General features: G+C 71.8%; 89 protein-coding genes and 1 pseudogene (1 of these 90 running past the window's edge). 32 read left to right on the forward strand and 58 right to left on the reverse strand.

The window, feature by feature from the left end; translation table 11 throughout:
• Positions 1–131 precede the first annotated feature (131 nt).
• On the forward strand, positions 132–587 hold the full coding sequence (locus tag IEZ11_RS37205) for a universal stress protein (RefSeq protein ID WP_229713600.1): 456 nt from the start codon (positions 132–134) through the stop codon (positions 585–587).
• On the opposite strand, the gene IEZ11_RS37210 is transcribed toward IEZ11_RS37205, so the two are convergent.
• Positions 523–1,770 (reverse strand): MFS transporter, encoded by a 1,248-nt coding sequence (locus tag IEZ11_RS37210; protein WP_229713601.1) that lies wholly within the window; start codon positions 1,768–1,770, stop codon positions 523–525. The two genes, IEZ11_RS37205 and IEZ11_RS37210, sit on opposite strands and share 65 nt — an antisense overlap.
• 102 nt (positions 1,771–1,872) lie before the next feature.
• Between IEZ11_RS37210 and IEZ11_RS37215 the strand changes: the two genes are divergently transcribed.
• Entirely contained in the window at positions 1,873–2,823 is a 951-nt protein-coding gene (locus IEZ11_RS37215) for a LysR family transcriptional regulator (protein ID WP_189267426.1), read from the forward strand.
• 164 nt (positions 2,824–2,987) lie between these two features.
• Here the strand turns inward: IEZ11_RS37215 and IEZ11_RS37220 are convergent, their stop codons facing one another.
• On the reverse strand, positions 2,988–3,803 hold the full coding sequence (locus tag IEZ11_RS37220; RefSeq protein WP_189267427.1) for an alpha/beta fold hydrolase: 816 nt from the start codon (positions 3,801–3,803) through the stop codon (positions 2,988–2,990).
• A 98-nt stretch (positions 3,804–3,901) separates the two neighbouring features.
• Between IEZ11_RS37220 and IEZ11_RS37225 the strand changes: the two genes are divergently transcribed.
• Positions 3,902–4,375 carry a MarR family winged helix-turn-helix transcriptional regulator gene (locus IEZ11_RS37225; protein WP_189267428.1) on the forward strand — a complete coding sequence of 158 codons (474 nt, stop codon included), beginning with the start codon at positions 3,902–3,904 and terminating at the stop codon, positions 4,373–4,375.
• Positions 4,376–4,381: 6 nt separating this feature from the next.
• Here the strand turns inward: IEZ11_RS37225 and IEZ11_RS37230 are convergent, their stop codons facing one another.
• Positions 4,382–5,533 carry a CapA family protein gene (locus tag IEZ11_RS37230; RefSeq protein ID WP_189267429.1) on the reverse strand — a complete coding sequence of 384 codons (1,152 nt, stop codon included), beginning with the start codon at positions 5,531–5,533 and terminating at the stop codon, positions 4,382–4,384.
• A 222-nt stretch (positions 5,534–5,755) separates the two neighbouring features.
• Here IEZ11_RS37230 and IEZ11_RS37235 point away from each other — a divergent pair, with 222 nt between their 5' ends.
• The 3 genes from IEZ11_RS37235 to IEZ11_RS37245 all read left to right on the forward strand — a co-directional run bounded on the left by IEZ11_RS37235 (position 5,756) and on the right by IEZ11_RS37245 (position 7,773).
• A complete protein-coding gene (locus IEZ11_RS37235; protein WP_189267430.1) occupies positions 5,756–6,307 on the forward strand; it encodes a sigma-70 family RNA polymerase sigma factor in 552 nt (183 codons plus the stop codon).
• A 144-nt stretch (positions 6,308–6,451) separates the two neighbouring features.
• The gene (locus IEZ11_RS37240) at positions 6,452–6,967 is read left to right on the forward strand and encodes a hypothetical protein (protein ID WP_189267431.1); all 516 of its coding nucleotides are present in this window, start codon (positions 6,452–6,454) and stop codon (positions 6,965–6,967) included.
• Between the two features lie 149 nt (positions 6,968–7,116).
• Positions 7,117–7,773 carry a zf-HC2 domain-containing protein gene (locus IEZ11_RS37245; protein ID WP_189267432.1) on the forward strand — a complete coding sequence of 219 codons (657 nt, stop codon included), beginning with the start codon at positions 7,117–7,119 and terminating at the stop codon, positions 7,771–7,773.
• A gap of 7 nt (positions 7,774–7,780) precedes the next feature.
• Here IEZ11_RS37245 and IEZ11_RS37250 read toward each other — a convergent pair whose 3' ends face one another.
• Positions 7,781–8,644: an Fpg/Nei family DNA glycosylase gene (locus tag IEZ11_RS37250; RefSeq protein WP_189267433.1), complete on the reverse strand. Its 864-nt coding sequence runs from the start codon at positions 8,642–8,644 to the stop codon at positions 7,781–7,783.
• Positions 8,645–8,752: 108 nt separating this feature from the next.
• On the reverse strand, positions 8,753–10,858 hold the full coding sequence (locus IEZ11_RS37255; protein WP_189267434.1) for a SpoIIE family protein phosphatase: 2,106 nt from the start codon (positions 10,856–10,858) through the stop codon (positions 8,753–8,755).
• 155 nt (positions 10,859–11,013) lie between these two features.
• Here IEZ11_RS37255 and IEZ11_RS37260 point away from each other — a divergent pair, with 155 nt between their 5' ends.
• Positions 11,014–12,435, forward strand: coding sequence for a lipase maturation factor family protein (locus IEZ11_RS37260; protein ID WP_189267435.1), 1,422 nt, complete (start codon positions 11,014–11,016; stop codon positions 12,433–12,435).
• Here IEZ11_RS37260 and IEZ11_RS37265 read toward each other — a convergent pair.
• Genes IEZ11_RS37265 through IEZ11_RS37300 form a run of 8 tightly spaced genes read right to left on the reverse strand, consistent with a single transcriptional unit; the run spans position 12,423 to position 20,286 of the window.
• On the reverse strand, positions 12,423–13,253 hold the full coding sequence (locus tag IEZ11_RS37265) for an amidohydrolase family protein (protein ID WP_189267436.1): 831 nt from the start codon (positions 13,251–13,253) through the stop codon (positions 12,423–12,425). The genes IEZ11_RS37260 and IEZ11_RS37265 overlap by 13 nt on opposite strands.
• Positions 13,250–13,564 carry an L-rhamnose mutarotase gene (locus IEZ11_RS37270; protein WP_189267437.1) on the reverse strand — a complete coding sequence of 105 codons (315 nt, stop codon included), beginning with the start codon at positions 13,562–13,564 and terminating at the stop codon, positions 13,250–13,252. Before IEZ11_RS37270 ends, IEZ11_RS37265 begins: the two co-directional genes overlap by 4 nt.
• Positions 13,561–14,547 (reverse strand): aldo/keto reductase, encoded by a 987-nt coding sequence (locus IEZ11_RS37275; RefSeq protein WP_189267438.1) that lies wholly within the window; start codon positions 14,545–14,547, stop codon positions 13,561–13,563. The genes IEZ11_RS37270 and IEZ11_RS37275 overlap by 4 nt, the downstream gene beginning before the upstream one ends.
• Positions 14,544–15,299 (reverse strand): SDR family NAD(P)-dependent oxidoreductase, encoded by a 756-nt coding sequence (locus IEZ11_RS37280; RefSeq protein WP_189267439.1) that lies wholly within the window; start codon positions 15,297–15,299, stop codon positions 14,544–14,546. Before IEZ11_RS37280 ends, IEZ11_RS37275 begins: the two co-directional genes overlap by 4 nt.
• Positions 15,296–16,645, reverse strand: a complete 1,350-nt coding sequence (locus IEZ11_RS37285; RefSeq protein ID WP_189267440.1) for an L-fuconate dehydratase — start codon at positions 16,643–16,645, stop codon at positions 15,296–15,298. Before IEZ11_RS37285 ends, IEZ11_RS37280 begins: the two co-directional genes overlap by 4 nt.
• A 41-nt stretch (positions 16,646–16,686) precedes the next feature.
• On the reverse strand, positions 16,687–17,712 hold the full coding sequence (locus IEZ11_RS37290) for an ABC transporter permease (RefSeq protein WP_189267441.1): 1,026 nt from the start codon (positions 17,710–17,712) through the stop codon (positions 16,687–16,689).
• Positions 17,705–19,219, reverse strand: coding sequence for a sugar ABC transporter ATP-binding protein (locus tag IEZ11_RS37295; RefSeq protein ID WP_189267442.1), 1,515 nt, complete (start codon positions 19,217–19,219; stop codon positions 17,705–17,707). The genes IEZ11_RS37290 and IEZ11_RS37295 overlap by 8 nt, the downstream gene beginning before the upstream one ends.
• Complete coding sequence (locus IEZ11_RS37300; protein WP_189267443.1) at positions 19,216–20,286, reverse strand: sugar ABC transporter substrate-binding protein; 1,071 nt, start codon at positions 20,284–20,286, stop codon at positions 19,216–19,218. The genes IEZ11_RS37295 and IEZ11_RS37300 overlap by 4 nt, the downstream gene beginning before the upstream one ends.
• 175 nt (positions 20,287–20,461) lie before the next feature.
• Here IEZ11_RS37300 and IEZ11_RS37305 point away from each other — a divergent pair, with 175 nt between their 5' ends.
• Positions 20,462–21,163, forward strand: coding sequence for a FadR/GntR family transcriptional regulator (locus tag IEZ11_RS37305; RefSeq protein ID WP_189267444.1), 702 nt, complete (start codon positions 20,462–20,464; stop codon positions 21,161–21,163).
• 271 nt (positions 21,164–21,434) lie between these two features.
• On the opposite strand, the gene IEZ11_RS37310 is transcribed toward IEZ11_RS37305, so the two are convergent.
• From IEZ11_RS37310 to IEZ11_RS37340, 7 genes are all read right to left on the reverse strand, one after another.
• On the reverse strand, positions 21,435–21,902 hold the full coding sequence (locus IEZ11_RS37310) for a DUF4231 domain-containing protein (protein ID WP_189267445.1): 468 nt from the start codon (positions 21,900–21,902) through the stop codon (positions 21,435–21,437).
• An 81-nt stretch (positions 21,903–21,983) separates the two neighbouring features.
• Positions 21,984–25,001: an alpha-mannosidase gene (locus IEZ11_RS37315; protein ID WP_189267446.1), complete on the reverse strand. Its 3,018-nt coding sequence runs from the start codon at positions 24,999–25,001 to the stop codon at positions 21,984–21,986.
• 28 nt (positions 25,002–25,029) lie between these two features.
• Positions 25,030–27,039 carry an endo-beta-N-acetylglucosaminidase gene (locus tag IEZ11_RS37320; protein ID WP_189267447.1) on the reverse strand — a complete coding sequence of 670 codons (2,010 nt, stop codon included), beginning with the start codon at positions 27,037–27,039 and terminating at the stop codon, positions 25,030–25,032.
• Positions 27,036–28,283 (reverse strand): glycoside hydrolase 5 family protein, encoded by a 1,248-nt coding sequence (locus tag IEZ11_RS37325; RefSeq protein WP_229713602.1) that lies wholly within the window; start codon positions 28,281–28,283, stop codon positions 27,036–27,038. Before IEZ11_RS37325 ends, IEZ11_RS37320 begins: the two co-directional genes overlap by 4 nt.
• A gap of 26 nt (positions 28,284–28,309) precedes the next feature.
• Entirely contained in the window at positions 28,310–29,197 is an 888-nt protein-coding gene (locus tag IEZ11_RS37330; protein WP_189267448.1) for a carbohydrate ABC transporter permease, read from the reverse strand.
• Positions 29,194–30,081, reverse strand: a complete 888-nt coding sequence (locus tag IEZ11_RS37335) for a carbohydrate ABC transporter permease (RefSeq protein WP_189267449.1) — start codon at positions 30,079–30,081, stop codon at positions 29,194–29,196. Before IEZ11_RS37335 ends, IEZ11_RS37330 begins: the two co-directional genes overlap by 4 nt.
• Positions 30,082–30,087: 6 nt before the next feature.
• On the reverse strand, positions 30,088–31,380 hold the full coding sequence (locus IEZ11_RS37340) for an ABC transporter substrate-binding protein (RefSeq protein WP_189267450.1): 1,293 nt from the start codon (positions 31,378–31,380) through the stop codon (positions 30,088–30,090).
• A gap of 263 nt (positions 31,381–31,643) precedes the next feature.
• On the opposite strand from IEZ11_RS37340, the gene IEZ11_RS37345 reads away from it, so the two are divergent.
• A complete protein-coding gene (locus IEZ11_RS37345) occupies positions 31,644–32,651 on the forward strand; it encodes a LacI family DNA-binding transcriptional regulator (protein ID WP_189267579.1) in 1,008 nt (335 codons plus the stop codon).
• A 125-nt stretch (positions 32,652–32,776) separates the two neighbouring features.
• Here IEZ11_RS37345 and IEZ11_RS37350 read toward each other — a convergent pair whose 3' ends face one another.
• From IEZ11_RS37350 to IEZ11_RS37360, 3 genes are read right to left on the reverse strand one after another with little or no spacing between them, the layout of a single operon-like run.
• Entirely contained in the window at positions 32,777–34,315 is a 1,539-nt protein-coding gene (locus tag IEZ11_RS37350; RefSeq protein WP_189267451.1) for an alpha-L-fucosidase, read from the reverse strand.
• A 16-nt stretch (positions 34,316–34,331) separates the two neighbouring features.
• Entirely contained in the window at positions 34,332–36,179 is a 1,848-nt protein-coding gene (locus IEZ11_RS37355) for a glycoside hydrolase family 20 protein (RefSeq protein WP_189267452.1), read from the reverse strand.
• Positions 36,172–38,550, reverse strand: coding sequence for an alpha-L-fucosidase (locus tag IEZ11_RS37360; protein ID WP_189267580.1), 2,379 nt, complete (start codon positions 38,548–38,550; stop codon positions 36,172–36,174). The genes IEZ11_RS37355 and IEZ11_RS37360 overlap by 8 nt, the downstream gene beginning before the upstream one ends.
• A gap of 256 nt (positions 38,551–38,806) precedes the next feature.
• Here IEZ11_RS37360 and IEZ11_RS37365 point away from each other — a divergent pair, with 256 nt between their 5' ends.
• Positions 38,807–40,153 (forward strand): amidase, encoded by a 1,347-nt coding sequence (locus IEZ11_RS37365; protein ID WP_189267453.1) that lies wholly within the window; start codon positions 38,807–38,809, stop codon positions 40,151–40,153.
• 138 nt (positions 40,154–40,291) lie between these two features.
• Here the strand turns inward: IEZ11_RS37365 and IEZ11_RS37370 are convergent, their stop codons facing one another.
• The gene (locus tag IEZ11_RS37370; protein WP_189267454.1) at positions 40,292–40,465 is read right to left on the reverse strand and encodes a hypothetical protein; all 174 of its coding nucleotides are present in this window, start codon (positions 40,463–40,465) and stop codon (positions 40,292–40,294) included.
• A 484-nt stretch (positions 40,466–40,949) separates the two neighbouring features.
• Between IEZ11_RS37370 and IEZ11_RS37375 the strand changes: the two genes are divergently transcribed.
• Complete coding sequence (locus tag IEZ11_RS37375) at positions 40,950–41,327, forward strand: hypothetical protein (RefSeq protein WP_189267455.1); 378 nt, start codon at positions 40,950–40,952, stop codon at positions 41,325–41,327.
• Positions 41,328–41,352: 25 nt separating this feature from the next.
• Positions 41,353–42,123, forward strand: a complete 771-nt coding sequence (locus tag IEZ11_RS37380; RefSeq protein ID WP_189267456.1) for an SDR family oxidoreductase — start codon at positions 41,353–41,355, stop codon at positions 42,121–42,123.
• Positions 42,124–42,175: 52 nt separating this feature from the next.
• Here IEZ11_RS37380 and IEZ11_RS37385 read toward each other — a convergent pair whose 3' ends face one another.
• From IEZ11_RS37385 to IEZ11_RS37410, 6 genes are all read right to left on the reverse strand, one after another.
• Positions 42,176–43,678: an SDR family NAD(P)-dependent oxidoreductase gene (locus tag IEZ11_RS37385; RefSeq protein WP_189267581.1), complete on the reverse strand. Its 1,503-nt coding sequence runs from the start codon at positions 43,676–43,678 to the stop codon at positions 42,176–42,178.
• Between the two features lie 141 nt (positions 43,679–43,819).
• Positions 43,820–45,151 carry a wax ester/triacylglycerol synthase family O-acyltransferase gene (locus IEZ11_RS37390; RefSeq protein WP_189267457.1) on the reverse strand — a complete coding sequence of 444 codons (1,332 nt, stop codon included), beginning with the start codon at positions 45,149–45,151 and terminating at the stop codon, positions 43,820–43,822.
• Between the two features lie 149 nt (positions 45,152–45,300).
• Positions 45,301–47,619, reverse strand: a complete 2,319-nt coding sequence (locus tag IEZ11_RS37395) for a GH92 family glycosyl hydrolase (protein ID WP_189267458.1) — start codon at positions 47,617–47,619, stop codon at positions 45,301–45,303.
• A gap of 156 nt (positions 47,620–47,775) precedes the next feature.
• On the reverse strand, positions 47,776–48,996 hold the full coding sequence (gene glgC, locus IEZ11_RS37400; RefSeq protein WP_189267459.1) for a glucose-1-phosphate adenylyltransferase: 1,221 nt from the start codon (positions 48,994–48,996) through the stop codon (positions 47,776–47,778).
• Between the two features lie 104 nt (positions 48,997–49,100).
• A complete protein-coding gene (gene glgA / locus IEZ11_RS37405; RefSeq protein ID WP_189267582.1) occupies positions 49,101–50,252 on the reverse strand; it encodes a glycogen synthase in 1,152 nt (383 codons plus the stop codon).
• 38 nt (positions 50,253–50,290) lie between these two features.
• Positions 50,291–51,100 (reverse strand): (2Fe-2S)-binding protein, encoded by an 810-nt coding sequence (locus IEZ11_RS37410; protein ID WP_229713612.1) that lies wholly within the window; start codon positions 51,098–51,100, stop codon positions 50,291–50,293.
• 210 nt (positions 51,101–51,310) lie between these two features.
• Between IEZ11_RS37410 and IEZ11_RS37415 the strand changes: the two genes are divergently transcribed.
• Positions 51,311–52,588, forward strand: coding sequence for a DMT family transporter (locus tag IEZ11_RS37415; RefSeq protein ID WP_189267461.1), 1,278 nt, complete (start codon positions 51,311–51,313; stop codon positions 52,586–52,588).
• Here the strand turns inward: IEZ11_RS37415 and IEZ11_RS37420 are convergent.
• On the reverse strand, positions 52,578–53,771 hold the full coding sequence (locus IEZ11_RS37420) for a transglycosylase family protein (RefSeq protein ID WP_189267462.1): 1,194 nt from the start codon (positions 53,769–53,771) through the stop codon (positions 52,578–52,580). The genes IEZ11_RS37415 and IEZ11_RS37420 overlap by 11 nt on opposite strands.
• Positions 53,772–54,124: 353 nt before the next feature.
• Here IEZ11_RS37420 and gnd point away from each other — a divergent pair, with 353 nt between their 5' ends.
• Positions 54,125–55,567: an NADP-dependent phosphogluconate dehydrogenase gene (gene gnd / locus IEZ11_RS37425; protein WP_189267463.1), complete on the forward strand. Its 1,443-nt coding sequence runs from the start codon at positions 54,125–54,127 to the stop codon at positions 55,565–55,567.
• A 477-nt stretch (positions 55,568–56,044) separates the two neighbouring features.
• On the opposite strand, the gene IEZ11_RS37430 is transcribed toward gnd, so the two are convergent.
• The 6 genes from IEZ11_RS37430 to IEZ11_RS37455 form a co-directional block, all read right to left on the reverse strand.
• Positions 56,045–56,689, reverse strand: coding sequence for an aspartate/glutamate racemase family protein (locus IEZ11_RS37430; RefSeq protein WP_189267464.1), 645 nt, complete (start codon positions 56,687–56,689; stop codon positions 56,045–56,047).
• 2 nt (positions 56,690–56,691) lie between these two features.
• A complete protein-coding gene (locus IEZ11_RS37435; protein ID WP_189267465.1) occupies positions 56,692–57,036 on the reverse strand; it encodes a GNAT family N-acetyltransferase in 345 nt (114 codons plus the stop codon).
• A 21-nt stretch (positions 57,037–57,057) separates the two neighbouring features.
• Entirely contained in the window at positions 57,058–57,477 is a 420-nt protein-coding gene (gene panD / locus IEZ11_RS37440) for an aspartate 1-decarboxylase (RefSeq protein ID WP_189267466.1), read from the reverse strand.
• Between the two features lie 155 nt (positions 57,478–57,632).
• Positions 57,633–58,946: a condensation domain-containing protein gene (locus IEZ11_RS37445; protein WP_189267467.1), complete on the reverse strand. Its 1,314-nt coding sequence runs from the start codon at positions 58,944–58,946 to the stop codon at positions 57,633–57,635.
• 26 nt (positions 58,947–58,972) lie between these two features.
• Positions 58,973–59,764 carry a thioesterase II family protein gene (locus IEZ11_RS37450; protein ID WP_189267468.1) on the reverse strand — a complete coding sequence of 264 codons (792 nt, stop codon included), beginning with the start codon at positions 59,762–59,764 and terminating at the stop codon, positions 58,973–58,975.
• On the reverse strand, positions 59,761–59,967 hold the full coding sequence (locus IEZ11_RS37455; RefSeq protein WP_189267469.1) for an MbtH family protein: 207 nt from the start codon (positions 59,965–59,967) through the stop codon (positions 59,761–59,763). The genes IEZ11_RS37450 and IEZ11_RS37455 overlap by 4 nt, the downstream gene beginning before the upstream one ends.
• 573 nt (positions 59,968–60,540) lie before the next feature.
• Between IEZ11_RS37455 and IEZ11_RS37460 the strand changes: the two genes are divergently transcribed.
• Genes IEZ11_RS37460 through IEZ11_RS37475 form a run of 4 tightly spaced genes read left to right on the forward strand, consistent with a single transcriptional unit; the run spans position 60,541 to position 77,565 of the window.
• Complete coding sequence (locus IEZ11_RS37460) at positions 60,541–61,596, forward strand: MupA/Atu3671 family FMN-dependent luciferase-like monooxygenase (RefSeq protein WP_189267470.1); 1,056 nt, start codon at positions 60,541–60,543, stop codon at positions 61,594–61,596.
• A 35-nt stretch (positions 61,597–61,631) separates the two neighbouring features.
• Positions 61,632–71,273: a non-ribosomal peptide synthetase gene (locus tag IEZ11_RS37465; RefSeq protein WP_189267471.1), complete on the forward strand. Its 9,642-nt coding sequence runs from the start codon at positions 61,632–61,634 to the stop codon at positions 71,271–71,273.
• Between the two features lie 41 nt (positions 71,274–71,314).
• The gene (locus IEZ11_RS37470; protein ID WP_189267472.1) at positions 71,315–74,596 is read left to right on the forward strand and encodes a non-ribosomal peptide synthetase; all 3,282 of its coding nucleotides are present in this window, start codon (positions 71,315–71,317) and stop codon (positions 74,594–74,596) included.
• Positions 74,593–77,565 (forward strand): type I polyketide synthase, encoded by a 2,973-nt coding sequence (locus IEZ11_RS37475; RefSeq protein WP_189267473.1) that lies wholly within the window; start codon positions 74,593–74,595, stop codon positions 77,563–77,565. The genes IEZ11_RS37470 and IEZ11_RS37475 overlap by 4 nt, the downstream gene beginning before the upstream one ends.
• A gap of 70 nt (positions 77,566–77,635) precedes the next feature.
• On the opposite strand, the gene IEZ11_RS37480 is transcribed toward IEZ11_RS37475, so the two are convergent.
• The 6 genes from IEZ11_RS37480 to IEZ11_RS37505 all read right to left on the reverse strand — a co-directional run bounded on the left by IEZ11_RS37480 (position 77,636) and on the right by IEZ11_RS37505 (position 83,569).
• Positions 77,636–78,979, reverse strand: a complete 1,344-nt coding sequence (locus IEZ11_RS37480) for an MFS transporter (protein ID WP_189267474.1) — start codon at positions 78,977–78,979, stop codon at positions 77,636–77,638.
• A gap of 45 nt (positions 78,980–79,024) precedes the next feature.
• Entirely contained in the window at positions 79,025–80,488 is a 1,464-nt protein-coding gene (locus tag IEZ11_RS37485; RefSeq protein ID WP_189267475.1) for a B12-binding domain-containing radical SAM protein, read from the reverse strand.
• A gap of 368 nt (positions 80,489–80,856) precedes the next feature.
• Positions 80,857–81,273 (reverse strand): hypothetical protein, encoded by a 417-nt coding sequence (locus tag IEZ11_RS37490; RefSeq protein WP_189267476.1) that lies wholly within the window; start codon positions 81,271–81,273, stop codon positions 80,857–80,859.
• 220 nt (positions 81,274–81,493) lie between these two features.
• Positions 81,494–81,916, reverse strand: coding sequence for an ATP-binding protein (locus tag IEZ11_RS37495; protein WP_373295020.1), 423 nt, complete (start codon positions 81,914–81,916; stop codon positions 81,494–81,496).
• 218 nt (positions 81,917–82,134) lie between these two features.
• Positions 82,135–82,941 carry an anti-sigma factor gene (locus IEZ11_RS37500; RefSeq protein ID WP_189267478.1) on the reverse strand — a complete coding sequence of 269 codons (807 nt, stop codon included), beginning with the start codon at positions 82,939–82,941 and terminating at the stop codon, positions 82,135–82,137.
• A gap of 25 nt (positions 82,942–82,966) precedes the next feature.
• Positions 82,967–83,569 carry a sigma-70 family RNA polymerase sigma factor gene (locus IEZ11_RS37505; protein ID WP_189267479.1) on the reverse strand — a complete coding sequence of 201 codons (603 nt, stop codon included), beginning with the start codon at positions 83,567–83,569 and terminating at the stop codon, positions 82,967–82,969.
• A 357-nt stretch (positions 83,570–83,926) separates the two neighbouring features.
• Between IEZ11_RS37505 and IEZ11_RS51390 the strand changes: the two genes are divergently transcribed.
• The 6 genes from IEZ11_RS51390 to IEZ11_RS37535 all read left to right on the forward strand — a co-directional run bounded on the left by IEZ11_RS51390 (position 83,927) and on the right by IEZ11_RS37535 (position 88,580).
• Positions 83,927–84,484, forward strand: a complete 558-nt coding sequence (locus tag IEZ11_RS51390; RefSeq protein WP_229713603.1) for a cupredoxin domain-containing protein — start codon at positions 83,927–83,929, stop codon at positions 84,482–84,484.
• Positions 84,481–85,500, forward strand: a complete 1,020-nt coding sequence (locus IEZ11_RS37515) for a metallophosphoesterase family protein (RefSeq protein ID WP_189267480.1) — start codon at positions 84,481–84,483, stop codon at positions 85,498–85,500. Before IEZ11_RS51390 ends, IEZ11_RS37515 begins: the two co-directional genes overlap by 4 nt.
• Positions 85,497–85,895 carry a hypothetical protein gene (locus tag IEZ11_RS37520; RefSeq protein WP_189267481.1) on the forward strand — a complete coding sequence of 133 codons (399 nt, stop codon included), beginning with the start codon at positions 85,497–85,499 and terminating at the stop codon, positions 85,893–85,895. The genes IEZ11_RS37515 and IEZ11_RS37520 overlap by 4 nt, the downstream gene beginning before the upstream one ends.
• A gap of 80 nt (positions 85,896–85,975) precedes the next feature.
• Positions 85,976–86,248, forward strand: a complete 273-nt coding sequence (locus IEZ11_RS37525) for a hypothetical protein (protein ID WP_189267482.1) — start codon at positions 85,976–85,978, stop codon at positions 86,246–86,248.
• Between the two features lie 89 nt (positions 86,249–86,337).
• Positions 86,338–86,805 carry a MarR family winged helix-turn-helix transcriptional regulator gene (locus IEZ11_RS37530; RefSeq protein WP_229713604.1) on the forward strand — a complete coding sequence of 156 codons (468 nt, stop codon included), beginning with the start codon at positions 86,338–86,340 and terminating at the stop codon, positions 86,803–86,805.
• Between the two features lie 116 nt (positions 86,806–86,921).
• The gene (locus tag IEZ11_RS37535) at positions 86,922–88,580 is read left to right on the forward strand and encodes an MFS transporter (RefSeq protein ID WP_229713613.1); all 1,659 of its coding nucleotides are present in this window, start codon (positions 86,922–86,924) and stop codon (positions 88,578–88,580) included.
• A 60-nt stretch (positions 88,581–88,640) separates the two neighbouring features.
• Here the strand turns inward: IEZ11_RS37535 and IEZ11_RS37540 are convergent, their stop codons facing one another.
• From IEZ11_RS37540 to IEZ11_RS37550, 3 genes are all read right to left on the reverse strand, one after another.
• Positions 88,641–90,827 (reverse strand): RICIN domain-containing protein, encoded by a 2,187-nt coding sequence (locus IEZ11_RS37540; RefSeq protein ID WP_189267483.1) that lies wholly within the window; start codon positions 90,825–90,827, stop codon positions 88,641–88,643.
• A gap of 32 nt (positions 90,828–90,859) precedes the next feature.
• Positions 90,860–92,221, reverse strand: a complete 1,362-nt coding sequence (locus tag IEZ11_RS37545; protein ID WP_189267484.1) for a chitinase — start codon at positions 92,219–92,221, stop codon at positions 90,860–90,862.
• Positions 92,222–92,475: 254 nt separating this feature from the next.
• Entirely contained in the window at positions 92,476–94,341 is a 1,866-nt protein-coding gene (locus IEZ11_RS37550; RefSeq protein WP_189267585.1) for an ABC transporter ATP-binding protein, read from the reverse strand.
• Between the two features lie 150 nt (positions 94,342–94,491).
• Here IEZ11_RS37550 and IEZ11_RS37555 point away from each other — a divergent pair, with 150 nt between their 5' ends.
• Together IEZ11_RS37555 and IEZ11_RS37560 are read left to right on the forward strand one after the other, a co-directional pair.
• Positions 94,492–95,475, forward strand: a complete 984-nt coding sequence (locus IEZ11_RS37555; protein WP_189267485.1) for a lysylphosphatidylglycerol synthase transmembrane domain-containing protein — start codon at positions 94,492–94,494, stop codon at positions 95,473–95,475.
• A gap of 22 nt (positions 95,476–95,497) precedes the next feature.
• Positions 95,498–96,262 carry a crotonase/enoyl-CoA hydratase family protein gene (locus tag IEZ11_RS37560; RefSeq protein ID WP_189267486.1) on the forward strand — a complete coding sequence of 255 codons (765 nt, stop codon included), beginning with the start codon at positions 95,498–95,500 and terminating at the stop codon, positions 96,260–96,262.
• Between the two features lie 13 nt (positions 96,263–96,275).
• On the opposite strand, the pseudogene IEZ11_RS37565 reads toward IEZ11_RS37560, so the two are convergent.
• Together IEZ11_RS37565 and IEZ11_RS37570 are read right to left on the reverse strand one after the other, a co-directional pair.
• Positions 96,276–96,548 (reverse strand): annotated as a pseudogene (locus tag IEZ11_RS37565) (FAD-dependent oxidoreductase); the annotation flags it as partial.
• A 25-nt stretch (positions 96,549–96,573) separates the two neighbouring features.
• Positions 96,574–98,025, reverse strand: a complete 1,452-nt coding sequence (locus IEZ11_RS37570) for an FGGY family carbohydrate kinase (protein ID WP_189267487.1) — start codon at positions 98,023–98,025, stop codon at positions 96,574–96,576.
• A gap of 140 nt (positions 98,026–98,165) precedes the next feature.
• Here IEZ11_RS37570 and IEZ11_RS37575 point away from each other — a divergent pair, with 140 nt between their 5' ends.
• Positions 98,166–99,257 carry a mechanosensitive ion channel family protein gene (locus tag IEZ11_RS37575; protein WP_189267488.1) on the forward strand — a complete coding sequence of 364 codons (1,092 nt, stop codon included), beginning with the start codon at positions 98,166–98,168 and terminating at the stop codon, positions 99,255–99,257.
• Positions 99,258–99,953: 696 nt separating this feature from the next.
• On the opposite strand, the gene IEZ11_RS37580 is transcribed toward IEZ11_RS37575, so the two are convergent.
• Genes IEZ11_RS37580 through IEZ11_RS37615 form a run of 8 tightly spaced genes read right to left on the reverse strand, consistent with a single transcriptional unit; the run spans position 99,954 to position 106,461 of the window.
• A complete protein-coding gene (locus tag IEZ11_RS37580) occupies positions 99,954–100,622 on the reverse strand; it encodes a bifunctional 4-hydroxy-2-oxoglutarate aldolase/2-dehydro-3-deoxy-phosphogluconate aldolase (protein WP_189267489.1) in 669 nt (222 codons plus the stop codon).
• Positions 100,622–101,929, reverse strand: coding sequence for a type III PLP-dependent enzyme domain-containing protein (locus IEZ11_RS37585; RefSeq protein WP_189267490.1), 1,308 nt, complete (start codon positions 101,927–101,929; stop codon positions 100,622–100,624). Before IEZ11_RS37585 ends, IEZ11_RS37580 begins: the two co-directional genes overlap by 1 nt.
• 20 nt (positions 101,930–101,949) lie before the next feature.
• Complete coding sequence (locus tag IEZ11_RS37590) at positions 101,950–102,366, reverse strand: RidA family protein (protein ID WP_189267491.1); 417 nt, start codon at positions 102,364–102,366, stop codon at positions 101,950–101,952.
• A gap of 31 nt (positions 102,367–102,397) precedes the next feature.
• A complete protein-coding gene (locus IEZ11_RS37595) occupies positions 102,398–103,408 on the reverse strand; it encodes a sugar kinase (protein ID WP_229713605.1) in 1,011 nt (336 codons plus the stop codon).
• A gap of 55 nt (positions 103,409–103,463) precedes the next feature.
• Positions 103,464–104,234, reverse strand: coding sequence for an amino acid ABC transporter ATP-binding protein (locus tag IEZ11_RS37600; protein WP_229713614.1), 771 nt, complete (start codon positions 104,232–104,234; stop codon positions 103,464–103,466).
• The gene (locus tag IEZ11_RS37605) at positions 104,234–104,884 is read right to left on the reverse strand and encodes an amino acid ABC transporter permease (protein WP_189267492.1); all 651 of its coding nucleotides are present in this window, start codon (positions 104,882–104,884) and stop codon (positions 104,234–104,236) included. The genes IEZ11_RS37600 and IEZ11_RS37605 overlap by 1 nt, the downstream gene beginning before the upstream one ends.
• Complete coding sequence (locus IEZ11_RS37610; RefSeq protein ID WP_189267493.1) at positions 104,884–105,627, reverse strand: amino acid ABC transporter permease; 744 nt, start codon at positions 105,625–105,627, stop codon at positions 104,884–104,886. Before IEZ11_RS37610 ends, IEZ11_RS37605 begins: the two co-directional genes overlap by 1 nt.
• Before the next feature lie 45 nt (positions 105,628–105,672).
• Entirely contained in the window at positions 105,673–106,461 is a 789-nt protein-coding gene (locus IEZ11_RS37615; protein ID WP_229713606.1) for an ABC transporter substrate-binding protein, read from the reverse strand.
• A 324-nt stretch (positions 106,462–106,785) separates the two neighbouring features.
• Here IEZ11_RS37615 and IEZ11_RS37620 point away from each other — a divergent pair, with 324 nt between their 5' ends.
• Positions 106,786–107,613, forward strand: a complete 828-nt coding sequence (locus IEZ11_RS37620; protein ID WP_229713607.1) for an IclR family transcriptional regulator — start codon at positions 106,786–106,788, stop codon at positions 107,611–107,613.
• A 189-nt stretch (positions 107,614–107,802) separates the two neighbouring features.
• Here IEZ11_RS37620 and IEZ11_RS37625 read toward each other — a convergent pair whose 3' ends face one another.
• A complete protein-coding gene (locus IEZ11_RS37625) occupies positions 107,803–109,386 on the reverse strand; it encodes a M1 family metallopeptidase (RefSeq protein ID WP_189267495.1) in 1,584 nt (527 codons plus the stop codon).
• Positions 109,387–109,590: 204 nt separating this feature from the next.
• Between IEZ11_RS37625 and IEZ11_RS37630 the strand changes: the two genes are divergently transcribed.
• The 3 genes from IEZ11_RS37630 to metX all read left to right on the forward strand — a co-directional run bounded on the left by IEZ11_RS37630 (position 109,591) and on the right by metX (position 114,668).
• On the forward strand, positions 109,591–111,807 hold the full coding sequence (locus IEZ11_RS37630; protein WP_189267496.1) for an NADP-dependent isocitrate dehydrogenase: 2,217 nt from the start codon (positions 109,591–109,593) through the stop codon (positions 111,805–111,807).
• Positions 111,808–112,158: 351 nt separating this feature from the next.
• On the forward strand, positions 112,159–113,523 hold the full coding sequence (locus IEZ11_RS37635; RefSeq protein WP_189267497.1) for a bifunctional o-acetylhomoserine/o-acetylserine sulfhydrylase: 1,365 nt from the start codon (positions 112,159–112,161) through the stop codon (positions 113,521–113,523).
• Positions 113,520–114,668, forward strand: coding sequence for a homoserine O-acetyltransferase MetX (metX, locus tag IEZ11_RS37640; protein ID WP_189267589.1), 1,149 nt, complete (start codon positions 113,520–113,522; stop codon positions 114,666–114,668). The genes IEZ11_RS37635 and metX overlap by 4 nt, the downstream gene beginning before the upstream one ends.
• Positions 114,669–114,696: 28 nt before the next feature.
• On the opposite strand, the gene IEZ11_RS37645 is transcribed toward metX, so the two are convergent.
• Positions 114,697–115,038 (reverse strand): DUF5713 family protein, encoded by a 342-nt coding sequence (locus tag IEZ11_RS37645; RefSeq protein WP_189267498.1) that lies wholly within the window; start codon positions 115,036–115,038, stop codon positions 114,697–114,699.
• 81 nt (positions 115,039–115,119) lie between these two features.
• On the opposite strand from IEZ11_RS37645, the gene IEZ11_RS37650 reads away from it, so the two are divergent.
• Positions 115,120–115,343: the 5' portion of an N-formylglutamate amidohydrolase gene (locus IEZ11_RS37650; protein ID WP_189267499.1), read on the forward strand. Its footprint extends 568 nt past the window's final position; only the first 224 of its 792 coding nucleotides appear in the window; its start codon is at positions 115,120–115,122; its stop codon lies off the right edge, out of view.

The raw sequence follows: 115,343 nt of genomic DNA on the forward strand, positions 1-115,343 counted from the left end.
CGCAGACTCTCCAAATGAGATGGCCTCTTAGGGGCGCGGGGAACTGCGCGACCAGCCCCCACCGGCCCGCAGCCGAACGTCGGCCCGCCCCGAACCCCCACCGGACCTGCGTATTCCGATAGCCTCGGACCGTGGCGGAACAACACCAGTTCGAGCGGGGTACGGACGGTCCCAAGGTCATCGTGGCCGGCATGGACGGCTCGGACTCCTCGTGGCGCGCGACCTCCTATGCCGCGGGTCTGGCCCGGCGCCAGCACGCGCTGCTGGCCGTCGTGTACGTCCAGCCGGTGCTGGCGGCCGGGGCGGCGCTCGGCGCACCCGTGGCGGACACCACGGACGAGATCGCGGAGGACCTGGTCGCGCAGATCAGGGACGCGGCCGAGCGGCTCAAGGGGATATTCGAGGTGCGCTGGGAGTTCCACACCTTCCGCGGCGACGCCTACAACGGACTGGTGAAGGCGGCCGACGAGCTGAAGGCCGACGCGGTCGTGGTGGGCGCCTCCGAGCAGGCCGGCCACCGCTTCATCGGCTCGGTCGCGATCCGTCTGGTGAAGGCGGGACGGTGGCCGGTGACGGTCGTGCCGTAGCGGTCTCCCGCCGGAGCAGCAGCGGGGTCGCCAGGAGCAGGATCCCGGCCGCGGCGATCGCGGTGCGCGGCCCGGTGAGGCTCGCCAGCAGGCCCCACAGGGCGGTCGCGGCGGCCGTGGTGGCCTTGCCGGTGATCGACCAGGCGGAGAGGGTGCGGGCGACCCGGTCGTCGGGGGTGTGCTCCAGGCGGCGGGTGGCGGAGACGGGGCTGTAGACGGCCGAGCAGGTGATCACGCCGAACTCCAGGACCATCACCAGCAGCAGTCCGGGCAGTCCGGGCATCACGAAGGCCAGCCCGAGGGGCCAGACGGCGCGCAGGGCGCTCGCGGCGCACAGCACCCGCCACTGCCCGTACCGGGCGACCAGCGGCCGGGCCAGCCGGGCGCCCAGGAGGCCGCCCAGGCAGGGCACGGCGAAGGCGAGGCCGTACTGCCAGGGGGCGAAGCCGAGCGGGCCGAGCATGAGGACGGCCAGGGGCGGCGCGGCGACCATGATCAGGGCGTTGCCCGCGAGGCTGTTGAAGAAGAGGGGTCGCAGGGCCGGGCTGGCGAGGATGTGGCGCCAGCCGTCGAGCAGGTCTCCGGCGCGCAGGCGTTGCGTGTCCCTCGGCGTGGGGCGGGGCTCGCCGCCGCCGACGGCCCGGATGCCGAGCGCCGACAGCAGGAAGCTGACCGCGTTCGCCGCGACCGTCGTCACCGGGCCGAACAGGCCGATCGCGGCGCCGCCGAGGGGCGGGCCGAGGACCAGCGCGGTCCAGTTGGCGGACTCGAACCGGGCGTTCGCGGTGAGCAGCCGGTCGGCCGGGAGCAAGGACTTCAGGAAAGCGCCGGAGGCCGCGTTGAAGGTGATGTCGGCGGCCGCGACGACCACCGAGACCAGCAGCAGCTGGCCGAGGCCGAGGGCGCCGAGCGCGTAGGCGGCCGGGACGGTGAGCAGTGCGGCGAACCTGATCAGGTCCATCGCGATCATCACCGGCCGCTTGTGCCGGAACTCCACCCACGGTCCGAGCGGCACCGCCGCCACCGCGCCCACCGCGGGCCCGGTCGCGGCGAGCAGCGCCACCTCGGCGGGCCCCGCGTGCAGCGCGATGACGGCGATCACCGAGAACGCGTCGAAGGCCAGACAGGTGCCGAGCGCACTCACCGAGTACGCGGCCCACAGCCACCCGAACCGCCGACCCATGCACAACCTCCCGTTGCCCCGGGACATGAAAACGTGCAGGTGGCCGCCGAATCAAACAACCCGCGGACCCATTGCCACAACCAGCGGTTGTACGGTGTGGACGTGGACCTCACCGCCGTGCGCACCTTCGTCACCGTGGCCGACTGCGGACAGTTCCAGGAGGCGGCGGCCGTGCTGGCGGTCACCCAGCAGGCGGTGTCCAAGCGGATCGCGGCGCTGGAGAAGGAGCTGGGGGTGCGGCTGTTCACCCGGACCGCGCGGGGTGCCGAGCCGACCGCCGACGGCCGGACCTTCCTGCCGTACGCCCGCGAGCTGCTGCTGGCCGAGGAGCGGGCGGCCGCCTCCGTACGGCGGGGCCGGCGCCCCCTGCGGGTCGACGTGGTCGGCGCCCGGCTCGCCCCGGCGGCGCTGCTGCGCGGCTTCCACGAGGCGCATCCGGACCTCCCGCTGGACGTCGTCACCCTCTTCGACGTGGACTCGGCGCTGACCGCGCTGCGCTCCGGTGCGGTCGACGCGTCCTTCCGGGCCGTCGCCATGCCCGGCCGGCCGCAGCCCAGGGGCGTGGAGGCCGCCCGGGTGTACGACGAGCCGGTGCAGTTGCTGACCGGCCCGGGGCACGCGCTGGCCGGCCGCACCTCGGTCACGCCCGGTGAGCTGGCCGGGCACCGGATCTGGATCCCGGGGATCGTGGACGGCACCGAGTGGGCGGCGTACTACGCCTCCCTCGCCGCCGAGTTCGGACTCACCATCGACTCCTCCGGCCCCAACTTCAGCGGGGCGCTGCAGGACGCGCTCGCGGGCTCGGCCGACCTGGCGACCCTGGTCAGCGAGGAGACCGGGCTGACCTGGCCGGACGGCCACGGCCTGCGCCGGATCCCGCTGCTGGACCCGACCCCCGTCTACCCGCACTCGCTGCTGTGGGCCGCCGCCAACCCGCATCCGGCGCTCACCGCCCTGCGCATCCATCTCGCGGACGCCCGCCCACCGCGCACCACCGCCCGCACCTGGACCCCGGGCTGGGCCGAGACCGTGCGTGGCGCCTTCCGTCCGTGACACCCCTGGACCGTCGTGATCGGCCGTCGGCCGTTCGCGACCGGTGAACAGGCGCACTTCGAGGAGACCGAGGCCGGGTCGAGCAGCGGGATCCGGCGCGGGCCTCTTCGCTCTCGCCGAACCGGCCGGTCCCCGGCCGGTCCCCGGCCGGTTCGTGGTCGGCGTCAGAGGCCGCGGAGGAAGTCGAGCAGGATCGAGTTGAAGATCTCGGGCCGCTCCAGGTTCGGGTAGTGGCCCGTGCCTTCGATGATCTCGGCGCGGCCGTCCGGGACCTCCCGGGCCAGTCGGTCCGCGGCGGCGAGCAGGGCGGCGGGTTCGAGGCCGCCGTTGACGGTGAGCAGCGGGACGTCGATCTTCGGCACCCGGGCCCAGGAATCGGTCACCGGTACCAGCCGGTCGGGCTCGTCGGGCGTGTGCTTCGAGATCGAGTGCAGGGCCAGCTCCCGCAGCCGCCGCGGGATCTCCGGGTCGACGGCGTCCGGGGTGCGGTGCTCGCCCGCCACCACCTTGACGAAGGCGTCGAGCCAGCCCTCGATGTCACCGGCGCCCAGGGTCCGGGCGTACTCGGCCCGGAGTTCCGTGTGCCAGGGGTCGGTGATCCGGAAGTCGCCGGTGGCGGCGCCGCAGGTGACCACCGCGCGGACCAGCCCGGGGTGTTCCAGCACGGTGTCGGTGGCGATCACCCCGCCCATGGAGACGCCGACGAGGACGGCCGGTCCGGTGTCGAGGTGGCGCAGCAGGGCGGCGAGGTCGTCGGCCCAGCGGAACGGCTCGGTCGCGTTGGCGGAGCAGCCGTGGCCGCGCACGTCCGGCGCGATCACCCGGTGGCCGGCGGCGAGCGCAGGGATCTGCCGGTGCCAGAAGCGGTGGTCGACGTACCCGGGGTGGAGCAGGACCACCGGGTCGCCGGAGCCGGTGTCGAGATAGGCGAGGTCGCCGTCGGAGGAAGGGAAGAGGCGGACGTTCGCGGCGTCATTCATGACAACCAAGGTGTCATCTTCGGGGAGCTTTGACAACCCGGTTGTCATGATGCCGGTGACACCCCGGGTGCCATGGCGGCTCGGGGCATGATGGCCGGGTGAACGACATCGACAGGCCCCTCGCCCCCGACGAGCTGGGCGAGCGCATCACCGAGGTGTTCGATCTGATCGGCCCGCTCTACCGGCGGGCCTTCCGCAAGGTCGAGCAGGGTGAGCAGATCGAGGGCGCCTCGGTCGGGGTGCGCTCGGTGCTGGACCTGCTGCGCCGGTACGAGCCCATGACGGTGCCCCAGATGGGCCGGATCATGGCGCTGAGCCGGCAGTTCGTGCAGCGCATGGTGAACGACGCGGTGGCGCACGGCTGGGCCGAGGTCACCCCCAACCCGGCGCACCAGCGCTCCTCCCTGATCCGGCTCACGGACGAGGGGCGGTCGACCATCACCACGGTCCTCGCCCGCGAGCACGCCCTGAACCGGCAGGTCGGCGGCGACCTGACCGACGCCGAGATCACGGCGTGCGTACGGGTGCTGAAGCAGTTGCTGGCGACGTTCGACCATGTCGACGTGGAGTGACCACCGCTACTCGCCCATGACCAGTCCGTCCTTGGCGGCCCCGCGGCTGAGCACGACGTCCCGGATGGCGTCCCGGGCGGCGGTGTAGTCGGCGCCCTGGTCGATGGCGGCGTTGAGGTCGACCACCCGGCCGGCGTCGATGTCGTACAGCTGGGGGATGAACTCGGCCTTGGCCACCTCCCAGCGCCCGCCCGGCCGGGTGGGCGGGGTGAAGGTGAAGCGGGCGAGGGTGGACTGGTTGCCGCGCGGGTCCTGCTGCCCCTGGGCGTTGTTCATCTCGCCGGCCAGCTGGTCGCCGAGGCCGTAGACCACCCAGGTGCCGTTGACCTTCTCGTACGCCTGCGGGATGTGCGCGTGGGTGCCGAGCAGCAGGTCGATGTCGGGGCGGCCGCCGGTGCTCGCGGCGGTGAGCCGTTTGGCGAGGGTGAGCTGCTGCTGGTCGGGGGCGTCCGTGCCCTCGGTGCCCCAGTGCACGGAGACGACGACCACGTCGGCACCGGCCTGCCGGGCGGCGCGGGCGTCGGCGAGGACGCGGTTCTCGTCGAGCAGGCCGACCGCCCAGGGCTGGCCGGGCGGCAGCGAGTTGCCGTTGACGTCGTAGGTGTAGGAGAGCTGGGCGACCTTGGCGCGGCCCGCGTTCAGCAGGGTGAGGGTGCCGGCCTCGGCGTCGGTGCGGGCGGTGCCGGAGTGCCGCAGGCCCGCCCGGTCCAGGGCGGCGAGGGTGCGCTGGATTCCCGCGGCGCCGTCGTCGAGGGCGCGGTCGGAGGCGGTGGAGCAGCTGTCGTAGCCGATGGCGGCGAGGGCCTCGGCGAGCTGCGGCGGGGAGGTGAGACCGGCGTGGCCGCCGTCCGTGCCGGTGACGGTCGCCAGGTGACAGAGCGCCAGACCGGCGCGCGAGACGACGGGTTCGACGCCGGCGAGCATCGGGCGGAAGTCGTGGCCGTTGCCGCCCGCGTCGAAGTTCGCGTGGTCGACCGCGGACTTCTGCGGCATGACGTCACCCGAGGCGACGAGGGTGAAGCCGCCGGCCGCCGGCACGACCGGCGCCGGGTGACCGGGCGGAGCCGCACGCTCCTCCCGTACATGGTTCTGACAGGCGGCAGCGGCGGCGAGGAGGGCGGTCAGGGCCAGGGCCGCCTGGCGTCTGCGATTGATCATCAGGAGCACCCCAGAGTCGCAAGCCTTGTCCGATTTACAGATCAATGGGTACGAAGGTCGGGGCGCGCGCAAACAACTCAGGCGCCCCGATTGACCCATCCGGGTCGGGTAAGGGGTGTGACGGACCGTTCGTCGCACCGTTCGCCGACCCGATCGACCGTCCGTCGCACCGCCGCTGTGCGCCCCCTGTCCCCCGGCCGGACCCTGCGATGCCATACGGCCATGACGGCCGGAACCACCCTTCCCCACGGGACGACGACCGCCGAGCATGAGCTCGTCGAACTCCAGCGCGAGCACGGTCGACCGCTCTTCGCGCTGCTGCTGCGGCTCAGCGACGGGGACCGGCAGCGGGCCGAGGACCTCGTCCAGGAGACCCTCGTACGCGCCTGGCAGCACCCGGAGGCGCTGCGCGCCGACTCCTTCGACTCCGTGCTGCCGTGGCTGCTGACCGTGGGCCGACGGCTCGCCATCGACGCGCGGCGGGCCCGGCAGGCGCGCCCCGCCGAGGTGCACGACGCCGTCCTGGAGAACACCCGGGCGATCGGCGACGACCACGCCGAACGCGCCGCCGCGACGCTCGACGTCCGGGAGGCTGTGAAGACTCTCACCCCCGAACACCGTGAAGTCCTGGTGCTGGTGTATTTCCAGGGGGCGAGTGTTGCGGAAGCCGCCGAGACCCTCGGGATCCCACCCGGTACCGTGAAATCGCGGGCGTACTACGCGCTGCGTGCCCTGCGCCGGGTTTTGCCGGGTTACGCACCCGACCTGCGATGAAACCGTGAGCCAGGTCAAACCTCGGTAAAGCGCCTTGCTGAGGACCGTGTTTGGGCCATCAGCTGTCTTCATCCGTGTTCCGCACCGGGAGAGGGACGGACCCGGGGTCGGGGCCACGCGCGCACCGGAGGAAGGCAGGACGGGATGCTGCACAGAGGTCAAGAGAGCACGGGCGGGGCCGGGAGCGGGGAACTGGCGGTCCCGATGGCGTGGTTGTACGCCGAGTACATCGCCGACGAGCTGCTGCGCACCGGCGATCTCATGCCACCGACGTCCTTCGAGTTCCGGGCCGGCCGCGATGCGCTGGCGCTGACCATCTTCCTCTCCGACACGGACGGCGAACTGTCGGGCATCCGGGTCGTGTCCCAGTTGGAGAACTGGCTTTCGCTGACGGCGTACGACCAGCCGTGGCAGGACTGGGTCAGGGAACGTATGGCCGTACTGGGGGCCGAGGCGCTCCGCGCGGGCGGTCCGTCACCGGACCTGGATCTGGCCGCGGACGCCTGGCGCTGGCTGGAGGAGACCGAACTGCTCGCACCCGACCTGGACGCCGTGCCGGGCGGCGGTTCGGTGTTCGGCGAGGACGACGGACCGAAGGTGTGGACCCCCGCCTGGCGGCTCGGTCTGCCCCTCGGACATCTCGCCATCCATCTTTTTTGATTCAGGACCAATCCGCGGGCCCGGCCGCTCCGAATCCGTTGATTACGATTCTGTACGTGGCTTGAGTGAAACGGCTGCCGACTGCGTACGGGTGGGGGCAAGGAACAACGAGTGACCCCCACCCGCACCCATCGGCACGAGGATTCGTCATGAGGTCCCTGGAAAGGCATCGCGACGTCGGCGCGTACGCGCTCGGCGTGCTGGACGAGGCGGAGGCCTTCCGCTTCGAGGACCATCTCATGGAGTGCCCCAGCTGCTCGGCACACGTGACCGAGTTCGGCCCCGCGGCACGGCAGTTGATGCTGTACCGCCGGGCCACGCCGCGCTTCGTGCACCCCATGGCACAGCCCGGCCCCCGGCTGCTGGACCGGCTGCTCGCCGAGGTCGCGAGCAGGCACCGCGCCAAGCGCCGCAGGCTGCTGTACGGCCTCGCCGCCTCCGTGGTCTTCGCGGTCGCCGGCCCCGGCATCGCGGCCTACGTCGGTCACGACGCCGCACCGACCGTGCAGGTCACCGCGGCCACCGACGCGCAGTCCGGGGTGTGGGCGCAGGTGAAGTCCGAGGACACGGACTCGGGCAGCACCATCGAGCTGAAGGTGAAGGATCCGAACGGGCCGCACTCCTGCCGCCTGATCGCCGTCGGCGACGACGGTTCCGAGCAGATCGTCACCACCTGGGCGGCGCCGGACGACGACGGCCGGATGAGCACCATGACGGGCGGCTCCTCGATGCACCCGGACGAGATCGACCGCTACGAGGTGCGCAACGCGGACGGGCAGCGGCTGGTGACCCTGGACCCCAAGTGAGCGCCGGCTATCTGAGCAGCCGCGACATCCGGCGGTCCGCGAGCGGCTTGCCGCCGGTCTGGCAGGTCGGGCAGTACTGCAGCGAGGAGTCGCTGAAGGAGACCTCGCGGACGGTGTCGCCGCAGACCGGGCAGGGCTCGCCGGTCCGGCCGTGGACGCGCAGCCCGCTCTTCTTCTCCGCCTTGAGCCGCCCCGCCGCCAGGCCGTGGGAGCGCTCCACCGCCTCGGTGAGGGTGGTGCGCAGCGCCGCGTACAGCCGGTGCAGTTCCTCGGGGGTCAGGGACGCGGCCAGCTTGAACGGGGACATCTTCGCCGCGTGCAGGATCTCGTCGCTGTAGGCGTTGCCCACCCCGGCGATCAGGCTCTGGTCGCGCAGGGCGCCCTTCAGCTGCCGCCGCTCGTCTGCCAGCAGGGCCGCCAGCCGGTCCTCGTCGAAGCCGGGAGCGAGCGGGTCGGGGCCGAGCCGGGCGACACCGGGGACGTCCGCCGGGTCCCGGACGATGTACACGGCCAGCTTCTTCTGGGTGCCGGCCTCGGTGAGGTCGAAACCCGCACCGGTCTCCAGGGCCACCCGCAGCGCCAGCGGGCCCTTCCCGGGGCGCGGCAGCCCGTCCGGCAGCCGGTCCTTCCACTGGAGCCAGCCCGCGCGGGCCAGGTGGGTGACGAACCGCAGCCCGCGGTCCCCCTCGATCTCCAGGAACTTGCCGTGCCGGTGCACGGCGACGACCTCGCTGCCCTCGAAGGCGTCGACCGGCGGGTCGTACGTCTTCAGGACGCTGATGGCGACCGGCAGCACACGCACGGCCTGGTGACCGACCAGGTTCTCGGTCAGGAATTCCCTGAGCGCTTCGACCTCGGGCAGTTCGGGCATGCGTCCAGAGTGCCACCCCGGGGCCCGGACGCTCCGCCGGATGTGCCGCATCGGGTCGTCCTGCGGCTGCGGCGCCGTGGGGGCTGGTCGCGCAGTTCCCCGCGCCCCTCACGGGGCGCTGCCGTCGTCCTTCTCCGGCATTCGGAACTCGCACCAGACCGCCTTGCCGCCGCCGCGTGCCTCCACGCCCCAGCCGTCGGCGATCCGGTCGACGAGGAGCAGCCCGCGGCCGGACACCCCGTCCTCGCCCGCCTCCCGGCGGCGCGGCAGGGCGCTGGAGGAGTCCTCGACCTCGACGCGCAGCCGGCGGTCGCCGCCGCCGAGGACCCGGAGGGTGACGATCGCCGAGCCCTCGGTGTGCATCAGCGCGTTGGTGATCAGCTCGTCGGCGACCAGCTCGATCTCGTCGGCGCGGTCCCCGGCGCCCCAGGCGCGGACGGCGGCCCGGACCATGTGCCGGGCCAGGGCGAGCGCCTCCGGGTCGCCGGAGGCCACGTGCTGCTGGAGGCGGCCGACGGCCTGCGCGGGGTCGGAGCCGCGGCGGCGCAGCAGGAGCAGGGCCACGTCGTCGTCACCGCCCCGCTCCTCGGCGATCTCGATCAGCCGGTCGGCGAGGTCGCGCACGTCCTCCGGCCCCTTGGCGACCTGCTCGGTCAGGGCCCGCATGCCCTCCCCGAGGTCGGTGCCGGGCTGTTCGACGAGCCCGTCGGTGCACAGCAGCAGCGTCTCGCCGGGGTCGAGCTCCAGGGTGGACACCGGGTATTCGAGGCTCTGGAACTCGGCGGACAGGCCGAGCGGCAGTCCGCCCTCGACCGGGACCCGGCGGCAGCTCCCGTCGGCGGCGCGGACCAGCGGGTCGATGTGCCCGGCGCGGACCACCTGGAGGACGCCGGTGGCCAGGTCGGCCTCCGCGTACAGGCAGGTGGCGAAGCGGTCGGTGTCGAGCTCGTCCAGGAAGACGGAGGCGCGGGCCATCACGGTGGCCGGGGCGTGGCCCTCGGCGGCGTAGGCGCGCAGCACGATGCGCAGCTGGCCCATGACGGCCGCCGCGTGCGTGTCGTGTCCCTGGACGTCGCCGATGACCGCGCCGACCCGGCCGCCGGGCAGCGGGATCAGGTCGTACCAGTCGCCGCCGATGTCCCGGCCGAGGACGCCGCCGGCGGTCGGGGAGCGGTAGCGCACGGCGACCTCGGCGCCGCGCACGCTGGGGATGGTGCGGGGCAGCATCGCCTGCTGGAGGCCCTGGGCGAGGTCCTTCTCCTGTTCGTAGAGCATGGCCCGCTGGAGGCTCTGCGCGATGCTGCTGCCGAGGGCGACCAGGACGGCGCGTTCCTCGGAGGAGAAGCCGTGCCGGTCGTTGTAGAGCAGGCCCATGGCGCCGATCGGGCGGGCCTGGGCGATCAGCGGCAGATAGGCGGCCGAAGTGATCTGCAGGTCGGTGATGTGCGGCCACAGTATGGGGTAGCCCTCGGCGAACTCCTCCGGTGACTCGATGAAGCGCGGGCTGAGGGTCCGCACCACCTCGCCCATCGGGTAGGGCTCCTCTATCCGGGTGATCCGGGTACCGGGTACGAAGCTGCCGGCCGGCCCCTCGGCGACCAGCCGGATCCGGCCGGCCTCGACCAGGCCCATCACGAGGCTGGTGGCGCCCAGGTTGGGGATGCCGTGGGTGTCCTTGAGGACGTCGATGACCTCCTGGACGCTGCGGGCGTGCGCGAGGGCCGCGGTGACCGCCTGGACGACCCCAGTCTGCCGGCGCAGCGCCTTCCCCTGGGCGTCCCGCAGGTTGCGCGCCTCGCCGTCCTCCAGCTCCTGGGTGGCGTCCCGGACGATCCCGACCACCCGGCGCGGGCGGCCCGTCTCGTCGCGCCGGATGTAGCCCTGGGTGTGGGTCCAGCGCGAGGTGCCGTCGCGGCGCCGGATACGGAAGTACGTCCCGTAGTTCTCGCTGCCGTCCTTGATGGCCTGGGACACCACCGCGTCCAGTCGGCTGGACTCCGACGGGGGCACCCGGGCGGCGAGGGTCTCGGGGCGGCCGTCGTACTCCTCGGGGGTCAGGTCGAACACCTCGTACGCCGGGGCGTCCATGTGGAACAGGCCGGCGTCGAGGTCCCAGTCGAAGGTGCCCATGTGGTTGAGCGCCAGGATCGGGTGGTCCGGGTGGGCGGGCCAGTCGTCCGGGAGAGACGGAGCGCGCGCTCCCCGATCAGCCATGGGGCCACCATGCCAGGGGAACCGATTACCGGCAATTCCTCCCTTATTGTCTGCTTCACTCGCTCGGGTTACGCAAGCGGGGAAGCGCGGTACACAGGGTGACAGGCCCGGCGGATCCGGGGCCGCACACTGGAGAGAGGCAGGAGCGCACGGCCGTGGACTGGTTCACCGCACCCGGGTACTGGCTGAGCCGGCTGGTCTTCCAGCGGGCTCTGGCCGGCGTGTACCTCGTCGCGTTCCTGACGGCGGCGCTCCAGTTCCGGGCCCTGCTGGGCGAGCGCGGGATGCTGCCGATCCCGAGGTACGTCGCCCGGGTCCCCTTCCGGCGGGCGCCGAGCCTCTTCCACCTGCACTACTCCGACCGCTTCTTCGCGGGCTGCGCCTGGGCGGGCTGCGTGGTGTCGGCGGCGCTGCTGGCGGGGGCGGACGCCGAACTCCCGCTGTGGGCCGCGATGGTGCTCTGGCTGATCCCCTGGGCGCTGTATCTCTCCATCGTCAACGTGGGCCAGACCTGGTACGCGTTCGGCTGGGAGTCACTGCTCCTGGAGACCGGTTTCCTCGCCGTCCTCCTCGGCAACGACGAGGTGGCCCCGCCGGTGGTCGTGCTCTTCCTGCTGCGCTGGATCCTGTTCCGGGTGGAGTTCGGGGCCGGTCTGATCAAGATGCGCGGGGACGCCTGCTGGCGCAAGCTGACCTGCCTGCACTACCACCACGAGACCCAGCCGATGCCGGGTCCGCTGAGCTGGTTCTTCCACCATCTGCCGGGGCCGGTGCACAAGGCGGAGGTGGCCGCGAACCACGTCACCCAGCTACTGGTCCCCGTCCTGCTGTTCACCCCGCAGCCGGTCGCGACGGCGGCCGCGTCGCTGATGATCCTGACCCAGCTGTGGCTGGTGCTCTCCGGCAACTTCTCCTGGCTGAACTGGATCACCATCGTGCTGGCCCTGTCGGCCCTGCGGCTGCCCACCGACCGCACCACCGCGCCGCCCACCCCGCTCTGGTACGAGGTGGTGGTCCTCGCCGTGGCCGCGCTGCTGCTCTACCTGAGCTACCACCCGGTGCTGAACATGGTCTCCCGGCGCCAGGTCATGAACCGCTCCTTCGATCCGTTGCACCTGGTCAACACCTACGGCGCCTTCGGCAGCGTCAGCCGGATCCGGTACGAGGTGGTGGTCGAGGGCACGCTGGACGGCAGCCCGCGCGAGGACTCGGACTGGCGGGAGTACGAGTTCAGGGGCAAGCCGGGCGATCCCCGCCACTGGCCGCGCCAGTTCGCGCCCTACCACCTCCGCCTGGACTGGCTGATGTGGTTCGCCGCCCTCTCCCCCGCGTACGCCGGCGACTGGTTCGGCGGTCTGGTGGAACGCCTCCTGGAGAACGACCGCGACACCCTGCGGCTGCTGCGCCGTTCCCCCTTCCCGCCCGACGCGCCCCCGCGGTTCGTCCGCGCCCGCCTCTTCCGCTACCGCTACACCAGCTGGCGGGAGCTTCGGGAGACGGGCGCGTGCTGGGAACGGACGTACGTACGGGAGTTCCTGCCGCCGACGCGGCTGGCCGGATCCGCTCAGAGGCCGTAGACGCGGGTCGCGGTGGTCCCGAAGACCGCGGTGCGGTCGGCCGGGGCGATCAACTCGGCCGCCGCGTCGAAGACTTCGGCGTAGGTGCCGGCCAGGACGCAGACCGGCCAGTCCGAGCCGAACATCAGGCGGTCCGGGCCGAAGGCGTCCAGGACCGTCTCGGCGTACGGGCGCAGGTCGTCGACGGTCCAGGAGGCGGGGTCGGCCTCCGTGACCATGCCGGAGAGCTTGCAGACGGTGTTGGGCAGGGCGGCGAGGGTGCGGACGGCGGTGGCCCAGGGTTCGAGGGCGCCGGACGCGATCGGGGGCTTGCCCAGGTGGTCCAGGACGAAGGTGAGGTCCGGGTGGGACTCGGCGGCCTTGACGGCGGACGGGAGCTGACGGGCCAGGACGATCAGGTCGTAGACCAGCCCCGCGTCCGCGAGCGCGGTCAGACCCCGGCCCACGTCCGGGCGCAGCAGCCACTCCGGGTCCGGCTCGCCCTGGACCTGGTGGCGGATGCCCTTGAGGCAGGAGCCGCCGGGGAGTTCGCCCAGGCGGGCGAGCTCGTCGGCGACGTCCGGGCGGGTCAGGTCGGTCCAGCCGACGACACCCGCGACCAGGTCGTGGGTGTCGGCGAGGAGGAGGAACTCGGGGGTCTCCTCGGGGACGGTGACCGTCTGGACCAGGACCGTGCGGGTGACCCCGGCCGCCGCCGCCTCGGGTTCGAGGTCCTCGACGGTGAAGTTCCGCCTGAGCGGCTGGAGTTCGGGGCCAGAGAGCCAGTCCTGGTCCCGTACCGAGAGGTCCCAGACGTGGTGGTGGGCATCGACGGTCACGGCAGCTCCCAGACGACGGGCAGTCCGGCCTCCGAGCCCGCCTCGGAGTAGTCGTGGACGACGTCGAGAAGCTCGGCCATCCGGGCCTGCCAGGCCACGTTGACCGGGAGCTTCTCCAGTTCGGCGAGGAGGTGGCCGTAGTCCGCGCAGTCCACCAGGTGGAAGAGGTCGGTGCCGCTGCGCCAGATGGTCCAGGAGGTGGCCCCGGCCGCGCGGATGGCGTCGGTGAGCTCGGCGGGGACCTCGCGGTGCGCGGCCTCGTACGCGGGGATGCGGTCCGCGCGGACCTTGGTGTGCAGGGCCACTCTCATGACGGGTCCTCCGAGGGCACGGGGGCGTCGGCGGGCAGCAGGCCGGTGGCGTGCAGCTCCTGCCAGAAGGCGGCGGGGACATGGGTGGCGAACTGCCCGGCGCCGTCCTCGATCTCGGCCGCCGAGCGGGCCCCGACCAGGACGCTCGCCACGGCCGGGTGCGCCGCGCAGAAGGCGAGGGCGGCGGCGCGCAGGGTGGTGCCGTGCTGTTCCGCGAGTGCCTTCAGCCGCAGGGCGCGGGAGAGCAACTCGTCCGGCGCCTGGACGTAGTTGTAGGTGGCGTCCGGCTTCGGGTCGGCCAGCAGGCCGGAGTTGAAGGCTCCGCCGATCACCACGGAGGTGCCGCGTTCCTCGGCCGCCGGCAGGAGGTCGGTGAGGGCGCTCTGGTCGAGGAGGGTGTAGCGGCCCGCGCACAGCACCACGTCGACGTCGGTGTCCCGGACGAACCGGGTGAGCATGGCCGTCTGGTTCATGCCGGCGCCGATCGCGCCCACGATCCCCTCGGCGCGGAGCTTCTCCAGCGCGGGGTAGCCCTCGCGGAAGGCCTGTTCGGCGTGGTCGTCGGGGTCGTGCAGGTAGACGACGTCGACCCGGTCGAGGCCGAGCCGCTCCAGGCTGCCCTCCAGCGTGCGGCGGATGCCGTCGTCGGTGAAGTCCCAGACCCGGCGGAGGGTGTCGGGCACGGCGAAGCCGTTGGCGAGGTCGTCGCCGTCGCCGGGCCCCGGCTCCAGCCGGCGGCCGACCTTGGTGGAGAGGGTGTACGCGTCCCGGTCGTACTCCCGCAGCGCCTCGCCCAGCCGCCGCTCCGACAGCCCGAGGCCGTAGTGCGGGGCGGTGTCGAAGTACCGGATGCCCTGCTGCCAGGCGGCGGTGACGGTGTCGTGCGCCTGCCGGTCGGGCAGTTCGGTGTAGAGGTTGCCGATCACGGCGGCGCCGAGGCCCAGCGGGCTGACCCGGACGCCGCTGCGGCCGAGGGCGCTCACTGTCCCACCGGCCGCAGGCGCAGGCCCTGCATGCCGCCGTCGACGGCGAGGGAGGTGCCGGTGGTGGCGCCGGACAGCGGGCTCGCCAGGTAGGCGATGGCCCCGGCGACCTCGGCGGCCGACACCAGTCGGCCGGCGGGCTGGCGGGCCTCCAGGGCGGCGCGTTCCGCGGCCGGGTCGGAGGCCCTGTCGAGCAGCCGGCCGATCCACGGGGTGTCCGCCGTACCGGGGTTGACGCAGTTGACCCGGACGCCCTCGCGGATGTGATCGGCGGCCATGGCCAGGGTGAGCGAGTGGACGGCGCCCTTCGTCGCGCTGTACAGGGCGCGTTGGGGCAGGCCCGCGGTGGCGGCGATGGAGCAGGTGTTGACGATGGCCGCGTGCGCCGAGCGGCGCAGGTGCGGCAGGGCGGCGCGGGCGGTGCGGACCATGCCGAGGACGTTGACGTCGAAGACGCGGCGCCATTCGTCGTCGTCGTTGTCCTCGACCGTGCCCTGGGCGCCGATGCCGGCGTTGTTGACGAGAACGTCGAGGCCGCCGAGTGCTTCCGCGGCGCCCGCCACGGCGGCCCGCACGGAGGTGTCGTCGGTGACGTCGGCCCGGAAGCCGAGCAGCGGCTTCTCGACGCAGGACGGGTCGAGGTCGAGGACGGCGACCTGGGCGCCGCGCTCCGCGAGGAGTTCGGCCGTGGCCCGGCCGATCCCGGAGGCCCCGCCGGTGACCAGGGCCTTCAGACCCTCGAAGTCGGTCATGCCGCCTGTCCCTTCTGGGTTTCGGGGTCGGCGGCCCAGAAGGCGCCGCCGGGGTAGGTGTACTCCGCGACGGACTCCGGTCGCATGGCGGCCGAGAAGCCCGGCGCGGTGGGTGCCGCGTAGTGACCTTCGCGGATCACCACCGGGTCGAGGAAGTGGTCGTGCAGATGGTCGACGTACTCGATGACCCGGTCCTCGGTGGTGCCCGAGACGGCCAGGTAGTCGAACATCGAGAGGTGCTGGACGAGTTCGCACAGTCCGACGCCGCCCGCGTGCGGGCAGACCGGGACGCCGAACTTGGCGGCCAGGAGCAGGATGGCGAGGTTCTCGTTGACGCCGGCGACCCGGGCCGCGTCGATCTGGACGATGTCGAGGGCGCCGGCCTGGAGCAGTTGCTTGAAGACGATCCGGTTCTGGACGTGTTCGCCGGTGGCGACCTTGACCGGGGCGACCGCCCGGCGGATCGCCGCGTGGCCGAGGATGTCGTCGGGGCTGGTGGGCTCCTCGATCCAGTACGGGTCGAACTCCGTGAGGGCCTTGGTCCAGCGGATCGCCTCGTCGACGTCCCAGCGCTGGTTGGCGTCCACGGCCATGCGGATGTCCGGGCCGACGACCTGGCGGGCGACCCGGCAGCGCCGCATGTCGTCCGCCAGGTCGGCGCCCACCTTGAGCTTGATCTGCCGGAAGCCGTCGGCGACGGCCTGGGCGGCGAGCCGGGTGAGCTTCTCGTCGTCGTAGCCGAGCCAGCCCGCGGAGGTGGTGTAGGCCGGGAAGCCGCGTTCCAGCAGCCGGGCCCGGCGCTCCTCGGCGCCTTCCCGGCCCCGGCGCAGGATCGCCAGGGCCTCCTCGGGGGTGAGGGCGTCGGTGAGGTAGCGGAAGTCGATCTGGCGGACGATCCACTCGGGTTCGGCGTCGGCGAGCAGCTGCCAGAGCGGCTTTCCGGCACGGCGGGCGGCGAGGTCCCAGACGGCGTTGGTCACCGCGCCGATCGCCATGTGCATCACGCCCTTCTCGGGGCCGAGCCAGCGCAGCTGGCTGTCGCCGATCAGGTCCCGGTGCAGGGATCCGGGGTCGTCGCAGATCTCGTCGACCGGGCGGCCGAGCACATGGTTCCGCAGCGCGTCGATCGCGGCGACCTGGACGTCGTTGCCCCGCCCGATGGTGAACGTGAACCCGTGCCCCTCGTGCCCGTCGCCCGCGTCGGTGCGCAGCACGACATAGGCCGCCGAGTAGTCGGGGTCCGGGTTCATCGCGTCGGAGCCGTCGAGCTCGCGCGAGGTGGGGAAGCGGATGTCGTAGGTTTCGAGCGCGGTGACGCGGGAGGAGGGGCCGGGGCTCGGGGACACGGATTGCCTTTCCGTCGGGGGAGGTGCGGGGCGCGGACCGGTCAGTCCTGGGCCCGTCCCGTGGTGACACGGGCGATCATGAGGGCGACGAGGATGATGCCGCCGTAGATGGCCTGGATCCAGAACGACGGCACCTGCGCCAGGGTCAGCAGGTTCTGCACGACACCCAGAAGGAGTACGCCGGTCAGGGCGCCGAACATGGTGCCCTTGCCGCCGTCCAGGCTGATGCCGCCGATCACCGCCGCGGCGAAGACCGTGAAGATCATGTTGTTGCCCTGGTTGGCGCTGATCGCGCCCACGTACCCGGTCTGCATGATCCCGCCGACGGAGGCGAGGACCCCGGCCACCATGAACACCCCGAGCATCACCCGGTCGACGCGGATGCCGGCGGCGCGCGCCGCGTCGGCGTTGCCGCCGATGGCGTAGAGGGCGCGGCCGACCCGGTGGTACTTCAGCACTAGACCGGTGACCGCGAAGGCGACCGCGGCCAGCCACACCGACATGGGGACGCTGAGGAAGGTGGAGGTGGCCAGGGTGAAGAAGCTGTCGGGCATCCCGAACAGGGTCTTGCCCTTGGTGGCGCCGACCAGCACACCGCGCAGCACGATCAGCATCGCGAGCGTCACGATGAACGCGTTGAGCTTGAACTTGACGACCAGGATCCCGTTGAAGGCGCCGACCGCCGCGCCGACCACCAGGATCGCCACCATGGCGAGGGCGGCGGGGAGTTCGGTGCCCCAGCCGGACTCGGCCGACGGCAGCACCAGCAGGGCGCCGACGGCGGGCGCGATACCGACGACCGACTCCAGGGAGAGGTCGAACTTGCCGGTGATCAGGACCAGCGACTCGGCGAGCACCACCATCGCGAGGGCGGCGGAGGCGCCGAGGATGGAGATCAGGTTGCGCTCGGTGAGGAACGAGTCGTTGACCACCGCGCCGAGCACCATCAGCAGCAACAGGGCCGGGACCAGGGCGAGTTCACGGGCCCGGCGAAGCAGGACGGTACGGGCCGCGCGCGGGTCCGGGGAGCGCACCGGGGTGAGCGGCGGGGCCTTGGTCTCAGCCATGGTCCACTCCTTCGGGCATCGAGTCCACTCCTTCTATGGAGGCGATCAGCTCGTGGTCGTGCCAGCCGGCCGGGTGTTCGGCGACGATCCGGCCGTGGAAGAGGACGAGGACGCGGTCGCAGCGGCGCAGGTCGTCCAGTTCGTCGGAGACGACCAGCACGGCGGTGCCGTCCTCACGGGCGCTGTCCACGCGGGCCAGCAGGGACTCCTTGGACTTCACGTCGACGCCCGCGGTGGGGTTGACCAGGACCAGCAGTCGGGGGTCGGAGGCGAGGGCGCGGGCCATCACGACCTTCTGCGCGTTGCCGCCGGAGAGGTCGGAGACGGGCTGCTCGGGGCCCTCGGCATGGATGTCGAGGCGCTCGATCAGGGCGGTGGCGAAGCCGCGCCTGCGGTCGGTGCCGACGAACCCGCCCCGGCCGAGCCGGTCCAGCACGGTCATGGTGGCGTTGTCGCCGATGCTCATGCCGGGGACCAGCCCCTGCTCGTGCCGGTCCCGGGGCACGAAGCCGACGCCGGCCCTGAGCGCGGCCCGCACATCGCCGAACGGCAGCTGCCTCTGCTGCAGTTGTGCGGTTCCGCCGGTCGGGGTGCGCAACCCGGCGATGGTCTCGGCGAGTTCGACCTTGCCGCTGCCGCTGGTCCCGGCGAGCCCGACGACCTCACCGCTGCGGACGGTGAGGTCGACGCGCTGGTACGACTCGGAGGTGAGCCCGTCGACGCTGAGGACGACGGGGGCTCCGGCGGCCACCACGTCCCGTGCGGTCTGCTCCTGCCGGCTGACGGCCTCCCCCGCCATCGCCTCCACCAGGGCGGCCCTGGGCAGGTCGGCGACGGGGGCGGTGGTGATCCAGCGGGCGTCGCGGAGCACGGTGACGGTCTGGCAGACCTCGTACACCTCCTGGAGGTGGTGCGAGATGAACAGGAAGGTCACGCCCGAGTCCTGGAGCGCCCGCATCCGGCTGAACAGCCGTTCGATCTCCCGGTTGTCGAGCTGGGCGGTCGGTTCGTCGAGGACGATGAACCGGGCGCCGAAGCTCAGCGCCCTGGCGATCTCGACCATCTGGCGGTCCTCGACCTTGAGGTCGGCGGTGCGCGCCTCGGGGTCGACATGGACGTCCCAGGTGTCGAGGAGCGCGGTCGCCTCGCGGCGCAGCCGGCGCCAGCTGATGAGACCCCGGTGCAGCGGCTGCCGGTTGATGAAGAGGTTCTCGGCGACCGTCAGCTCCGGTACGACCGTGGGCTTCTGGTAGACGCAGGCGACGCGGCGCCGCCAGGCGTCCCGGTCGGCGAGCGGGGGCGCCGGTTCGCCGTCGAAGCGAACCGTGCCCTCGTCCGGGGCCTGGAGGCCGGTGAGGACGTTGACCAGGGTGGACTTGCCGGCGCCGTTGCGGCCGACGAGGGCGTGGGACTCGCCGGGCAGCACGGTGAGCCGGCCGTCGGCGAGGGCGACGGTGGGGCCGTACCGCTTGACGATGTCCCGGGCCTCAACGAGTGGCGTGATCATTTGACCGTGTTGCCCCACAGCTTCGGGTCGTCCACGTCGGCCTTGGTGACCAGGGGGGCCGGGAGCTGGTCCTCCAGGATCCCGCTCGCCAGCCTGACGATCGTGGAGTCGTGGTCGGTCGGGCCGGGCTTGAACGTCTTCCCCGCCATCGCCGCCTTGATGTAGTACATGCCGTACTTGGCGTAGGCGTCGGCGGGCTGGGAGACGGTCGCGTCGATCTCGCCCTTGCGGATGGCGTCGAACTCCTGCGGGATGCCGTCGTTGGAGACGATCACTATGTGCCCGCTCTGCCCGGCCGTCTTGAGCATGCCCTTGGACTTCAGGGTCTGCAGCGTCGGGGCCAGGTAGACGCCCCCGGCCTGCATGTAGATGCCCTTGATGTCGGGGTTGGCGTTGAGGAGCGTGCTCAGCTGGGCGGCGGCCGTGTCGGACTCCCACTTGGCGGGGATCTCCAGGACCTTGAGCTTCGGGTACTTCTGCTTCACGCAGGAGCGGAACGCCTCGGAGCGGTCCCGGCCGTTGACCGAGGCCAGGTCGCCCATGATCTGCACGACCTTGCCGCTGGTGACGTGCGCGCCGAGGTAGTCGCAGGCCTTGGTGCCGTACGCGACGTTGTCGGCGCGCACCACCATGGCGACCTTGCCCTTGTCGGGCGCCACGTCCACGGCGACGACCGGCACGCCCTTGCGCTCGGCCTGGTCGAGGCCGGCTTCGATGGCCGCGCTGTCCAGCGGCGCGACGACGAGACCCTTCACGCCCTGGTTGAGCTCGTTGTTGATGTCGGTGATCTGCTGCGAGGGGTCGCTGTTGGAGTTGACCGTCTTCAGCGCGTCCACGCCCTCGGACTTCGCCATCTTGGGCACGTAGTCGTTGTACGACTGCCAGAACGGCGAGGTCAGCAGGGGCAGGATCACCCCGACCTTGCCGGTGCCACCGCCTCCGGCGCTGTCGCTGCCGGTGTCGTTCGTACTGCCGCAGGCGGCGAGTACGAGCGCGGTTCCGACGGCCAGGGCCGTCGCACCGATGATCCGGGACCTGTTCCGCTTTCTCAGTGTTCTGCCGGGCATCTTGGCAGCTCCTCATCGAGCGTGTTCGAGCAGATGACCGCATACTTATCAGACCACTCGACCGATCCAACACCCCACAGACGCTAATTTCCCGTCGATGAGGGGTCGAATCAGCTGTAGTGGTCGGACCACATCGCTGATTAGACTGCGGCACACCGGCGACAGGAGGAGCGGTGTGGACGAGACAGTCCCGCAGAAGGGCACGGTGACGCAGCGCGCCATCGAGCGCATCAAGGCGATGATCGCGGAGGGCCGTCTGGAGCCGGGCCAGCGGCTGCCGACCGAACGGGACCTCGCCGCGCAGCTGGGCATGTCCCGCAGCTCCATGCGCGAGGCGATCCGCGCGCTGACGGTACTGGGCGTGCTGGAGGCCCGGCACGGCTCCGGCATCTACGTCACCCAGCTGGAGGCGGGCGACCTGCTGGAGACGTTCGGGGTGGTCGCCGATCTGTCCCGTGGGCCGCAGCTGGTGGAGTTGCTGGAGGTGCGGCGGGTGCTGGAGTCGACGGCGACGGCACTGGCCGCGGCGCGGATCACCGCCGACCAGCTGGCGGAGGTGGAGAAGCACCTGGCGGCCATGAACGCGACCGACGATCCCGAGGAGATCCTCGCGCACGATCTCGCGTTCCACCGGGTGATCGCGGGTGCGGCCGGGAACGACACGATGGCCGCGATCCTGGAGGGGCTGTCGTCGCGGACCTTCCGGGCCCGGGTGTGGCGGGGGTACGAGGAGGAGGGGGCGTTCGCGCGCACGCGCCGGGAGCACGCGGCGATCCACCGGGCCCTGGTCGCCCGGGATCCGGAGGCGGCGAGGGCCGCGGCGGCCGCGCACGTGGGCGAGGTGGAGGAGTGGCTGCGGAGTCAGCTGGGAACCTGAGGGCTCGTCCCGGGCAGCCCCGGCTGCCCCGGCGGCTCGGCTCGATGCCCCCGGACAGCGGGCCGCTCCCGGATACGGTCAGCCCGAGGGGCCGGCCGGCCTGGGCGAATCATCCCGAGGGGCCTTCCGGCCTCGGCGGCGGGGCGCTGTCCTGTCCCGCGCAGCCGGCCCGGTCCTCGACGGAGCCGGCCCGGTCCTCGACGGGTGTTCGGCGCCGGGCGTCGCGGAAGGTGCCCGCCCGCGGTCGGAGGGCGGCTCCGGGGGGGCCGGCTCAGGCACCGGCCGCGGGTGCGGGCGGGTCCGGCCTGCGTCCCTGGCCCTCGGACCACTCGCGCAGCTCGTTGTCGCCGACCTCCTCGATCACCGCCTGGAGCGCCTGGCGGTCCGCCGCGCCCCGGTCCGGTTCGGGCACCAGCAGATAGCGGTCGACCGCACGGCGCAGCGTCTCCCGGGCCCGCGCGGCCAGCACCCAGCGCGCCCCCGGGGCGAACAACTGCCGTACCCCCGTGAAGAAGACGGCACCGCCCGCGATGACCGCGGTCAGCCAGGCCGGCGCATGCAGTCCGGCGGCCACCACGGTCACCGACGTGGCCGCGAGCGCGCCGACCTCGGTGCCGTAGTGCAGCCGCCGGGCCCGGCTGCCGGTCCTCGCGTAGAACCCCAACTCCCGTCGGGCGAGCGCCAGCAGGGGATCCGGTTCGGCGGCCCAGGAGTCGTCGGGGACCGTTCTTCGTGTCATCGCCACATCATCGCGGGCGGCACGGCGCGGGTGGAAGCGGGTGCGGAGCGCACGGCCTGCCGTGCGCTCCGCCTCGCCGGCTCACGCCCGCCGGAACCGCAGGGTCACCAGCTCGAAGGGGCGCAGCCGCAGCGCCACCGCGGCACCCGCCCGGTCCGGGGCCGGTGCGTCCGACGGCCGCTCCAGCAGGTCGGTCACCGTGACCTCCGCCGTCGCGAAGCCCGCCGTCAGCGTGGCGCGCGCCCGGCCGCCGTGCGCCTCGTGCAGGCGGACCACCACGTCGCCGCTGCCGTCGTCGGCCAGCTTCACCGCCGTGACGACGACCGCGTCGCTGTCGACCGTCACCAGCGGGGCGACATCGTGGGCGCCGGCGATCCGGCGCTCCGGCAGGTTGATCCGCCAGCCCTCCCGCACCGCGTCCGCGATGCCCGCGCCCGGCACCAGCGCGTGCCGGAAGCGGTGGATGCCCTGGTCCGTCTCGGGGTCCGGGAAACGCGGGGCTCGGAGCAGCGAGACCCGCACGGTGGTCGTCGTCCCCCGGTCGCCGTCCGTGCGGACGCTGCGTGTCACGTCGTGGCCGTACGTCGAGTCGTTGACGATCGCCACGCCCCAGCCCGGTTCCTCCAGTTGGACGAAGCGGTGGTTGCAGGCCTCGAACTTGGCCCATTCCCAGGAGGTGTTGGTGTGGGTGGGGCGGTGGAAGTGCCCGAACTGGGTCTCGGACGCGTACCGTTCGGCGTGCAGGTCCAGCGGGAACGCCAGCTTCAGGAACTTCTCCGTCTCATGCCAGTCGACCTCTGTGTCGATCAGCAGGCGGCGCTCCCCGGGCGGCAGTGACAGCACCTGGGTGACCTTGGAGGAGCCGAAGGACCGTACGATCCGGACGGACCGGCCGTCCTCGCCGCGGGTCAGTTCGTCGGTGTCGGTGAGGTCGGTGACCGCATTGCGGTAGAAGGCGTCGACGTCCCAGGCGTCCCACATGTTGGGGAAGTCCGGGTGGAGCTGGAGCAGGTTGGCGGCCGTGCCGGGGGCGACGGTCTCGCGGTCGGCGTCGAGGTCGTGGGCGGACACGACCAGACCCCGGGCGTCGATCTCGATGCGCAGGAGGCCGTTGGCGAGGACGTGTCCGCCGCCGGGCCGGTCCGTCACCGTCACCTCACCGGAGGGCTGTTCCTGCCCCGCGCCCCCGGCCGGGACGCCTCCCCGGCCGTGCGGTGCCGCGTTGAAGGACAGCGTGCGGTCGCCCTCGCCCGCCAGTGCCCGCTGGGCGGCCTCGATGATCCCGTCGAGCTCGGCGGCGATCCGCTGGTAGGTCGCGCGGGCCTCCCGGTGCACCCAGGCGATCGACGAGCCCGGCAGGATGTCGTGGAACTGGTGGAGCAGGACCGTCTTCCAGATGCGGTCCAAGTCCTCGTAGGGGTAGGGGGATCCGGCGCGCACGGCCGCCGTCGCGGCCCACAGTTCGGCCTCTCTCAGGAGGTGTTCGCTGCGCCGGTTGCCCTGTTTGGTCCTCGCCTGGCTGGTCAGGGTGGCGCGGTGCAGTTCGAGGTAGAGCTCGCCCACCCAGACGGGCGGGTCCGGGTATTCGGCCTCGGCCTTGCCGAAGAAGTCGGCGGGAGTCTCCCAGACGACTCTCGGTGAGCCTTCCAGGTCCCGTACCCGGGCCGCCCTGGCGACCATCTCACGGGTCGTGCCGCCGCCTCCGTCCCCCCACCCGGTGGGCGCGAGGGAGTGCCGGGCGCGGCCCTTGTCCTTGAAGTTGCGTGCCGCGTGGGCGAGTTCGCTGCCCTTCATGGAGCAGTTGTAGGTGTCCACGGGCGGGAAGTGCGTGAAGATCCGGGTGCCGTCGATGCCCTCCCACTGGAAGGTGTGGTGCGGGAACCTGTTCGTCTGGGACCAGGAGATCTTCTGGGTGAGGAGCCGTGTCGAGCCGGCCGCCCTGATGATCTGCGGGAGCCCGGCCGCGAAGCCGAAGGTGTCGGGCAGCCAGGCCTCGTCGTTCTCGATGCCGAACTCGTCGAGGAAGAACCGCTTGCCGTGCACGAACTGACGGGCCATCGCCTCGGAACCCGGCATGTTGGTGTCGGACTCCACCCACATGCCGCCGGCCGGTACGAACCGCCCCTCCGCGACCGCCTTCTTCACCCGCGCCCACACCTCGGGCCGGTGCTCCTTCACCCACGCCCACTGCTGGGCCTGGGACATGGCGAACACGAAGTCCGGCTCGTCCTCGATGAGGGCGGTCATGTTGGCGGTGGTGCGGGCGACCTTGCGCACGGTCTCGCGCAGCGGCCACAGCCACGCCGAGTCGATGTGCGCGTGCCCGACCGCGCTGATCCGGTGCGCGGAGGGCGCGGCGGGGACGGCGAGGACCTCGGCGAGACAGCCACGCGCCCGCTCCGCCGTGCCGTTCACGTCCTGGAGGTCGACGGCGTCCAGGGCCCGCTCGACCGCGCGCAGGATCTCGTAGCGGCGCTGGGCGTCGGCCGGCAGTTCGGCCATCAGCTCGCCGAGCACCTCCAGGTCGACGACGAGCTGCCACACGGTCTCGTCGAGGACGGCGAGGTCCATCCGGGTGAGCGTGTACTGCGGTTCGTGGCCGGCGGTGTCCTTGTCGCCGAGCCAGGTGGGCCGGAAGGGGTGGTAGTCGAGGATGACGGGGTTGGAGGCGGCCTCGACGTGCAGCCGGACCTCCTCGCCGCCCGCCACCGGGGCGCCGACGCGTACCCACTGGTTGCGCGGGTTGAGGCCCTTCACCGGGGTGCCGTCGGGCCGGTAGACCAGGCCCTCGCACTGGAAACCGGGCATGTTCTCGTCGAACCCGAGGTCCAGGACGGCCTCCACGGTCCGGCCGGCCCATTCCTCGGGGACGGTTCCGGTCACCCGGAACCAGCTGGTGCCCCACGGAGCACCCCACCGGGCGCCCACCGCGATCGGCTCGGGTTCGGCCGCGAGTCCCTCGGCGACCGGTACGGGCTCGCCGGGCGCGTGCCACACCGCGACGTCGAGCGGCACGGACTCGGGGTACACGGCGGGGCGGATGCGCTCGTCGAGGACGCGCCGGAGGCGGGCTTCGACGAGGCTGCGGTCGTCATGCATGTGGGGTGCTCCGTTGGTTGGTTACCGGTTACCAGGTGTGCGTGACGGTGACGGGGTCCGACGAGGTGTACAGCTCCCCTACCGCACGCACTTCGAACCGCGCCGCAGCCTCGCCCTGCTCAGGCTGGAGGCCGGTCAGGAAGGAGGCCCGCTGACCGGTGGCGCCGAGGAAGCGCCGGGTGCCGTCGGGCAGCAGCCGGTGCAGGGAGTAGTGCCGTACCGCGCCGGGGGCGGCGTCCCAGGCGAGGCGCAGACTGCCGCCGTCGGCCGCGGTGATCTGTGCGGCGGCGGGCGCCGCCGGAGTGCTCGGCGCCTCGCGTACGGCGATGCCGCCGAGCCGCCACCGGACGGGCCCCGCGGTCGCGGTGAGGCGGACACCGAGGGCGTGGACGGTGCCGGAGAGGCCGGTGAGCGGGACGGTCGCGGTCGACCAGCCGTCGCCCGCGTCCAGCGGCAGATAGGTGTACGGCGGCGCCGTACCGGCGCTGCCCGGCTCGGCGGTGGCCACGGCGAGTTCAATGTCCACGCTTCCGGCGTCGGTCCGGTACGTCAGCTCGACGACCGTCTCTGCCGTGATCGGCAGCTGGGTCGCGTACAGGTCCAGGACGACGGGCTGGTCCAGCGCGCCGTCGACGAGCACGCTGCTGCCGCCCCGCCAGGCGTCCGCGAAGTCGAAGGTCACGGCCGGCCGGGTGCCCGCCGTCCGCACCGCCCAGCGCCGCGACGGCAGCCGGTCCTGCAGCCCTAGGTGGTTCCAGGCCGCGTCCGAGGTGACCACGCCGTCCTCGTACCAGCGCAGTCCGTGCCCGGTGTTGAAGACGCTCGCGAACGGCACCGCCGACACCGTCGACCGGTCCGCCACCCACACGGCGGGCGCCCGCCAGGGATCCGTGGTGTCGGGCCGGGACGGGTCGAGTGACCGCCCGGTCCAGAACCGGTCGTCGGCGGCGTGGAAGTCGCCAGGGGTACGGCTCGCGGGCAGGTGGTTGCGGGTCCACTCGGGCCGGTAGAAGCCGACGGACGTGACGTGCGCGGAGCTGCTGGGCACCATCGCGTCCCAGTTCACGGAGGTGCTGGAGCCGTTGGACTCGACGTCGACCCCGGCCCACAACTCATAGCGGCTACGGCCCAGTTGCACCGCCTTCGTGCCCGAGGAGGCGAGGGTCGAGGCGCTCCAGCGGAAGTCCACGAACATGTCGTCGGCGGCCTGGAAGAACGACTGGTTCTGGCTGTTCAGCGCCCCCTGCCAGCTGACCGTGCCGTTGACGGTCATCGCGTCGTACCAGGTGATCCGCTGTCCGCGGGCCGCCGCGAGGGACCCCAGCTCGGTGACGAAGCCGAGCATGGCGGTGCCGAGGGCGGTGTTGCCGCCGCCGGTCTCGGCGTTCACGAACCAGCCGTCGAAGCCGTAGGCGGCGGCCAGGGCGACGAGCTGGGCGGCGAGGGGGTAGTGCCCGGTGGTGTCCGTCTGGACCAGGTCGCGGGTCCACTGGAGCTGGCCGCCGTAGGCGGTGGGCGGCAGGAAGATGTTGCCGAGGACGGGCACGCCGTGCCGGTGGGCCGCGTCGACGATCGGCGCGTTCGGGGCGAGGATCAGCCCCTCCCCCGCCGAGCCGCCCCAGAAGACCAGCTCGTCGAGGTACGCCCAGTGGGTGAGGGCGTAGTAGTCGGCGGTGGCGGAGCCCTGGGAGGGGTTACTGGACGTCGGTCCGAAGGACACCAGCGACTGGACGCGGGCCTGTCCGGAGCGGGCGGTGGTGTTGGCGGGGGTCGGGGTGAAGCGGGCGGCGAGCGGCACGGAGGCCGTGTTGAAGGCCAGGTCGGGGTCGCCGGCCGCCGTCCAGGTCTTCAGACTGCGCCAGGTGATACCGGTGCCCGGACTGCCGGAGGGGAAAGAGTCCGGGTAGAAGTACGACGCGTGGGGCGGGGTGGCCGTGGCGGCGGCCGCGGCGGCCTTCGGGGTGGCGGCCAGGGCGGGGGTGGGTAAGAAGGCCGCCGTGGTGGCGGCGATGAGGACGGTGCGTCTGCTGGGGTTCACGAGCGGGTGCCTCCTTGTGGGGTGGGGAGAACCTGGTCGGGTGTGACGACTTCGGTGATGCCGCGCGCGGTGAGATGGTCGTGGTCGGCCGTGCGGGTGTCGAGGACGGTGGTGGGGCGGGCGCCGTCGGCGGCGAGCCGGAACCAGGCGTCGAAGACGGGTCCGCCGGGCGCGCACCGGGAGCGCAGCGCCGGTGCGGAGGGCACGACGAGCGCCGTGGAGCGCGGCGCGGCCGCCTTGGACTCGGCCGCCGCGAGCACGTGGGCGATGTCCTTGGGCTTGCGGTCGTTGGTCAACAGGCCGAGTCCGTATTCGAGTTCGGGGAAGTCGGCGAGGTTCCGGCTGACGTCGTGGGAGCACCACCAGGTGATGCCCCACAGGTCGGGGCAGTCCAGTACGGCGTCGATCGTCGCCTCGGCGAAGGCGGCCGCGTGCTCGGCGGGGATCAGCGGCGCGGGCGCGCCCACCTCCTGGAGCCAGACGGGCCGGTGCGCGTCCTCGGCCCAGGCCTTGCTCAACTCGACGAGGTACGCGGCATGTTGTTCGGTCTGCGGGGCGGTGCGGCCGTGCCGCTGCGCGGTGCCGTTGAACACCCAGGAGTGGACGGCGGTGACGTCTCCGAGGCGGGCCGAGTGGGCGGGGGTGAAGGGCTGGTCGTCCTGGTACCAGGCGGCGTCGTAGGAGGCGTGCAGGTGCAGCCCGCCGGGGGCCGCCTCGGCGCAGGCGGCCAGCAGCCGTCCGAGCCACTGTTCGGCCTCCGCCTCGCTGATCCGGTCCGGATCGGGGTGCGGTCCCGCGGCGAACTGGTTGACCTCGTTGCCGATGGTCATCCCGATGAAGTTGGGCCGGTCCGCGAGGGCCGCGGCGAGGGTGCGCAGATAGGCGGCCTCGCCCTCGACGACCTGCGGGTCGGTGAAGAGGTTGCGCCGGTGCCAGGTGCGGGTCCAGGCGGGCAGGAAGTCGAAACTGCTCAGGTGCCCCTGCAGACCGTCGACGTTGACGTCCAGGCCGCGTTCGGCGGCCGCGTCGGCGAGGGCGAGGAGCTGCTCGACGGCCCGGGGGCGGATCAGGGTGCGGTCGGGCTGGAAGTAGGGCCACAGCGGGAAGACCCTGATGTGGTCCAGGCCGAGCGCTGCGACCGAGTCGAGGTCGGCGCGCACCGAGTCGAGGTCGAAGTCGAGCCAGTGGTGGAACCACCCTTCGCTGGGGGTGTAGTTGACGCCGAAGCGCACGGCCTCAGGCATGCGGTCTCCTTGCGGGAACGGGGTGTTCAGCCTTTGACGGCGCCTTCGCCGACCCCGCGGAAGAAGTACCGCTGGAGGCAGGCGAACAGGGCGATGAGCGGGGCCACGGCGATCACGGTGCCGGCGGCGACGAGGCGTTCGTCGTTCGCGAAGGTGCCGTGCAGGTAGTTGAGGCCGATGGTGAGGGTGAACCTGGAGGGGTCGCTCAGCACGATGAGCGGCCACAGGAAGTCGTCCCAGGCGCCCATGAAGGCGAAGATCGCGACCACGGCGAGAGTGCCCCTGACCGACGGCAGGGCGATCCGCAGGAACCGCTGCCAGGCGTTGGCGCCGTCGACGTAGGCCGCCTCCTCGATCTCGTAGGGCACGTTGAGGAAGGCGTTGCGCATCAGCAGCACGTTCATCGCGCCGATCGAGCCGGGCAGGACGACGCCGATCAGGGTGTTGTTGAGGCCGAGTTCGCGCATGGTGGTGAACTGGGCGATGATGATGCCCTCCACCGGCACCAGCATCGCGAGGATGAACACGAGGGTGGCGACCCGGCGGCCGCGGTAGCGCAGCCGGGCCAGCGCGTACCCGGCGAGTGCCGAGCCGACGCAGTTGGTCACCACGCTCGCGCCCGCGACCTTCAGCGAGTTGAGGGCGTAGTCCCAGACGGGGATGGTGTCGGCGACCCGCCGGTAGTTGTGCAGGGTGGGGTGTTCCGGCAGGAAGCTCGGCGGCGAGCTGAAGACGTCCTCGGTCGGGCCCTTGAGCGAGGTGGACAGCTGCCACAGGAACGGGCCGACGGTGATCGCGAGGACCAGCAGCAACAGGGCGTAGCGCAGCACCAGTTCGCCGACGCGGATGCGGCGCCCGTGCTCGTCGGCGATCCGCGGCTCCTGGGTGGCACGCACGGGCGGGGCGGTGCTCACGGGCGCTCCCTGCGGTCGGCGCGCAGCACGAGGAGCATCAGCGCGACGGTGACGACGAAGACGACGACGGAGAGCGCGGAGGCGTAGCCGACCCGGCCGGTCAGACCGGTGCCGGTCTGCTGGACGAGCATCACGAGGGTGGTGTCCTCGCCGGCCGGGCCGCCGTCCGGGCCGGCCAGCAGGTAGACCTCGGAGAACGTCTTGAAGGCGGCGACCGAGGAGAGCGCGGCGACCAGGATCATCGTGGAGCGTACGGCGGGCACGGTGACGGTGAGGAAGCGCCGGACCGTTCCGGCGCCGTCCACGGCGGCGGCCTCGTGCAGCTCGCGCGGCACGCCGGCGAGGGCCGCCAGGTAGATGATCATGTAGTAGCCGAGGCCCTTCCAGACCGTGACCGCCATCGCGCTCAGCAGGAGCAGCCACTGGTCGCTGAGGAAGCCGACCCGGCCGATCCCGACCGTCTCCAGCAGGGAGTTGACCAGGCCCCGCTCGTCCAGGAGCCACACCCAGATGAGCCCGACCACGACGATCGAGGCGACCACCGGGGTGTAGAAGGCGGACCGGAAGAAGGTGATGCCGGGGATGTTCTTCTGCACCAGCAGGGCGAGCAGCAGCGGCAGGACGACGAGGGCGGGTACGACTCCGGCGATGTAGAGGGTGCTGTTGCGCAGGCCGGTCCAGAACATGTCGTCGTGGACCAGTTCGCGGAAGTTGGCGAGGCCGACGAAGTGCCCGGGGATCAGGGTGCGCCGGTCGGTGAACGAGTCGACGATCGTGGAGACGAACGGGTACAGCACGAAGGCACCGACGACCAGCAGCCCGGGGGCGGCGAACAACCAGGGGCTGGTGGGCAGTTGGCGCCGCACGCGGGACACGCCGGCCATCGGTCCTCAGCCCTCCTGCCGCAGCAGCCGGTCGCACGCCCTGACAGCGTTGTCGAGGGCCGCCTTGGGACTCTGCCTGCCCTGCAGGGCCTTGGCGACCTCGTTGCGCAGCGCGGTCTTCATCTGGTCGCTGAACAGCACCGGGGTGTAGTTCACGGCGTTCTTCAGGGACTTGGCGGCGGCGATGCGCACCCGGGTCACGTCGGTGCCGTCCTCCCTGGTGAAGTACGGGTCGTCGAGGGAGCCGGCCGTGCTCGGGAAGATGGCGACCTGCTTGGCGAACGACATCTGGTTCTGCGCGTCGGTCACGTAGTGCGCGAAGGCCACGGCGGCCGCGGTGTGCCTGGTCTTCGCGTTGACCATCACGCCCATCACGTACATGTTGACGTGCCCGGTGCTGGTGATCTGGTCGGTGATGCCGATGTTCCTGTACAGGCTGGGCGCCTGCTTCTTGAAGTTGTCGAGGTCGAGGGCGCTGCCGGGGTTCATGGCGACGGCGCCGGTGAGGAACTTCTTGCCGGTGGACTCGGGGGTGGCGGTCAGCGCCTGCGGGTCGAGCGCCTTCGCGTCGTACAACTCCTTGTACTTGGTGAGCAGTTCGACCCCCTTGGCGTCGTTGAAGGCGAAGCCGGTCCCGGCCTTGTCCATCAGCTCCACGCCGTAGCGCCCGAAGTCCTCGATGGTCGGGACGTTGGCGAGGGTGGCGACCTTGCCGTCGCTCTGCTTCGCCATCCTCAGGGCGTCGGCGAAGAGCTCGTCGTACGTCGTCGGCGGCTGGTCGGGATCGAGTCCGGCCTGTGTGAACAGCGTCTTGTTGTAGAAGAGCGGCCCGGTGTTCAGGTACCAGGGGAAGGCGTACGTGCCGCTCGTCCCCGGTATCCGGTGGCTGGCCCAGGCACCCGCCAGGTACTCGGGCCGGTACTTGGCCGCGGCCTTGTCGAGGTCGAGCGCGAGGCCCGCCTTGGCGAGCGGCGCCACCAGGTCCGGGGAGACGTTGACGACGTCGGGCAGGGTGCCGCCGGCCGCGTCCGCGCTGATCTTGTCGGCGTAGCCCTCGGCCGGCTGGTCGATCCACTTCACGTGGGTGCCCGGGTACTTCTTCTCGAAGTCCGCGACCAGGCCGTCGAAGTACGACTTGAAGTTCGCGCGCAGGTTCCAGGTCTGGAAGGTGATGTCGCCCTCGACCTTGCCCGAGGCATCGGTTAAACCGCCGTCGTCTGCGCCCGAACCGCAGGCGCTCAGCGGCAGGGCGAGGACGGCGGCAGTGGCGAGGGCGAAGGCTCTGCGGGAGATACGCATGGTCCGTTGCTCCTTTGCAGCGGGGTCGGCCGAAGGTGCCGGGCCAGACCTTGCACGCCGTTTTGGCACCGCGTCAATGGATTCGGCGGAGCTAAAGTCATTAGTGGCTCAAATCCCCTGCTCAGCAAGGTGTTACGAGCGTATTGCGGTCTATCACTAATACGCTTTAGGGTGTTTGGACTCAAGCGCATTAGCAGATCGCCGTCCCGACCGAATGAGGAACTGAGTTGGCGGAGAAACGCGTCCCCGCGCGGCGGCCGACGATGAAGGACGTCGCGCGCCGCGCCGGAGTCTCCGAGAGCGCGGTCTCCTTCGCGCTGAACGGCCGCCCGGGGGTCTCCGAGACGACCCGGGCGCGGGTGCACCGGGTCGCCGAGCAGCTCGGCTGGCGGCCCAGTACGGCCGCCCGCGCGCTGTCCGGCGAGGGCGCGGCCACGGTCGGCTTCGTCCTCGCCCGCCCCGCGCACTCCCTGGGCGTGGACTCCTTCTTCCTGCAACTGGTCTCGGGCATCCAGGAGGTGCTCGCCGAGCGCCATCTCGGCCTGCTCTTCCAGATGGCGGAGGACGTCGCCGACGAGTGCGCGGTGTACCGCCGCTGGTGGGCCGAGCACCGCGTCGACGGGATCCTGATGGTGGACCCGCGCGCCGACGACCCCCGCCCCGACCTCCTGGACGAACTCGGCCTGCCCGCCGTGGTGATCGGCGGTGCCCCCGACGACCGCCACCCCGGACTCTCCACGGTCTGGGCCGACGACGCGGCCGCGATGGCGTCGGTGGTGGACGAGCTGACCGGACTGGGTCACCGGCGCGTCGTCCACATCGCGGGGCTGCCCGGCCTCGCGCACACCCAGCGCCGGATCCGCGCCCTGCGCGCCGAGGCCGACCGGCGCGGCCTGGGCGAGGTCCACTCGGTGACCACCGACTACTCGGACGCGCAGGGCGCCGCCGTCACCCGCCGCGTCCTGCGCGCGACCCCGCCCCCGACGGCGCTGATCTACGACAACGACGTGATGGCGGTGGCCGGCGTAGCGGCGGCGGCGGAACTCGGCTACGCGGTCCCGGACCACGTCTCCGTCGTCTCCTGGGAGGACTCGGCCCTGTGCCGCATGGTCAAGCCCTGGCTCTCCGCGCTGTCCCGGGACAGCGCGGAGTTCGGCCGTACGGCGGCCCGGGAGCTCACGGCCCTGCTGGACGGCGGTGCGGCGCGGGCGGTGCGGGTGCCGGTGCCCCGGCTGACGGTCCGGGGCAGCACGGCAGCCGCCCGCGGGTGAGCGTTCCGCAGACCACGCGGTTCGTTCACCGCGGGCCGGTGGGGGCTGGTCGCGCCCACGCGGCGAAGCCGCATATCGGATACAGCCCCGCGCCCCTGTGGGGCGCGGTTCTCCACCAGCTCCGTTCAGAGCGACGATCGGAACAGCGCGAACTCCGCCCATCGCACCGTCCCGCGTGCCGCCGTGATCCGGATCCGCCAGTGGCGGGCCCGTACCGGCTCGGCGAGTCGCAGGATCCTGCTCGCGCCGATCGTCCCGGCCTCGGCCACCTGGGTCCAGGAGCCCGCCGTGTACGCCTCGATCACGGCCCCCTCCACCTGCTGCCCGTAGCGGATGTCCTCCGCCAGCCGGACCCGGTCCACCTCCAGTTCGCGGCCCAGATCGACGGTCACCCCGGCCGGCGTCACCGAGCGCCGCGCGCCGCGTGTCAGGTCCTCGGGCAGTTCCCGGTCCACCCGGTCACGGAACTCGCGCAGCCGGGTCACGTCCGTGGCGTGCAGGACACCGTCCGTGTCCGGTGGGACGTTGAGCAGCAGGACCGCGTTGCGGCCGACCGAGCCGAAGTAGATCTCGGTCAGTTCGTCGACGGATTTGGGCAGTTGGTCCGGGTGGTAGAACCAGCCGTCCCGGATCGACACGTCGCACTCGGCCGGCCACCACTGGAGGTAGTCGGTCTTCGGCCGGGCGGTGACCAGGGCGGCCCGGCTGCCCTCGTCGGCGGTGTCGTAGGACAGGGCCCAGTCCGTGCGGCCGTACTGGTTCTCCTTGACCGGGATGACGCTCCACTCGTCCTCGCGGGCCAGGCCGCCCTCGTTGCCGACCCAGCGCAGGTCGGGGCCGGTGACCGCGATCGCCGCGGCCGGGGCGAGGGTGCGGACCAGCGTGTACCAGCTGTCCCAGTCGTAGTCCTCCACCTTGTCCGGCGGGATGTGGCCCTGGGCGCCGTCGAACCAGACCTCGTCGACCGGGCCGTACTCGGTGAGCACCTCGTAGAGGGTGTTGAGCATGTGGGCGCCGTAGTCGGTGGCGTCGAGGGTGAGGAAGCGGTCGGGGCTGCGGTCGTCGCCGTCGACCAGGGTCGGGATGGTGCGCTCCCCGCGGGCGCTGCCGTTGGCGTAGACGCCGTGCAGGTACTGGTTCTCGTCGGCCGGGGAGAGGTAGACGCCGACCTTCAGGCCGTACCGGCGCATCGAGTCCGCGAAGGAGCGCAGCACGTCGCCGTGCCCGTCCCGCCAACTGCTCGACGCGACCGTGTGGTCGGTGTAGCGGGACGGGTAGAGGACGAAGCCGTCGTGGTGCTTGACGGTGAGGATGGCGAGCCGGAAGCCGCCGTCGCGCAGGGCGCGGGCCCACTGGTCGGTGTCGAGGCCGGCGGGCTGGAAGACGTCCGGGTCCTCGTCGCCGGTGCCCCACTCCAGACCGGTGAAGGTGTTGACGCCGAAGTGGAGGAAGGCGGTGCGTTCCAGGGCCTGCCAGCTGATCTGCCGTGCGGTGGGGCGGACCTGCGAGGCCTTGCGGACCAGGTCGGCCTCGGTGTCGGCGGGGTCGACCGGGATGCGGGACCGGTCGGTGTCCGTGGTGGCGGTGGCCGGGAGGGCCGGAAGTCCGGCCGTCATCGCCAGGGCCGCCGCCGAGGTGAGCAGGACGCGTCGGGAGAGATCCATGGGGGTGCTCCTCGGGTCAGGTGAGGTGCCAGAGGGCGGGGGTGTGCTGGTCGGGCGGATACTGGACCACTCGGCCGTCGTCCGTCACGGTCAGCGCCATCCGGGTGATCGCGTCGAACAGGTGGTAACCGTCCGCCGCGGGCTCCAACTCCCACCGCTGCACGGTGTTCTGGCTGTCGCACGGCTCCCAGGTCGCCTGCACGCCGGGCTGGAGCGGGGCGTTGAGGGTGAGCTTGCCGCCACGTATCTCCAGGCAGCCGTCGGTGCCGCGCAGGGTCGCGTAGCCGTCGGGAGTGCGAAGGACGTCCGCCCGGAACGACACTCCGTCCGCCCGGAAGGTGTACGTCCCGTCCGGGACCGGCACCTTCGTCAGGTCCCGCACGCCCGGTGCGGGTCCGACGGCCGTGCCGCGCGCGGTGAACTCCGCGTAGGTGGCGTCGGGATGCGGGTCGCCCCAGGTGGCCTGGGCGATGTGCCGCAGGGCGGGCCACAGTTCGGTGGCGACCTCGTTCTCGGTCTCGCCGCTGCCGTTGTCGGGCCAGAGGCTGATCTTCGCTCCGGTGATGCCGTCGGCGGAGGCGAGTTTCTCGCCCTCGAAGGAACGCGGGTCCCAACTCTGGTCGTACAGGGCCTCGGTGTCGCTGTGGAAGCCGCCGCGAACCAGGTAGAGGGAGTAGGAGGCGTTCATCACCGCATAGCCCTGGGCGATCAACCGGCTCGGTTTCACCGCCACGTCCAGCCAGTGCTCGACCGTGGTGCCGGCGGCCACGGGGACGGTGTTGGCACCGGTGAGGCCGTCGTTCCAGATGCGCAGCTGCCGGCCCTTGCCCGCCGCGTAGGCCTGGACCCGGTTGATGAAGTCCACGTAGGCGTCCTGCGGGGTGGCGTCCGGACCGTACTTCTGCCGCGCGAAGGCGAGCATCTGCGGGTACTTGGCGTAGTCGGAGCCGAGCATGTACTCGTCGGCGCCCATGTGCCAGGACTTCGCGGTGAAGACCTGGGCGTACTCGTCCATGAGGCTCGTGTAGTAGTCGAAGGCGGCCTGCTGGGTGACGTCGAGCCGGGCGGGCTGCTTGTTGCCGTCGGAGTCCGTCAGTTGCAGGTCGGGGCGGTTCTCGATCCAGGGGTCCATGTGGCCCGGGGAGTTGATCTCCGGGATGATCTCGACGTGGTAGCGGTCGCCGAGGGCGACCAGCCGGCGTATCTCGTCCTTGGTGTAGTAGCCCCAGGTGTTGGCCTCGGGATGGACGTCGCTCTTCACCTTCAGCTCCAGGAGCAGCTGGTTGAGCTTGTGGTACGCCATCTCGCGGACCAGGTTCTCCAGCCAGGGCAGGGAGACGTGGATGTAGCAGGCGCAGACGCCGACACCCCGCTCGCGGTAGCGCGGTACGTCGGTGGTGTGCCCGGCGGGGATCCGGTCGCCCTGGGCGAGCAGCTGGAGGAGGGTACGGGTGCCGTAGAAGGCGCCGGTCCCGGTCGCGCCGGTGATCGACAGCCGTCGGCCGGAGGTGAGTTGATAGCCCTCGGCGCCCAGCGCGGGCGCGGCCGAGGGGCGGACGTCGATGACGATGTCGCCGGGGCGGGAGGCGCCCGTGGTGACCGGGACCACGCCGTGTCCGGCCGCCCGGAGATCGTCGGCGAGGGTGTCGGCGACCCTGCGCCCGGCCGCGTCGTCCGCGACCAGGCGCGTCCCGGCGCCGAACGCGTAACTCCCCTGTTCCGGCGTCCAGTCGGCCAGCGCGGGCACGGTGACCGGTGTGACCGGGCGGCGCTGCTGCGCCACCGCCGAGGTCGGGGCCGCCAGCAGGGTCAGCGCCGCCGCGGCCCCGAGGAGCCGCACGAGTCTCTTCCTGGTCTCAGGCATGCCATTCCACCTTGAACACCCAGGCGTGCCGTCCCGCCCGGCGGGCCGCCGCGGGCACGTCGATCACCAGGGCTCCGTCGGCGGTGGTCCAGGTCAGCGGCCGGTCGTGGCCGAGCATGGTCACCCGGTCGCCGGTGCGGACCGGCACCGGGGCCTCGACGGTGAGCCTGGCGCCGGGCTCGGTCAGGGAGTGGATGTAGAAGGCCTCGTCCGTGCGGACCGTGAAGCGCAGGTCGTCGCCGAGCTGGGGCATCCGCGACCAGTACGTGGTGCCGTAGACCGCCTCGCCGTTGACGGCGAGCCAGGCACCCGTCTCGCGCAGCCGGGTCTGCATGACCTGCGGGATGGTGCCGTCGGCGCGCGGGCCGATGTCGAGCAGGAAGTTGCCGTTCTTGGAGACGATGTCGACGAGGCTGTGCACGACCTCCTCGGTGGTCATGTAGGCGTCGTCCGGGGTCTCCCGGTTGTAGCCGTAACTGCGGGGGTCGAGGCCGCGGCTGGCCTCCCACTTGGCGACGACGGTGTCGGCGTACGTCGTGTACTCGGGCGTGGTGTAGTCGTGGAAGCCGATGCCCGAGCGGTCGTTGACGGTCACGTCGATCGGACGGGCGCGGTTCTTGGCGTGGTTGAAGTACTCGGCGAGGACATGGACGCTGTCGTTGTCACCGCCGATGTCGCACCAGATGATCTCCGGGTCGTAGCCGTGGATCAGTTCGAGCAGCTGCGGGGCCTGGTAGTCCCGTACGAAGTCCTTGCCCGCGGTGTAGCCGGTGTACGGCAGCGGATCCAGGGTGTAGGGGTTGCGCGGGGCGTGGCCCATCCAGGGGCTGTCCGGGTTGAACCACTCGGGCATGGAGAAGTAGAGGCCGCGGTGGAGTTCGGGGGTGTACCGCCGGGACGCCTCGAACAGCTCCTTGACCAGGTCCCGTTTCGGGCCGAGCCGGACGGCGTTGCGGTCGGAGACCTTGGTGTCCCACAGGGCGAAGCCCTCGTGGTGCTTGGAGGTCAGGACGTGGTACTGGGCACCGGCGTCCCGGAACAGCTCCACCCAGGCACGCGGGTCGAACTTCTCGGCGGTGAAACGCGGGATGAAGTCGTCGTAGGCGAAGTCCGCGCCGTAGGTGTCCCGGTGGTGGGCGTACGTCGGGTTGTTCGGGTCCTGCATCTGGTCCCAGTACCACTCGGCGTACTGCACCCCGACCGGCGCCCAGGCCGGCACCGAGTAGACGCCCCAGTGGATGAAGATGCCGAACTTGGCGTCGTTGAACCAGTAGGGCGCCCGGTGGCCGGCCAACGAGGTCTCGGTGGGCTGGTAGTCGGCGGTGCCGAGTGTCAACGTTGCGTGGCTGGCGGCGACTTGAGTGCCCCGGCCGCGCACGCTCACCGTGCCGTCCCGCGCGGTGCCGGGCGCGGTGCCCGTGCGGCTGCGGATGCCGACGCGGACGCGTGCCTGTTCGCCGGGGTCGAGGCGGCGGATGCGGGCCGGCTGCACCGTGCGGGCGCCGGGGACGTCGACGCGTACGGACACGTGGTCGCCCGCCAGGATCGTGACGGTGCCCGCGTTGACGACGGTGGCCTCGACGCTCTGCGCGCCGGTTTCGTCGAGCAGGGAGTGGGTGGACCGGGCCTCGCGCAGGGCCAGCGCCCGTCCCTGGGCGACGGGCTGGAGGGAGAGCGCGAAGACGTGCAGGGCGGTCCTGCCCGCCTCGGCCGGGCCGGTGACCGGCAGGGTGAGGGCGACGGCCTCGCGTTGCGGGTCGAGCCACACCTCGCAGGTGCCGATGCCGACGCTGTGCGCGTCCTTGCCGCCGTCCGGCTGGTAGCGGTACGGCGCCGACAGCGGTCCGCCCACCGCGTACCAGTCGCCGCCGCTCAGCCCGGCGGTGCTGGTCGTGCCGTCGGCGTAGTGGACGGTGGCCGTGCCGGCGGCGTTGCCGTAGCTGCCGGAGGTGAGGAAGACGGCCGACAGGTAGCGGCCCCGGGGAAGGTCGACGCGCTGGCCGAGCGCGACAACGTTGTTCCTGGCGCCCGCCGTCGCCGCCGGGAAGTCGAAGGGGATGCCGTCGACCACGATCCGGCCGGCCGGGAGTTCCTCGCCCGGGAACGTGTAGCCGGAGCCGTCGAAGTCACCGCCCCGGGCGGCGGCGGTGTCGATGCCGTCGTTGTCGTAGAGGGAGTCGAGCGGCACCGGAACCGGGTCGGGGACGGGCACCCAGGGCGACGCGGCCTGCTCGTCGGCGGTCCGGGCATCCGCCGGTTCCCCGGCCTGTTCGGCGGCACCGGCCTCGGCCGGTGCGGCGAGGGGCAGGGCCGCCGCCGCGGCGGCCCCCGCCGCGACCCCCAGGACCTGACGTCTTGGATACGGAGACATGCTCATTGCGCGGCTCCATTCATCGGATGTCTGATGATCGAGCGGGCTCGGAGACCTGTCAATGGGGCACGCTCAGACGGGAGTTGAGTCAGTCGTCGGATGACCTGCGAGAAGAGCGCCGACCTCGGCGACCGGCCCGCGGCACACCCGGCCGACGGCTCCGGGAGCGGATGCTCTCGACGCGGAGCCCGCGGCCGGGCAGAGTGCCCTTTCGTACCGACGAGTAAGCCGCTTTTCCGCACCCCGAGGAGTGCCCGTGACCAACTGGGCCGGCCGGACCGCCACCGAGATCGCCGCCGCCGTACGCGAGAAGCGGGTCACCCCCCGGGAGGTGGTCGCCGCGCACCTGGAGCGGATCGCCCGGCTGGACGGGCGGATAGGCGCCTTCCGCACGGTCCGGGCGGACGCGGCGCTGGCGGAGGCGGACGAGGTCGCGGCCCGCGCCGGCCTCGCCGGACTCCCGCTCGCCGGGGTGCCGTTGGCGGTGAAGGACAACCTGCCGGTACGCGGCGAGGCGCACCTGGACGGTTCGGCCGCGATGCCGGACACGCCCGCCGACGCGGACCATGTCACCGTGGCACGGCTGCGGGCGGCGGGCGCGGTGGTCGTCGGGCTGACGAACGTGCCCGAACTGTGCGTCTTCGGCACCACCGAGGGGATCCACGGCATCACCCGCAATCCCTGGGACACCCGGCGCAGCGCGGGCGGCTCCTCGGGCGGCAGCGCGGCCGCGGTCGCCGCCGGGCTGGCGCCGATCGCCCTCGGCAACGACGGCATGGGCTCGCTCCGCATCCCGGCGGCCAACTGCGGCCTGGTCACCATCAAGCCCGGATTCGGGGTCGTCCCGGCCGGGATCGGCAACGGCGACTGGTTCGGCATGTCGGAGAACGGGCCGCTGGCGACCACCGTGGCCGACGCCCGGCTGATGCTCTCGGTACTGGCGGAGAAGGAGTTCGAGAGCGCCGGACCGGGCACCCCGCGGAAGATCGCCGTCTCGCTGCGCAGCCCGCTGGTCGGGGTGACCGTCAGCAGACCGTATACGAACGCGGCGAAGGAGGCGGCGGAGCTGCTGGCGGGCAGCGGGCACGAGCTGCGGCGCGCGGACCCGCCGTACCCGGCCTCGATCGGGGTCACCGCGCTCCGGCACTGGACCGCCGGGACGGCGGTGGACGCGGCCGGTCTGGACCCCGCCCGGCTGACCCGGCGGACCCGGGTGCACGCGGCCATCGGGCGCCGCTTCCTGCACGGGGTGCAGACCGGCGACGCGCGCGAGCGGCTGCGCGCCCGGCTCGCCCCGTTCTTCGCCGAGTACGACGTGCTGCTCACCCCGGCGCTGGCCCGCCACGCCCCGGAGGCGGCCCCCTGGCACGAGCGGGGCTGGCTGCGCAACGCCGTGGCCGGTTCCCACTACTCACCGCTGACCCCGGCCTGGAACCTCACCGGCTGGCCGGCGATGTCGGTCCCGTTCGGCACCCTGCCCTCGGGCGCACCCTGCGCCGTACAGCTGGTGGGCCGGCCGGGCTCGGAGACGGTCCTGCTGGAGGTGGCCCGGCAACTGGAGGAACTGCGCCCGTGGCAGCGGACGGCGCCACTCGACTCCTAGGACGGTGGCGGCGGTCTTTTCGTGGCGGGTGGCCTCCTGCGAGGCGTCGGGGCCCCCACGGTGGCTCCTCTGATCACATGGGCGTGAGTCTCGCACGCCCATGCGCGTCGAACGATCGCGACGGGACCGACCGGTCGGTCAGTCCACGCTGGGCAGGATGTGGGGCTCGGCCAGATCCTCCTCGTAACCCGCGAGGCGGATCGGGGCGGACCGGGCCCACACGTCCAGGCTGCCGAGCTGTCCGGGCCGACTGCCCGCGCGCTCCGTGCGTTCCTTGGGGCGCTGCTCGCGATTCGTCTTCTCAGGTGTCACCGCGCACTCCTTTTGTGTCGGTCACCCTCGGGGCGTACCGGACAGCCTGCGGTCCGGTGCTTGGCGCCCGCTTGGGTCTGGGTTAAGGCCAGTTCGGACGCGGTGGCGCCGGTAACTCACAAGAGAGCAGGCCGTTGTCGACCGGCTTGCCCCGGGACGGACCGTGGGTGTGGGTGGGACCCCTTGTTGCTGTCCGTCCCCTACAGATTAACCAAATGAGCAGGGGTCCGCTCGATAGGGACTGCAAACAAGGTGTAACTATCGCAAGTCTTTGCGCACTTCGATGACCGGCAAATGCACCTGTTCGTTACATTATTCCCCGTTTATGCCCCATCCGCTCGACCTCTTCATGCGAACGCGTCTTCGAATACACGGGCCGCCGCTCCCTTCACAGGCTGTGCAGTTCAGGTGGCGTTGGCCGGGTCGAAAACTCCGCATGATCCGATGGCCCAGGACAACGGCTGTCTCGCGGAAGGACTGACGCATGGAGTTGCGCAGCGTCGAGGAGCTGATGGATCTGCTGTACGCCTGCCGGCACCAGCGCGCACTGCGCACCGCGGCACTGCTGCGCCGCGGCCGCCCCGCCGACAAGGAGCTCCAGGTGGCGGGTCTGGTGCGCGGCATCCAGGGACTGCCGGACCCGGCCGGCGGCCCCGCGCACGCGGTGCGCCACCTGCTCGGGGAACGCGTCTACCACCTCGTCCGCGGGGACGGCGCCGCCACCGAGGACGACGTACTGCGACTGCGCCAGGCCGACGAGGAGAGCCGCACCGCGGGCTTCGACGCGGGCGTCCTGGAGGACTGGCGGACCGTGCTGGAACTGGTCGCCGCCCGCAACTCCCGTCTGGGGGCTGTCGACTGACGTTCCGTCATGAGACGGTACGGCGATGACGTCAACGCACGGGCTGCCGTACGGCCTCCGCGGCCGGGCGGCCGTCGTCACCGGCGGCACCCGCGGGATCGGGCGCGCGGTCGCCGCGGCGCTCGCGGCGGCGGGCGCGCTGGTGTGCGTGAGCGCGCGCGACGCGGCCGAGGTGCGGCGTACGGCCGCGGAGCTCGGCGGGGTCGGCCTGGCCGGCAGCGTCGCCGAGCCGGAGCACGCCCGGGAGCTGACCCGGCTGGCGCTGAGCGAGTTCGGACGGCTGGACATCCTCGTCAACAACGCGGCGACCAACCGCCCGTACGGCCCGCTGATGGACGCGGACCTCGGCCTGTGGCGGGAGGCGTTCACGGTCAACGTGGAGGCTCCGCTGCGGCTGACGCAGTGCGCGTGGCGCGGCTGGATGCGGGAGCACGGCGGCTCGGTGGTCAACATCTGCACGGAGGGCGCGGCCCATGTCGGCCCCGACGTGGGCGCGTACGGCACCAGCAAGGCCGCGCTCCTGCACCTGACCGAGCAGCTGGCGGGCGAACTGGCACCCCGGGTCCGGGTCAACTCGGTCTCACCGGGTCTGGTGCGCACGGAGATGGCCCGCTTCATGTGGGAGCCACGGGAGGACGAGATCGCCGCCGGCCTGCCGCTCGGGAGGATCGGGGAGCCGGAGGACGTGGCGGAGGCGGTGCTGTGGCTGGCCTCGGACGCGGCACGCTGGGTGACCGGAGCGGACCTGGTGGTGGACGGCGGCACCCGGGTACGAGCGGCCCACCTGCCCACCTGAAGGGGCGCGCACGGCCACCCGGGGCCCGCACCCGCCCCCGGTCAGGCGGGGCTCACCACTTGCCGGGCGCGTAGTCCTTCAGGAAGACGCCGTAGACGTCCTCGCCCTGCTCGCCGAGCACGATCGGGTCGTAGACGCGGGCCGCGCCGTCGATCAGGTCGAGGGGGGCGTGGAAGCCCTCCTCGGCCAGCCGCAGCTTGTCGAAGTGCGGGCGTTCGTCGGTGATCCATCCCGTGTCGACCGAGGTCATGAGGATGCCATCGGTCTGGAACAGCTCCACCGCGCTGGTCCGCGTGACCATGTTCATGGCCGCCTTGGCCGCGTTGGTGTTGGGGTGTCCGGCGCCCTTGTAGCCGCGGCCGAAGACGCCCTCCATCGCCGACACGTTCACGACGTACGACCGGCCGCGCGCCGCCTGCTTCGCGGCCGCGGCCATCGCCGGCCGGAGCGCGCTGATCAGGATGAACGGCGACGTGTAGTTGCAGAGCTGGGTCTCCAGGAGCTCCACCGGGGAGATCTGGTCGATGGTCTGCACCCAGGTGTTGGTGTCGACGACGTCCGGGACCAGACCGCCCGCGTCGATGGCGGTGCCGTCGAGGTGCCGGGCCACGCTGGCGTTGCCCGCGACCAGCGCGAGGTCGGCGACCTGCTGGGCGTCCAGGCCGCTGGTGCCGAGGGGCAGCGCGGCGAGGCCGTCGACGGCGCCCGAGTTGAAGGCGCCGATGACCTGGTGGGCGGGGAGCTCACCGGCGGGCAGCGGGGCGCTCTCGCCCTCGACCAGCGCCGCGTACGCGGCGGGCAGCCGGCGGACGGTCTGGGTCGCGTTGTTGACCAGGATGTCCAGCGGGCCGGCCGCGCTGACCTGCTCCGCCAGGGCGACGGCCTGTGCCGGGTCGCGCAGGTCGATGCCGACGACCTCCAGGCGGTGGATCCAGTCCGCCGAGTCCTCCATCGCCTTGAAGCGGCGGATGGCGTCCTTCGGGAAGCGCGTGGTGATCGTGGTGTGCGCGCCGTCGCGCAGCAGCCGCAGCGCGATGTACATGCCGATCTTGGCACGGCCGCCCGTGAGCAGGGCGCGCTTGCCGGTCAGGTCGGCGCGGGCGTCACGCTTGGCGCGGTTCAGCCGGGCGCAGTCCGGACAGAGCTGGTGGTAGAAGTAGTCGACCTCGACATAGCGGGTCTTGCAGGTGTAGCAGGAGCGCGGGCGCTGGAGTATCCCCGCGACCCTGCCCTCCTCGGTCCGGGACGAGGGCAGCAGGCCCTCGGTCTCGTCGTCGATGCGCTCGGCGGAGCCGGTCGCGGTGGCCTCGGTGACCGCCTTGTCGTGGGCGGTCTTGGCGGCCCGGCGCTCCTGGCGGCGGCGCTGCTTCACCGTGCGGTAGATGCCGGCGGTGGCCCGGCGCACCGCGATGGCGTCGGGGTGGTCGACGTCCAGTTCGTCCAGCTCCGCGAGCACGCCGAGGCAGACGGCGAGCCGCTCGGGGGCGATGCCGGGTCCGTGGACCAAGGCCTCCACCGCGTCCTCGGCCGTCGAGCCGTCCTGTGTCACCGTCATCGCGCTGCCGCTTCCCTGGTCCACCAGCGGCGCTCCGTCTCACGCCCGCCTTCGAAGGGGGAATTTTACGGAGCGCCGGCCCCGGGGACCAAACCCGCCCGAATGACGGATCCCGCCGGCCACCGGGCGGTCACCGTGTCGTCACGGATCGCAGACCGAGATCAGTGAGTCCACCTCGTCGGTGACCGCGCGGGCGAGTACGTCCAGGTCGGGGACCGCGGTCGCGTCGGCGACGAGGCCGTAGTGGACGTGGTTGCGGTAGGTGGAGATGGCGACGGCCAGGGACTGGCCGGGGGCGAGCGGGGCCAGCGGGTAGACGGCGGTGAGCGGGTGGCCGCCGAGGCGCAGGCCGATGCCGGGCAGCGGGACGCTGGTGACCAGGATGTCGAACCAGAGCCGGGCGGCCTGGCCGACGAGCGGCCCGCCGAGCCGGTGCCCGAGCGCGGGCACGTGGTCGGCGAGCAGGGCGACGGCACCGGCGCCCCGGTTGGGGCCGGCGTCCTTGTTGCGGACCATCGCCGTGCGGACGCGGTCGAGTCGGGCGAGCGGGTCCGGGTTGTCGACCGGGAGCCGTATCAGGTACCCGGAGAGCCGGTTGCCCTGTGGGGTCGCGGTGCGCGGGCGGCGCTTGGAGACCGGGATCAGGGCGCGCGGGGCGACGCCCTCGGTGCCGTCGCCGCGCGCGTCCAGCCAGCGGCGCAGGGCGCCGGCGACGACGGCGATCAGGACGTCGTTGACGGTGCCGCCGACGGCCTTGCGGACCCGGTGCACGTCGTCGATGTCGAGGTCGACGCCGGCGATGCTCCGGGTGCCGGTGGGCTCGGACGTCAGCGCGGCCGAGGAGCTCACCCCGAGGGCGGACAGGGCGACCGAGGCGCCGATGTCGAGGGCCCGGCCCACGTCCGCGAGGGCGCCGCGCACCAGCTCCGGCAGCCTGCGCACGTCGGGCAGCGCCGGCAGCGCACGCGGCGGCTCGATGGAGCGGGGGGCGCGGACCGGCAGGTCCAGCGGGTCCATGACACCGGCCGCGAGCTTGAGGGCGCGCAGCCCGTCGGCGAGGGCGTGGTGGAACTTGAACAGCACCGCGAAGGACACCCCGTCCTCGCCGGGCAGCACGTGCGCCTCCCACGGCGGCCGGCCGCGCTCCAGCGGACGCTCCATCAGCCGCCCCGCCACGCTCTGGAAGTCCGCGGTCGGGGCGTGCAGCCTGACGTGGTTGAGGGGGTCGAAGTCCGGGTCGGTCTCGCGGGCGGCGCCGCCGAACGCGAGCGGCTGCCAGACGTCCCGGATCCGCATGCGCAGTCCGGGCACGGCGGCGGCCCGGGCCGCGAGGAGGTCGGCGGCGTGCGCGCCGGCGGTCGGCGAGTGCGCCGAGAACACGCCGAGCGCGCCGAGGTGCATCGGGTGCTGGTCGGACTCGATGTTCCAGAACGCCAGGTCGAGAGGAGCGAGCAGGTCAGCAGTCTCAGTCATCTAAGGGGGTGCCTCGCGTCGACGGAGGGTGGATCAGCAGTCAAACGCCGACTCATGATTACGGTCAAGTACGATCACGCTACGCTCAGTTAACAGCAGATTAAGTCCCGCCCCCTCCGAAAGAGGCGGGACTCCTGCGACACCTGAGGTCACTTCAGCGCCGGTGGCCCCGCCTCGGGTGACGTACCCCACTCTGACGGGTGCGAGCCGACCGTGAACGCCAGCGACCGCAGGGAGCGCAGCGCACCGGTCGTCAGATAGGTACGGCGGTAGTCCGATCCGTCGGTCCGGGCCGACTGCACGTACCGGCGCGCGGCCGAGGTGCCCGGCGCGGTCACCGTGAACCCGCCGCTCGGCCAGAAACGGCGGTCCAGGCGCACCTCGGCCCGGTCGAAGACCGGCGTCGACAGGCCCCAGGTGCCGTAGCCGGGCTGCACCGGGAAGAGGCCGAGGGACGACAGGACGTTCCAGGCGGACATGGTGCCGAGGTCGTCGTTGCCGGTCATCCCGGTCGGCCCGTCGGTGAACAGGGTGAGCGCCGCGTGCACCACGTCGGTGGTCTTCCAGGGCTGGCCGGTGGAGAGGTAGGTGTACGGGGCGATCAGGTCGGGCTCGTTCATGGGGTTGTAGACGGCCGCGTTGTAGTAGGCGTACGCGTTGCCGTGCACCCAGACCTGGCGCGCGGTCCTCGCGGGGTCGGCGAGCAGCCTGTCGTAGGCGAAGAACGAGTCGAGCCGGGCGTTGGCGGCGCGCTCGCCGCCGATCAGGGAGATCACCCCGGGCAGGTCCTGCGGGACGAGCCACTGGTACTGCCAGGCGGTGCCCTCGTGGAAGCCGATGCCGCGGGCCGGGTCGGGGTCGCCGGTGAAGGCGCCGGCGGCGTCGCGGGCCCGGAAGAAGCCGGTGGAGGGGTCGAAGACGTTGCGGTAGTTCTGCGCTCGGGCGGCATAGCGGGCCGCGTCCGCGCCGTGGCCGAGGTCCCGGGCCATCTGCCCGAGCATCGCGTCGGACAGGGCGTACTCCAGGGTGACGGAGGCGCCGTGGTCGTAGTCGGAGTCGCCCACCTTGGTGTGCGGGCGGCCCTTGAGGTACGGCGCGAAGCCGTCGGCGAGGTACTCGGCGTTGGCCTCGCGGCCGACCCCGGCGTTGGCGGCCGGCGGCACGCCGTCGGCGTTCCTCCTCAGCACCCGGTAGGCCCGCTCCTCGTACCCCTTGAGCAGGCCCATCTGGTAGGCGGTGGTCAGGAACGGGGTGACCGGGTCGCCGGTCATGATGTTCGTCTCGACCGGGCCGTAGCCCCACTTGGGCAGCCAGCCGCCGTCCTCGTCGATCCTCAGCACCGACAGCGCCATGTCCCGGGCCTCGCGCGGGGCGAGCAGGGCGAGCGCCTGGGCCTGGGTGCGGTAGGTGTCCCAGAGGGACCAGTTCTGGTAGTAGGTGAACCCCTGCGCGCGATGGATCCGGCGGTCCCAGCCGGCGTAGCGGCCGTCGGCGTCCCCGCCGACGTTGGGCGCGAGGAAGGTGCGGTACAGCGACGAGTAGAAGGTACGGCGCAGGGTCGGGGAGCCGCCCTGGACGCGGACGCCGGCCAGCCGCCGCTCCCAGGCGTCCCGGGCCTGCCGTCGTACCGCGTCGAACGAACGGCCGCCCTCGGCCCGCAGGTTGACCTCGGCGCCCCGCGCGTCCACGTACGACAGGGCGGTGGTCGCCTCGACCGTACGGTCCCGGGTGGTGTCGAAGCGGACGTAGGCGCCGTCGGCTCCGGCTCGGGAGCCGGGGGTGAGGGCGGTGCCGTTCCAGGTGCCGTACGCGGCGAAGGGGCGGCTGAAGCGGGTGACCGTGTAGACGGTGTAGGGGGCGGAGTCGCGGCAGAAGCCGTGGCCGGTGATCCGGGTGCGGACGGTGCGGTCGTCCAGGATCTCGACATCGCTGCTGACCGGCTTGTGCAGCGCCTGGTGGGCGTTGAGCAGGACGTTGGCCTTGCCGGTGGCCGGGAAGGTGTAGCGCTGGACGCCGGTGCGGGCGGTCGCGGTCAGCTCGGCCGTCACACCCGAGTCGAGGCCGACGCGGTAGTAGCCGGGGCTCGCCGCCTCGTCGGCGTGCCGGAACCCGGCGGCGTACCGGGCGTAGTCCGTGCGCGTGACGTCCCCGGTGGTGGGCAGCACGGGCAGGTCGCCGCCGATGGCGCAGCCGACGCCGGAGAGGTGGACCAGGGAGAAGCCGCGGATCCGGTGCTGGGAGTAGTCGTAGCCGGTGCTGTGCCCGGTGTCCGGGGAGAACTGCACCATGCCGAAGGGCACGGCCGCGCCGGGGAACGTGTTGCCGTCGTCCTGGCTGCCGATGAAGGGGTTCACCAGGTCGGCGAGGTGGCCGTCGGTCGCTTCGGCGGCTCCCGCGGCGGGGGCCGTGAACAGCGCGGACGCTGTCAGTGCTCCGGCGAGGCACAGCCGTGTGCGCCGGAGAGCCATGGTGGTATGTGACACACCACTGGTCCCTCTCATGTCGGATGACCTCCGAATTTCGACATTGCTGTCTGCATCGTGAGGGGAGAGGACCGCAAATTCCGGCAAATGAGGGTTATTCACTCGCAGCGCGTCGCGCCCGAGTTGAAGCGCGCCCGAGGGTCAGGAGACCAGCTGCCCCTTGCCGAGGCCGATGACCCCGCCCTTGGAGACGGTGTACAGCTCCGCGTCCCGGTCCGGGTTGACGCCTATCGTCGCGCCCGGCGGGACCTCGACGTTCTTGTCCAGGACCGCACCGCGCACCACCGCGCCCCGGCCCACCACGACGTTGTCGTGCAGCACCGACCCCTGGACCACCGCGCCCGGGTCGACCCGCACGCCCGGTGACAGCACGGACCGGGTGACCTGGCCCCGGATCAGGCAGCCGGCGCTGATGATGGACTCGCTCGCCATGCCGCCCGCGTTGAAGCGGGCCGGGGAGAGCTGGTACGAGTGCGTGTAGATGGGCCAGCTGCGGTTGAAGAGGTTGAAGGCGGGCCGCTCGGCGATCAGGTCCATGTGGGCGTCGTAGTACGCGTCGAGGGTGCCGACGTCCCGCCAGTAGCCGCGGTCGCGGCTGGTCTCGCCGGGGACGTGGTTGGTGCCGAAGTCGTAGAGCTGGGCCTCGCCGCGGGCGGTGAGCTGGGGCAGGATCGAGCCGCCCATGTCGTGCACGGACTCCTCGTCCTCGGCGTCCCGGTGCAGGGCCTCCACCAGGGTCTTGGTGGTGAAGATGTAGTTGCCCATGGAGGCGAAGACGCAGTCCGGGGCGTCCGGCAGGCCCGGCGGGTCGGCGGGCTTCTCCAGGAAGGTCTCTATCGTCTGTCCGTCCGAGCCCGGAGTGATCACACCGAACGCCGAGGACTCCGCGCGCGGGATGCGGATACCGGCGACCGTGACACCGGCGCCGCCCTCGATGTGCTGCTGGAGCATCTGCCGCGGGTCCATGCGGTAGACGTGGTCGGCGCCGAACACCGCGACGTAGTCGGGCTGTTCGTCGTGGACCAGGTTGAGGGACTGCAGGATGGCGTCGGCGCTGCCCAGGTACCAGCGCGGGCCGAGCCGCTGCTGTGCCGGGACCGGCGTCACGTAGTTGCCCAGCAGGCTGGACATCCGCCAGGTGGTGGTGATGTGCCGGTCCAGCGAGTGCGACTTGTACTGGGTCAGCACGCAGATGCGCAGCACGTCCGCGTTGACCAGGTTGGACAGCACGAAGTCGACCAGGCGGTAGGTACCGCCGAAGGTGACCGCTGGTTTGGCCCGGTCCGCGGTCAGCGGCATCAGGCGTTTGCCCTCCCCGCCGGCCAGTACGAGACCGAGTACCGAAGGTCCACCACGACGCATGGCCGCTCCCCTCACCCTGGTGCTCCATGCCTGCCCTGGGAGCACTCCCGCTAAGCCTGCACCGCGATCACGTCGAACAGGCGGCATGCTCGTTACGCCTGTCGTTACGCCTGTTTGAGGATCTCCTCGTAGAGCCGGACCGTGCGCCGGGCCACCGCGTCCCAGCCGAACTCCCCCACGGCCCGCTCCCGTCCGGCCTCGCCCATCCGCCGGGCCGTCTCCGGGTCGCCGACGACGGCGTCCAGCGCCCGCGTCAGGCCCCCCTCGAAGTCGTCGTCCAGGTCGACCAGCAGGCCCGTCCTGCCGTCCTCGACGACCTCGGGGATACCGCCGACCCGGGACGCCACCACGGGCGTGCCGCAGGCCATCGCCTCCAGGTTGACGATGCCGAGCGGTTCGTAGACCGAGGGGCAGGCGAAGACGGCGGCACGGGTGAGGAGTTGGATGACGTCGGCGCGGGGCAGCATCTGCGGGATCCAGTGCACGCCCTCGCGGACCCGGCTCAGCTCCTCGAAGAGGTCGCGGAACTCCCGGTCGATCTCGGGAGTGTCGGGCGCCCCCGCGCAGAGCACGACCTGCGCCGCCGGGTCGATGTCCCGTACCGCGCGCAGCAGATGGGGCACGCCCTTCTGGCGGGTGATACGGCCGACGAACAGCACGTACGGGCGGCCCGGGTCGATACCGATCCGGGCGAGGACGTCGGTGCCGTGGTCCGGTCGGTAGAGCGTGGTGTCGATGCCGTTGTGCACGACGTGCACCTTCGCCGGGTCCAGGGCGGGGTAGCAGCCGAGGATGTCCTCGCGCATGGCCCCGGAGACGGCGACCACCGCGTCGGCGGCCTCGATCGCGCTGCGCTCGGCCCAGCTCGACAGGGCGTAGCCGCCTCCGAGTTGCTCGGCCTTCCAGGGGCGCAGCGGCTCCAGCGAGTGCGCGGTCACCACGTGCGGGACCCCGTACAGCATCTTGGCGACATGGCCGGCGAGGTTGGCGTACCAGGTGTGGGAGTGGACGAGCTCACGCCCTTCGAGACCGGCGGCCATGGCCAGGTCCACGGAGAAGGTGCGCAGCGCGTCGTTGGCGGTGTCCAGCGCGGACCAGGGGCGGTGCCGGACGACGCCGACCCCGCGGCCCTCGCCCCAGCAGTGCACCTCCAGGTCCACCAGGGGCCGCAACTCACGGGCGAGGAACTCCACGTGAACACCCGCGCCGCCGTAGACGTCCGGGGGGTACTCCCGGGTCAGCAGTCCGACTCGCACCCGCAACCCCTCGCTCTCCACGGCCGGTTGTTCCATGGTCACCCAGATGCGGCGCGCGGGGAAGAGCGCGGTGGTTGTGTGAAACAACAGTCACCGCAGACCCCGCCGCCCGGTACCCGGTAGTACAGACAGCAGCTGCGCCGCCGGAAGGCCGGGCCGGTGCGGGTACCGGTGGTGCTCAGCAGGGGGTGCGCGAAGAGGGTGTCGGCGAGGTGGCGGGTCCGGGCGGCCGCGTCCGGACGGTTGTTCGCGCGCGCCCAGCGGCCCAGTTCCCGTGCGGCTCCGGCCAGCGCCGAGCCGGCGTTTCCCCACAGCAGACCGGCCGCGACACCGTAGCGGGCCCTCAGGGCCTCCCCCAGGGGTTCGAGATGGCCGTGTACGACGGCTTGCACGACGGTGTCGGCGAGTGCGGCCGGGCCGGCGCCCCCGGGCAGCGCGCGCACCTCGGTGAGCCGGAGGTCGTCGGGGGCGGTTGCGGCGGGGTCCCAGCGGAGCAGGCCCGGGTCGAGGTCGGGAAGGCGGCCGTAGCGGACGGCGCAGCCGAGGGCGACGGACCAGAGCCGGGCGGCCAGCGCCTGGTGGGCGATGGAGGCGGCGACCCGCGGTTCGGTGGTGCCCAGACGCCCCGCGACCGTCTCGACACGGGTACCCAGGGCATTTCCGTGACCGTCCGGTCCGAGTTCTCCGTAGGCCTTCGCGAGAGTCGTCAGCTCGTCGGTCCGCGCCGCGTCGGGGCCCGCGACCAGCGCTCGGACCGTCCGCAGGACGAAGAAGCCGCCGAGCGGGCGGAGCGCGGCGAGGTCGGGGTCCAGGTCGGCGAACGGGTCCACGAACAGCAGTAGTACCAGGGTTCCCGGAATCCCTGCGCACGCCGCCTCCACCCGGCGGCCCCCACCCTGGGGATGATCGGAACTGCTTCGTACTCCATCGGTAGTAGGACCCATTGGGTGCTCAGGTACGACGACGGGAAGCAGACGGGCGGGCAGAGTGTTGCTCATGGAAGCCGACCGATCACCGCGCGGGGCCAAGCGGCCCGGCCTGACGCAGAGGAGCCGAGTATGAGTGCCCTCGCGTTGTCCGTGTTGCTTTCCTTCGTCTCCGCCGTCGCCTACGCCGGCGGGGCGATCGTGCAGGAGCAGGTGGCGGTCTCCTCCCCCGACGGACAGTACGCGCCGCTGCGCCGCCCGAGCTGGTGGGGCGCGATGGCGCTGAACGGCCTCGGCGGCCTGCTGCACGTGGTGGCGCTCGCCTACGGCCCGCTGAGCCTGGTCCAGCCGCTGGGCGCGCTCACCATCGTGTTCGCGCTGCCCATGGCGGCCCTCTTCGTCGGCCGCAGGGCCGGGGCGACCGCCTGGCGGGGCGCGATCATGGCCACCGCCGGTCTGGCCGGTCTGCTCTCCCTGGTCGGCTCCTCCGACGCGCACTCCCTGGACTCCGCCGGGCGGATCGGGGTCGCGCTGGTCACCGGCGGGGCGGTGGTCGCGCTGATGATCGCGGGCCGGGCCGCGCACCGGCACCCGGCGGTGCGCAGCGTGCTGCTCGCCACCGCGTCCGGCATAGCCTTCGGCATGTCCTCGGTGTTCACCAAGGTGGTGGCGATCGACTGGGACGGCGGGATCGCCACGGCCGACGTGCTCTGGCTGTCCGTGATCGGCGCCTACGCCGTCGCCGGCGTCATGATCTCCCAGGCCGCCTACCGCGGCGGCGGCCTCGCCGCGCCGCTGGCCACGCTGACCGTGGTGAACCCGGTGCTGGCCGCCGCGGTCGGCATCACGATGTTCGGCGAGACGTTCCGCTACGGCGCGACGGGCACCCTGCTGGCGCTGGGCTGCGGTGTGGTGGCGGCGGGCGGCCTCATCCTGCTGACGACCGAGCGCCTCGAACGCACCCCGCACCCGGCCCAGCCGGTGCCGGTGCCGGTACCGGAGTCCGCCGTGGTCGAGACGTCGCCCGAGCCGCTGGTCGAGGCGCTGGTGGAACTGGCCGAGGCGGGTCTGGAGGCCCTTTCCACCGAGCCCCTTTCCACCGAGACCCTTTCGGCCAAGGCCCTTTCGACGGAGGTTCTGTCGACGGAGGTTCTGTCGACCGAGGCCCTTTCGACAGAGGCTCTGTCGGCGGAGGTTGCGTCGATGGAGGGTCTGTCGGCGGGCGGCGTTTCGGCGGGAGTCCGCCCGCCGGGCGGCGACGACGCGCGTCCCGCGCCGGTCCCCCTGATCGCCATGCCCCAGCAGCGGTCGGGGTCCGCCGCGCCGGACGTGGCCGAAGTGCTGCTGCCCGCGGCCGACTACGTCCACGGCCCGCTGCTGGACCGGCGCCGTACGCGGGTCAGATACTGACGCCGCCGGCCCGGAGATAGGCGACCGGGTCGACGTCCGTGCCGAATCCGGGCCCCGTCCGCACCTCGAAGTGCAGATGCGGGCCCGTGGCGTTTCCCGTGGAGCCCGAACGGCCTATCCGCTGGCCGGTGGAGACGCTCTGCCCGGCCCGCACGGAGATCGCCGAGAGATGGGCGTACTGGGTGTAGCGGCCGTCGGCGTGCCGGATCACCACCTGGTAGCCGTAGGAGCCGCCCCAGCCCGCCGTCACGACCTGGCCGGCCTCGACCGCCTTGACGGAGGTGCCGGTGGGCGCGAGGAAGTCGACGCCGGTGTGGTAGCCCTTCGACCAGTGCGAACCGGTCGCGTGGTAGGCGGTGCCGATCGGGGCGTCGACGGGGGCGACGAGGGAGTGACCGGTGCGGCCGGCACTCTTCGCGGTCCTGGTCTCGGTCCTGGTTTTCGTCTTTGCCTTTGTCTTCGTCTCTGTCCTGGCCTCGGTCTTCCGGTGGGCCCTGGCGGCCTCGCCCGTCAGGCTGAGGCGCTGTCCCGGCAGGATCAGGTCGGGGTCAGCGCCGACCGTCGTACGGTTGGCCGCGTACAGCCGGTGCCAGCCCCCGGCCACGTCGTGGTCCTCGGCGATCCCGGAGAGCGTGTCGCCGTGCACCACGGTGTACATCTCGGCCTTGCCGGCCCGCGACTGCGGCGTCGTCTGCGGCTGTACATCCCGTACAGAACTCTTGGCGGAACTCTTGGCGGAACTCTTCGCGTTGCCCGTCGCGGGGCGGGTGGCGGCGCTCTCGGTGTGCACGTCGGGGGTGTCGCCGCCGCGGGTGAGTCCGGCCCGTACCGAGCAGACCGGCCAGGCGCCCGGCCCCTGGCCTGCGAGGACCTTCTCCGCCACGGCTATCTGCTGGTCCTTGGTGGCGAGGTCGGCGCGCGGCGCGTACCTCGTACCCCCGTAGGCCTCCCACGTGGACTGGGTGAACTGCAGCCCGCCGTAGAAGCCGTTGCCGGTGTCGATGCTCCAGTCGCCGCTGGACTCGCAGGCGGCCACCTTGTCCCAGGTGGACACGGAGGCCGCGTCGGCGCTGCCGGCGGCGGCGAGCGGAAGCGCCAGGCCGGCGCCGCCCGCCGTGACGGTGAGCGAGGCGCGGTTGATCCTGTTCGGCTGGTACCGGCGGTGCCGGCCGCGTTCGGCCATGTCTGGAGCCCCCCTCGCCACACGCGTCAGGAAGGCCAAAAGTAAGCGCCCCGAACAGGCCATGACAAGACGGCAATCAGCCGCCTCTCGCCCCGCGGGGCACGGCCCTCATGCCCCGAAGCGGGGCGGACCGCCGCACGGTGACGCGTCGTCAGCCGAGGGGCTCCTGCGGCACCCCCGAAAAGCGTTTCACGAGGTTACTGAGCCGTCGGGCCCATGTCGTCCGTATCTGCATGTGCGGCCGGTCGGACGGCGGGTCAGGATGGCCTTTGGGCAATACTGGCGGGCATGAGCGGCGGCAGCATCCCTTGCACGTGCTACGGGATCGACTTGATTCTTGAGGAGCAGGCGGTATGAGCACTTCGGCGCAGATCGGCGTCACGGGTCTCGCGGTCATGGGCCGCAACCTCGCCCGGAACTTCGCGCGCAACGGCTATACGGTGGCCTTGCACAACCGCACGGTGTCGAAGACACACGAGCTGGTGGAGAACTTCGGGGACGAGGGCGACTTCATCGCGGCCGAGACCGCCAAGGAGTTCGTCGAGGCGCTGGAGCGGCCGCGCCGGCTGGTCATCATGGTCAAGGCGGGCGGTCCGACGGACGCGGTGATCGAGGAGTTCGCACCGCTCCTGGAGCCCGGCGACATGATCATCGACGGCGGCAACGCGCACTTCGCGGACACCCGGCGCCGTGAGAAGGCGCTGCGCGAGCAGGGCATCCACTTCGTGGGCATGGGCGTCTCCGGCGGTGAGGAGGGCGCGCTGCACGGCCCGAGCATCATGCCGGGCGGCCCCAGGGAGTCGTACGACTCCCTCGGCCCGATGCTGGAGAAGATCTCGGCGAAGGCGGCGTCGGACGGTGCGCCCTGCGTGACGCACGTCGGCCCCGACGGTGCCGGGCACTTCGTGAAGATGGTGCACAACGGCATCGAGTACGCCGACATGCAGCTGATCGGCGAGGCGTACCAGCTGCTGCGCGATGTCGCCGGGTACTCCCCCGCGCAGATCGCGGACATCTTCCGGACCTGGAACACGGGCCGGCTGGACTCGTACCTGATCGAGATCACGGCGGAGGTGCTGGCGCACGTCGACGCGGCGACCGGCAAGCCGTTCGTGGACGTGGTGGTGGACCAGGCGGAACAGAAGGGCACGGGCCGCTGGACGGTCCAGATCGCGCTCGACCTGGGCGTGCCGGTGTCGGGGATCGCCGAGGCGGTGTTCGCGCGGTCCCTGTCGGGCCACGCCGATCTGCGGGCCGCGTCCCGCGGGCTGGCCGGCCCGAAGCCGACCGCGCTGTCCGACGCGGAGGCGGCGGCGTTCGCGGACCGGGTGGAGCAGGCGCTGTACGCGTCGAAGATCGTGTCGTACACGCAGGGGTTCCACGAGATCCAGGCGGGCAGCGACGAGTACGGCTGGGACATCGACCTCGGGGCGGTCTCCTCGATCTGGCGGGGCGGCTGCATCATCCGGGCGGCGTTCCTGGACCGGATCCGCGCGGCGTACGACGCGCGGGCGGACCTGCCGAGCCTGCTGTCCGACGAGACGTTCGCGCGGGAGATCGCGGAGGCGCAGGACGACTGGCGTGAGGTGATCATCGCGGCGACGCGAGACGGGGTCGCCGTGCCTGGTTTCTCGGCCGCGCTGGCGTACTACGACGCGCTGCGGGCGGAGCGGTTGCCTGCGGCGCTCACGCAGGGGCAGCGGGACTTCTTCGGGGCGCACACGTACCGGAGGGTGGACCGGGAGGGGGCGTTCCACACGCTGTGGGGCGGGGACCGCTCGGAGGTCACGGAGTAGCCTCGACCGCCGTTGAGGGGCGTGGGTGAGCTGCGGGTTTGCGCCGGGGGGTGGGCTGGGCGTGATGGTCCGGTGCCGGCGCGTTGGTGGTTTTGCGCAGTTCCCCGCGCCCCTGGGGGGGGAGGCGGGCTGGCGCTGGTGGGTTGGTGCCGGTGCGTTGGTGGTTTTGCGCAGTTCCCCGCGCCCCTGGGGGGAGGCGGGCTGGGGGTGGTCAGGTTAGGGGTGGGCCTGGTTCTGGGGTGGGGGTTGGGTCTGGGTCCGGGGGGATCGGGGAAGGGGTGGGGCCCGGGGGTGGGGGTGACGGTGGGGTGGGGGGTGGTTCGGGGGTCGGGGGTGGCTGGGGGGTGGGGACCGGGCTGGGGTAGGGGTCCGGAGGGTGGGGGCCCGGGGGTGGGGTTGTCATGGTGTTCTCCGGCCGGTGGAGCGATGTGGTCCTGCGGGTCTACTGCCCCGCGTACCCGGCCGGGGCACGCGCACTCACCCGGGTGGGCGGACCGCACGCGCTGCCGCGGCCAGGCCCGGGCGGGGGCTGGACAGGACCGGCAGGAGTGTCGTCGTCAGCGGCTGTGCCGGGGTCATGGAGGCCTGGGCCAGGACGATCACGTCGGCGTCGGTCACGGCGTCCGCCGCGGCTGCCACCAGGTGGGCGCAGCCCTCGACGTCACCGGCCTCGAAGCAGGTCCAGGCGTCCGCCACGACCTGGGCGCGGGCGCGGATCGGGCGGTCCGCGCGGCGGGCCTCGTCGTCCAGCAGGGCCAGGGTGGGCGGCAGGGTGCTCTCGACCGTCGCCAGTACGGCGATGCGGAGGCCGGCCGCCACCGCCGCTGCCGCCATCGGACGGTCACCGCGGATGACCGGCACGCCGACCCGGGCGGCGGCCCGCTCCGCCACCTCCCCGATCGTCGAGCAGGTGCACAGCACGGCCCGCACACCGTCGTCCGCCGCCGCCTGCCGGAGGGCCACCGTGACGTCCGGTGCCACCGCGTCTGGACCTTCCCGGCGAGCCCGGGACAGCAGGTCCGGAGCGACGGAGTGGCGTAGCTCCAGGCCCCGGTGGTGCTCGTCGCGCAGGGCGTCGAAGACGGGGACGTGGAGGGGCGAGGTGTGCAGGAGGGCGAGCATGCTCAGAAGCGGCCGGGGTGGGCGACCAGCCATTCCTTCGCCGCGCGCAGCAGCTCGGGGTCCGGCGTCGGTGCCACGTCGGGGTGCCGCTCGGCCCACACGACGACGTACGGGCAGAGCGGGGCCACCGGGGTCCCCTCGCGCTCGGAGATCGCGTAGAGCTCGCGGGCGAGGGAGCCCGCGATGCCCTTCCCCTCGTGCTCGGGTTCCACGATGGTGTGGACGGGCACCAGGGCCCGGGAGGGCGACTCCAGGACGAAGTACTCGATGTGGCCGACGACTTCGTCGCCGGCGACCGCTTCCAGGCGGCCCGCCGCCCGGTCGTCGCGGATCTCGATGTCGCTCATGTCGCCCTCCTGGTCCGCCGGTCAGGCCGATACGGCCTGCGGGCTGCGCTCCTGGTCCGAGCCCGGTACCGGCTCGGACGGGTCGGCGCCGAGGGCCACGATCCGGTTGCCGTGGTCGACGTGCACGACCCGCGGCCGAAACGTACGCGCCTCGGCGTCGGTGACCTGAGCGTAGCTGATGATGATCACCAGGTCGCCGGGATGCACGAGATGGGCGGCGGCCCCGTTGATCCCGACGACCCCGGATCCCCGCTCGCCCTCGATGACGTAGGTCTCCAGCCGGGCGCCGTTGGTGATGTCGACGATGTGGACCAGCTCGCCGGGGAGCAGGTCGGCGGCGTCGAGGAGGTCGGCGTCGATGGTCACCGATCCCACATAGTGCAGGTCGGCCTGGGTGACGGTGGCTCGGTGGATCTTCGACTTGAACAGAGTACGCAGCACTTTGGACTCCTGAAGGACGGCTCCCTGCCTGCTTTCTGCAGGTCAAGGGCGTTCCGCACTCTACACCGGCACGTCGGACCCGACGGCTGTGAGGAACGTCGCCCCGCTCCGCCGGGAAGGCTCCCGGGCCCGCCGTCCGCACCGGTGGTCGTCGTTCAGACCGGGAGCGCGCCGATCGGCGTCTCCGGGGCGGCGGCGAAGGCGTCGACGAAGCGGATGAAACGGTCCGCGTGCTGGTCCAGTTCCTCCTGGGTGTAGGCGGCCGGATCGGCGTCGAAGAAGAACTCGGCCCCCCTGTCGCCGCCCCGTTCGAAGACGTTGACCGCCATGTCGCGCACCGATGAGCCGAAGGACACGGTGTGGCCCGTGACCCGGTGGCCGCCGAAGGACATCTCGAAGTCACGGAACGGCAGGAAACTGATGGTCGGTCCGATCACGGGCCGCGCGGACTGGGTCAGACGAAGATCGCGGCGGATGTCCTCGTACCGGTACCGCTGGTGCTTCATGATGTCGCGGAGTCCACGGGTGGCCGACCTGGTGAGTTCGGCCGCGGTGGTCCGCTCCGTGAGGGAGAGCCTGAGCGGCACGTAACTCGACGTCATACCGACGGTTCTCCGCTGCCCCTTGCGCCCGGAGACGGGGTTGCCGATCGAGATGTCCGTGGCGCCGGTGCACCGGTGGAGGTAGGCGGCGGTGGCCGCGTTGACGAGGGCCGCCCAGGTCGTGGCGCAGGCACGGGCCGCGGACCGGTAGCGGGTGACCTGTTCCTGGGACACCAGCCGCACCGATCTGAGGCAGTGGTACGTCTCGGGGCCGGGGGCGCGGTCCGACAGGGTCGGCGGGTCACCGAGACCGTGCAGACGCTCGTTCCAGAAGACGCGGTCCGCCTCGAACCGGCCGGAGGCTCGGTACGCGATGTCCTCGTCGACGAGTTCGGCCACGCCGCCCGGGTCCGCTTCGGGCACCGGCTCACCCGCGACGAGGCGGCTGTAGACGTCCGCCGCCCGCCGGGTGACGACGTGAATGCCGTGGCCGTCCACCATGATGTGGTGCATCCGCTTGTACCAGATGTACGCGTCCGCGGAGAGCCGAAGCAGCACCGAGGTGAACGGCGGCCCGGCGGCGAGGTCCACGGGGGTCGCGGCCTCGTCGTCCATCCAGGCGAGCGCGCTCTCCCGCGGGTCGTCCTCTGCGCTCATGTCGATGACGTCCAGCGACCAGTCGAGCCGGTCGAGGACGGTCTGCTCGGGCATGCCCTCCTCGTCCTCCCTGAAGACCACCCGCAGTGCGTCGTGGTCCTCGATGACGCGGCGGAACGCCTGCTCGAAGAGAACCTCGTCCACCGGGCCGTGGATCTCCATGCCCTCGGCCAGGTTGTGCCAGGGTGAGTGCGGGGCGAGCTGCACGGCGAACCAGATGCCGAACTGCGCGGAGTCGAGGGGCCTGCGGGTGCCCCGTGCTACGGGCATGGAGCCGTCCTTCTTGACGGGGGTCTTCAGGGTCTGGCCGCCCAGAGTTCCAGGATCGCGCCGACGACCTGGTCCTCCTGGCCGTGGAGGTAGAAGTGTCCGCCGGGAAACACCCGGGTGGTGAGCGGGGTGGCGCTCACCGCCTGCCAGGAACCGAGTTCCCCGGGCGGGCAGCCTTCGTCCGCGTCGCCGCCGAAGGCGATCACCGGTGTCTTCAGAGGAGGCAGGTGCTCGGGGCGGTAGGTGTCCACCAGGCGCCGGTCCGCGCGCAGCGAGGGCAGCAGTATGGACCGTAGGGCGGGGACCTGGAAGGCGTCCCCGCCGGGACCGCCGCGCTGCACCGTGCTGCGCACCAGTTCGTCGTCGTCCAGGAGGTGTTCCTCACCCGGCGGCCCGCCGCTCGGGGCGCCGCTGCCGGAGACGAACACCGCGCTCAGGGCCGCACGTTGTTCGATGCGCCGGGCCACCTCGTAGGCGACGCTGGCACCCATGCTGTGGCCGAACAGTGTCAGGGGAATGTCCAGCAGCGGGGTCAGCTCCCCGGCGACGGTGTCGGCGAGGTCCTCGATGGAGGGCGGGACGGGCTCGCCGAGCCGGTCCTGGCGTCCCGGGTACTTGACGGCCACCAGCTCGATGTCCGCGGGAAGCCGCGATACCCACGGATGGAAGAACCCGGCGGCACCGCCGGCATGCGGAAGGCAGACGAGCCGGTGCGCCGGGGCGGGAGACAGGTAGCGCCGGAACCACGGGCTGCCACCGCGTTCGGCGATCGTACGATTCCCCGCCGCGTCCCCTTCCGGCAACAGAGGCGTCGTCATCGCATGTCGTCCACAAGACTTTGCGGGCGCATATCCGTCCAGTTGGCCTCGATGAAATCGAGACACGCCTGTCTGCTGTCTTCGGGGTGCACGATCTCCCAGCCGGCGGGAACAGCCGCAAAGGACGGCCAGAGCGAGTGCCGGTTCTCCTTGTTGACCAGCACCAGGAAGGTTCCGTCCGGGTTGTCGAAGGGATTGCTCACGTGATTTCACTCCAGGCGGCAGAGTTATCGGGCAAGCCCGCTGCCCTAAAGGGCAGACGCAGGGGCAGAGTTATCGGGGAAGCCTGCTGCCCTTAAGGGCAGGTAACCGGCGGAGCCCGTTCGCATTCTCGAGGAACGGCCGCCGCCTTTCGGCGTGTCGTTGTGCGCGATACCCCCGACCTGCATTTTTGTCAGGTTCATGGTTCACTCCAACTCACCTGCCCAGCAAGGGATTTGAGATCATACTATCCTCCGCTGCTGCGACCTCGAAGCTCCGGGCGGGGCGCACCCGGCAATGAGTTTTTTGAGCCACAACGGACAAAGGGGAGATAGTGGAGAGGCCTTGATGGCCACTCTCCGGTTTGCCGGTGAAGCGCGCGGCCGGAGGCAATCGCATTCGAGTAGCCTCTTCGCGCGATTCGTCGTCTTCAGTGCCGGAAATACGGCACGTCCACTGCCCGGCCGGCTGTTCCCGTCGCTGTGAGTGTCACAACGCTCGCGCTCTGCCGCGTAGCTGGTTCTCCCGTATGCACCCGCGCGCCAGAATTCTCTCCTCATCCCTAAGGTTGACGCATGGATCTCAGCGTGATGTTCTTCGGCTCGGAGACCGATGTCGCCCCGGCTGACAAATACGACGACATACTCGCGATCGTACGAGCGGCCGACAGGCTCGGGTTCAAAGCCGTCTGGACACCGGAGCGCCATTTCCAGAACTTCGGTCAGGTCTTCCCGAATCCGGCCGTGCTCGGCAGCGCCTTCGCGCTGGCCACCGAGCGCATCGAGATACGGGCCGGCAGCGTGGTCCTTCCCCTCCACCATCCGCTGCGGGTCGTCGAGGACTGGTCGGTCATCGACAACCTCTCCCGCGGCCGGGTGGGCATGTCCGTGGCGACCGGCTGGCACGCCAGGGACTTCGTGCTGGCTCCCGAGCGCTACGAGGACCGGCGCGCGCACGCGCTGCGGGACATCGAGACGGTCAGGCGGCTGTGGAGCGGAGAGCCGGGGACGTTCACGGACGGCGCCGGACAGCCCGCCGAGGTGCTGCCCCACCCCCGCCCCTACAGCCCCGAACTCCCCATCTGGATCACGACGTCGGGCTCGCCGGCCACCTGGGTGACCGCCGGAGAACTCCGTACCGGCATCCTCGCGGCCGGCATCGGCCTGAGGCGACAGGACCTCGAACGGAACATCGGCACCTACCGGCACGCCTTTGCCGAGGCCACGGCCCGGACCGCCAACGGCCCCGCGGGCCGCGGGACGGTGTCCCTCATGATGCACGCCTACGTGGGCGAGTCGATGTCGGAGGTCCGGGAACGGGTGCGTGAGCCGCTCGGCCGGTACATCCGCTCCTACGTCGGCCAGGTGTCCAGCAACCGGAGCGACGCCGCCGACCGGGCGATGGCCGAACTGACCGAGACCGACCGGCAGCGCATGGTCGACTTCGCCTTCGAGCGCTACCTGGCACAGGGCTCGCTGCTGGGGACCCCCGACGTGTGCCGCAAGGCCATGTCCGAGATGAGGGACTGCGGCGTCGACGAGATCGCCTGCTTCGTCGACTTCGGCCTGGAGCGAGAACTCATCCTCGACTCCCTCGAGACGCTGAGTGACATCGGCAGCTCGGTCGCCTGACCCGTCCCCCGCCCCGCACCGTCCCGGAGCTGATGATGTCCCAAGAGCACTCCCTCGCCCAGCGCATCGCCGATCTGACGAGTGATCAACGCGTACGTCTGATGCGGCGCATGGTCGGAATCGGGGAACAGGTCCGTGCGAAGCCCGCCGTGCTGCCGCTCCGGCAGGGCGACCCCCGGGCCCCGGTGCCCATGAGTCCCGCGCAACAGGACCTGTGGGTCTTCCAGTCCATGAACCCGGACTCCTCCGCCATCAACCTCTGCTTCGCCTACGACTTCGACCGCCCCGTCGACCCGGACACGCTCGTCGCCGCCCTCAACATCGTGATGGACAACCACGATGTGATGCGCTCCCTGGTGGTCGAGACACCCGACGGACCGCTCCTCGCGCCCGGACCCCGCGGCCGATGGGACATGGAACGCCTGGACCTGCGCCACCTGCCTCCCCCCGAGCGGGCGCGAGCGGTCGAGGAGCTCACCGACCGCTTCCGGCGGCGCTCCTACCGCCTCACCGAGGAACTCCCGGTCCGGGCCCAGTTCATCCGGCTCACCGACGACACGTCGAAGATGCTGATGGACATGCACCACATCGTCACCGACTGGTGGTCGACAGCCGTCTTCAACCGCGACTTCGACCAGGCCTACCGGTCCCTGACCACCGAGGAAGTGACGCCCCCGCCCCGCCCGGACCGGCAGTACGCCGACTACGCGAGCTGGCAGCGGGAACTGGAGGCGGCGGGCGTCCACGACCAGCAGCTGGAGTTCTGGCGTGGCTACCTCGCGGACTTCCCGCAGCCGCCGGCCATCGCCGCGCCGCTGCGTCCCCGCGCGGAGGTCACTCTCGCGGGAGGCCAGTACGAGTTCGACTTCCCGCAGGAACTCGTGGACCGGGTGCGGGCGTTCGCCCGGGAGACCGACAGCACGCTCTTCACCGCGCTGATGCCTGCCTTCGCGGCGTTCCTGCACCGCATATCCGGCGAGCGGGACCTGGTCATCGGCACCCCGGCGGCACAGCGCTCGGCACGGGGCAGCGAGCCGCTGGTCGGCTACTTCATGAACGTGCTGCCGACCAGGTGGCACATCGACCCGGCCGCGGACCTGCGCGCCATGGTGCGGACGTTCCGGCAGTCGTTCCGTGAGGTGCAGGCCAACGCGGACGTCCCCAACGGCCGCCTCATCAAGGAGATCAACCCCGACCGCCTGCACAACCGGGCACCTCTCTTCCAGTGGGTGTTCATGCACCTCCCGGAGAACGGCGCCGGTGCCTCCCTCCCGGAAGGGGCGAGGGGCAGCCGCGTCCTGTCCGGTTCCGAGGAACAGGACGGCGCCCTCATCCTGGACAACGTCGGCGACGGCATCACGGCGTCGTTCGAATACCGCCGGGACCTGTTCACACCGGCCACGATCGCCCACCTGAGCAGCAGCTTCCTCGTCTTCCTCGACGGCCTGCTGGCGGGCGGGCGGGTGAACGAGGTGGCCCTGGTGGGCGGTGCGCAGCGGGAGTCGGTGGTGTCGGGGTGGAACCGGACCGAGCGTCCCGTCGAGGCGCGTCCGGTGCACGAGCTGGTGGGCTCTGTCGTCGGCCGGGAGCGTCCTGCCGTGGGCGCGGGCGGGAGCACGCTGTCCTACGGTGAACTGGCCGATCGTTCGGACAGGTTGGCGTGGTTCCTGGCGGGTCTGGGGGTACGGCGCGGGGACGCGGTGGGGGTGTGTCAGGTCCGTACGCCCGAGGCGGTCGTGGCACTGCTGGGCGTGCTGAAGGCCGGCGCCGTCCATGTGCCGTTGGACCCGGAACTGCCGACGGGCCGTGCCGAGTTCATGGTCGTGGACAGTGGTGTGCGGGTGGTGCTGACGGACGCGGTGTCGGCGGGCCGGGTGCCTTCGGTTCCGGAGGTACGCACGGTCGTGGTGGACGGTGCGGACGCGTCGGCGGTCGCCGCCGCCGAACCCGTGGATCTGCCGGTGGTGACGGGTTCCGATCTCGCCTACGTCATCTACACCTCCGGTTCCACCGGCACTCCGAAGGGCGTCGCCGTCGAGCACGGCTCCCTGGGGCTCCTCGTGGCCGGTCAGGCCCGGGAGTTCGAGGTGACGGAGTCTGACCGGTTCCTCCAGACGGCGTCGTTCGGCTTCGACGCCAGCATCGAGGGAATCTGCACCACTCTCGCCCACGGCGCCTTTCTGGAGATCAGTCCCGGTCTCGCCGGACTCGCCCCCGAGGATCTCCTGGCCCTGGCGGGCGAGGCGGGCATCACGCTCGTGGACGTCCCGACGGCGTACTGGCACCAGCTGGTCCGCGCCCTCAGGGCCGGCGCGACGATGCCCGACTCCGTCCGCCTCGTGATGCTCGGCGGCGAGGTCATCGACCTCGGGCTGGTCGGGGTCTGGCACGAACTCGGCGTAAAAGCACGCCTGATGAACGGCTACGGCCCCACCGAGGCCACCGTCACCGCCACCATGCTCGAGATGCACGCCGACGACGCACTGCGCCGCCCGGTCATCGGCCGCCCACTGGACAACGTACGCACCTACGTACTCGACGCAACACTCCAACCCGTACCCGTCGGCGTGACCGGCGAACTCCACCTCGGCGGACCACGCGTCGCCCGCGGCTACGCAGGACAACCCGGACTCACCGCCACCCGCTTCGTCGCCGACCCCTTCACCACCCCCGGCGCCTACATGTACCGGACCGGAGACCTGGCCCGATGGCGGGACGACGGCGTCCTCGAGTTCATCGGCCGCGCCGACGGCCAGGTCAAGATCCGCGGCTTCCGCGTCGAGACCGGCGAGGTGGAGACCGTACTGACCCGGCAACCCGGCGTCCGCGAGGCTCTGGTGACGGTCCGCGAGGACCAGCCGGGTGTCAGACACCTGGTCGGATACGTCGTTCCCGAGCCCGACGCCCCGCCGCTCGTCGGTGCCGACCTGCGCGGAGCGGTCGCGGCCGAACTCCCGCACTACATGGTGCCCGCCGCCGTGCTCATCGAGCCGCACTTCCCGCTGACCACCTCGGGCAAGGTCGACAGGGCCGCTCTGCGCGCCCCCGACTTCTCGTCGCTCTCCGGCCGCCGGGCTGCGCGGGACCGCCGGGAAGAGGTGCTGGGCGAGGCCTTCGCCGATGTCCTCGGCCTCGACGGCGTGGGCATCGACGACAGCTTCTTCGCCCTGGGCGGCGACTCCATCGCGGCCATCCACGTCGTCTCGCAGGCCCGCCGGGCCGGTCTCGTGATCACCCCGCGCGACGTCTACGCCTACCGTACGGTCGCGGCCCTCGCCGAGGTCGCCGTGGACTCCGCGGCCGTCGTGCCGGAGAACCAGGACGCCGGGATCGGCGTCCTCGGCGCGGTACCGGCCCTGCGCGCCCTGGAGGCGTCCGGTGCCCCCGCGGCTCCCCTGCGTACCCTGCTGACGACCCCCCACGGTCTGCAGCGGGACCATCTGGTCCAGGCGCTGCGGCTCCTGGAGAGCCGTCATGACACGCTGCGGCTGCGCCGGAGCACCGGCCGGGACGGCGCCTGGGTCCTGGAGACCCTGCCGGCCGGCGACACCGACGCCGGTGACCGCCTGGTCTGCGTGGAGACGTCGGGGCTCGACGAGTCGCGGCGCGACAGCCTGATCGAGGAACACGCCTTAGCCGCGTACCAGCGGCTCGCACCGGACGAGGCCCGGCTGGTCCAGGCCGTCTGGTTCCACGCCGGACCCACTACGGCGGGCCGCCTGCTGCTGATGGTGCATCCCCTCGCGGCCGACGAGACGTCCCTGCGTCTGCTCGTCACCGACCTGGCACAGGCGTGCGCCGACCTCGTCGAGGGCCGCCCCTTCCGTCCCGCCCCCGTGGCCACCTCGTACCGCACCTGGTCCACCTCGCTGGCCCGCGAGGCCGCCGACCCGCGCCGCATCGCACAGCTCTCGCACTGGACCGGCCTGCTCCGGGCCCCCCGGCCCACGCCGACCGGCCCGGCACCGGTCGCGGACGCCGCGGCACGGCGTGGCGCCCTGGACGTCGTCGTACCCGACGAGGTGGCGCACACCCTGCTCACGCGGGTGCCCGACGCGTTCCGTACGGACGTCGGCACGGTACTGCTGACCGCCCTCGCGGTCACGGCCGCCGCCCGGACGCGACCCGACCCGCACACCACCGGGGCCACGGCGGACGACGGCGTGGTCATCGCCCTGCGGGACGACGGCCGCCGGACCGCCCCGCCCGGAACGGACCTGTCCCGCACCGTCGGCCGCTTCGACGGCGAGCACCCCGTGCGTCTCGTACCCGGCGTCCCGGCGGGCCCGGACGGTCCCGCGATGGTCCGCGCGCTGAAGGCGGTGAAAGAGCAACTGCGGTCGGCGCCGCCCGGATCCGACTTCGGCCTGCTACGTCACCTCAACGCCTGGGCTGAGCAGGAACTCGCCGCCCTGCCGGGCCCCGGCCTCGCCTTCACCTGTCTCGACGGTCCGTCCGCCCGGACCGCCGGCAGCTGGGAGACGGCCCCGGACGCCGACCGGCTGCTGGGCTTCCTGCCCGAGGACGACACTCCGCTGGGCGCTCCCCTCGCCGTCCACGCGATGCCGCGGACCGCTCCCGACGGCCCGAGGCTGACCGCCCGCTGGTCCTGGGCGGACGGCCACCTGACCGAGGACGAGGTACGGGAACGCGCCGACGCGTGGTGCGCGGCCCTGGAGGCGCTCGCCACGCATGTCCGCGACACCGCCGCGAGCGGGCTCACCCCCGGCGACCTCCCCCTGGTCGACCTGCGGCAGGACGAGATCGAGCAGTTGGAGGCGGCCTTCGCCGTACAGGGCGGGATCGCGGACGTACTGCCGCTGTCGCCGCTCCAGGAGGGCATGCTCTTCCACGCGCTCAGCGGCGGTGACACGACGGACGTCTACTCCGTCTACGCGGCCCTCGACATCAGAGGCCCGCTGTCCCCGGACGCCCTGCGGGCGGCGGCCGTCCAGATGATGGAACGCCACGCCAACCTTCGGGTCAGCTTCGTCCCGCTGGACTCCGGGCAGACCGTGCAGGTCGTACCCCGTACGGCGGACGTGCCCTGGCGGACGATCGAGGTGCGGGGGGCCACGGAGGAGGACGGGAACCGGGAGGTGGAGAGGTTCCTCGCCGCCGAGCGGGTACGCCCCTTCGACCTCACCGCCGGACCGCTGTGCAGGTTCACCCTTCTGCGGCTCTCCGCCGACCGCCACGTCCTCGTGGTCTCCAACCATCACATTCTCTGGGACGGCTGGTCCTCCGGCGTCTTCGTCTCCGAGTTGTTCGAGATCTACCGGTACGGGGGCGTGGCCGCCTCCCTGCCGGCCGTCAGCCCCTTCTCCGGTTACCTCGGCTGGCTCGCGGACCAGGACGGACAGCTCGCCGACACCGCCTGGCGCCGGGCCCTCGAAAGGGTCACGGCACCGACGCGGGTGGCACCGGCGTCCGGGGCGACGCCGGATCCCGCACGGCAGTCCAGCGTGGACGCCGGCCTTCCCGCCGACATCACCGCGAGGCTCAACGCCGTGATCCGGGCCCGCGGCATCACCGTGAACACGGTCGTCCAGACCGTATGGTCGCTGATGCTGGCCCTGTACACAGGGGAGCAGGACGTCGTCTTCGGCACGACGGTCTCCGGCCGCCCCCCGGAACTGCCCGGCGTCGAGCGGATGATCGGCCTGTTCATCAACACGGTGCCGGTCCGGATCGCCCTCGACCGCACCGAGGCGCTGCCCGACCTGTTCGCACGGGTCCAGGACGAGCAGTCGGCCCTGCTCGGGCACCAGCACGTCGGACTGGCCCGGATCCAGCGGCTGACCGGCCTGCGGGAACTGTTCGACACCCTCGTCGTGGTGGAGAACTTCCGGACGGCCGGACCCGCCGAACTCCTCACCGGCTGCGGCCTCGAACTGACCCGGGTCCGTCATCTCGAAGGCACCCACTATCCGTTGACACTCATGGTCGCACCGGGCGACCGCCTGGAGATGCGCCTCCTCTACCACCCGGAGGCGGTCGACACGGCCACCGTCGAGGCGCTCGCCACGACGGTGCGCGGGCTGATGACCGCGCTCGCCGACCGGCTGGACGGCACCGTCGGCGACCTCCTCGCCGCGGCCCCCGCCCTGCCCGCCCCGGTCCGGCCCGCCGCGCCCCAGGACACTCCGGCGCACCCCGGCAGCGCGGCCGCGGACCGCTCCGCCGCTGACGGGACCGCCCCGGCCGAGCCCACGGGACCGGCCGCACACGCCGAATACGTCCTGCGCGAGATCTGGGAGAGCGTGCTGGGGCGTACGGGGGTCGGCGCCGACGACAACTTCTTCGCCCTCGGCGGCGACTCGATCCTCGGCATCAGGGCCGTGGCGCTGGCCAGGCGGCGCGGTGTCGAACTGCGGGTCGACGACCTCATGCGGCTCGGCACCATCCGCGAACTGGCCGCGGTCACGGCCCGGTTCGACGCGTCCCCGGAATCCGCGGAGGCGGCCGCCGAACCGTTCGGCCTGCTGTCGCCGCGGGACGCGGCCGCCGCCCGGCGCACCGGGGCGCTCGACGCCTACCCCATGACCCGGCTGCAGACCGGCATGGTGCTGGAGAACGAGAAGTCACCCGGCACCTACCACGCCGTGGCCCGATACCTGCTGCGCGGCGACTTCGACGCCGGACGCTGGCACCAGGCCGTGTCCGGTCTCCTCGCCGACCACGAGATCCTGCGCACCTCGTTCGCCCTGACCGGCTACCGCGGGCCGGTCCAGCTGGTGCACGCGCAGGTCCCCGCCCCGCTCACCACCGAGGACCTGCGCGACCTGTCCGAGGCCGACCGGCAGGCCCAGGTGCGGGACCACCAAGCACGCGAGCAGGCACGGCCGTTCGACGTCGCCCGGCCTCCGCTCGTGCGGTTCCACCTCCAGCGGCTCTCCGACACGGAGACGATGCTGTTCGTCACCGAGCACCACGCCGTGCTCGACGGCTGGAGCGACCGCTCGCTGGTCGTCGAACTGCTCAACCGCCACAGCGGCGCGCATCACGCCGCACCCCCGGCCAGCAGGTTCCGGTCCTACGTGGAACTGGAACTGAAGTCCCTGGACGACGACAGGGCCCGCGCGTTCTGGGCGGACCAGCTCGCCGGCGCCACGTACCCCTCCCTGCCGACGGCGGCCGAGTCGGGACACGACCGCGGTGTGCCGACGCAGGCCGGTGCCGGGGCACCCACGTCCCCGGCGGCGCGCGGCACGGTGGCCTTCGGCGTCGACGCCTCCGTCCACGCCGGGCTGACCCGGCTGGCCGGCCGTCTCGGCGTGCCGCTGCGCACCGTGCTGCTGACGGCACACCTGCGGGTGATGAGCCTGCTCACCGGCAGCCGGGAGGTCACCACCGGGGCCGTCTACAACGGACGCACCGAGGAGACGGACGGGGACCGGGTGCTGGGGCTGTTCCTCAACACCCTGCCCCTGCACACCACTTTGCCCCGGGGAGACTGGGCCGAGCTGGTACGTCATGTCGGCGCGCTCGACAACCGCGTTCAGGAGCACCGCCGTTACCCGCTCAGCGAGGTGGCGCGGATCGCCGGCCGGCCGCATCTCATCGAGAGCTACTTCAACTACACGCACTTCCACGTCGAACTCGACCGGGACACCACGGCGGGCGCGGTCGAGATACACGACCACCAGGCCAGTGTGGAGACCGAGTTCCCCTTCCAGGCGGAGTTCGCGGTCGACGTCGCCTCGCAACGGCTCACCGTGGACCTCGGCTACGACACCCGGCGCTACGCACCCGTCCAGATCGAACGGGCCGGCGCGTACTACACGGCCGTACTGGAGGCCCTCGCGACGCGGCCCGACGCCGGCCACCACACCGACGCGCTGCTCACCGGCACCGACCCGGACCTGTCCGAGGCGGTGGACGACACCGCGGGGCAGGTCCCGGCGGCGACCCTGGCCGAGCTGTTCGGCGAGCAGGCCGCACGCACCCCGCTGTCCACCGCGGTCGTGTCCGGACCGGAACGGCTCACCTACGCCGAACTCGACGGCCGGGTCGAACGCCTGGCACGGGTGCTGGCCGGCCGCGGGGTCGGCCCCGACGCGGTGGTCGCGGTGGCGCTTCCCCGGTCGGTGGACCTGGTGGTGACCCTGCTCGCCGTGCACCGGGCAGGCGCGGCGTACCTGCCGCTGGACCTGGGTTACCCGGCCGAACGGCTCGCCTTCATGCTGGCGGACGCCGCCCCGGCCTGCCTGGTGACGTCCTCGCAGACGCCGCCGCTCGGCGACGGTGTGCCGCGCGTCCTGGTCGACGCGCTGGACGGCGAGCCGTCCGCTCCGCTTCCGCGGCACCACCACCCGGACCGCGCCGCCTACGTCATCTACACCTCCGGCTCGACCGGCCGGCCCAAGGGCGTCGTGGTGCCGCACCGGGGCATCGTGAACCGGCTGGCGTCGATGCAGGACGACTACGGGCTGGCCGCCGACGACCGGGTGCTGCAGAAGACCCCGTCGAGTTTCGACGTGTCCGTGTGGGAGTTCTTCTGGCCCCTCGTCAACGGCGCGACCCTTGTGCTGGCCGCCCCCGACGGCCACCGGGACCCGGCGTACCTCGCCGGGCTCATCCGCGGCGCGGGTGTGACCACGGTCCACTTCGTCCCCTCGATGCTGGACCTCTTCCTGGACGAACCGGCCGCCGCCGACTGCCGGGGCCTGCGCCGTGTGCTGTGCAGTGGCGAGGCCCTGACCCGTGAGCTGGCGGACCGGTTCCGCGAGGTTCTCGACGTCCCCCTGCACAACCTCTACGGCCCGACGGAGGCCTCGGTCGACGTGACCTCGGCCCAGGTGTCCGGCAGCGGTCCGGTCACCATCGGCCGCCCCGGCCGGAACACCCGCGTACAGGTGCTCGACGAGAACCTGGCACCCGTCCCGGTCGGTACGCCCGGTGAGCTGTACCTGGCGGGCGACCAACTCGCCCGGGGGTACCTGAACCGGCCGGGGCTGACCGCCGAGCGCTTCGTCGCCGACCCGTGCGGACCGGCCGGCAGCCGGATGTACCGGACCGGTGACCTCGTCCGCATGCTCGCGAACGGCCACCTGGAGTACCTCGGCCGCACCGATCAGCAGGTCAAGATCCGCGGCATGCGCGTCGAACTCGGCGAGATCGAGGCCGTGCTGGTGAGCCACCCGCAGGTGGCGCGGGCGGCTGTCGTGGCGCACGAGGACCGGCAGGGCGTCAGGCGCCTGGTCGGCTACGTCCTTTCGAGGGGGACGGACGGCACCCCGCTCGACGTGGCCGCGCTCCGGGCGTCGGCCGCCGACCGCCTGCCCGGACACATGGTGCCCGCGCTGATCGTGGAACTCACCGAGCTGCCGCTCACCCCGAGCGGGAAGCTCGACCAACGGGCGCTGCCCGCACCGGAGTTCACCGGCGCCACGGCGGGACGCAGCACCGTCGCGCCTACCGCGGGCCGGGAGGAACTGCTGGCCGGCGTCTTCGCCGACGTGCTCGGCCAGGGCCCTGTCGGCGCCGAGGACGCCTTCTTCGACCTGGGCGGCGACTCCCTGCTGGCGGTGGAACTCGTGGCCCGCTCGGCAGCGGCAGGTCTTGTGATCCAACTGGTCGACGTCTTCACCCTGCAGACGGTCCGGGCACTGGCCGGGACAGCGACCACCGCCGCGGACGCCGCGGAGGCACCCGAGGACGTCCCGGAGGGGTGACCTCCGCTCCCGCCATCCCGAATCGACTCCGAAAGCGAACAGTGGAAAAGCACCAGACACCGCACAGCGCCGGTCCCCCGTCGGTCACCCCCTACCAGGCGGATCTCCTGTCGACCGCGTCGACGGACGACCCCACGCCGGAGTGCCTCCAGGTGGTGTGCCGTTTCGAAGGCCCCGTCGACCTCGAAGCCCTGGAGGCGGGGTGGCGGTTCGGCGCGGACCGCCACCCCGGACTGCGCACCGCATGGACGGAGGGTCCCCAGGGCTGGACGGCCGAGGTCCGTCCGCCGTCGGAGGGCCGTCCTCGGGCGCTCGTCGAACAGTTACCTCCGTCCGGGAGCGGCGCGGACCCCGAGCGGGCCCTGGAGGAGTTCCTCACCGCGGACGCGGCACGGCCCTTCGCGCTCGGCACGGGCCACCCGTACCGGGTCTCCTGGCTGGCCGGCGACGGCGGACACGGCACCATGGTCTGGTCGGTCCACCCGGCGGCCGTCGACGAACACGGTGCCGCGACGGTCCTTGCCGACGTCTTCGGCCACTACGACGCCGTCACCGGCGTGGCCGCCACGCGGGCCGAGGCCACGGACCCGGCCGCCCACGCCACCGGCCCGGAGGCCGAGACGGACCCGGGCGACCCGGGCGACCCGGAGGCGGACCGCGCCTACTGGACCGCGTACCTGGCGGCCACCGAGCCGCAGACCCAGGTGGGATTCGCGCGCACGGGTCCGAAGGCACCGCAGGACGGCTCCCGCAGGGTGTCCGCGACCCTCGTCCTGGACGCGGGGCTGCGCGACCGCCTCGCGGCGCAGGCCGCCCGGACCGGCGTCCCGCGACGCCTGCTGCTGACGGCCGCATGGGCCCTCGTGCTGAGCCGCACCGGCGCCGGAGGCGATGTCGTGCTCGGCGAGACACTGCGCACACGGCCCGAGCCGGCCGTCGGCAGCACCCCCGGCCCGTACGGTCCCGCCCTGGCGGAGCTGCCCCTGTACGTGCCCGTCCCGCACCGGGCGGACCTGGACGACTGGGTGCGTGCCCTCCACGAGGGCGGCTCGGCGCGCGGGCTCCACTGGGCCCGTCCCCGGCCTGAGCGGCCCTCCGACGCGTCCGCGCCGGCCCGCCCCTGTGTCGTCGACCACCTCCCGGCACCGTTGGAATCGGTCGCGGGCGGCCCCGGCCCACGCCACTGGCACGTCCGCCGTCATCGGGCCGCCCCCCTCGTGCTGGAGATCGGCGCGGACGACGCCGGACTCGCCGTACGCCTCGACGGGAGCGCGGACCTCTTCGACCGGGCCGGCCTCGACCGCGCCCTGGCCTGGCTCCGTACCGTCCTCGACGCGCTGCCGGCCGGCGGTCGCGTGGGCGAGGTGACTCTGCTGGACAGCGCGGAGCGGGAGTCGATGGTCTCGGAGTGGAACGGGACCGAGCGTCCCGTCGAGACGCGCCCGGTGCACGAGCTGGTGGACCGCGTCGCCGACCGGGAGCGTCCTGCCGTGGGCGCGGGCGGGGCCGTGCTGACCTACGGTGAACTCATCGGCCGTTCGGACCGGTTGGCCTGGCATCTGGCGGGTCTCGGGGTCCGCCGTGGGGACACGGTGGGGGTGCGTCTGGGCCGGTCGCCCGAGGTCGCGGTGGCGCTGCTCGGTGTGCTGAAGGCGGGCGCGGCCTATCTGCCGCTGGATCCCGGACTTCCGCCGGGGCGCGCCGAGTTCATGGTCTCGGACAGTGGTGTGCGGGTGGTACTGACGGACGTCGCCTCCGCCGGGGAGGCGACACCCGGTGCGCGTACGGTCGTTCTGGACGGTGCGGACGCGTCGGCGGTCGCCGCCGCCGAACCCGTGGATCTGCCGGTGGTGACGGGTTCCGATCTCGCCTACGTCATCTACACCTCCGGTTCCACCGGCACTCCGAAGGGCGTCGCCGTCGAGCACCGCTGCCTCGCCGACTTCTCCCGCACCCAGGTACGCGCATTCGAGCTCGTGGAGGCCGACCGGGCCCTGCAGATCGCGTCGCTCAGCTTCGACGTCAGCGTCGAGGAGATCTTCCCGACCCTTCTGCGCGGAGCCCGTCTGGAGATCGGCCCCAGCCTGGCGAAGCTGGCCCCCGAGGACCTGCTCGCCCTGGTGGAGGCGGCCGGCATCACGGTCCTGAACCTCCCCACGGCGTACTGGCACCACCTTGTCCGCGCCCTCGATGGCGGTGTCCCGCTGCCGCACACGGTCCGACTGGTGGTGATCGGCGGCGAGTCCGTGGACCTCGGGCTGGTCGGGGTCTGGCACGAACTCGGCGTAAAAGCACGCCTGATGAACGGCTACGGCCCCACCGAGGCCACCGTCACCGCCACCATGCTCGAGATGCACGCCGACGACGCACTGCGCCGCCCGGTCATCGGCCGCCCACTGGACAACGTACGCACCTACGTACTCGACGCAACACTCCAACCCGTACCCGTCGGCGTGACCGGCGAACTCCACCTCGGCGGACCACGCGTCGCCCGCGGCTACGCAGGACAACCCGGACTCACCGCCACCCGCTTCGTCGCCGACCCCTTCACCACCCCCGGCGCCTACATGTACCGGACCGGAGACCTGGCCCGATGGCGGGACGACGGCGTCCTGGAGTTCATCGGCCGCGCCGACGGCCAGGTCAAGATCCGCGGCTTCCGCGTCGACACGGGCGAGATCGAGGCGGCCCTCCTGACGCACCCCCGCGTCGGGCAGGCCGTGGTGACGGCCCCCGCCGACCGCGAGGGCACCGGCAGGCGGCTGGTGGGATACGTGAGCGGCCTCGACGGCGGGCCCGCGGCGTCCGACGAGGACCTGCGCGACTGGCTGGCGACGCGACTGCCCGCGTACATGGTGCCCGAGGTCTTCGTCGCGCTGGCGGAGTTCCCCGTCACCGTGTCCGGCAAGCTCGACCGCAGGGCGCTGCCCGAACCCGCCAGTGGCCGGCCGCGTCTGGCCCAGGCGTACGTCGCCCCGCGCACGGACACCGAGAAGGCCCTGGCCGCCGTGTGGGCCGAGACGCTCGGCTGGGACCGGGTCGGCGTGCACGACAGCTTCTTCGACCTCGGTGGCACCTCGATGCTGATCCTCACGGTCAGGAAGCGGCTCAAACAGGCGACGACCTTCGGCGACGTCTCCGTGGCGGACCTGTTCGGTCACTCCACGATCGCCGAACTGGCTGATCACCTCGACGGACGGTCCGGCCCCGGCACCGCTCCGGAACCGGCGGGGACGTCCCCCCGGGGTGAGGACCGCAGACGGCGTCTCGCCGCTCTGCGCGGCGCGCGCGCCGGTGAGGCTCAAGGAAAGGGAATGGTGTGATCGACGACAGGCACGCATCGGCGGTGGCGATCGTCGGGATGAGCGGGCGGTTCCCCGGCGCCGGCAACCTCGACGAGTTCTGGGAGAACCTCCGCACCGGGACCGGTTCGGTGACGGACTTCTCCCCCGAGGAACTCGTCGCGGACGGCGCGGACCCCGCCGAGGTCGCCAAAAGCACCTACATACCCGCCAAGGGCGTGCTGTCGGGTGCGGACCGCTTCGACGCGGATCTGTTCGGCTTCAGCCCCAAGGACGCCGAGATCCTGGACCCGCAGCACCGTCTGCTCCTCGAGTGCGCCTGGTCGGCGCTGGAGGACGCCGGCTACGACCCCCGGGCCGTCCCCGACCTCACCGGCGTGTACGTCGGCGGCGGTCTGACCGACCACGCCGTGGCCGTGCTCAGCGATCCCCGGCTGCACCGAGAACGGGGGAAGACCCAGCTCGCGCTGCTCACCGACCGGGACACCCTCGCTTCCTGGATCTCCTTCCGCCTGGGCCTGGGCGGACCGAGCGTCGCCGTGAGCACGGCCTGCTCGACCTCGCTGACCGCGGTGCACACTGCCGTCCAGAGCCTCCTGCTGGGCGAGTGCGACATCGCCGTGGCGGGCGGGGTGGGCATCGACACGCCGGCCAGGCGGGGCTACCTCCATCAGGAGGGCGGCATCGCCTCCGCCGACGGCCGGTGCAGGCCGTTCGACGCCGACTCCAGCGGCACCGTCGCCGGCAACGGCGTGGGCCTGGTCGTGCTGCGCCGCCACGAGGACGCCCTGCGGGCCGGCGACCGGGTGTACTGCCTGATCAGGGGCTCCGCCGTCACCAACGACGGCTCCGCGAAGATCGGCTTCACCGCGCCGGGAACGGCGGGCCAGGTCGCGGCGATCACCCAGGCGCTGGACACCGCCCAGGTCGCCCCACGAGAGATCCAGTACGTCGAGACGCACGGCACGGGCACCGCGCTCGGCGACGAGATCGAGGTCAGCGCCCTCACCGAGGCGTTCGGGGCGTCCGCCGGCACACCGCGGTGGTGCGGCATCGGCTCCGTGAAGTCCAACATCGGACACCTCGACACCGCCGCGGGCGTGGCCGGTCTGCTGAAGACCGTGCTGATGCTCAAGAACCGGCAGTTCGTACCCACCGTCAACTTCACCGCCCCCAACCCGGCGCTGGGCCTGGACGCGACGCCCTTCCACGTCGTGGACCGCACCGGACCGTGGCCGCGCCCGGACGGCGGAGCCCGGCTGGCCGGTGTCAGCTCGTTCGGCATGGGCGGCACCAACGTGCACGTGGTCCTTGAGGAGGCGCCCGGCCAGGAGGAGCGGTCCGCCACCGGCGACCGGCCCGAACTGCTGGTCCTGTCGGCCCTGACGGAACGGGGTCTGACCGCTGCCGGCGAGGCGCTCGCGGCCCGGCTGGAGCAGGCCGACGACGTCCCCCTCTCCGACGTCGCCCACACCCTCCGCACCGGCCGCGCCCCGTTGGAGACCCGCGGGTACGTCGTCGCGAACGGGCGGGCGGACGCCGCGCGTCAGCTGCGTTCTCTCAAGGCCGCGCCGACCCGGAATGCCGCCGCCCCGGTCCTTGTCCTCGCGGACGCGAGCACCCCGCACCACGGCACGGGCACCGAGCTGTACGCCACGTTCGCCGCCTTCCGCGAGGCGTTCGGCGACTGCGTCAAGCGCCTCTCCGACCGGCACGGCATCGACCTGGAACCCCCGGCGGCGCACAGCCGGGAACAGGGCACGGTCCGGGACCGGCACGCGGCTCTGTTCGGCCTGGCGTACGCCGCGGCCCGGCTCTGGAGCGACTGGGGCATCACGCCGTCCGTCACGGTCGGGCACGGCATCGGTGAGTACGTGGCCGCCGTGACCTCCGGCCTGCTCGGCCTCGACGACGCCCTGGACCTGGTGGTCACGCGCGCCGACCTCATCGCCCGCACGGAGCCCGGCCGCATGGTGACGGTCGGCCTCCCGGCGTCCAGGACCACGCCACTCCTGGCGGACGGCGTGGCACTCGCCGCCGTACTCGGCCCCCGCGCATGCGTGGTGTCCGGGCCCGTCCGGGCCATGGACGAGTTCACCGCACGGCTGACCGCCGCCGGGACCCTGTGGACGGCCGGGGAGGAGCGCCACGCGCTGAACTCGCCCTGCATGGATCCCGTACTCGACGAGTTCGAGGCGAAGGTCGCCGGGATCCGCTTCGGCACGCCCTCGGGAACCCATGTCTCGGGCGTCGACGGCGCTCGCGTCGCGGCGAGCCGTATGGTGACCGCCGGCTACTGGCGGGACCACCTGCGCGGCACCTTGCGCCTCTCGGACGCGATCGAGGCCGCCGCCCGGATCTCGGACGGCGCTCTCCTGTGGATCGGCGGCGGACCGGCGGGTGCCCCGCTGCCGGACCGGCCCTGTCACACCGTGTTCGGCGAGGGCGAGGAGACGTCGGGCACCCTCGCCGCGCTCGGCGCCCTCTGGGCCGGGGGTCACCCGGTGACCTGGTCCGTGCCGGCGTCCGGCTTCCGGCGCGCCCACCTGCCCGGATACGTGTTCGACGGTAAGTCGTACGGTGCGTACCGGCTCTTCGAGCACGACGGCAGCGGTCCGGCGTACACCACCCCGGCGGTCGAGGCGAAGCCGGTCGACACGGCGGAGGAGAAGGCCGAGGAGAAGAGGGAGGAGAAGAGGCAGGACACCGACCCGGTCCGGGCACAGGTCGTCGAGTTGCTGATCGACACCCTGGGGGTCGGACCGGACGAGTTCGGTCTGTCCTTCATCGCCGCGGGCGGCGACTCGATGGGCTCGGTCCACCTGGTCAGCCGGATCGAGGACACGCTGGGCGTGGAAGTGCCTGTCGCGCTCCTGCTGACAGGGGACTCGCTCGACGAACTGGCCACACAGATAGCGGAGTTGAAGAACCGGCCGGCCCAGGACTCGGTCATCGAGGACCTGTTGCTGGAGGTCCAGGCCGAGGGCTGAGGAAGACGCGGTCCGCCCGCTCACCTCAGAGCGGGCGGACCGGAGATGGACGGCACGGGGCGACAGCCGCTCAGAGCGGGCCTGCCGCCTCCTGGCGTTCCATGCCGCCGACCGCGTCGCGCGGCTCCGCGCCGGTGGCCCCCGCCGGCGCCTCCTTCTGGGCCTTGCGGTGCAGCGCGTCCTCGTCCGTGTCCGCGTGGTAGCTCAGCAGCCGGGGCAGGGCCAGCGCCAGGGCACCGACCGCCGCCACGCACAGCACGCCACCGCTCCAGATCGAGGCGCGGGTACCGATCAGACTGGCGGTGGTACCGGCCCGGAGCTGGCCGAGCTGCGGCCCGCAGCTGTACGACAGGACCTCGATCCCGGCCAGCCTGCCACGGAGTTCGTCGGGGACGGTCTGGTCCCAGATCGTGTGCCGGGCCAGCCCGCTGATCATGTCCAGGGCGCCCGCGAGCACGAAGCAGGCGAACACGAGCCATATGCGGTCCGTCAGACCGGACAGGGCGACGGCGAGCCCCCAGCCGGCGGCGCCGAGCGCCACCAGCCGGCCGTGCCTGCGGACCTTCGACACCCAGCCGCTGGTGACCGTGACCAGCATCGCGCCCAGCGGAACCGCCGCGAACAGCATGCCGACCGCCCAGGGCGCGTGCAGATCGTTGGCCAGGAAGGGGAAGAGCGTGACGGGATACGCGAAGAACATGGCGACGATGTCCATCGCGTAGGTGCCGATCAGCACCGGCTTGCCGAACGCGTGACGCGCGCCCTCGACGAGGCTCGCGAAGGACGGGCGTCCGTTCTCACGGGCGGGCGGACTCGGCGAGAGCCGCAGACACAGCGGCACCGCGACACAGAGCGCCGCGAGCGCCACCCCGTAGGCGAGGGACGTTCCGCCCCAGGCCACGATGATGCCTGCCAGCGCCGGGCCCAGGATGCCCGAGACCTGTCCGGAGGCGAAGTTCAGCGCGGCGGACGCCGTCAGCTGGTCGTGCGGCACGATCCTGGCGATCAGCGAGCTGAGGGCCGGTTGCTGCAGGCCGGAGAGCACGGAGACCAGCGCGGCGGTGACATACAGCGGCCACAACGCGGGGTGCGGCAGCAGGGAGTTCACCAGCAGCCCACAGGCGAGCACGCCGAGCCCCGACTCGGTGAGCACGATGATCCTGCGCCGGTCCACATGGTCGGCGAGCGCTCCCCCGTACAGGCCGAAGACGACGAGCGGCACGAGTTCGACGGCCCCGGTCAGACCCACCGCGAAGGGTGAACCCGTCAGTTCCTTGATCTGCAGGGGCATGGCGACCAGGGCGATGGAGCTGCCGAATCCCATCACCAGGCCCTCGAACCACAGCAGCCGGAAGTCGCGGAGCGTGCGCAGCGGGGTCAGGTCCGGCAGCACGCGCGAGAGTCGTCGTATCATCAGCGCCCTTTCTTCTGACTGGTCGTGGACGGGAGGGGGCGGTCCTCAGCCCGTGCGCCAGAACTCGCCGTAGGCGCGGTGGGGCGAAACCCGTTCGGCCCGGTCGAAGGTGAGGGAAGGTGTCCGCGACATCGCCTCGGCGAGCACTCCGACGCCGTCGACGAAGATGTCGTACACCTCGTCGCTCCTGGCGTACCTGGTGTCGACCACGGGAGCCAGTTCCTCGTTGTAGAGGTCGAACCGGCGGTGCAGCAACTTCATGCCGTAGCGCTCCGGGTGGGAGAACATGGGCGTGCCGGGGTACGGGACGAAGAGCGACAGGTACGAGGCGTGGAGCAGGCCGCGGTCGATGAGGGAGGCGGCCCAGTCGACGGTGCGCTTCATGTCGTCGGGCTTCTCGTTCGGCAGCCCCACGATCAGGTACGAGCAGGTGGGCAGGCCTGCGTCACGGAGTCGTGCGAGGGTCTCCTCCAGCGGGTCGAGCTTCGTGTGCTGCTTGAACTCGTGCTGCGTGTCGGGGTTGGACGACTCCAGGCCGATCTCCAGCCATCGGCAGCCGCTGTCGTACAGAGCCGCCGGAAGACGCGCGTCGCGCAGGCAGTTGAGACGGGTCTGACAGTCGTAGGTGATGTTCCCCGCCTTCTCGAGCGCCGAGCAGATGTCCAGTGTCCGCTGGGTGTTGGCGGTGAACGTCTCGTCTCCGAAGTAGACGTGATGGTGTTCACCGAACCGCGCCCGGTACGCGGCGACCTCGGCCATGACCCGGTCGGGCGTGAAGTACTCCGGCTTGCGGCCGATGGTCTGGATGGTGCAGAAATCGCAGGTGAACGGACATCCCAGCGCGTAGTTCTGCCGGATGTACCGCAGATCGAGACCCGTGTCCTCGGGGAATATGTCGACCTTGGGAAAGGGGATCTTCTCGACCGGCATGTAGGGATTGAGCCTGCCCACGGCGAGTTCACCGCCGGGCCTCTCGAAGACGAGATTACGGATGCCGGAGAGGTCGGTCCTGTCCCGTAACGCCAGCAGCAGTTCGGGCAGCGCGTACTCACCGCGGTCCCGGACCACGTAGTCCACGCTGCGGTTCCTGGCGACCTCCTCGTACAGGGGGGTCGCGACCACACCGCCGAAAACGGTGACGGCACGTGGGTGCAGCTCCTTGACGATCTCCGCCATGCGCAGCGCCTGGGGCAGGTTGACCGTCATCGGCGAGAAGAGGTACACGTCCGCGGGATGGCTCCGCAGCCGCTCGGTGATCTTCGCCTCGTCGATCCCGTCGACGACGGCGCAGTCGCCGTAGAAGTCCAGAGCCTCCAGCGAGTCGAAACCGGCCTCCGCGAGAACACCGGCCAGCCACGGCACCCAGTGGGGCAACTCCCAGAGGATTTTCCGCATCGGTCGGACATGGGGATGCGCGGCTATGTAGCGGGTGTCGAAACTGTGCCAGTAATCCCCTCGGTTCTTCACCTCGCGCAGCGGGATCGGGGTGTGAACGAACGCGACGTGCATAAGTGCTCCAGAGCGGTCGAGAGCCTGGGATCATCCAACGGGACCGAGAGCAAGAGGCGGTTCGAGGGAGCCTTTTGGAATGTGCCTCGGGAACCCGATGTCCGCGCACCACTGACCGGTATGTGCGGCTCGGCGCGTAACCGGCCTCTTGGCCGGACCTGCGGCCGAAGGCGTCCGGAACCGTCCTGCTCGGATTCATCTGATCACACGGGAACTCAACACCACCACTCGACAGGCGAGTTGAGAACGAACAAACGCCGATGCCGTCAGGTACGGACTTCGGACGTGCCCTTGAGGCCCCATGGCATTGCCTGATGGATTGGGCGCACCTCTTCTTGCGGGAAGTGCCGAACCGGCAGAACGCCGATTCAGATTCCGGGGCGCCCGGCGGCCGTCCAGGCTGCGTACGCCTGGCGGACGTAGTGGCGGTGGCCGTGGGCGGGTGTGACCGGGTCGGGAAGGTACGGGCCGGTCGCCAGGTCGGGATGCCGGCGGTCGTGCAGGACGAACTGCCCGGCCGTCTCCGCGGCGGCCGCGACCGGGCCGGGGCCCGGGTCACCCAGGGCCATCCGGTCCATGAGGGCGGCTCGTCGCAGCAGCCAGACGCGTTCGGCGGCCCTTCCGCCGGTCAGGGCACCGGTGGCGGGCCCGGCCTGGCGGCCGTCACGTTCGGCCCCGAGGGCGAGCACCTGGTGCATCTCGTGGCGCAGGTCCGGCGCGTCGGCGTACGCCTCGTGCGGGGGCGGGGCGGCGGCCGCGGCGGCACTGTCCGGGACGGCGTCCACGTTCACCCCTCCATCGGTCCGCGGGGGCCGGCGCCACAGCGTCGGCACGACGGCTCGTCCCGGCCGGGGTCGCGGGGAACGACGACCGGCGGGTGGGCCGCGGACCGCACGGGCACCCGGGCCGGACCCGGGCAGCCGTCGACGGGGCACGGCTTGTGGGTCGCGAAGGGCGCCCCGGCCTCGGCAGGGGGCCGCGGTTCCGGCGGAACGCCCGGCCCGGTCATGACGAGCACCTGAGGCAGGCGCGGACCTCACGGCCGCCTCGGGTCTGACGGACCTCGGTCGACTGGGCGAGGTACTGGACGATGCCGGTGCCGCGGCCGTGCTCCTCGGGGGCGAGGGCCGGACGACGGCGCTCCACCGCCATGCCGGAGTCGGTGACCACGATGTGCAGAGTGCCGTCGTCCAGGACGAGCAGCAGGGTCATGCGCTCGCGGCCGTACCGGGCGGCGTTGGCGGTGAGTTCGTCGACGATGAGAACGGCGGAGTCCCGCTGGCCCGCGGGCACGCTCCAGGTCTCCAGCAGATCGGCCGCGAAGTGACGGGCGGCGGAGACGTGTGCCTCCTGCGCGGGCAGGGTGAGCAGTGCCTCGTGGCGGCAGGGCCGGCCGGGCGGTGAACTCGGGCTGGGGAAATCGGTCACGAACATGGTCCTGTGGCTCTTCTGTGGAGGTACGGAGAGCGGAACGGGGGGGGAAGATCACCAGCGTCTTCGGGGGCTGTCGGTGACGCCGGATCCCGAAGAGGCGCGCTCATCCAGTTCCACGGATGCCGCATGCCGGCCGGTTCAAGCGATTCGAACCTTTTGGCCTTGTTTCTCGCCGGTCACGTCCATGCGGCCGTCCGGTCCCCGGCCTCGCCTCACGCCTGGACGGTGACCAGCTTCCGACCGTCGCCCGCGAGGATCTCGAAGTGGTCGATGGCCCCCGGGGACATGGCGACCGCCCCGGGGACGGTGGTGCCGCGCGGGTACTGGCCCGCCCGCCAGGTGGCGCCGTCGGTCCTGACCCCGCCGGGCCCGACCGCCTGCAACCGGCAGGTGATTCCGGCGGGCGCCCCCCTGGCGGAGACCTGGAGGACACTGCCCCAGGAGGAGGGCCAGACCTTCACGGAGGCGGAGACGCCGGTGGCGGAATCGCTTCCGGAGAAGGTGCGTGAGGCGGTCGGCGCGGTCGGGCCGGGCGGGTTCGCCTGGCTGCTCACGGACCCGACGGCCGCCAGCCAGGTGCCGCCGACCGCCGCCGCGACGAACGTCAGCGAGGCGGCGGCACCGGCCAGTTGCAGACGTACCCGCCTGCGGTGCCGGGCCGCGGCCCGCTGCAGCAACCTCTCCAGCACACCCCCTGCCGACACCTCCGGCACCGCGGGCGCGGCAGGCGCGGCCGGCACGGCAGGCCTTTCGAGCGGGGAGCCCTGAGCGCTTTCGGCGGCCCGTGCCACCAGCCGGTCGGCAAGCTCCTCGTCGGCGGTCGGCACCGTCTGACCGGAGGCCTCGGCTTCGGTCACCGTCGCCAGCAGCGCGGGCAGCCCCGCCAGCCGGGCGTGTTCGGCCCGGCAGTCGGCGCATTCCGCCAGGTGGACGCGGACCCGTTCCGCTTCCGCCGGGGGCAGCGTGCCCAGGACGTATCCCCCGAGCGCCAGCCGGAGGGCGTCGTGCTCCGCACTCATGGTCGTCACCTCCCGGCCGCCACGGTCATGGCTCGATGCCCCGTTCCTGCATGGCCAGCCGCAGGGCGTGCAGGGCGTAGTACGTCCGCGACTTCACGGTGCCCAGCGGGATGCCCAGCACCTTCGCGGCCTCCGCCATGGTCCGGCCCCGGTAGTAGGTCTCCAGCAGGACGGCACGGTGCTCCGGGGACAGCGAGCGGACCGCGTCGGCGACCGCCCAGCTCTGCAGCGCCTGCTCGATCCGGTCCTCGCCCGGCGTCTGCTCGGCGGCCCGCTGAAGGGCCTCGCCGCCGGCCTCGGCCGGTCTGGCCTGCCGGGCCCGGTGGGCGTCGATGACCAGACGCCGGGCGACCGTGCACAGCCAGGCTCGGGCCGGGCCGCGTTCGGGGTCGAACGCGGCGGGATGCTGCCACGCCCGCAGCAGGGTCTCCTGCACCACGTCCTCCGCCCATTGCCAGTCTCCCGAAGTCAGTCGCAGCACGTAGTGGAGCAGGGCTCCCGCGTGCTCCGCGTACAGCGTGCGGAGCAGCTCCTCGTCCGCGGTCGAAAGCGTCCCTTTACCGGATTCACGGTGCGCGGAGCGATTCGGATCCGTCCGCGGACCACGTTTTCGGGAACTCCAGGGCATAGGCCGATCATCGCGCACATGTACCGCTTTGTCCTGTAACGCTACGCGTACCACCCATGACACTCCGACCGCGCCGCGGGAGGCGCGCCCCGCCGGGTCCCGCACCACCGAGAAGTCTCACAAAAAGTGCATATCCATCGAACCGCGGAGCCCCCGCCGTCCGTGGAACCGGACAGGACCCGACTCGCTCGCAGTTCCTCGCCCTCTCCCCGCGCACAGCGACCGAGGGCCGAGCGCGGTCACCGGATCCGCGCGGGGCGCACCCCCTGAACGCGGCATCCACCACACCTTCCCGCGGTGACGGGCGCCGAGCCGGCGCAGTCCACGTCTCCGCCCGACCAGTGAGGACCGGACACCATGCACCTGAACTTCCGTACACCTGGCAGGCGATCACGCGTCGCGGCCGGACTGGCCGTCACCGTCCTCGCCACCACCGGCGCGGTGGGGCTCCTCAGCTCGTGCGGTCAGTCACCGCGTTCACCGGCCGGCGCGACCGCCGCACTCTCACCCGGACCGGGTCAGCACCGGACGGCAGGGATGCCCGGCGCCTCGACCACGCACGGCGCCTCGACCGCTCCCGGCGCCTCGGCCATGCCCGGTATGCGCATGCCGATGGACCCCTCGGGCACCGGCAGGGCCGCGTCGGCCGCGCCGGTGGCCGCGAACGCGGTGGCGATCAGCAACTTCGCCTTCTCCCCCGCCGCGCTGAAGGTCAGGGCGGGCACCAGGGTGACGTGGACCAACCAGGACACCGACGCCCACACCGTCACCAGCGCCGGACCGGGCGGCCCGTTGCACTCGGCCGCCCTGACCACCCGTGCCACCTACAGCTACACGTTCACCAGGCCCGGCACCTATGCCTACCTCTGCACCATCCATCCGTTCATGACCGCCACCGTGGAGGTGACCCGATGACCGGCTACCACGACAGTCACGACGGAACACCGGCCGACGACGCCCCCGGGCCCGACACCGAGCACGGCATGACTCGACGTCAACTCATGCGGCATGCCGGATGGTTCGGCGGCGCGGTGGTGCTGACCGTGGCCGGTGGCGAGGTGCTGAGCCATGTCGCGGACTCCCGGGACACCGGCGCCGACACCGACGCCGGAACCGACACCGCGGCCGCGGCCGCCGTGGCGGGAGGCGGCCCGCTGCGGTTCGTGCAGGTCTCCGACAGCCATATCGGCTTCCAGGGCCCGGCGAACACGAACGTGGCCGGCTCCTTCGCCGAAGCGATCAGGCAGGTCAACTCGCTCGGTTTCAGGCCTGACTTCGTCATGCACAGCGGCGATCTGACCCACCTGTCCACGGCCGGGCAGTTCGACCAGGTCAAGCAGATGATGACCGGGATGAGGACGGACCGCGTCTTCACCGTGCCGGGCGAGCACGACTCCATAGGTGACGCGGGCCGCGCCTACCGGCGCACCTTCGGCATGGGCACGCTCGGCGAGGGCTGGTACAGCTTCGACACCCACGGTGTGCACTTCATCGCCCTGGTCAACACGCTGAGCCTGGAGAAGCTCGGCCACCTCGGCACCGAGCAGATCGACTTCGTCCGCAAGGACCTCGCGGGACTGTCGTCGGACACCCCCGTGGTGGTCTTCAGCCACATCCCGCTGTTCGCGATGTACCCGAAGTGGGGCTGGAGCACCGACGACGCCCTGAAGGTCATCGCACTGCTGCGCCGCTTCTCCTCCGTCACCTGTCTCAACGGGCACGTCCACCAGCTGTTCACCAAGACGGAGGGGAACATCACCTTCCACTCCGCCACCACCACCGCCTACCCCCTGCCCAGACCGGGCCGCGCCCCCGCTCCCACCCCGCAGGTCGTCCCCGCCCGCCAGCTCAGGGAGGCACTCGGCATCCGCAGCGTCGGCTACCGCCGAGGTGACCGTGAACTGGCCGTCACGGACCAGAGGCTGGCATGAACACCCGAGGCCTGCTCGCTCCCGCCCTGCGGTGGGCGACCGCCGCGACCCTCGCCGTCGGTGGATACGTCCACGCCCGGCTCTACCTCGACGGGTATCGCTTCATCCACGTCATCGGCCCGCTGTTCCTGCTCCAGGCCGCTGCCTCCTTCGCCCTCGCGGCCCTGCTGTCGATCGGGACACCGCCCCTGGCCCTGAGGGCCGCCGTGGCAGGCACCGCGCTCGGCGCCCTGGGCGGCTTCGCCGCCTCCCGCACCGTAGGAGTGTTCGGGTTCACCGAGCGCGGTCTGCGGCCCGAGCCGCAGGCCGTCCTCACCCTCCTCGCCGAAACCTGCACGCTGCTGTTCCTCGCGGCCTGGCAGGCGACCCTGACCAGGCGGTCCCGTACCGCCTGAGTCCCGCCGATCAGCGCCGTCGCCCGCACCCCCGCCCACACCCCCGCCCCCGTCTGCTCCCGGAACCAAGGAGTGCCGTCATGTACCTGGAACCACGCCCGGGAATCGCCTGGCCCAGCCCACGCCTGCGCGAACTGAGGAATGCCGTGCGGGCCCTGCTCGGTCTGGACGACGACACCGCCGTCGTCATCCGCCGGCTCGTCCGTGGCGAAGCCGGCCGCCCGGCGCCGGAGACCGTCGTCGGGGTGCTGCCCATGCACGGCGAGGCCCATCGCTGGACGCTCCACCGCCCCGCCGAACAGATCACCACGGACGAGCTTCGGGCCGCCCTGCTCCACCACCGACCGGGCTGAACGCAGCCCGGACGGCGCACGGTGCCGTGGCCCGGATTTACTACCGGTTGGTTGAACAGTTCAGACTGATAAACCTACTGTTAGTACATATGAAGACAGACATGACCGCCGACGGCGGCGGCATACGCGATCTGAGCGATGCCACCCGGCTCGCTTCCGAGCTCCGGCTCGCCGTGGGCCGGGTCACCCGGCGGCTGCGGCAGGCGCACGCCGTGGGGGACGTGTCCTTGTCGGGCGTGTCCGTGCTGGCGCGGCTGGCCTCCGAGGGCCCCGACTCGCCGACCTCGCTCGCCGAGCTGGAGCGGGTACGGCCACAGGCCATGGCGAGCACCCTCGCCCAGCTCGAACAGCGCGGGCTGGTCCGTCGTACCCCCGATGCCACGGACGGGCGGCGGAGCATTCTGGCCGTCACCGACGAGGGGCGGGCCGTGCTCGCCGAGCGGCGCTCCGAGTCGGTGCAGCGGCTCGCGGCCGTCGTCGACGGGTTCTCCGCCGAGGAGCGGGCGACGCTCGGGGCCGCCCTGCCGCTCCTCGACCGGCTGGCGGAGCGGCTGTGACCGGGCGCGGATGGTCCGCCGCCCTGCGCTCGGCCCGCCGCAAGGACACCCCGGCCGGGCCCGGCTACAAGTGGGTCGCGCTGTCGAACACCACGCTCGGCGTGCTGATCGCCACGATGGACGCGTCGATCGTGATCATCTCGCTGCCGGCGATCTTCCGCGGCATCGGGCTCGACCCGCTGGCGCCGGGCAACATCGGCTATCTGCTGTGGATGATCCTCGGCTATCTGCTGGTGTCCGCCGTGCTGGTCGTCGTGCTCGGGCGGCTCGGCGACATGTTCGGGCGGGTGAAGATCTACAACCTCGGCTTCCTGATCTTCGCGTGCGCCTCGGTGGCGCTGTCGCTCGATCCGTTCCGCGCGGGGGCCGGTGCCCTGTGGCTGATCCTGTGGCGGATCGTGCAGGCCTTCGGCGGGTCCATGCTCACCGCCAACTCGGCCGCCATCCTCACCGACGCCTTCCCGGCCCGGCAGCGCGGCATGGCCCTCGGCATCAACCAGATCACCGCGCTCGCGGGCCAGTTCCTCGGCCTGCTGGCGGGCGGTCTGCTCGCCGTGGTCGACTGGCGTGCCGTGTTCTGGGTGAGCGTCCCGGTCAGCATCACCGGCACGATCTGGTCGTACCTGAGCCTGCGCGAGACCTCGACGGGCCGGCCCGGCCGGATCGACTGGCTGGGCAACCTCACCTTCGCGGCCGGCGCCGGCATCCTGCTGGCCGGGATCACCTACGGGATCCAGCCCTACGGCGGCAGCGCCACCGGCTGGGGCAACCCGTGGGTGCTGACCGGCCTGATCGGTGGCCTCGCCCTGCTGCTCGCGTTCTGTGTCATCGAGACGCGGGTCGCCGAGCCCATGTTCGACCTGGCACTGTTCAGGAACAGGGCGTTCGCCGCGGGCAACGTGGCCGCCCTGCTGACCTCGATCGCGCGCGGCGGTCTGCAGTTCATGCTGATCATCTGGCTGCAGGGCATCTGGCTGCCGCTGCACGGCTACGACTTCGAGGACACCCCCCTGTGGGCCGGCATCTTCATGCTTCCGCTCACCCTCGGTTTCCTCGTCGCGGGGCCCGTCTCCGGGTATCTGTCGGACCGGTTCGGCGCCCGGCTCTTCTCCACCGCGGGGCTGCTGGTCGTCACCGTGTCCTTCCTGGGGCTGCTCGCGCTGCCCGTGGACTTCGACTACGGGCTGTTCGCGGCGCTGCTGCTGCTCAACGGCATCGGCCAGGGCATGTTCTCGGCCCCGAACACCTCCTCGATCATGGGCAGTGTGCCGGCCGAGTACCGGGGTGTCGCCTCGGGCATGCGCTCGACCTTCCAGAACTCCGGTACGGCGCTGTCCATCGGCGTCTTCTTCTCCCTGATGGTGTCCGGGCTCGCCACCTCGCTCCCGGCGACGCTGAAGAGCGGCCTCGTGGCGCACGGCGTGCCGGCCGCCTCCGCCGCGCACGCCGCGTCGCTGCCGCCGGTGAGCACGCTGTTCGCGACGTTCCTCGGCAACAACCCCGTCCAGCACCTGCTCGCCTCGGAAGGCGTCCTGGACCATGTCACCCGGGCCCAGCGGTCGGTGCTGACCGGGCACACGTTCTTCCCGCAGCTGGTCTCCGGCCCCTTCCACCACGGCCTGGGCATCGTCTTCGGCGTGGCCGCCGGCATGGCCCTGGTGTCCGCCGTGGCCTCCGCCCTGCGCGGCTCCCACCGGCCCGGACCGGACCACCGGAAGCCGGAGGACCGGACCGCGGCGCGTACGGCGCGGTCCCGGCACAACGCGCCGTCGTGAACGGCGGGTGCCCCGGCGGAGATCCGCCGGGGCACCCGCCGTCCGCTCACCGGGCGACGGTCACGGGTACGAGGTGAGGTTCGCGACGTTGGCCGACGAGTTCGACGGTCCTGCGCTGTTGTTGATGACATGGGTGATGGTGCCGGTGCCGCCGAGGGAGACCGTCACCATGCTGGTGAACCTGACGTTCGAGTTGGCCGGCGCCTCGATGGCGTGATCGGCGACGACACTCGGATCGGAGCTGAAGTAGCAGTAGCTGCCGAGGCCGTACGCCTGGTGGCTGGTGACCGAGTCGGCGACCTTGTAGGCCGCGTAGCCCTTGGTCGAACCGTTCGTCCAGGACGACTGGTTCGGCGGGTCGTACGGCATCTCGTTCTGGTAGAAGTACGTCCGGCCGCCGTTGCCGTTCCAGATGGTCTGGTACTTCTGGAAGTGCTCGACGAACAGGCCGTACATGGTCACGTTGTCGCCGTTGACGACCAGTCCGGTGTCGGCGGTGTTCGTGGTCCAGCCGACGCCGGTGCCGTGGTCGGCACGCCAGATCCACATGTGGTCGCCGATGACGTTGTCGCTGTTGACGACCAGGCTCGTGGTGGCCTTGCCGACGCCCGCGCCGCCGACGCGGAAGTACACGTCGTGCAGCGAGGTCGGGTCGCCGGCGTGCGAGGCGGTGGAGCCGCTGGGGCCCACCTCCACCAGGGTGGCGGAGTTGGTGGTGCCGGCGTCGAAGAGCAGGCCCGCGATGTCGACTCCGTCGACGTCGGCGACCTTCAGGGCGGTGATGCCGTTGTCCGGGACGAAGGTGGCGAGGCCGAGGCCCAGCACGACGGTGTCGGCGCGGTTGATCTGCAGGGTCTGGTCGAGGTGGTAGACACCCGGGGTGACCAGGAGGTTCTTGCCCGCCGTCAGGGCCGCGTTGATCTGGGACGCGGTGGCGCCCGGCTTCACCACGTAGAAGCTGTCCAGCGACAGCGAGGTACCGGCGGCGGAGCCGGAACTCCAGCTGGTGCCGGAGGTGTTGGAGCGGGTGGACGGCACGAACACCTGGTAGGTGCCGGAGCCGTCGACATAGAGGAACGGCTTCTCACGGGTCACCGGGCTCTGTGCGACCGTGGTGTCCGGCGGGCTCGGGAAGGTGGTGGACGGCACGCCCGTGCTGCCCACGAAGACCATGTTCCAGTTGGCGCCGGTCCAGCTGCCGAGCTGTGAGTTTCGGGTCAGCCACTGCTGCTGGGTACCGGAGTTGACCTGGCCGTTGATCTGGCTGTCGGCGATCAGGCCACCGCTGGACCAGCCGCCGTCGTCCAGCGCGAGGTTGCCGCGCAGGTGCACCCGGCGGTACGCGGACGCCTGCGAGACCGCCCAACGGTCGCTGCCGCCCGTCGGGTTGACGGAGAGGTTCTCGGCGCCGCGCCAGAAGTTCTGGGTGGCGTTGCCCTGGAACCAGTCGGCCTCCGCGTGCACCGCGCCGTTGACCGAGACCGCGTCGGGCGACAGGCCGAGGCCCAACACCTGCGTGTAGAAGCCGACGTTGACGTCCGCGCTGTAGGCGCCGGGCTTGAACAGCACGGCGTAGCGCTGGGAGCCGAACTGGTCGGTCTGCTGCTGCGCGAAGATCGAGTCCAGCCTGGTCTGGATGGTCGACGCGGACATCGACGGGTCGAAGACGACCACGTTGGATCCGAGGTCCGGGTTGCCCGCCTGGGTCACCGGGACGACCTGGAAGCGCTGGGCGGCGGTGCCGTTGCAGGTGTACTGCACGAACTGCACGCTGTCGGCGGTCGAGGCGGCGGGGTCGTCCAGGCATTTGCCGCTGTTGCGGTTCACGAAGTGGTACGCGCCGCCGCCGTCGTCGACCGGCAGCCACTGCTGGTTGCTGCCGCCGCCGTAGGTCCACATCTGGACGGGCGCGTTGTCCGCCGTCGAGACGCCCGTGACGTCCAGCACCTCGCTGGTGTTGTTGGCGTTGTTGATGCGGACGTAGCCGTCGCTGGTGGCGGCCAGACTCCACTGCTGGGCAGTGGTGTTGTTGCAGGTGTACTGCTGGACGACGGTGCCGTCGGCGGTCGCGGCGGCCTTGGCGTCCACGCACCTGCCGCTGGCCGCGTTGAGCAGGGTGGTGTTGCCGGTGGGCGGCGTGGCGGCGGACGCGGGCGAGGACACGCCCGCCGCGGTGAGCAGGGAGGCGGCCACGACGGCCACCGCCGCGGCGGCCGTTGATCTGCGGCGTCGGGGAAGGGAAGGCACGGGTTCTCCTCGGGAGGCGGCGTGTGGCGGGGTCAGCCGGTGTATCCGGCGAAGACGCGCGTGAAGTCCCAGGCGGACTGGCTCACGCCGGAGCAGCTGTCGGCGGAGCCGCCGGTGCAGGGCCGGTCGCGGTTGGCGGACCAGAAGGTGAGCCGGGCCAGGTGGTGCTGCTGGGCGTAGGCGAGGATGGTCCGGAAGTCGGCCACCGTGACGGTCTCGCTGTTGTCGGTGATCCCGTTCATGGACGAGATGCCCATGTCCCGGTACGCGGTGTCGTCGCTGTAGCCGTACGCGTTCTTCAGCGCGTTCTTGAGCCCCTCGGCCGCCTGGGTGGTGAGGTTGCCCATGTTCTGGCCCGCGCCGCCGAAGTCGAACGGCATGACGGCCCAGGCGTCGACGGTCAGCCCGGCGGACGCGGCCCGGTTGATGAGGCTGGTGTCGGGGCCGCTCTGGCCGGTGCCGATGGTGATGTACACCTTCAGACCGGAGTTGTCGGCCTTCACCGTCTTCAGCGCGTCCACGACCCGCTGCTGCACGGTCCCGTTGCCGTAGGCGTCGGCTTCGAGGTCGATGTCGATCGCCTTGAGACCGCCGTAGGCGTTGATGACCTTCTGGTAGGCCGCCGCCAGCTCGCCCGCGCTGGAGCAGGAGCTCTCCAGCTTGTTGCCGCTGTAGCCGCCGAAGGACGGGATGACGTCACCGCCGCCCGCGCGCACGGTGTTGACGGTCTGCTGGTCGACCCCGCCGGTCAGCGCCCGGCTGCCGTCCCACTGCGGGTTGCAGTAGCCGTTGCTGAGGACGAACGCGAGCGTGTAGTACTTCACACCGGTCGCGTCGGTGATCGTGGTCGGGCTCGGCGGGTCGCCCCAGCCGTTGTACAGGTACGGCGCCACGGCCATCGGCGAGGACGGGGTGGTGGTGCCGCCGGCGGCCGGGGCCGTCCACTTCTGGTTGGCGGTGCCCGCGCAGGTCCAGATCTGTGTCCGGGTGCCGTTGGCGGAGTTGTTGTCGGTGACGTCCATGCACTTGTTCGCCTGCGGATTGACGATGTCGTGCGCGGACGACACCGTCCACTGCTGGTTCGCTCCGCCGGAGCAGGTCCACAGTTGCAGCTTGGCGCCGTCGGCGGTCGAACTGCCGGTCACGTCAAGGCACTTGCCGAGGGCGCGGATGGTGCCGTCGCTGCCGACGGTCCACTGCTGGGCGGCGGTGCCGTTGCAGTCGTAGAGCTGGACGGCCGTGCCGTCGGCGGAGTTGGCGCCGGCGACGTCGAGGCACTTGCCGGCGAGGCCGGTGACGGTGCCGGTGGCGGCCTGCGCCGGAGCGGCGGTGAGCAGGCCTGCGGAGAGCGTCAACGCGGCTATGGAGACAGCCGTGGGGAGGGACCTGGCCATATGCGGGGGGTGGCCTTTCACGCGGGGGGATGCAGCACGGTTTGCACTCAACGCCCTTGTTGACACTGAGCGTTGAGCGCATCCGTGAGTCTTTGTTTAAGGCGTGAAACTAAAGGTCCGGACCACCAGCGTCAAGGGGGTGCGCCCCGAAGGGCGCGGGGCTGCGTCGATGTGCGGCTGCCGCCGCGTGGGCGCGACCAGCCACATCGAATCCCGCACCCGGGAACGGCCCGCAGCCCTACGGCGAGTCCCCTTCAGACCGTCGGCGCCTCCGCGAACTGCGTCCGGTGCAGCTCCGCGTACCGCCCGTCCGCCGCCAGCAGGGCTTCGTGGGTGCCGCGCTCCACGATCCGGCCGGCCTCGACCACCAGGATCTGGTCGGCGGCCCGGATCGTGGACAACCGGTGGGCGATGACGACGGCCGTACGCCCCTGGAGCGCCTCGGCGAGGGCTTCCTGCACGGCCGCCTCCGAGGTGTTGTCGAGATGGGCGGTGGCCTCGTCGAGGATCACCACGCGCTGGCGGGCCAGCAGCAGCCGGGCGATGGTCATCCGCTGCCGCTCGCCGCCGGAGAGCCGGTAGCCGCGCTCGCCGACCACCGTGTCCAGGCCGTCGGGCAGCGCCCGGACCACCTCACCGAGCCGGGCCCGCCCCAGGGCGTCCCACAGCTCCTCGTCCGTGGCCGCGGGCCGGGCGAGCAGCAGGTTGGCGCGGACGGTGTCGTGGAAGAGGTGTCCGTCCTGGGTGACCATGCCCAGGGTGGCCCGCACCGAGCCGGCGGTCAGGTCGCGGACGTCGGTGCCGCCGATGCGGACGGCGCCCTCGTCGACGTCGTACAGGCGCGGCAGCAGCTGGGCGATGGTGGACTTGCCGGCGCCGGAGGAGCCGACGAGGGCGACGGTCTGGCCGGGCTCGGCGCGGAAGGAGATGCCGTGCAGGACCTCGCTGCCGCCGCGCGAGTCGAGGACCGCGACCTCTTCGAGCGAGGCCAGCGAGACCTGGTCGGCGGCCGGGTAGGCGAAGCGGACGTCCTCGAACTCGACGGCCACCGGGCCCTCGGGGACCTCGCGGGCGTCCGGTTTCTCCTCGATCAGGGGCTTCAGGTCGAGCACTTCGAAGACCCGCTCGAAGCTGACCAGCGCGCTCATCACCTCGACACGGGCGCCGGCGAGCGCGGTCAGCGGGGCGTAGAGGCGGGTCAGCAGCAGGGCCAGGGAGACCACCGCGCCCGGCTCCAGGCTGCCGCGCAGCGCGAACCAGCCGCCGAGGCCGTAGACCAGGGCGAGCGCCAGCGAGGAGACCAGGGTCAGCGCGGTCATGAACACCGACTGGGAGGTGGCGGTGCGCACACCGATGTCCCGGACCCGGGCGGCACGGGCGGTGAACTCGGCCGACTCCTCCTCGGGGCGGCCGAAGAGCTTGATCAGGGTGGCGCCGGGCGCGGAGAAGCGCTCGGTCATCCGGGTGCCCATGTCCGCGTTGAGCGCGGCGGCCTCCCGCTGCATCCGGGCCATCCGGCCGCCCATCCGACGGGCGGGCACCACGAACACCGGCAGCAGCACCAGCGCGAGCAGGGTGATCTGCCAGGACAGGGTGAGCATCACCGCGAGCGTGAGCACCAGCGTGACCAGGTTGCTGACCACGCCGGAGAGGGTGCCGGCGAAGGCCCGCTGGGCGCCGATCACGTCGTTGTTGAGACGGCTGACGAGCGCTCCCGTACGGGTACGTGTGAAGAACGCGACGGGCATGCGCTGCACATGATCGAACACAGCCGTGCGCAGATCGAGGATGAGGCCCTCGCCGAGCGTCGCCGAGAGCCGTCGGCCGAGCACCCCGAGTGCCGCCTCGGCGACCGCGACCAGCGCGATCAGCAGGGACAGCCGTACGACCGCGCCGGTGTCGTGCCCCGACACGATCGCGTCGACGACATGGCCGGCGAGCACCGGGGTGGCGACGGCGAGCAGGGCGGTCACCACCCCGAGCAGCACGAACCGGACGATGCCGCCCCGGTACGGGCGGGCGAAGGCGGCGATGCGACGCAGCGTGGCCCGTTCGAACGGGCGCCGCTCCTGCTGTGCGGTCATCACGCTGTGCAGTTGCATCCAGGCGGTGGTCTCCATACTCATGAGGGAGACGGTAGGACCTCAAGCGTCGTTGAGGTCAATGTCCGTGCGCGGCCCGCGGGCCTCCCCCACCCGCTGCCCGTCCGACATCCGGTGTCTCCTCTTCCGCCACCCGCAGTTGGGGCGGCATGGAGAACCTCTCCCGGTGTGACAGCGGTAAGAATCCCCGGCTTCCGTGAGAGCCGTCCGACCCGGCTCGCCCGCCGCGTCCCCTGGCGGCATGTCCTCACCCTGATTCCGCTCGTGCTGGTCGCGGTCATCGCGGTGCAGCACCGGCAGGTCCTCGTCGAGGGCTTCGGCCATCTGCGCGAGGCCTCCTGGCCCTGGCTGCTGGCGGCGGGCGGTGCCACCTGTCTGACCTGGGTGGCCGCCGCGTTCACCCGGCAGGGCGCGGTCGTCCAGCCGCTGCCCCGCTGGCGGCTGCTGGCCACCCAGCTCGCGGCCGGCTCGGCCAACCATCTGCTGCCGACGGGACTCGGCTCGGGTGCGGTGAACCTGCGGTTCATGGCCGTGTGCGGAGTGCCGCTCGCCACCTCCTCCGCCGCGCTGGCCCTCTATCTGCTCGCCGAGTCGATCGCCCGCGTGGGCCTGATGGCCGTGTTCTTCGTCGCCTTCCCGGACGCGCTGCGGCTCGACGGCCTGCTGCCCGGCGCGGACGTCGGACCGCTGCTCGCCGTCGCCGGCGCGCTGGTGACCGCCGCGCTGACCGCGCTGTTCCTCGTACGACGGGTGCGCGAGCCGGTGCTCCGCTTCGTGCGCAGCGCCCTGGGCGAGGCCCGCTCGGTGCACACCCGTCCGTCCCGGGCGCTGGCGCTGTGGGGCGGCTCGCTCGCCTTCCCCGCCCTCCAGGCGGCCGGTCTGGTGGCGGTGGGGCAGGCGCTGGGCCTCGACGTGCCGCCCGCGCACATGGCGCTGGCGTACCTGGCGGCCACGGTCGCCGTCGCCCTGGTCCCCACGCCGGGCGGCCTGGGTTCGGTGGAGGCGGCGCTGATCGTGGCGCTGGTGGCGGCCGGCGGCCCGGTGGCGGTGGCCACGGCCGTCGTCCTCGCGTACCGGATCATCACCGTGTGGGTGCCGTTGCTGCCGGGAGCACTGACACTGGGAGCGCTGGTACGACTGAAGGTCATCTGAGCACTCGCCGCGGAGGAAACACATGCCGGTCCGCCTGGAACGCCAGGGTCCTGTCACGACGGTGGTCCTCTCCCGGCCCGGGGTGCGCAACGCGGTGGACGGGCCGACGGCGGCCGAACTGGTCGCGGCCTTCCGGGAGTTCGAGGCGGACGACGCGGCCCGGGTGGCGGTGCTGTGGGGCGAGGGCGGCACGTTCTGCGCGGGCGCGGACCTCAAGGCGATGGGCGGCGAGCACCGCAACCGGGTGGCGGAGGACGGCGACGGCCCGATGGGCCCGACCCGGCTGCGCCTGTCGAAGCCGGTGATCGCGGCGATCGCCGGGCACGCCGTGGCCGGCGGCCTGGAGCTGGCCCTGTGGTGCGATCTGCGGGTCGCCGAGGAGGACGCGGTGTTCGGCGTCTTCTGCCGCCGCTGGGGTGTGCCGCTGATCGACGGCGGCACGGTACGGCTGCCCCGGCTGATCGGCACGAGCCGGGCGATGGACCTGATCCTCACCGGCCGCGCGGTACCGGCCGCCGAGGCGTACGAGATGGGGCTGGCCAACCGGGTCGTCCCCACCGGAAGCTCCCGCCGGGCGGCCGAGGAACTGGCCGCGTCCATCGCGGGTTTCCCGCAGGCCTGCCTGCGCAGCGACCGCGCGTCGGTGCTGGACCAGGAGGGGCTGGACGAGACGGCGGCGCTGGGCGCCGAGATCCGGCACGGCATGGGCGTGCTGGCGGAAGGTCTGGAGGGGGCCGCGCGGTTCGCGTCGGGGGCGGGCCGGCACGGGTCGTTCACGGGCGGCTGACCAGCCGCTCCGGCAGCGCCCCCACCGGTTCGACCGGGATGCCGGACCCGGCGGCGCAGGCGGCCGGGAGGCGGGAGCCCTCGCGGACGAGGCGGGCCTCCAGGGTGCCGGGGCGGGCGTCGAAACCGGTGTGCAGGATGGCGGTGTCGGCCTTCGCGGTGCCCTGGCCGACGTCGTCCTGGGCCTCCGCCGGAGCGCCCCTGAGATGCGGGTGGCGGGCGAGTTCGCGGGCGATCGCGCTGCCTGCGACCCCGGCGCCGACGACCGTCACGTCGTACGGCCCCAAGGGCGGGGGGCCTCGGCGGTGACCGTCACGCGGGTGCTCCGGCTCCGGAGCCGGCCACCGGCCCTTCGAGGAGCGTGGCGACGGCGGTCCGGAAGACGCCCAGACGGTCGGCGGCCTCGGCGGCCGAGATGCGCGGCTCGTAGACGGCGGAGGGCCTGCCGTCCGGCAGGAAGTCGACGGGGTCGCTGCCGAGATGGGCCAGCGCGCCCACGCCCAGGGCGGTGGCGTCGGGCAGCGTGGACACCTCGACGGGGCGTTGCAGCAGGTCGGCCTGGGTCTGCATGAGCAGGGCCGAACGGGTCAGACCGCCGTCGACGCGCAGCGCGGTCAGCGGGGCGCCGAGGTCGGTCTCGGCGGCCTCGGCGAGCTCCGTCACCTGGGCGGCGAGTCCCTCGCACAGGGCCCGCACCAGGTGCCCGGGGCCGGTGTCGAGGCCCAGCCCGGTGAGGGAACCGCGCAGGTCGCCGCGCCACCAGGGGGCGGCGAGCCCGGCCAGGGCCGGGACGAAGGTGACCCCGCCGGCGTCGAGGACGGCGCCGCCCACCCGGTCCAGGTCGGCGGGTCCCGAGATCACGCCGAGGTCGGTGAGCCAGCGCACGGCGGAGGCGGCGGTGTACACCTGGCCGTCCAGGCAGTAGCCGGGCTCTCCGGCGAGGCGCCAGGCGACCGAGCTGACCAGTCCGGAGGTGCTGCGCCGGGGCGTGTCACCGGTGTGCGCGAGCAGGAACGCCCCGGTGCCATAGGTGCACTTGGCGCCGCCGGGCCCGGTGACCCGCTGGGCGAGCAGGGCGGCCTGCTGGTCCGTGGCGAGCCCGGTGAGCGGGATCTTGCTTCCGAACTCCTTTGTGGTTCCCACGAGTTGGGCGTTGTCGACGATCCCGGGAAGGTGTTCGGCGGACAGCCCGTAGAGGTCGAGGGCGCGGGCGGACCACTGCATCCGGTCCAGGTCGAGGAGGTGGGTGCGGCCGGCGGTGGCGGCGTCGGTGACGAAGGCACCGGTGAGCCGGTGGACCAGCCAGGCGTCGGTGGTGGTGACGACTCCCTCGGTGGTGAGGTGGCGGCGGATCCAGGCCATCTTGGGCGCCGCGAAGCAGGGGTCGAGCGGGAGACCGGTCAGGCTGCGTAACTCCTCGGCGTGCTCGCCGAGTCCGGCACAGAGGGACTCGGCCCGGCGGTCCTGCCGGACGATGGCGTCGGTGAGCGGACGCCCGGTGCCGGGGTCCCAGGCGAGGACGGTCTCGCCCTGGTTGGCCAGGCCGAACGCGGTCACCGGTTCACCGGCCTCGGCGAGCGCCCGGCGGCCGGCGACGAGCACCGAGTCGTAGAGCTCCACGGGGTCGGCCTCCATCAGGCCTCCGGGCAGGTGCCGGGTCCGTACGGCGACGAATCCGGTGCCGATGACGCCCCGTTCGGGGCAGATCACCAGGGCCTTGGTGCCGGACGTGCCCTGGTCGACCGCGAGCACCGGACCTGTCATAGAGCCTCCCCTGACGATCACTGCGCGACAGCCTGCCGCAGTGGTGAGGGGCAGCACAAGCACACCCGGGTGCAGGTGGCACGAACCTCCGTGCGGATACGGCAGGATGAGCGGTTGCACGAACGAATGGGAGGTGACCGGTGGACCGAGCGCTCACCGTCGATGACCTGGTCCTGGCCGGAATCGCCCTCGCGGCCGGCCTGTTGCTGGCCTTTCTGTCACGCGGGATGCTGCGCTGGCTGGCGGGGCACGCGAAGCGGACCCGTTGGAGCGGTGACGACGTCCTCGTGGACGCGCTGCGCGCGGTGGTCCCGTGGGCGGCGATCGCGGGCGGCGCGGCGGCCGCGGCGGCGGTCCTGCCGCTGACGAAGACGGTCCAGCACCACACGAACCAGTGCCTGAAGGTACTGCTCATCTTCGCGGTGACGGTGTCGGTGGCGCGGGTGGTCGCCGGGCTGGTGCAGTCGGTCACCCAGTCCCGCTCGGGGGTCGCCGGTTCGGCCACGATCTTCGTGAACATCACCCGGGTGCTGGTCCTGTCGATCGGTTTCCTGGTGATGCTCCAGACGCTGGGCATCTCCATAGCCCCCCTGCTCACCGCGCTGGGCGTGGGCGGTCTGGCGGTGGCGCTGGCCCTCCAGGACACCCTGGCCAACCTCTTCGCGGGCGTCCACATCCTCGCCTCCAAGACCGTCCAGCCGGGCGACTACATACAGCTGAGCAGCGGTGAGGAGGGCTATGTCGTGGACATCAACTGGCGTCAGACGACCGTCCGCCAGCTCTCCAACAACCTGGTGGTCATCCCCAACGGCCAGCTGGCGAAGACCAACATGACCAACTACACCCGCCCCGAACAGCAGTTGACGGTCCTGGTGCAGGTGGGGGTGGGCTACGACAGCGACCTGGACCATGTCGAGCGGGTCACGCACGAGGTCATCACCGAGACGATGACCGAGATCACCGGCGCGGTCCCGGACCACGAACCCGCCATCCGCTTCCACACCTTCGGGGACTCGCGGATCGGCTTCACGGTGATCCTGGGCGTCGGTGAGTTCAGCGACCAGTTCCGGATCAAGCACGAGTTCGTCAAGCGCCTGCACCGCCGCTACCGCGAGGAGGGCATCCGTATCCCGGCTCCGGCCCGGACGGTGGCGCTCCAGCAGGGGGCCGTGGTGATCCCGCAGCAGCGCGTCACGGACGAGATGTCCGCGGGCCTGCCGCACACCGACTAGGCGCTCCGCGGGTGAGGACAAGTAACTCTGGCTGTCTCATGTGCCGTCTGAGGCGACACCGGGAGAGCGGGAAGACCGTCAGGTTCCCTGACCTCGTGTTGTCTCAGAGGGAGTTGGGGTGGATCACCTCTTTGTGTCTCACGGCAGGGCGCGTCGGTTCTACGAGGCACCGCCGGGAGTCGATCTCGATGCGGCGGCGTACGTACACACGCCCCTCTTCCTCTGGTGGTTTACCGGGAGGACTGCACCGAGCACCGTGAGGCGCCGGACGAGCCGGCCACACGGCGAAGACGCCGGTCGCTGATCAACAACTTCTACGACTGGGCCGTCGATGCGAGGCTGCTCGATCAGCGGCCGTCTTTCGCCGCAGTAACGGACGGGGTGTGTTGGCCTGGGGGGGCCACGACCGAGCTGGACATGCGCCACCTGACCTTCCGGGTGAGTGCAGCTGCCTGCTCGACATCGAGGTCGGCCCGCCGCGTCGGGACGCCTCCCCGGTTGAGGTGATGCTGCAGGAGTCACCCCCTGATGCCGGTGTCCGCCAAGACCGCCACCTAGCTCCGCGAGGCCATGGGCGGGCTGCTGGCCGGCGAGGCCCTGCACACCGACGGCGCCCTCACCAAGGAGAACCTCGCCCTGAAGAAGTGCGCCAGCGACCGAAGACTCGCCCCTCTGCCTTCCTTCAAGTGAGCACGTTCACGGAAGCGGGTCTGTCAGGGACAGCGCTTCCATGAAGCGCTTGGCGCGCTCGGTGATGGTGGACCAGTCGGCGGCGGCTATGGCGGAGGCAGGGACTACTTCGGACCCGGCGCATACGGCCTGTGCTCCGGCAGCCAGGAACTGGGCGGCGTTGGCGCTGTTGACACCGCCGGAAGCGACGAGGGGGACGCCGGGATAGGGGCCGGCGAGGTCCTCGAAGTAGCGGGGGCCCAGGGAATGGGCCGGGAAGATCTTCACTGCGGCGGCGTGGAGGTCCAGAGCGTGAGCGACCTCCGTCGGGGTCAGCGCTCCCATGACCACGGGGATACCCGCTCGGACCGCGGCCTCGGCGACCTCAGGGCGGCAGCCGGGAGTGACCAGGTAGGTGGCTCCCGCCTCAATCGCCGCCTGGGCCTGAACGCCCGTCATGACCGTACCGGCGCCTATGTGGGATTCGTTGTGTGCTGCGGCGCGCTGCAGGTGGGTGGTGAGGTCAGGAGTGGTGAAGGTGAACTCCACCCAGCGGATTCCTCCTTCTGCGAGGGCGGCGCAGAGGGCCGCGGCGTCGGGGATCTCGGGGGCCCTGATCACGGCGATGACGCGGTCCGCGGACAGCGCGGGCAGGAAGGAGGAACTCACGGCGGCTGACTGCTTTCGGTGGGTCATCAGAAGAAGGTCCTCACCATGTCGACGAGGTGAGGCTGCTCGGCGTCCGCGTCGTTGACGACGGGGATGAGGTTCCATTTGTCGAAGGCTGTGCACGGGTGCGACAGGCCCAGGCGGACGATGTCGCCGACCCGGACGTCGGCGTCGCGCAGGAAGGTGTGCTGGTCGTTGAGGGCAGTGACACGGCCGCGATCACGCAACCGGCCGTCTCCTCGGACGAGTTGGGGTTCGGGCAGGCCTTCGTCGTAAGGGAAGTCCCGCTTTCCTCCGTCCAGTAGTGCGAGGGCCCGTTCGGGTTGGGAGATCACCCGGGCCCAGCCGTGCATCGCGCTGCCCAGCGGTACAGGACCCGCGCCTCGGGCGAGCGGCGAGAGGGTTCGGTAGAAGCCGTCGTCGTGAACGATGTAGGCGCCCGACCGCAGGAGGATCCGGGTGCCCGTCCTCCGGGCAGGGGCGAATTCGCGTACCACGGTGTCGAAGTACGCGCTGCCTCCCGCCGTGATCACTGAGTCCGCGGTAGCGTCGGCGGCGTCCAGCATTCCTTCGTCACGCAGCTGGTCATGGAGCGCGGCCATCTTGCGGAGGTAGTTCTCGACGGCGGTGAGAGAACCTGGTGAGGCGTCGTGGGCGAGTGCGCCTTCGTAGCCGCTCACGCCGACCAGGCGCAGGCCGGGGGCTGCGTGGATCGCCTGAGCCGTGGCCCATGCCTTGTGCAGGGTGCGGGCTCCGGTGCGGCCGCCGGCGGCGCCGAGTTCCACGCACACGTCGAGCGGTCGCGCGCTCGTCGGCCGGTGGGCGAGGGTCTGCCGGAGGAGGTCGACGGTGAGGACGGAGTCGGCCCAACAGGTGAAGGAGAAGAGCGGGTCGCGGTCCAGCTCGGTTGTGATCCAGTACAGCCCGGCCGGGTCGAGGAGGGAGTTGGCCAGGTGGATGCGCTGTACGCCGAAGGCGCGGGCGACACGGACCTGGGCGAGGTTGGCGAGGGTGATGGCCCGTGCCCCGGCGGCCAGTTGGCGCTGCCAGAGCGCGGGGGCCATGGTGGTCTTGCCGTGCGGGGCGAGGTCCACGTCGGCCGCGGCGCACCAGGCGGCCATGGTGTGCAGGTTGTGTTCCAGTGCGGACGCGTCGAGGGTGAGCAGCGGGGTGCCGAGGTCGTCCAGCGTCGGCTTCGTGGCCAGGAATTCCGCCACGGTGCTGCCCCAGGCGTGGGCGGGTACGGCCTTGAACCGCCAGTCCAGGACCTCGCCGGCCAGGTCCGTGATCCGTTCGGTGTCGATGCCGGGGGTGTGCGGTGTCGTCGTGTTCATGGGCTTGGGTGTCCCGTTCGTCAGGCGACGACGGCCTGGGCGTCGATCTCGACGAGCATGACCTCGTGCGGCAGCTCGACGAAGACCGTGGTGCGGCACGGCTTCGGGCCGCCCTCGACGTGCTCTTCGATGAACTGGGCGTAGGCCTCGTTCATCGCGGCGAAGTCCGCGCGCTGGGTCAGGTAGACACGGAACATCACCACGTCGGAGACCTGGGCGCCGCCGGCTTCGAGGATGGCGCGGACGTTCTCCAGGGTGCGGCGGGTCTGGGCCCTGACGTCGCCTTCGTGGAGGTAGGCGCCGGTGGCCGGGTCCTGGGGTCCCTGGCCGGAGACTTGCAGGATCGGTCCCTTGCGCACGCCCTGGGAGAAGACCCAGGCCGGTGCGGGGGCCCGGTCGGTGCGGATCTCGCTCGTCGGGATCGCGGTCTGGCTCATCGTGGTGCTCCTGGTGGGGGAATGGGGGGTGTCAGGTCAGGCGCAGGGCGGACCAGGCCGCGTTGTCGAGTGCGAGGTGGCGGTCGAGTGTGTCGCGGGTCAGGACCGTGGGGACGTCCTGTCGGGTGCCGAGCGTCGCGGCGGCCACGAGGTGGCCCAGGCGTAGTCCGTTCGCCGGGGTGCGGCCTTCCAGGAATGCTGCGAGGTAGCCGGCGGCGAATGCGTCGCCGGCTCCGACGGGTTCGACGACCTGGGCGGCGGGGGTGGGGACGAAGGTTTCCTCACCGTCGGCGCCATACGCCGTGGCTCCGTGCCCGGCGTCCTTGACGACCAGTACGGGGCCGGGGCCGAGCAGTTCGCGGACTTCTTGCGCCGTGCGGGTGTCCCACAGGGTCTCGGCCTCGTCGCGTCCGACGAACACGAGGTCGGCGCCGCGGGCCAGCTCGAGCAGTGCCGGAGCGGCCCCGGCCGGGCGGTCCCGCCACAGAGCCGGGCGGTGGTTGACGTCGAAGGAGATGAGCGGGCCGGGGACGGCCCGCCGGGAGATGATGCGGGTGACCAGTTCGGCGCAACTGTCCGAGAGTGCGGCGGTGATGCCGGAGAGGTGCAACGCCCGGGCCCGGTGCAGCAGCGGAAGGTCCACCAGGCCGGCGTCCATGGCGGCTGCAGCGGAGTTCTGGCGGTAGTAGTACGTGCCCGTTCCCTCGGGGCCGGTGTCCTTGAAGTAGACACCGGTCGGCCGCACCGGGTCCGTCTCGACGGCGGAGACATCGACGCCGCGGGCGGTCAGGTCTTCCAGGACGCGCCGTCCGAGGGGGTCGTCGCCCACGCGGCCCAGCCAGGCGGCGCTGTGCCCCAGGGCGACGAGGGCGCTGGCCACGTTGGACTCCGCTCCGCCCACGGCCAGCTCCAGTGCTCTTTGGTGCGCGAGCGGCCGGGCGTCCGGGGGGCTGAGAACGGCCATGGTTTCCCCGATGCACACCACGTCGGCTTGGGACTCGGAGCCGGAGGGCGCGCGGGGCGAGGTGGGTGGGATGAGCACGAGGGTTCCTTCTGCGGGTTTTCACAAAGGAGTGTCGGGACGGAAGGAATGCCTCTCACGTGTCCAGGACACGGTGCAGGAACTGCTGGGTGCGCTGTTCGGCCGGGTTGCCGAAGACCTGCTCGGGCGAGCCCTGTTCGAGAACGACGCCGCCGTCCATGAACACGACCCGGTCGGCGGTGTCCTTGGCGAAGCGCATCTCGTGGGTGACGACGACCATGGTCATGCCGTCCTCGGCGAGGGAGCGCATGACGCCGGTGACCTCACCGACGAGTTCGGGGTCGAGGGCGGAGGTCGGTTCGTCGAAGAACATGATCGCGGGGTCCATGGCCAGCGCGCGGGCGATGGCGACGCGCTGCTGCTGGCCGCCGGAGAGCTGGGCGGGGTAGGAGTCGGCCTTGTCGGCGAGCCCGACCCGCTTCAAAGCGGCCCGGCCGCGCTCCTCTGCCTCGGCGCGGGAGAGCTTCCTGACCTTCAGCAGGGCGAGCGTGACGTTGCCCAGCGCGGTCTTGTGGGGGAAGAGGTTGAACTGCTGGAAGACCATGCCGACGTGCCCGAAGATCTCAGGAGCGCGCTTGCGGTCGTGCAGCGGGACGCCGCCCACCCACACCTCGCCGCTGTCCGCACGCTCCAGGTCGCACATGATCCGCAGCAGGGTGCTCTTTCCGGAGCCGCTGGCGCCGATCAGCACGACGACCTCGCCCGGCTCGACGTCGATGTCGACGCCCTTGAGGACCTCCAGGTCGCCGAAGCGCTTGTGCACGCCGGACAGGGAGATCCGCGAAGTGGTCACCGCCTTCTGCTGGGCGGCGGGGTCGGTGATCATCATGCGGTGACAGCCTTTCGCTCCATGTGCCGCACGAGCAGCGACAGCGGGTAGCAGATGACGAAGTACAGGACGGAGACGGCGAGGTAGGAGGTCGCCGGGTCGCCCACGCGGTCGATGACGGCCTGGCCCTGGCGGACCAGCTCGACGTAGCCGATCACCACGGCGATCGAGGTGTCCTTGATGAGGGAGAGGTACTGGCCGACCAGCGGGGGCAGGACGATCGCGCGGGTCTGGGGAAGGATGACGCTCAGGAACGTCTGGATGCGCGGCAGGCCCAGGACACGCGCCGCCTCCCACTGGCCGCGGGGGACCGCCTCGATGCCGGCCCGGAAGATCTCCGCGATGTAGGCGCCCTGGTAGAGGGTCAGGGCGAGCAGGGCGGCGCCGAAGATGGTGATGCCCACGAGGCCCAGGTAGGCCGCGCCGAAGTAGATGAAGAGCATCTGGATCAGCAGCGGGGTGCCGCGGAAGACCTCCAGGTAGCCCCGGGCGAGCTGGGCCAGGACCGGGATGCGGCTGGTGCGCACGGCCGCGACGACCAGCCCGAGCAGGGTGCCGGTGGCGATCGCCGCGAGTGAGAGCAGCACGGTGGCCCACAGGCCGGAGACATACAGTTCACGGTTCGACCAGATGACGGACCAGTCCATCACGCCTCCTTCTGGACGGGACGGGTGGAGCGCGCCGGCAGCAGACGGCGTACAGCGCTGAGCGGACGGGGCCGCTCCGAGGGGCGCAGGGGAGGCCTGAAGGCGACTCTCCCGATGAGCCCGGCCACGAGGACGACCGCGTTGGTGAGGACCAGGTAGAGCACCGCTGCGATACCGAAGACCTGCACGGTCAGCAGCGTGCGGGAGTTGATGACCATGGCCGTGCCGGTCAGCTCGGGAACGGAGATGGCGGACAGCAGCGACGAGCCCAGGATGATCTGGACCAGCTGGTTCACCACCGCCGGGTAGACGTTGCGCAGGGCCTGCGGAAACACCACGTGCGCGAAGGTGCGCAACGGGCTCAGGGCCAGTACCCGGGCGGCTTCACGCTGGCCGCGGGGCACGGCCTGGATGCCGGCGCGGAAGATCTCGGTGAGGTACGCGCCGACGTTCACGCCGAGGGCCAGCACACCCGCCTGCACCGGGCTCAGCCGCAGACCGGCCGAAGGCAGCGCGAAGTAGGCGACGAACATCTGCAGCAGCACAGGGGTGTTGCGGATGACCTCGACGTACACGGCGGCGGGCGCGCGCAGGACCGCGTAGCGGGATCTGCGGGCCAGGGCGCCGAGCAGGCCGAGGGCGAAGGCGAGCGCGAAGGCTTCGAGCGAGAGTTTCAGGGACAGCCAGGCCGCGTCGAGATAGGTGGCCCAGTCCCTCAGGGCGTAGGTCCAGTCAACGAACATGGGACTCCTCCACGGGCGGCGGCGGGGGCCGCCGCCCGACCGGGCTCAGTAGGACGGGTTGAGCGGGAAGACACGGTCGACGCCGAACCACTTCTTGTAGAGGGCGTTCGCCTGTCCGGAGGTGTTGAACTCCCGCAGCCACGTGTTGACCCACTGCAGCCAGGTGGCGTCGCCCAGCGGAACGCCGATGCCGTTGTACTCCAGCGGTACGACGGAGTCCTTGGTGACCTTGAGCGAGGAGTCCTGCTTGGCCTGGTAGTTGAGGAAGTTGGAGTCCTCGACCATGGCGTCGGCCTGGCCCTGCTTGACGGCGAGCACGGCGGCGGCGGAGGTGTCGTACTCCTGGATCTTCGCCTTGGGGTTTCCGGCCTTGACGGCGTCGCCGTTGGTGGAGCCCTTGGTCACGGCGACCGTCTTGCCCGAGAGGTCCTTGAGGGTGGCGATGCCGCTGGCCTTCTTCACCAGCATCACCTCGCCCGCGACGATGTAGGGGTCGCTGAAGGCGACCTGCTTGGCCCGCTCGGCGGTGGTGGTGAAGTTGCAGACCACCGCGTCGACCTTCTTGGTCTGCAGGTTGGGGATGCGGTTGGCGGACGTGGTGTCGACGATGTGGACCTTGACGCCGAGCGCGGTGGCCATGGCGGTGGCGACGTCGACGTCGAAGCCCTGCGGCTTGTTGTTCTTGTCCATCGAGCCGAACGGCGGGAACGTCAGGCAGCTGGCGACGTTCAGGGTGCCGCGCTTGATGACGTCCTGGAGTGTCGACGACTGCTGGCCCGCAGCCGAGGTGCCGCTGCTGGAAGTACAGGCGGCCAGCGATGCGACAGCGGTCACACCGATACAAATCGCCATCAGATTGCGGGTACCGTGACGAAATCTCATCACACGCATTCCCTTCCGGGAGGGGTTGAGGGTGAGCCGGGGCGGCCGGAGAAGGGGGTGATCACCATCGATCGCCAGCTACGTTCTGCGATGCAAAATCGCGTTTCGCATAACGTTGGGGAGAAGTTAGCCCGGCGCTCCATGACCGTCAACGACCGATTTCAACATGTGACATTTCGTTTTGCTATGCAGTACGGTAGGGTGCCGGTTGGGTCCCCGCAGTGGGCCCGCAGGGGCTGATCGCCCTCGCAACGCATCTCCGCAGGAGGAACCGGCGTGCCTTCGCCCGACAGCGCGAACCAGACCCCTGACGTGCCCGGGGCCCGTCGCAACTCCTCGTCATCACTGCGACGTGCGCTGAGCATCCTGATGTACCTGGCCGAAGACGACGGCCATCCGCAGGGGACCTCGCTCACCGACCTCGCCGCCGGGCTCCAGATGAGCAAATCCACCGTGCTGCGGCTCGTCGGGCCTCTGCGTGAGACGAGGCTGGTGGACCAAGATCCGGAAAGCGGCCACTACCGGCTCGGGCCGCAGAACGCCCTGCTCGGGCAGCTCTACCTGGAGCGCCTCGACATCCGGCGCACGGCGTCCCCCCTGCTGCACCAGCTCGCCCAGGATGTGCGCGAAGCGGTGCACCTGGTCAGCTTCGATCCCCCCGAGATCGTCTACATCGACAAAGTCGAGAGCCCCCAGGCCGTACGCATGCACTCCCGGGTCGGCGGGCGCCAGCCCGCCTACTGCACCGCCACCGGAAAGGCCTTCCTCGCCCACGCCGCCGACGATGTCCTCGACAAGGTGATAGCGGCCGGCATGCCCGCCCGTACACCGGCCACCATCACCTCGCCCGAGCAACTGCACGCCGAACTCGCCCGCATCCGCGAGCGCGGCTACGCCATCGACGATGTGGAGAACGAACTCGACATCCGCTGCGTAGCCGCACCGGCTTTCAACCACAGCGGGGCCGTCGTCACGGCAGTCAGCATCTCCGGCCCGGCTTCCCGCGTGACGCCCGACCGCCTCGCAGAGATCGGAAGGCAGGTCATCGACACAGCCCAAGCCCTCACCGACCGCTTGGGCGGAATCGCTCCGACACCTCGGTGAAAGCTACGAACGGATGAACTCGCCCCAGAATCTCTGAGGCAGGCCGCTCGGAGATCAGAAGAGGTGGGGGGACGCAGATCTGCGAACTCCGCTGAGACAACAGCCGCTCCGAGACAGCCCAATTGTTCCTGACGTGCGAACCACCGCAACCTGCCGGGACGCCGTCGCCCGGCCCCCTGCCGGTCGCGCCTACAGGGTGGCCGAGTTGTCGTGGTGGTGGCCGCCCCGCAGGCTGTGCGGGGCGGCCAGGGACGAGGTCACCGGGGTGACCGTCCAGTCGGGGTGGCCGGGCATGCGCGGGGTCGTGGTGCCGTAGAGCCAGTCGCGCAGGAAGCCGGACCGGTCCTGGCCGGTGACCTCGGTGGCCACGGCTATGTAGTCGTCCGTCGAGGCGGAGCCGCGCCGGAAGCGGTCCAGGAAGGTGCGCTCGACCGAGTGGAAGGCGTCCTCGCCGACCAGCTCACGGAACGCGTACAGGACCAGGACGCCGCCGAGGTAGCGCTGGCTGTCGAAGAGGTTGACGTCGTTCGGGGCGGCCACCGGGCCCGAGTCGTGGCGCCACTGGTCGCCGCGGGCGTAGGTGTCCTTCATCCGGGCCTCCATGGTGGTCATGCCCAGCGAGTCCGGCCAGCCGCGTTCGTAGCGGTAGAGCAGCCCGTAGAAGTCGGCGTGGCCCTCGTTGAGCCAGAGGTCGGCCCAGGTGGCGGGCGAGACCAGGTTGCCGAAGTAGGAGTGGACCAGCTCGTGCATCATGTGCGAGCCGATCTTCGCCTCCTCCTGGAGCAGGAAGTTCGGCTTGTACAGGGTGAGGGTCTGGGTCTCCAGCCCGGTGAAGTCGAAGGCGTTCGGGTCGTCGGAGTTGCAGGGCAGCAGGCCGTACGTCTCGAACGGGAAGGCGGCGCCGAGCCGGTCCTCCAGCCAGCCGACCTGGCCCGGGGTGAGGGCGAGCGCCGGTTCCAGGGCGGCCGCGCGGGCCGTGGGCACGACATCCCGCAGCGGCAGGCCGTGCGGACCCGGCCGGTCCCTGACCAGGTAGTCGCCGACGGTGATCTGGACGAGTTCGGTGGCGATCGGCGAGCGGGAGCGGTAGGAGTACGCGGTCCGGTCGCCCGGGAGGCTCTCGGTACGGGTGAGCAGGCCGTTCGCGACTCCGCGCACCCCGTTCGGGACGGTGACGCGGAAGGTGAAGCCGGCCTTGTCCGAGGGGTGGTCGTTGCACGGGAAGACGGTGTGCGCGGAGTTCGGCTGCGGGCAGATCGCGAAGCCGTCCGGGGTCGGCACCCAGGCGGTGTGCGGGAGGGTGCGGCGCGGGTCGGCCGTGTAGGTCACGCACACGGTGGCGTCGTCCCGCTCGCACAGCGGCCGGGCCGGGGTGATCCGCAGCTTCTCGTCCGCCTGCTCGAAGGCGGCGTCCCGGCCGTCGACGCGCACGGCCGAGATGTCCAGGCCGAGGGCGTCCAGGGAGAGGCGGGACAGGTCCTGGGTGGTGCGGATGCGCAGCGTCGCGGTGGCGTCGACCAGCCGGGTGGTGGCGTCGTACGCGAGGTCGAGGTCGTAGGCGAGGACCCGGTAGCCGTCGTTGCCGAGGGCCGGGTAGACGGGGTCGCCGAGGGTCTCCGGGCCCGGGGCCGGGGTGCTGCCCCCGGCCCTCGCCGCGCCGCTTCTCTCCCCCGCGGAGAAGGGACGCGCGAGGGCCGGGGCCCCCGTGGCCAGTACGGTCGCGGTGCCGAGCAGGGCGGCCGCCGGGGCCGTCACTCTGGTGCGATATCTCATGGTCCGCTTTCGCTCGGGCGGCCGGTCGGTCGGTCCGGCCGCCGGTCGATGGTGGCTCGTTCGTCCTGACCACCCTTTTGACCGATCCGGTTGCCTGTCGTATGACAAACGGATCCCTCCGAGTCGCGGACCCCTGTCGAGCATGGGTCGATCACGAGATATCTTGATGTCGAGCAATGTTGCAGACGTGGAGCGGAGCACCCGGTGACTGACTCGACCATCATCTACACCTACACAGACGAGGCCCCGGCCCTCGCGACGCACTCGTTCCTGCCGGTGATCCAGGCGTACGCCTCGCAGGCCGGTGTCGCCGTGGACACCCGCGACATCTCGCTGGCCGGGCGCATCATCGCCGTCTTCCCGGAGTACCTGAACGAGGACCAGCGCATCCCGGACGCGCTCGCCGAGCTCGGCGAGCTGGCCAAGACCCCCGAGGCCAACATCGTCAAGCTGCCGAACATCTCGGCCTCGATCCCGCAGCTGAAGGCCGCCGTCGCCGAGCTCCAGGGCAAGGGCTACGCGCTGCCGGACTACCCGGACGACCCGAAGTCCGACGAGGAGCGCGACATCCGCGCCCGCTACGACAAGGTCAAGGGTTCCGCCGTGAACCCGGTCCTGCGGGAGGGCAACTCGGACCGCCGCGCCCCCGCCTCGGTGAAGAACTACGCCAAGACCCACCCGCACCGCATGGGCGCCTGGTCCGGCGAGTCGAAGACCAACGTCACCACCATGGGCGAGAACGACTTCCGCTCCACCGAGAAGTCCGCGGTGATCTCCGAGGCCGGCAAGCTGAAGATCGAGCTGGTCGCCGAGGACGGCACCACCACGGTCCTCAAGGAGTCCGTACCGGTCCTCGCGGGCGAGGTCGTCGACGCCTCCGTGCTGCACGTCGCTCAGCTCAACGACTTCCTGGCCGCGCAGATCGCGCGCGCCAAGCAGGAGGGCGTGCTGTTCTCCGTGCACCTCAAGGCCACGATGATGAAGGTCTCCGACCCGATCATCTTCGGTCACGTGGTGCGCGTCTTCTTCCCGAAGACGTTCGCGAAGTACGGCGAGACGCTCAAGGCGGCCGGCCTGTCCCCGAACGACGGTCTGGGCGGCATCCTCAAGGGCCTGGAGAACCTGCCCGAGGGCGCCGAGATCAAGGCCTCCTTCGACGCCGAGATCGCCGAGGGCCCGGCGCTGGCGATGGTCGACTCCGACAAGGGCATCACCAACCTGCACGTGCCCTCCGACGTCATCATCGACGCCTCGATGCCGGCCATGATCCGCACCTCCGGCCACATGTGGGGCCCGGACGGCCAGGAGGCCGACACCCTCGCGGTGATCCCGGACTCCTCCTACGCCGGTGTCTACCAGGCCGTGATCGAGGACTGCCGCGCCAACGGCGCCTTCGACCCGTCCACCATGGGCTCGGTCCCGAACGTGGGCCTGATGGCGCAGAAGGCCGAGGAGTACGGCTCCCACGACAAGACCTTCGAGATCGCCACGGCCGGCACGGTCCGCCTGGTCGACGCCGCCGGCAACATCGTGATCGAGCAGCCGGTCGCCGCCGGCGACATCTTCCGCGCCTGCCAGACCAAGGACGCGCCGATCAAGGACTGGGTGAAGCTGGCCGTCACCCGCGCCCGCGCCACCGGCGACCCGGCCGTCTTCTGGCTGGACGAGGGCCGCGCCCACGACGCGCAGCTGATCGCCAAGGTCGAGCAGTACCTGGCGGAGCACGACACCGAGGGCCTGGACATCCGGATCCTCTCCCCGGTCGAGGCCACCAAGCTGTCGGTGGAGCGCATCCGCCGCGGCGAGAACACCATCTCCGTCACCGGCAACGTGCTCCGTGACTACCTGACCGACCTCTTCCCGATCCTGGAGCTGGGCACCAGCGCCAAGATGCTGTCGGTCGTCCCGCTGATGGCGGGCGGCGGCCTGTTCGAGACGGGCGCCGGCGGCTCCGCGCCGAAGCACGTCCAGCAGCTGGTCAAGGAGAACTACCTGCGCTGGGACTCCCTCGGTGAGTTCTTCGCGCTCGTCCCGTCCTTCGAGCAGTACGCCGACTTCACCGGCAACGCCCGCGCCAAGGTGCTGGCCGACACCCTCGACCGCGCCACGGCGACCTTCCTCGACGAGGACAAGTCCCCGACCCGTCGGGTCGGCGGCATCGACAACCGCGGCAGCCACTTCTACCTGTCGCTGTACTGGGCGCAGGAGCTGGCCCGGCAGACCGACGACGCCGACCTGGCCAAGGCGTTCGCGCCGTTCGCCGAGTCGCTCGCCGCCGACGAGCAGAAGATCGTCGACGAGCTGCTCGCCGTCCAGGGCTCCCCGGCCGACATCGGCGGCTACTACCAGCCCGAGAAGGCCAAGGCGGACGCGGTCATGCGCCCCTCGGCCACCTGGAACGCGGCGCTCGCGGCGCTCTGACGCCTCAGGGCTCCCTGGGCACCTCCTGAAGTCTCCGCCCCGGCAGGCACCCCGCCCGCCGGGGCGGAGCCATGTCCGGCCCCGTCACGCGGCCACCGTGGCGGGCGGTGTGTGTCCCGTTCGTGAAGTCTGCATGTCACGCGCGCCGGGTGTCTGGTCCGTCCGGATCCCCTGTGGTTCGCTCAGCGCATGACGGTGCTTGTGAGCCGACGCCACGTGGACTTCGTGCGTGTCACCACCATGGGTTGTCCCGCCGTGAGCTGACGCTCCGGCCCGACCCCGTCCCCCCGTTCTGCCGACGCGTGCCCCTGCGCGCACGCCGTCATGCCTTCCCGCACGAGGAGCAGCACCATGAGCCAGCCCATCGACTCCGTCACCGCCGGTCACACGCCCGAGGAGCCGCCCGCCGGGCCCGACACCTCGGCCTGGTCGTTCGAGACCCGGCAGATCCACGCCGGAGCCGTGCCGGACCCGACCACCGGTGCCCGCGCGACGCCGATCTACCAGACGACGTCGTTCGTGTTCCGTGACACGCAGCACGCCGCCGACCTGTTCTCCCTCGCCGAGCCCGGCAACATCTACACCCGCATCCACAACCCCACCCAGGACGTCTTCGAGCAGCGGATCGCCGCCCTGGAAGGCGGGGTCGCGGCGGTCGCGCTGTCGTCCGGGCAGGCCGCCGAGACGCTGGCCATCCTGACGCTGGCCGGCGCGGGCGACCACATCGTGTCCAGCACGTCCCTGTACGGCGGCACGTACAACCTGTTCCGGCACACGCTGCCGAGGTTCGGCATCGAGGTGTCCTTCGTGGACGACCCGGACGACGCCGAGGCCTGGCGCGCGGCGGTCCGCCCGAACACCAAGGCGCTGTTCGCGGAGACCCTGGGCAACCCGCGCGGCAACGTACTGGACGTCCGCGCGGTCGCGGACGTGGCGCACGCGGCGGGCGTGCCGCTGATCGTGGACAACACGGTCCCGACTCCCTATCTGCTGCGGCCCCTTGAGCACGGCGCGGACATCGTGGTGCACTCGGCGACCAAGTTCCTCGGCGGGCACGGCACGGCGATCGCCGGCGTGGTCGTCGACGGCGGCAGCTTCGACTTCGGCGCGCACTCCGGCCGCTTCCCCGACTTCACCGAGCCCGACCCCAGCTACCACGGCCTGCGGTACTGGCCGGCGCTCGGCCCGGGCGCGTACGCGATCAAGCTGCGGGTGCAGCTGCTGCGCGACCTCGGCCCGGCGCTCTCCCCGCACTCGGCGTTCCTGCTGCTCCAGGGCGTGGAGACACTCAGCCTGCGGCTGGAGCGGCACTCCGCCAACGCCCAGGCGCTGGCCGAATGGCTGGAGCAGCGCGACGAGGTCGCCGCCGTCCACTATCCGGGCCTGCCGTCCAGCCGCTGGTACGAGGCCGGGCAGAAGTACCTGCCGCGCGGCGCCGGCGCGATCGTCTCCTTCGAGCTGCGGGACGGGACCGAGGCGGGCCGGCGGTTCGTGGACGCGGTCGAGCTGTTCAGCCACCTCGCCAACATCGGTGACGTCCGCAGCCTGATCATCCACCCGGCCTCCACCACGCACAGCCAGCTGGACGAGGAGCAGCTGGCGGCGACCGGGACCACACCGGGCCTGGTGCGCCTGTCGGTCGGCATCGAGAACCTCGCCGACCTCAAGGCCGACCTGGAGGCCGGATTCCGCGCCGCCAAGGGTGCGGCGTCCTGAACGCCGTACCGCATCCCGAGGTTCCCCTCTCCCTTCCGCCGGCCGCGGTCTGGCGGAAGGGGGATCCGCCGGGTCACCGGCAGTGGCACGCGGCGGAGAAACCGCTCCCGCTGGAGGCGGGCGGTGAACTCCCCGGCGTACGGCTGGCGTTCGAGACCTGGGGCCGGCCGGCCCCCGATGCCGCGAACGCCGTGCTCGTGCTGCACGCGCTCACCGGTGACAGCCATCTCGCCGGGCCCGCCGGTCCGGGGCACCCGACCCCGGGCTGGTGGGAGGGGCTGGTCGGGCCGGGGCTGGCGCTGGACACCGACCGCTGGTTCGTCGTCGCCCCGAACGTCCTGGGCGGCTGCCGGGGCAGCACCGGGCCCGCCTCGGAGCGGCCCGACGGGCACGGGTGCTGGGGCGGTGCCTTCCCCTTCCTGACCCAGCGCGACCAGGTCGCCGCCGAGGCCGGGCTGGCCGACGCCCTGGGCATCGAGCGGTGGGCGCTGGTCGTCGGCGGCTCGATGGGCGGGATGCGGGCCGTGGAGTGGGCGGTGGCCTACCCGGAGCGGGTCGGGGCCCTGCTGCTGCTCGCCACGACGGCGGCGGCGAGCGCGGAGCAGATCGCCTGGACGGCCACCCAGCTCACCGCGATCCGCACCGACCCCGACTGGCAGGGCGGCGACTACCACGGCACCGGACGCGCCCCGCACACCGGCCTGGGCCTGGCCCGCCGGATCGCCCATGTCACCTACCGCAGCGAACCCGAGCTCGCGATCCGCTTCGGCCGCACCGCACAGCGCACCGAGAACCCCTTCGACGGCGGCCGCTACCAGGTCGAGTCCTACCTCGACCACCATGCCGGCAAGCTGGTACGGCGGTTCGACGCGGGCAGTTACGTGGTGCTGTCGGAGGCGATGAACGCCCATGACGTCGGCCGCGCCCGGGGCGGGGTGCGGGCGGCCCTCGGCCGGGTCACGGCCCGCACCCTGGTGGCGGGCGTGGACTCCGACCGTCTCTATCCCCCGGTCCAGCAGGCCGAGTTGGCGGCGCTGATCCCGTCCGCCGACCGGCTGCGGGTGATCGAGTCGCCGTACGGCCACGACGGCTTCCTGATCGAGACGGAACAGGTGGGCACACTGGTGCGGGAGTTGCTGCGCTGAGAGGACACCGCCGCCGGACCCCGGGAGCTCACCACTCCCGGGGCGCGATCAGCTCCTCGACGTCCGCGTCCTCGAAGCCGTAGGCACGGGCGACGATCCAGAAGTCGCCGGCTATCTCCTCGCGGGCCACGGTCTCGAACTCGCTGCCGGCCGCCTCGAACTCGGCCTCCAGGGCGTTGAACTCCTCGGTCGCCGCGTGGGTGAGGGCGTACAGCGCGGGCAGGCCGGCGGGACGGTCCGCCTCGATGCGCTCGCAGAGCCGGACGAGGATCGCGCGGCCCCGGTCCACCAGGTGATCGGGGAAGTACCCGTCCTTGTACAGCACCGCCAGGAACGCGTGGCCGGTGATCCCGGGATTGCTGATCGGCATGCGGCCGCCCCACTCTCGTCGGTCGTCGATGTGACACCTTGATCCTGCACCCTGCCACTGACAACGCCCGCGGAGCCGCCCGTGTCCCAGCCGTCGTTCGAACTCCTGTCCGGAGCCGCCGGGTCGTCGGTGATCCTGCACGTGCCGCACTCGGCACGGACGATCCCGGCCGGGGTACGGGCCGGGATCGTCCTCGACGACCCCGCGCTGGAGCGGGAGCTGGACCACATCACGGACGCGCACACCGCCGAGCTCGCGGGGGCCGCGGCCGGGCTGGCCGGGGTGACCCCCTGGCGGTTCGTGAA

Origin of the sequence: Streptomyces fuscichromogenes (genome assembly GCF_014645815.1) — a bacterium.
Classification (GTDB): Bacteria; Actinomycetota; Actinomycetes; order Streptomycetales; family Streptomycetaceae; genus Streptomyces; species Streptomyces fuscichromogenes.

Bases quoted from the DNA above. Each gene is read 5' to 3' on its own strand.
- IEZ11_RS37350 (WP_189267451.1), bottom strand. From the start codon at position 34,315: ATGGATCTCTCCCGACGCGTCCTGCTCACCTCGGCGGCGGCCCTGGCG.
- IEZ11_RS37485 (WP_189267475.1), bottom strand. From the start codon at position 80,488: ATGCACGTCGCGTTCGTTCACACCCCGATCCCGCTGCGCGAGGTGAAG.
- IEZ11_RS37515 (WP_189267480.1), top strand. From the start codon at position 84,481: ATGACCGGCTACCACGACAGTCACGACGGAACACCGGCCGACGACGCC.
- IEZ11_RS37420 (WP_189267462.1), bottom strand. From the start codon at position 53,771: ATGGCCGAACGCGGCCGGCACCGCCGGTACCAGCCGAACAGGATCAAC.
- IEZ11_RS37570 (WP_189267487.1), bottom strand. From the start codon at position 98,025: ATGACAGGTCCGGTGCTCGCGGTCGACCAGGGCACGTCCGGCACCAAG.
- IEZ11_RS37430 (WP_189267464.1), bottom strand. From the start codon at position 56,689: ATGCTCGCCCTCCTGCACACCTCGCCCCTCCACGTCCCCGTCTTCGAC.
- IEZ11_RS37240 (WP_189267431.1), top strand. From the start codon at position 6,452: ATGCTGCACAGAGGTCAAGAGAGCACGGGCGGGGCCGGGAGCGGGGAA.
- IEZ11_RS37450 (WP_189267468.1), bottom strand. From the start codon at position 59,764: ATGACGACGCCTCTGTTGCCGGAAGGGGACGCGGCGGGGAATCGTACG.
- IEZ11_RS37600 (WP_229713614.1), bottom strand. From the start codon at position 104,234: ATGATCACCGACCCCGCCGCCCAGCAGAAGGCGGTGACCACTTCGCGG.
- IEZ11_RS37435 (WP_189267465.1), bottom strand. From the start codon at position 57,036: ATGAGCGACATCGAGATCCGCGACGACCGGGCGGCGGGCCGCCTGGAA.
- IEZ11_RS37445 (WP_189267467.1), bottom strand. From the start codon at position 58,946: ATGCCCGTAGCACGGGGCACCCGCAGGCCCCTCGACTCCGCGCAGTTC.
- IEZ11_RS37635 (WP_189267497.1), top strand. From the start codon at position 112,159: ATGAGCCAGCCCATCGACTCCGTCACCGCCGGTCACACGCCCGAGGAG.
- IEZ11_RS37235 (WP_189267430.1), top strand. From the start codon at position 5,756: ATGACGGCCGGAACCACCCTTCCCCACGGGACGACGACCGCCGAGCAT.
- IEZ11_RS37645 (WP_189267498.1), bottom strand. From the start codon at position 115,038: ATGCCGATCAGCAATCCCGGGATCACCGGCCACGCGTTCCTGGCGGTG.
- IEZ11_RS37395 (WP_189267458.1), bottom strand. From the start codon at position 47,619: ATGGCTCTCCGGCGCACACGGCTGTGCCTCGCCGGAGCACTGACAGCG.
- glgC (WP_189267459.1), bottom strand. From the start codon at position 48,996: ATGCGTCGTGGTGGACCTTCGGTACTCGGTCTCGTACTGGCCGGCGGG.
- IEZ11_RS37310 (WP_189267445.1), bottom strand. From the start codon at position 21,902: ATGACACGAAGAACGGTCCCCGACGACTCCTGGGCCGCCGAACCGGAT.
- IEZ11_RS37345 (WP_189267579.1), top strand. From the start codon at position 31,644: ATGAAGGACGTCGCGCGCCGCGCCGGAGTCTCCGAGAGCGCGGTCTCC.
- IEZ11_RS37415 (WP_189267461.1), top strand. From the start codon at position 51,311: ATGAGTGCCCTCGCGTTGTCCGTGTTGCTTTCCTTCGTCTCCGCCGTC.
- IEZ11_RS37585 (WP_189267490.1), bottom strand. From the start codon at position 101,929: ATGAACACGACGACACCGCACACCCCCGGCATCGACACCGAACGGATC.
- IEZ11_RS37245 (WP_189267432.1), top strand. From the start codon at position 7,117: ATGAGGTCCCTGGAAAGGCATCGCGACGTCGGCGCGTACGCGCTCGGC.
- IEZ11_RS37480 (WP_189267474.1), bottom strand. From the start codon at position 78,979: ATGATACGACGACTCTCGCGCGTGCTGCCGGACCTGACCCCGCTGCGC.
- IEZ11_RS37385 (WP_189267581.1), bottom strand. From the start codon at position 43,678: ATGACGGTGACACAGGACGGCTCGACGGCCGAGGACGCGGTGGAGGCC.
- IEZ11_RS37550 (WP_189267585.1), bottom strand. From the start codon at position 94,341: ATGGAGACCACCGCCTGGATGCAACTGCACAGCGTGATGACCGCACAG.
- IEZ11_RS37380 (WP_189267456.1), top strand. From the start codon at position 41,353: ATGACGTCAACGCACGGGCTGCCGTACGGCCTCCGCGGCCGGGCGGCC.
- IEZ11_RS37325 (WP_229713602.1), bottom strand. From the start codon at position 28,283: ATGCCTGAGGCCGTGCGCTTCGGCGTCAACTACACCCCCAGCGAAGGG.
- IEZ11_RS37280 (WP_189267439.1), bottom strand. From the start codon at position 15,299: ATGACCGACTTCGAGGGTCTGAAGGCCCTGGTCACCGGCGGGGCCTCC.
- IEZ11_RS37525 (WP_189267482.1), top strand. From the start codon at position 85,976: ATGTACCTGGAACCACGCCCGGGAATCGCCTGGCCCAGCCCACGCCTG.
- IEZ11_RS37545 (WP_189267484.1), bottom strand. From the start codon at position 92,221: ATGGCCAGGTCCCTCCCCACGGCTGTCTCCATAGCCGCGTTGACGCTC.
- IEZ11_RS37625 (WP_189267495.1), bottom strand. From the start codon at position 109,386: ATGAGATATCGCACCAGAGTGACGGCCCCGGCGGCCGCCCTGCTCGGC.
- IEZ11_RS37500 (WP_189267478.1), bottom strand. From the start codon at position 82,941: ATGAGTGCGGAGCACGACGCCCTCCGGCTGGCGCTCGGGGGATACGTC.
- IEZ11_RS37315 (WP_189267446.1), bottom strand. From the start codon at position 25,001: ATGCATGACGACCGCAGCCTCGTCGAAGCCCGCCTCCGGCGCGTCCTC.
- IEZ11_RS37335 (WP_189267449.1), bottom strand. From the start codon at position 30,081: ATGGCCGGCGTGTCCCGCGTGCGGCGCCAACTGCCCACCAGCCCCTGG.
- IEZ11_RS37520 (WP_189267481.1), top strand. From the start codon at position 85,497: ATGAACACCCGAGGCCTGCTCGCTCCCGCCCTGCGGTGGGCGACCGCC.
- IEZ11_RS37255 (WP_189267434.1), bottom strand. From the start codon at position 10,858: ATGGCTGATCGGGGAGCGCGCGCTCCGTCTCTCCCGGACGACTGGCCC.
- IEZ11_RS37210 (WP_229713601.1), bottom strand. From the start codon at position 1,770: ATGGGTCGGCGGTTCGGGTGGCTGTGGGCCGCGTACTCGGTGAGTGCG.
- IEZ11_RS37465 (WP_189267471.1), top strand. From the start codon at position 61,632: ATGTCCCAAGAGCACTCCCTCGCCCAGCGCATCGCCGATCTGACGAGT.
- IEZ11_RS37300 (WP_189267443.1), bottom strand. From the start codon at position 20,286: ATGCCCGGCAGAACACTGAGAAAGCGGAACAGGTCCCGGATCATCGGT.
- IEZ11_RS37505 (WP_189267479.1), bottom strand. From the start codon at position 83,569: ATGCCCTGGAGTTCCCGAAAACGTGGTCCGCGGACGGATCCGAATCGC.
- gnd (WP_189267463.1), top strand. From the start codon at position 54,125: ATGAGCACTTCGGCGCAGATCGGCGTCACGGGTCTCGCGGTCATGGGC.
- IEZ11_RS37220 (WP_189267427.1), bottom strand. From the start codon at position 3,803: ATGAATGACGCCGCGAACGTCCGCCTCTTCCCTTCCTCCGACGGCGAC.
- IEZ11_RS37360 (WP_189267580.1), bottom strand. From the start codon at position 38,550: ATGTCTCCGTATCCAAGACGTCAGGTCCTGGGGGTCGCGGCGGGGGCC.
- IEZ11_RS37460 (WP_189267470.1), top strand. From the start codon at position 60,541: ATGGATCTCAGCGTGATGTTCTTCGGCTCGGAGACCGATGTCGCCCCG.
- IEZ11_RS37580 (WP_189267489.1), bottom strand. From the start codon at position 100,622: ATGACCCACCGAAAGCAGTCAGCCGCCGTGAGTTCCTCCTTCCTGCCC.
- IEZ11_RS37375 (WP_189267455.1), top strand. From the start codon at position 40,950: ATGGAGTTGCGCAGCGTCGAGGAGCTGATGGATCTGCTGTACGCCTGC.
- IEZ11_RS37590 (WP_189267491.1), bottom strand. From the start codon at position 102,366: ATGAGCCAGACCGCGATCCCGACGAGCGAGATCCGCACCGACCGGGCC.
- IEZ11_RS37605 (WP_189267492.1), bottom strand. From the start codon at position 104,884: ATGGACTGGTCCGTCATCTGGTCGAACCGTGAACTGTATGTCTCCGGC.
- IEZ11_RS37270 (WP_189267437.1), bottom strand. From the start codon at position 13,564: ATGAGAGTGGCCCTGCACACCAAGGTCCGCGCGGACCGCATCCCCGCG.
- IEZ11_RS37390 (WP_189267457.1), bottom strand. From the start codon at position 45,151: ATGACTGAGACTGCTGACCTGCTCGCTCCTCTCGACCTGGCGTTCTGG.
- IEZ11_RS37535 (WP_229713613.1), top strand. From the start codon at position 86,922: ATGGACGCGTCGATCGTGATCATCTCGCTGCCGGCGATCTTCCGCGGC.
- IEZ11_RS37610 (WP_189267493.1), bottom strand. From the start codon at position 105,627: ATGTTCGTTGACTGGACCTACGCCCTGAGGGACTGGGCCACCTATCTC.
- IEZ11_RS37295 (WP_189267442.1), bottom strand. From the start codon at position 19,219: ATGATCACGCCACTCGTTGAGGCCCGGGACATCGTCAAGCGGTACGGC.
- IEZ11_RS37250 (WP_189267433.1), bottom strand. From the start codon at position 8,644: ATGCCCGAACTGCCCGAGGTCGAAGCGCTCAGGGAATTCCTGACCGAG.
- IEZ11_RS37560 (WP_189267486.1), top strand. From the start codon at position 95,498: ATGCCGGTCCGCCTGGAACGCCAGGGTCCTGTCACGACGGTGGTCCTC.
- IEZ11_RS37340 (WP_189267450.1), bottom strand. From the start codon at position 31,380: ATGCGTATCTCCCGCAGAGCCTTCGCCCTCGCCACTGCCGCCGTCCTC.
- IEZ11_RS51390 (WP_229713603.1), top strand. From the start codon at position 83,927: ATGCACCTGAACTTCCGTACACCTGGCAGGCGATCACGCGTCGCGGCC.
- IEZ11_RS37355 (WP_189267452.1), bottom strand. From the start codon at position 36,179: ATGCCTGAGACCAGGAAGAGACTCGTGCGGCTCCTCGGGGCCGCGGCG.
- IEZ11_RS37530 (WP_229713604.1), top strand. From the start codon at position 86,338: ATGAAGACAGACATGACCGCCGACGGCGGCGGCATACGCGATCTGAGC.
- IEZ11_RS37230 (WP_189267429.1), bottom strand. From the start codon at position 5,533: ATGATCAATCGCAGACGCCAGGCGGCCCTGGCCCTGACCGCCCTCCTC.
- IEZ11_RS37290 (WP_189267441.1), bottom strand. From the start codon at position 17,712: ATGGCTGAGACCAAGGCCCCGCCGCTCACCCCGGTGCGCTCCCCGGAC.